Annotated in this window: 91 protein-coding genes (1 of these 91 cut by a window edge); 33 read left to right on the forward strand and 58 right to left on the reverse strand. The window is 65.2% G+C overall.

All coding sequences use genetic code 11. The annotated features are described in order from the left end of the window. A protein-coding gene (gene mdoH / locus V9L21_RS15830) for a glucans biosynthesis glucosyltransferase MdoH (protein WP_337313403.1) crosses the window boundary here: on the forward strand, positions 1-180 show its end. Its footprint begins 1,836 nt before the window's first position; 180 of the gene's 2,016 nt are visible here — the last part of the coding sequence; its start codon lies off the left edge, out of view; its stop codon occupies positions 178-180. A 113-nt stretch (positions 181-293) separates the two neighbouring features. Here mdoH and ffh read toward each other — a convergent pair whose 3' ends face one another. Next, positions 294-1,682 carry a signal recognition particle protein gene (gene ffh / locus V9L21_RS15835; RefSeq protein ID WP_258504072.1) on the reverse strand — a complete coding sequence of 463 codons (1,389 nt, stop codon included), beginning with the start codon at positions 1,680-1,682 and terminating at the stop codon, positions 294-296. A 194-nt stretch (positions 1,683-1,876) separates the two neighbouring features. Here ffh and V9L21_RS15840 point away from each other — a divergent pair, with 194 nt between their 5' ends. From V9L21_RS15840 to V9L21_RS15875, 8 genes are all read left to right on the forward strand, one after another. Next, positions 1,877-2,686: a cytochrome C assembly family protein gene (locus tag V9L21_RS15840; protein ID WP_337313405.1), complete on the forward strand. Its 810-nt coding sequence runs from the start codon at positions 1,877-1,879 to the stop codon at positions 2,684-2,686. Next, positions 2,683-2,940: a PP0621 family protein gene (locus V9L21_RS15845; protein WP_337313408.1), complete on the forward strand. Its 258-nt coding sequence runs from the start codon at positions 2,683-2,685 to the stop codon at positions 2,938-2,940. The genes V9L21_RS15840 and V9L21_RS15845 overlap by 4 nt, the downstream gene beginning before the upstream one ends. Positions 2,941-2,955: 15 nt before the next feature. After that, the gene (locus V9L21_RS15850) at positions 2,956-4,653 is read left to right on the forward strand and encodes a two-component system sensor histidine kinase NtrB (RefSeq protein WP_337313409.1); all 1,698 of its coding nucleotides are present in this window, start codon (positions 2,956-2,958) and stop codon (positions 4,651-4,653) included. Between the two features lie 4 nt (positions 4,654-4,657). Continuing rightward, positions 4,658-6,220, forward strand: coding sequence for a sigma-54-dependent transcriptional regulator (locus V9L21_RS15855; protein ID WP_443304987.1), 1,563 nt, complete (start codon positions 4,658-4,660; stop codon positions 6,218-6,220). Then, positions 6,207-6,824, forward strand: coding sequence for a 1,6-anhydro-N-acetylmuramyl-L-alanine amidase AmpD (ampD, locus tag V9L21_RS15860; protein ID WP_337313411.1), 618 nt, complete (start codon positions 6,207-6,209; stop codon positions 6,822-6,824). The genes V9L21_RS15855 and ampD overlap by 14 nt, the downstream gene beginning before the upstream one ends. 351 nt (positions 6,825-7,175) lie before the next feature. Continuing rightward, positions 7,176-10,088, forward strand: a complete 2,913-nt coding sequence (locus V9L21_RS15865) for a ribonucleoside-diphosphate reductase subunit alpha (protein ID WP_337313413.1) — start codon at positions 7,176-7,178, stop codon at positions 10,086-10,088. A 178-nt stretch (positions 10,089-10,266) separates the two neighbouring features. Continuing rightward, complete coding sequence (locus tag V9L21_RS15870) at positions 10,267-11,439, forward strand: ribonucleotide-diphosphate reductase subunit beta (protein ID WP_337313415.1); 1,173 nt, start codon at positions 10,267-10,269, stop codon at positions 11,437-11,439. Positions 11,440-11,635: 196 nt separating this feature from the next. After that, a complete protein-coding gene (locus tag V9L21_RS15875; RefSeq protein WP_055801757.1) occupies positions 11,636-12,163 on the forward strand; it encodes a histone H1-like DNA-binding protein in 528 nt (175 codons plus the stop codon). A gap of 97 nt (positions 12,164-12,260) precedes the next feature. Here the strand turns inward: V9L21_RS15875 and V9L21_RS15880 are convergent, their stop codons facing one another. The 7 genes from V9L21_RS15880 to V9L21_RS15910 form a co-directional block, all read right to left on the reverse strand. After that, positions 12,261-13,163 carry a carbohydrate kinase family protein gene (locus V9L21_RS15880; RefSeq protein WP_337313417.1) on the reverse strand — a complete coding sequence of 301 codons (903 nt, stop codon included), beginning with the start codon at positions 13,161-13,163 and terminating at the stop codon, positions 12,261-12,263. Positions 13,164-13,230: 67 nt separating this feature from the next. Continuing rightward, positions 13,231-14,664, reverse strand: a complete 1,434-nt coding sequence (locus V9L21_RS15885; RefSeq protein WP_337313419.1) for a zinc-ribbon and DUF3426 domain-containing protein — start codon at positions 14,662-14,664, stop codon at positions 13,231-13,233. Between the two features lie 73 nt (positions 14,665-14,737). Continuing rightward, on the reverse strand, positions 14,738-15,628 hold the full coding sequence (gene prmA / locus V9L21_RS15890; RefSeq protein ID WP_337313421.1) for a 50S ribosomal protein L11 methyltransferase: 891 nt from the start codon (positions 15,626-15,628) through the stop codon (positions 14,738-14,740). A 22-nt stretch (positions 15,629-15,650) separates the two neighbouring features. Next, positions 15,651-17,000: an acetyl-CoA carboxylase biotin carboxylase subunit gene (gene accC, locus V9L21_RS15895; RefSeq protein ID WP_126747952.1), complete on the reverse strand. Its 1,350-nt coding sequence runs from the start codon at positions 16,998-17,000 to the stop codon at positions 15,651-15,653. 2 nt (positions 17,001-17,002) lie between these two features. After that, positions 17,003-17,464 carry an acetyl-CoA carboxylase biotin carboxyl carrier protein gene (gene accB, locus V9L21_RS15900; RefSeq protein WP_157616584.1) on the reverse strand — a complete coding sequence of 154 codons (462 nt, stop codon included), beginning with the start codon at positions 17,462-17,464 and terminating at the stop codon, positions 17,003-17,005. A 98-nt stretch (positions 17,465-17,562) separates the two neighbouring features. Beyond that, positions 17,563-18,108 (reverse strand): TlpA family protein disulfide reductase, encoded by a 546-nt coding sequence (locus V9L21_RS15905; protein ID WP_337313424.1) that lies wholly within the window; start codon positions 18,106-18,108, stop codon positions 17,563-17,565. Beyond that, positions 18,109-18,708, reverse strand: coding sequence for a hypothetical protein (locus tag V9L21_RS15910; RefSeq protein ID WP_157612065.1), 600 nt, complete (start codon positions 18,706-18,708; stop codon positions 18,109-18,111). A 101-nt stretch (positions 18,709-18,809) separates the two neighbouring features. Here V9L21_RS15910 and mpl point away from each other — a divergent pair, with 101 nt between their 5' ends. Together mpl and V9L21_RS15920 are read left to right on the forward strand one after the other, a co-directional pair. Then, entirely contained in the window at positions 18,810-20,213 is a 1,404-nt protein-coding gene (mpl, locus tag V9L21_RS15915) for a UDP-N-acetylmuramate:L-alanyl-gamma-D-glutamyl-meso-diaminopimelate ligase (RefSeq protein ID WP_337313427.1), read from the forward strand. Continuing rightward, a complete protein-coding gene (locus V9L21_RS15920; protein ID WP_157612063.1) occupies positions 20,210-20,719 on the forward strand; it encodes a cupin domain-containing protein in 510 nt (169 codons plus the stop codon). Before mpl ends, V9L21_RS15920 begins: the two co-directional genes overlap by 4 nt. A gap of 16 nt (positions 20,720-20,735) precedes the next feature. Here V9L21_RS15920 and V9L21_RS15925 read toward each other — a convergent pair whose 3' ends face one another. The 6 genes from V9L21_RS15925 to V9L21_RS15950 form a co-directional block, all read right to left on the reverse strand. Then, positions 20,736-21,854 (reverse strand): 3-deoxy-7-phosphoheptulonate synthase, encoded by a 1,119-nt coding sequence (locus tag V9L21_RS15925; RefSeq protein ID WP_337313430.1) that lies wholly within the window; start codon positions 21,852-21,854, stop codon positions 20,736-20,738. A 226-nt stretch (positions 21,855-22,080) separates the two neighbouring features. Beyond that, positions 22,081-22,623, reverse strand: a complete 543-nt coding sequence (locus tag V9L21_RS15930; protein WP_337313432.1) for a hypothetical protein — start codon at positions 22,621-22,623, stop codon at positions 22,081-22,083. Between the two features lie 47 nt (positions 22,624-22,670). Further along, positions 22,671-24,131 carry a metalloprotease TldD gene (tldD, locus tag V9L21_RS15935; RefSeq protein ID WP_258504058.1) on the reverse strand — a complete coding sequence of 487 codons (1,461 nt, stop codon included), beginning with the start codon at positions 24,129-24,131 and terminating at the stop codon, positions 22,671-22,673. Between the two features lie 67 nt (positions 24,132-24,198). After that, positions 24,199-25,353 (reverse strand): rod shape-determining protein RodA, encoded by a 1,155-nt coding sequence (gene rodA, locus V9L21_RS15940; RefSeq protein ID WP_337297373.1) that lies wholly within the window; start codon positions 25,351-25,353, stop codon positions 24,199-24,201. A gap of 32 nt (positions 25,354-25,385) precedes the next feature. Then, a complete protein-coding gene (locus V9L21_RS15945) occupies positions 25,386-27,242 on the reverse strand; it encodes a sensor histidine kinase (protein ID WP_337313433.1) in 1,857 nt (618 codons plus the stop codon). Next, positions 27,239-27,967, reverse strand: a complete 729-nt coding sequence (locus V9L21_RS15950; protein WP_337313436.1) for a response regulator transcription factor — start codon at positions 27,965-27,967, stop codon at positions 27,239-27,241. The genes V9L21_RS15945 and V9L21_RS15950 overlap by 4 nt, the downstream gene beginning before the upstream one ends. 369 nt (positions 27,968-28,336) lie before the next feature. Here V9L21_RS15950 and V9L21_RS15955 point away from each other — a divergent pair, with 369 nt between their 5' ends. From V9L21_RS15955 to mtgA, 5 genes are read left to right on the forward strand one after another with little or no spacing between them, the layout of a single operon-like run. Beyond that, on the forward strand, positions 28,337-28,930 hold the full coding sequence (locus V9L21_RS15955; RefSeq protein WP_126747940.1) for a YqiA/YcfP family alpha/beta fold hydrolase: 594 nt from the start codon (positions 28,337-28,339) through the stop codon (positions 28,928-28,930). Between the two features lie 51 nt (positions 28,931-28,981). Next, on the forward strand, positions 28,982-31,039 hold the full coding sequence (locus V9L21_RS15960; protein ID WP_337313438.1) for a ribonuclease catalytic domain-containing protein: 2,058 nt from the start codon (positions 28,982-28,984) through the stop codon (positions 31,037-31,039). A 50-nt stretch (positions 31,040-31,089) separates the two neighbouring features. After that, positions 31,090-31,941, forward strand: a complete 852-nt coding sequence (locus tag V9L21_RS15965; RefSeq protein ID WP_337313441.1) for an energy transducer TonB — start codon at positions 31,090-31,092, stop codon at positions 31,939-31,941. A 34-nt stretch (positions 31,942-31,975) separates the two neighbouring features. After that, positions 31,976-32,833 carry a shikimate dehydrogenase gene (aroE, locus tag V9L21_RS15970; protein WP_337313443.1) on the forward strand — a complete coding sequence of 286 codons (858 nt, stop codon included), beginning with the start codon at positions 31,976-31,978 and terminating at the stop codon, positions 32,831-32,833. Further along, positions 32,830-33,573, forward strand: coding sequence for a monofunctional biosynthetic peptidoglycan transglycosylase (gene mtgA, locus V9L21_RS15975; protein WP_337313445.1), 744 nt, complete (start codon positions 32,830-32,832; stop codon positions 33,571-33,573). The genes aroE and mtgA overlap by 4 nt, the downstream gene beginning before the upstream one ends. Here mtgA and V9L21_RS15980 read toward each other — a convergent pair. Next, positions 33,518-33,955: a ribosomal maturation YjgA family protein gene (locus V9L21_RS15980; RefSeq protein ID WP_337313547.1), complete on the reverse strand. Its 438-nt coding sequence runs from the start codon at positions 33,953-33,955 to the stop codon at positions 33,518-33,520. The genes mtgA and V9L21_RS15980 overlap by 56 nt on opposite strands. A 7-nt stretch (positions 33,956-33,962) precedes the next feature. On the opposite strand from V9L21_RS15980, the gene V9L21_RS15985 reads away from it, so the two are divergent. The 3 genes from V9L21_RS15985 to ruvC all read left to right on the forward strand — a co-directional run bounded on the left by V9L21_RS15985 (position 33,963) and on the right by ruvC (position 36,753). After that, entirely contained in the window at positions 33,963-34,859 is an 897-nt protein-coding gene (locus V9L21_RS15985; RefSeq protein WP_337313549.1) for a lysophospholipid acyltransferase family protein, read from the forward strand. Between the two features lie 351 nt (positions 34,860-35,210). Beyond that, entirely contained in the window at positions 35,211-36,200 is a 990-nt protein-coding gene (locus V9L21_RS15990) for a phosphatidate cytidylyltransferase (RefSeq protein WP_337313447.1), read from the forward strand. 4 nt (positions 36,201-36,204) lie between these two features. After that, positions 36,205-36,753, forward strand: a complete 549-nt coding sequence (gene ruvC, locus V9L21_RS15995) for a crossover junction endodeoxyribonuclease RuvC (protein ID WP_126747934.1) — start codon at positions 36,205-36,207, stop codon at positions 36,751-36,753. 51 nt (positions 36,754-36,804) lie between these two features. Here ruvC and V9L21_RS16000 read toward each other — a convergent pair whose 3' ends face one another. From V9L21_RS16000 to dksA, 21 genes are all read right to left on the reverse strand, one after another. Beyond that, on the reverse strand, positions 36,805-36,981 hold the full coding sequence (locus tag V9L21_RS16000; protein WP_165442064.1) for a hypothetical protein: 177 nt from the start codon (positions 36,979-36,981) through the stop codon (positions 36,805-36,807). Positions 36,982-37,013: 32 nt separating this feature from the next. Next, entirely contained in the window at positions 37,014-37,937 is a 924-nt protein-coding gene (lpxC, locus tag V9L21_RS16005; RefSeq protein WP_165442063.1) for a UDP-3-O-acyl-N-acetylglucosamine deacetylase, read from the reverse strand. Positions 37,938-38,139: 202 nt separating this feature from the next. After that, the gene (ftsZ, locus tag V9L21_RS16010; protein ID WP_258504049.1) at positions 38,140-39,360 is read right to left on the reverse strand and encodes a cell division protein FtsZ; all 1,221 of its coding nucleotides are present in this window, start codon (positions 39,358-39,360) and stop codon (positions 38,140-38,142) included. Between the two features lie 170 nt (positions 39,361-39,530). After that, positions 39,531-40,760: a cell division protein FtsA gene (ftsA, locus tag V9L21_RS16015; RefSeq protein ID WP_013539446.1), complete on the reverse strand. Its 1,230-nt coding sequence runs from the start codon at positions 40,758-40,760 to the stop codon at positions 39,531-39,533. Positions 40,761-40,783: 23 nt separating this feature from the next. Continuing rightward, the gene (locus V9L21_RS16020) at positions 40,784-41,572 is read right to left on the reverse strand and encodes a cell division protein FtsQ/DivIB (RefSeq protein WP_337313460.1); all 789 of its coding nucleotides are present in this window, start codon (positions 41,570-41,572) and stop codon (positions 40,784-40,786) included. Between the two features lie 2 nt (positions 41,573-41,574). After that, entirely contained in the window at positions 41,575-42,546 is a 972-nt protein-coding gene (locus tag V9L21_RS16025; protein ID WP_337313462.1) for a D-alanine--D-alanine ligase, read from the reverse strand. After that, the gene (murC, locus tag V9L21_RS16030) at positions 42,543-43,985 is read right to left on the reverse strand and encodes a UDP-N-acetylmuramate--L-alanine ligase (RefSeq protein WP_337313464.1); all 1,443 of its coding nucleotides are present in this window, start codon (positions 43,983-43,985) and stop codon (positions 42,543-42,545) included. The genes V9L21_RS16025 and murC overlap by 4 nt, the downstream gene beginning before the upstream one ends. Then, entirely contained in the window at positions 43,982-45,046 is a 1,065-nt protein-coding gene (gene murG, locus V9L21_RS16035) for an undecaprenyldiphospho-muramoylpentapeptide beta-N-acetylglucosaminyltransferase (RefSeq protein ID WP_337313466.1), read from the reverse strand. The genes murC and murG overlap by 4 nt, the downstream gene beginning before the upstream one ends. Beyond that, on the reverse strand, positions 45,043-46,341 hold the full coding sequence (gene ftsW / locus V9L21_RS16040; protein WP_258504044.1) for a putative lipid II flippase FtsW: 1,299 nt from the start codon (positions 46,339-46,341) through the stop codon (positions 45,043-45,045). Before ftsW ends, murG begins: the two co-directional genes overlap by 4 nt. Beyond that, positions 46,338-48,527: a UDP-N-acetylmuramoyl-L-alanine--D-glutamate ligase gene (gene murD, locus V9L21_RS16045; RefSeq protein WP_337313469.1), complete on the reverse strand. Its 2,190-nt coding sequence runs from the start codon at positions 48,525-48,527 to the stop codon at positions 46,338-46,340. The genes ftsW and murD overlap by 4 nt, the downstream gene beginning before the upstream one ends. 7 nt (positions 48,528-48,534) lie before the next feature. After that, on the reverse strand, positions 48,535-49,713 hold the full coding sequence (gene mraY / locus V9L21_RS16050; protein WP_258504042.1) for a phospho-N-acetylmuramoyl-pentapeptide-transferase: 1,179 nt from the start codon (positions 49,711-49,713) through the stop codon (positions 48,535-48,537). 15 nt (positions 49,714-49,728) lie between these two features. Further along, the gene (locus V9L21_RS16055; protein WP_443305011.1) at positions 49,729-51,153 is read right to left on the reverse strand and encodes a UDP-N-acetylmuramoyl-tripeptide--D-alanyl-D-alanine ligase; all 1,425 of its coding nucleotides are present in this window, start codon (positions 51,151-51,153) and stop codon (positions 49,729-49,731) included. An 8-nt stretch (positions 51,154-51,161) separates the two neighbouring features. Next, positions 51,162-52,724 (reverse strand): UDP-N-acetylmuramoyl-L-alanyl-D-glutamate--2,6-diaminopimelate ligase, encoded by a 1,563-nt coding sequence (locus tag V9L21_RS16060; RefSeq protein ID WP_337313473.1) that lies wholly within the window; start codon positions 52,722-52,724, stop codon positions 51,162-51,164. 2 nt (positions 52,725-52,726) lie between these two features. Next, positions 52,727-54,475 (reverse strand): peptidoglycan D,D-transpeptidase FtsI family protein, encoded by a 1,749-nt coding sequence (locus tag V9L21_RS16065; protein ID WP_258504039.1) that lies wholly within the window; start codon positions 54,473-54,475, stop codon positions 52,727-52,729. Next, on the reverse strand, positions 54,472-54,822 hold the full coding sequence (ftsL, locus tag V9L21_RS16070; RefSeq protein WP_337313475.1) for a cell division protein FtsL: 351 nt from the start codon (positions 54,820-54,822) through the stop codon (positions 54,472-54,474). Before ftsL ends, V9L21_RS16065 begins: the two co-directional genes overlap by 4 nt. A 1-nt stretch (position 54,823) precedes the next feature. After that, the gene (gene rsmH / locus V9L21_RS16075; RefSeq protein WP_337313477.1) at positions 54,824-55,747 is read right to left on the reverse strand and encodes a 16S rRNA (cytosine(1402)-N(4))-methyltransferase RsmH; all 924 of its coding nucleotides are present in this window, start codon (positions 55,745-55,747) and stop codon (positions 54,824-54,826) included. A gap of 8 nt (positions 55,748-55,755) precedes the next feature. Then, positions 55,756-56,184 (reverse strand): division/cell wall cluster transcriptional repressor MraZ, encoded by a 429-nt coding sequence (mraZ, locus tag V9L21_RS16080; RefSeq protein ID WP_126747920.1) that lies wholly within the window; start codon positions 56,182-56,184, stop codon positions 55,756-55,758. 269 nt (positions 56,185-56,453) lie between these two features. Then, complete coding sequence (gene hslU / locus V9L21_RS16085; RefSeq protein ID WP_337313479.1) at positions 56,454-57,785, reverse strand: ATP-dependent protease ATPase subunit HslU; 1,332 nt, start codon at positions 57,783-57,785, stop codon at positions 56,454-56,456. 2 nt (positions 57,786-57,787) lie between these two features. Further along, a complete protein-coding gene (gene hslV / locus V9L21_RS16090) occupies positions 57,788-58,333 on the reverse strand; it encodes an ATP-dependent protease subunit HslV (RefSeq protein ID WP_026283873.1) in 546 nt (181 codons plus the stop codon). 64 nt (positions 58,334-58,397) lie between these two features. Next, the gene (locus V9L21_RS16095; protein WP_337313481.1) at positions 58,398-60,101 is read right to left on the reverse strand and encodes an STAS domain-containing protein; all 1,704 of its coding nucleotides are present in this window, start codon (positions 60,099-60,101) and stop codon (positions 58,398-58,400) included. Positions 60,102-60,145: 44 nt separating this feature from the next. After that, on the reverse strand, positions 60,146-60,769 hold the full coding sequence (gene dksA / locus V9L21_RS16100; protein WP_012746056.1) for an RNA polymerase-binding protein DksA: 624 nt from the start codon (positions 60,767-60,769) through the stop codon (positions 60,146-60,148). A 13-nt stretch (positions 60,770-60,782) separates the two neighbouring features. Between dksA and V9L21_RS26385 the strand changes: the two genes are divergently transcribed. Both V9L21_RS26385 and V9L21_RS16105 read left to right on the forward strand, forming a co-directional pair. Next, a complete protein-coding gene (locus V9L21_RS26385) occupies positions 60,783-61,223 on the forward strand; it encodes a hypothetical protein (RefSeq protein ID WP_443305000.1) in 441 nt (146 codons plus the stop codon). Between the two features lie 300 nt (positions 61,224-61,523). Continuing rightward, on the forward strand, positions 61,524-63,005 hold the full coding sequence (locus V9L21_RS16105) for a YdgA family protein (protein ID WP_337313483.1): 1,482 nt from the start codon (positions 61,524-61,526) through the stop codon (positions 63,003-63,005). An 82-nt stretch (positions 63,006-63,087) separates the two neighbouring features. Here V9L21_RS16105 and V9L21_RS16110 read toward each other — a convergent pair whose 3' ends face one another. The 8 genes from V9L21_RS16110 to V9L21_RS16145 form a co-directional block, all read right to left on the reverse strand. Next, positions 63,088-64,140 (reverse strand): CobW family GTP-binding protein, encoded by a 1,053-nt coding sequence (locus tag V9L21_RS16110; protein WP_157612035.1) that lies wholly within the window; start codon positions 64,138-64,140, stop codon positions 63,088-63,090. Positions 64,141-64,225: 85 nt separating this feature from the next. Further along, entirely contained in the window at positions 64,226-65,446 is a 1,221-nt protein-coding gene (locus V9L21_RS16115; RefSeq protein ID WP_337313485.1) for a class I SAM-dependent rRNA methyltransferase, read from the reverse strand. Beyond that, positions 65,443-66,483 carry a tyrosine recombinase XerC gene (locus V9L21_RS16120; protein ID WP_337313487.1) on the reverse strand — a complete coding sequence of 347 codons (1,041 nt, stop codon included), beginning with the start codon at positions 66,481-66,483 and terminating at the stop codon, positions 65,443-65,445. Before V9L21_RS16120 ends, V9L21_RS16115 begins: the two co-directional genes overlap by 4 nt. Beyond that, a complete protein-coding gene (locus V9L21_RS16125) occupies positions 66,467-67,072 on the reverse strand; it encodes a YdcF family protein (protein WP_337313489.1) in 606 nt (201 codons plus the stop codon). The genes V9L21_RS16120 and V9L21_RS16125 overlap by 17 nt, the downstream gene beginning before the upstream one ends. 26 nt (positions 67,073-67,098) lie before the next feature. Then, complete coding sequence (locus tag V9L21_RS16130) at positions 67,099-67,797, reverse strand: DUF484 family protein (protein ID WP_157612032.1); 699 nt, start codon at positions 67,795-67,797, stop codon at positions 67,099-67,101. Then, a complete protein-coding gene (gene dapF, locus V9L21_RS16135; protein WP_337313491.1) occupies positions 67,794-68,678 on the reverse strand; it encodes a diaminopimelate epimerase in 885 nt (294 codons plus the stop codon). Before dapF ends, V9L21_RS16130 begins: the two co-directional genes overlap by 4 nt. A 7-nt stretch (positions 68,679-68,685) precedes the next feature. Continuing rightward, the gene (locus V9L21_RS16140; protein WP_337313493.1) at positions 68,686-69,366 is read right to left on the reverse strand and encodes a 2-hydroxychromene-2-carboxylate isomerase; all 681 of its coding nucleotides are present in this window, start codon (positions 69,364-69,366) and stop codon (positions 68,686-68,688) included. A gap of 25 nt (positions 69,367-69,391) precedes the next feature. Beyond that, positions 69,392-69,769, reverse strand: coding sequence for an I78 family peptidase inhibitor (locus tag V9L21_RS16145; RefSeq protein ID WP_337313495.1), 378 nt, complete (start codon positions 69,767-69,769; stop codon positions 69,392-69,394). Positions 69,770-69,827: 58 nt separating this feature from the next. On the opposite strand from V9L21_RS16145, the gene V9L21_RS16150 reads away from it, so the two are divergent. Then, positions 69,828-70,769 carry a LysR family transcriptional regulator gene (locus V9L21_RS16150; RefSeq protein ID WP_337313497.1) on the forward strand — a complete coding sequence of 314 codons (942 nt, stop codon included), beginning with the start codon at positions 69,828-69,830 and terminating at the stop codon, positions 70,767-70,769. Here V9L21_RS16150 and V9L21_RS16155 read toward each other — a convergent pair. Continuing rightward, a complete protein-coding gene (locus tag V9L21_RS16155) occupies positions 70,732-72,894 on the reverse strand; it encodes an alpha/beta hydrolase domain-containing protein (RefSeq protein WP_337313499.1) in 2,163 nt (720 codons plus the stop codon). The two genes, V9L21_RS16150 and V9L21_RS16155, sit on opposite strands and share 38 nt — an antisense overlap. Before the next feature lie 268 nt (positions 72,895-73,162). On the opposite strand from V9L21_RS16155, the gene V9L21_RS16160 reads away from it, so the two are divergent. The 4 genes from V9L21_RS16160 (at position 73,163) to V9L21_RS16175 (ending at position 76,934) form a co-directional block, all read left to right on the forward strand. Next, positions 73,163-74,041 (forward strand): LysR family transcriptional regulator, encoded by an 879-nt coding sequence (locus V9L21_RS16160; RefSeq protein WP_337297405.1) that lies wholly within the window; start codon positions 73,163-73,165, stop codon positions 74,039-74,041. A 131-nt stretch (positions 74,042-74,172) separates the two neighbouring features. Then, positions 74,173-74,958, forward strand: coding sequence for an aldolase (locus V9L21_RS16165; RefSeq protein ID WP_337297406.1), 786 nt, complete (start codon positions 74,173-74,175; stop codon positions 74,956-74,958). A 36-nt stretch (positions 74,959-74,994) separates the two neighbouring features. Further along, positions 74,995-76,338, forward strand: coding sequence for an MFS transporter (locus V9L21_RS16170; protein WP_337313501.1), 1,344 nt, complete (start codon positions 74,995-74,997; stop codon positions 76,336-76,338). Between the two features lie 2 nt (positions 76,339-76,340). Continuing rightward, positions 76,341-76,934, forward strand: coding sequence for a 2-hydroxychromene-2-carboxylate isomerase (locus V9L21_RS16175; protein ID WP_337313503.1), 594 nt, complete (start codon positions 76,341-76,343; stop codon positions 76,932-76,934). A gap of 139 nt (positions 76,935-77,073) precedes the next feature. Here V9L21_RS16175 and V9L21_RS16180 read toward each other — a convergent pair whose 3' ends face one another. Next, entirely contained in the window at positions 77,074-77,973 is a 900-nt protein-coding gene (locus V9L21_RS16180) for a LysR family transcriptional regulator (protein WP_337313505.1), read from the reverse strand. Positions 77,974-78,072: 99 nt separating this feature from the next. On the opposite strand from V9L21_RS16180, the gene V9L21_RS16185 reads away from it, so the two are divergent. The 3 genes from V9L21_RS16185 (at position 78,073) to V9L21_RS16195 (ending at position 80,239) form a co-directional block, all read left to right on the forward strand. Continuing rightward, positions 78,073-78,402 carry a nuclear transport factor 2 family protein gene (locus V9L21_RS16185; protein WP_337313507.1) on the forward strand — a complete coding sequence of 110 codons (330 nt, stop codon included), beginning with the start codon at positions 78,073-78,075 and terminating at the stop codon, positions 78,400-78,402. Beyond that, a complete protein-coding gene (locus tag V9L21_RS16190; RefSeq protein ID WP_337313508.1) occupies positions 78,399-79,181 on the forward strand; it encodes an SDR family oxidoreductase in 783 nt (260 codons plus the stop codon). The genes V9L21_RS16185 and V9L21_RS16190 overlap by 4 nt, the downstream gene beginning before the upstream one ends. Before the next feature lie 272 nt (positions 79,182-79,453). Next, positions 79,454-80,239, forward strand: coding sequence for an alpha/beta fold hydrolase (locus V9L21_RS16195; protein WP_337313510.1), 786 nt, complete (start codon positions 79,454-79,456; stop codon positions 80,237-80,239). Positions 80,240-80,368: 129 nt separating this feature from the next. Here V9L21_RS16195 and V9L21_RS16200 read toward each other — a convergent pair whose 3' ends face one another. Continuing rightward, on the reverse strand, positions 80,369-81,922 hold the full coding sequence (locus tag V9L21_RS16200) for a methyl-accepting chemotaxis protein (protein ID WP_337313511.1): 1,554 nt from the start codon (positions 81,920-81,922) through the stop codon (positions 80,369-80,371). A 158-nt stretch (positions 81,923-82,080) separates the two neighbouring features. Here V9L21_RS16200 and V9L21_RS16205 point away from each other — a divergent pair, with 158 nt between their 5' ends. The 3 genes from V9L21_RS16205 to V9L21_RS16215 all read left to right on the forward strand — a co-directional run bounded on the left by V9L21_RS16205 (position 82,081) and on the right by V9L21_RS16215 (position 84,373). After that, entirely contained in the window at positions 82,081-83,097 is a 1,017-nt protein-coding gene (locus V9L21_RS16205; RefSeq protein WP_337313513.1) for an RNA polymerase subunit sigma-70, read from the forward strand. 102 nt (positions 83,098-83,199) lie between these two features. Then, positions 83,200-83,784 (forward strand): dihydrofolate reductase family protein, encoded by a 585-nt coding sequence (locus V9L21_RS16210; RefSeq protein ID WP_337313515.1) that lies wholly within the window; start codon positions 83,200-83,202, stop codon positions 83,782-83,784. A gap of 112 nt (positions 83,785-83,896) precedes the next feature. Further along, a complete protein-coding gene (locus V9L21_RS16215; protein ID WP_337313517.1) occupies positions 83,897-84,373 on the forward strand; it encodes an NUDIX hydrolase in 477 nt (158 codons plus the stop codon). A 3-nt stretch (positions 84,374-84,376) separates the two neighbouring features. Here V9L21_RS16215 and V9L21_RS16220 read toward each other — a convergent pair whose 3' ends face one another. The 4 genes from V9L21_RS16220 to V9L21_RS16235 all read right to left on the reverse strand — a co-directional run bounded on the left by V9L21_RS16220 (position 84,377) and on the right by V9L21_RS16235 (position 87,275). Continuing rightward, a complete protein-coding gene (locus V9L21_RS16220; RefSeq protein ID WP_337313519.1) occupies positions 84,377-85,072 on the reverse strand; it encodes an alpha/beta hydrolase family protein in 696 nt (231 codons plus the stop codon). Further along, positions 85,072-86,154 carry a MerR family transcriptional regulator gene (locus V9L21_RS16225; protein WP_337313521.1) on the reverse strand — a complete coding sequence of 361 codons (1,083 nt, stop codon included), beginning with the start codon at positions 86,152-86,154 and terminating at the stop codon, positions 85,072-85,074. Before V9L21_RS16225 ends, V9L21_RS16220 begins: the two co-directional genes overlap by 1 nt. A 140-nt stretch (positions 86,155-86,294) precedes the next feature. Next, complete coding sequence (locus V9L21_RS16230) at positions 86,295-86,717, reverse strand: hypothetical protein (protein WP_337313523.1); 423 nt, start codon at positions 86,715-86,717, stop codon at positions 86,295-86,297. A gap of 144 nt (positions 86,718-86,861) precedes the next feature. Further along, positions 86,862-87,275, reverse strand: a complete 414-nt coding sequence (locus tag V9L21_RS16235; RefSeq protein WP_337313525.1) for a hypothetical protein — start codon at positions 87,273-87,275, stop codon at positions 86,862-86,864. A 664-nt stretch (positions 87,276-87,939) separates the two neighbouring features. On the opposite strand from V9L21_RS16235, the gene tuf reads away from it, so the two are divergent. Continuing rightward, positions 87,940-89,133 (forward strand): elongation factor Tu, encoded by a 1,194-nt coding sequence (tuf, locus tag V9L21_RS16240; protein WP_337313527.1) that lies wholly within the window; start codon positions 87,940-87,942, stop codon positions 89,131-89,133. A 725-nt stretch (positions 89,134-89,858) separates the two neighbouring features. Here tuf and V9L21_RS16245 read toward each other — a convergent pair. From V9L21_RS16245 to V9L21_RS16275, 7 genes are all read right to left on the reverse strand, one after another. Continuing rightward, positions 89,859-90,590 (reverse strand): hypothetical protein, encoded by a 732-nt coding sequence (locus V9L21_RS16245; protein WP_337313529.1) that lies wholly within the window; start codon positions 90,588-90,590, stop codon positions 89,859-89,861. A gap of 94 nt (positions 90,591-90,684) precedes the next feature. After that, complete coding sequence (locus tag V9L21_RS16250) at positions 90,685-91,047, reverse strand: hypothetical protein (protein ID WP_337313531.1); 363 nt, start codon at positions 91,045-91,047, stop codon at positions 90,685-90,687. 290 nt (positions 91,048-91,337) lie between these two features. After that, entirely contained in the window at positions 91,338-91,664 is a 327-nt protein-coding gene (locus V9L21_RS16255) for a hypothetical protein (protein ID WP_337313533.1), read from the reverse strand. 119 nt (positions 91,665-91,783) lie between these two features. After that, positions 91,784-92,194 (reverse strand): hypothetical protein, encoded by a 411-nt coding sequence (locus tag V9L21_RS16260; RefSeq protein WP_337313535.1) that lies wholly within the window; start codon positions 92,192-92,194, stop codon positions 91,784-91,786. A 78-nt stretch (positions 92,195-92,272) separates the two neighbouring features. Then, on the reverse strand, positions 92,273-92,509 hold the full coding sequence (locus V9L21_RS16265; RefSeq protein ID WP_337313537.1) for a hypothetical protein: 237 nt from the start codon (positions 92,507-92,509) through the stop codon (positions 92,273-92,275). 168 nt (positions 92,510-92,677) lie between these two features. Next, positions 92,678-93,118, reverse strand: a complete 441-nt coding sequence (locus V9L21_RS16270; protein ID WP_337313539.1) for a hypothetical protein — start codon at positions 93,116-93,118, stop codon at positions 92,678-92,680. Positions 93,119-93,215: 97 nt separating this feature from the next. Then, positions 93,216-93,648: hypothetical protein (locus V9L21_RS16275; RefSeq protein WP_337313541.1), on the reverse strand; the 433-nt coding region annotated here is incomplete at its 5' end.

The raw sequence follows: 93,648 nt of genomic DNA on the forward strand, positions 1-93,648 counted from the left end.
CTGCCGCTGCTGCTGGCGATTCCGCTCACGGTGCTGACCAGCCAGATCGCACTGGGCACGTCGCTGCGCGATCGCGGCTTCCTGCTGATTCCCGAGGAATCGCGTTCGCCGGCCGTGCTGCGCCGCGCCTGGATGCATGCGGTGCGCCTTGCGCGTCCCGCGGCGCTGGCCACGGTCTGATGACAGTCTGATGCGCTGAAGCTCAGCGCAAACGAGAAAGCCGGCCACGAGGCCGGCTTTTTTCATGGTGCAGCTGCCAAAGAAGCAGCAGCCATCTCTCTCTATATATATAACTAGAACGGCAGCTTCGGACCGCCGGGGCCACCCATTCCGCCCATGCCTTTCATGCCGCCCATCTTCTTCATCATCTTCATGAGGCCGCCGCCCTTCATCTTCTTCATCATGCCCTGCATCTGCTCGAACTCGTTGAGCAGGCGGTTCACTTCCTGAACCTGCACGCCCGCGCCGGCCGCAATGCGGCGCTTGCGCGTGGCCTTGAGCAGTTCGGGCTTGCGGCGTTCCAGCGGTGTCATGCTCTGGATGATGCCTTCCTTGCGGCGGATGTCGCGCTCGGCACGGGTCATGTCGGCCTCGGTGGCCTTGGCGGCCATCTGCTGCGGCAGCTTGTCCATCAGGCTCGACAGGCCGCCCATCTGCTTCATCTGCTGCAGCTGGCCGAGAAAGTCGTTCAGGTCGAAGCCCGCGCCGCTCTTGACCTTGGCCGCCAGCTTCTGCGCCGCCGCCACGTCGACGCCGGCCGTGACCTGCTCGACCAGCGCGACGATGTCGCCCATGCCCAGGATGCGGCCGGCATGGCGCTCGGCGTCGAACACCTCCAGGCCGTCGATCTTCTCGCTCGTGCCGGCAAACTTGATCGGCACGCCCGTGACCTGGCGCACCGACAGCGCCGCGCCGCCGCGTGAATCGCCGTCGGTCTTGGTCAGGATGATGCCGGTGAGCGGCAGCGCGTCCTTGAAGGCCTTCGCGGTGTTGATCGCATCCTGGCCCTGCATGGCGTCGACCACGAACAAGGTTTCGACCGGATCGAGCGCGCCGTGCAGCTGCTTGATTTCGGTCATCAGCACTTCGTCGATCGCCAGGCGGCCGGCCGTGTCGACCAGCAGCACGTCGAAGAAGTGGCGCTTGGCGTGATCGAGCGCGGCGCGTGCAATGTCGAGCGGCTTCTGGTCCGGCGTGCTCGGGAACCATTCGGCACCGGCCTGCTTGGTGACCATCTTGAGCTGCTCGATGGCGGCGGGCCGGTAGACGTCGCCCGACACGGTCAGCACCTTTTTCTTGCGCTTTTCGATCAGGTGCTTGGCCAGCTTGGCGGTGGTGGTGGTCTTGCCCGCGCCCTGCAGGCCGGCCATCAGGATCACCGCGGGCGGCTGGGCCGCAAGGTTGATGTCGGACACGCCCTCGCCCATGGTGGCGGCGAGTTCGCGGTTGACGATGCCGACCAGCGCCTGGCCCGGCTTGAGCGAACCCAGCACTTCCTGGCCGAGCGATTTTTCCTTCACGCGGGCGACGAAGTCGCGCACCACGGGCAGCGCCACGTCAGCCTCGAGCAGCGCCATGCGCACTTCGCGCAGCATGTCCTGCACGTTGCTTTCGGTAATGCGCGCCTGGCCGCTCATCGTCTTGACGAGGCGGGAGAACTTTTCTGAGAGGGCGGTGGCCATGGAAGAAATGCCTTGCTGCCCGCCGCGGCGGGTCATTGGGAAGTCGTAACTGATGTGAGTGTCGGCCGCCTGCGCCCATTCGCGAAACACCGCCAGACCGGCTTTGCCGAACCGCAGATGTTGCCCCCGGCAGCGGGTTGGCGATGCGCCACGATGTGCGCGAAGACTGGGGGCGAGCCTATTACACTCCTGCAATGATTTTAGCGATCCCCTCCCCACTTGCCGTGGCGCTGGGCATCGCCACCGCGGCTGCCTACGGATTTGCCGCCGCCGCGGGCGCCCGCCTGAGCCGAAAAGCCACCCAATGGGCGCTGGGGCTCGCATGGCTGCTGCATGCCGCGGTGCTTGCCCATGGCCTGATCGGCAGCGAGCCGCGCTTCGGCTTTGCGCCGGCGCTCTCCGTCACGGCATGGCTGGTGCTTACCGTCTACGCGGTCGAAAGCCGCATGTACCCGCAACTGAAAGTACGGCGGGCGCTGGCCTGGCTGGGCGCGGCCGCGGTGGTGCTGGCCGTTCTGTTTCCCGGCACGCCGCTGCACGTTTCGGCATCGCCCTGGCTGCCGCTGCACCTGGCGCTCGGCATTGCGTCCTATGGTTTGTTCGGCGCCGCGGTGGTGCACGCCTGGCTGATCACACGGGCTGAAAAACAGATTCGCCTCGCCACCGAGCCGCAGGCCGGCGTGCCGCTGCTCACGCTCGAACGGCTCACCTTCCGCTTTGTCACGGCAGGTTTCGTGCTGCTTTCCGCCACGCTGCTGGCGGGCCTGCTGTTCAGCGAAACTCTGTACGGCGCCACCGTGCGCGCCTGGAAGTGGGACCACAAGACAGTGTTCTCGGTGCTGGCGTGGATGAGTTTTGCCGTGCTGCTGGTAGGGCGCGCGCGCTTCGGCTGGCGCGGCCGCACCGCACGCCGCGTGCTGTATGCCGGCTCCGCGTTGTTGCTGCTGGCCTATGTGGGTTCGCGTTTTGTGCTCGAAGTGGTGCTGGCGCGCGGTACGGCATGAAATACCTGCTCGTTCTCGCGGTGCTCTGGGTGGCGATCTGGCTCTGGCGCAAGAACCGCCGCGAAGAAATGCGCGACGCGCAGCGCGAAAAGTCAGCCCGCGCCCAGCGCCAGCCCGCCACACCGGCCACGCCCAAGGCCATGCTGCGCTGCGCGCATTGCGGCTTGCACCTGCCTGCGAGCGATGCGCTCGGCGGCCCGGGCGACGCGGTCTACTGCAGCGCCGCGCACCGTGAGGCCGCCGAGCGCGGCTGAACGGGTGCCGCCTCCATGAGCTCGTCTCTCTGGTCGCGCGGCGAAGCCGTCACCGACTGGGACGTGCTCGAACCGGGCCGCAGCGAAAGCGCCGCGCTGCTGCGGCTGTGGCGCGGTTTCATGGCGGCGCGCTGCTTCGTGGCGCTGGTGCTCGTGCTGTTGCAGGGCGTTTCCTTCGCACTCGGCCAGACGATGCAGCCGCTGGCCATTGCGCTTTCGGCGGGCTACCTGGCGGCGACCTGGCTGGGTGCGCGCTACGCGCATTTCACGCCGCCGATCCGGGGCTTTGCAACGCTCTGGTTCGTCACCATCGGCATCGACCTGGGCACCTTCACTGCGCTCCAGGTGCTGCAAGGCGGCAACATCAACTACACGCCGCTGTTCGCACTGCCGGTGCTCATGAGTGCGGTGCTCGGAACCGTCACCGTGGGCCTGGGCACCACGGCCACTGTCACGCTGCTGCTGCTGGCGGATGCGGGCTGGCACTGGCTCCAGCAGCCCGGCGATTCGTCTACGCGCTTCGTGCAGGCGGCGCTCACGGGCACCGGGCTTTTCGTGGTGGCGCTGCTGGCGCACGAGCTCGCACGCCGGCTCGCACGAGAAGAAGCAACCGCCGAGCGCAACCGCAGCAGTGCGCAAATGCAGGCGCAGGTGAACGACCTGGTGATCGAAACGCTGAGCGAGGGCGTGCTGGTGATCGACGCCGAAGGCCTGGTGCACGCGGCGAATCCGGCCGCCGATGCCATCCTCGGCCAAGGCCTGGCCAAGCTCCCCCTGCCCTTTGCGCTGCACACGCAGCCCGCGTGGCATGCGCTGGCCGCGCTGGCGCGCCAGACCTTTGCGCGCCGGGCGCCGCAATCCGAAGAAATTCCGGTGGCGCAAGCGCGCGGCGCGGCGCGCGAGGTGCGGGTGCGCACTCGGCTCACGCCCACCAGCGACCAACGCGTGGACAGCCTGTGCGTGATGTTCCTTCAAGACCTGCGCGAACTCGAGGCCCGCATCCGCACCGAGAAGCTGGCGGCAATGGGTCGCATGTCGGCCGCGGTGGCGCATGAAATCCGCAACCCGCTGGCCGCCATCACGCAGGCCAGCGCGCTGCTCAACGAAGACCTCACCGATCCCGCGCACCGAAAGCTGACCAGCATGGTGCAGCACAACGCGCAGCGTCTCGCACGCATCGTGGACGACGTGCTCGACGTTTCGCGTGCGCGCCAGCAGCGCGTGCTTTCGCTCGGTGAGCAAGTTGCGCTCGACCCCGCCGTGCGCGCCCTCGCCGAAGAATGGGTGCGCCAGACGCAGCGCCCGGGCGTTCTCATCACGCTTGATGCCGCCGACAGCGAGGTGCGCTTCGACGTCGAGCACCTGCGCCGGCTGCTGGTTAACCTGCTGGACAACGCGGCACGCTACGCCGGCAAGCGCGAGGGCTCGATCCAGGTCGTTACCACCACGCAGCGTGGAAGTTCAGCGCGGCCGAGCCTGCAGGTGTGGAGCGACGGCGCGCCGCTGGAGCCCGCGGTGCAGCGCCATTTGTTCGAGCCGTTTTTCTCTTCCGAAAGCCGCTCCAGCGGACTCGGCCTGTTCTTGTGCCGCGAGCTGTGCCGGCGCCACGGCGCCACCATCGGCTACGAGCGCCGGGCGCTTGTGGCGGGCGGACCCGAGGGGAACGAATTCTTCGTCAGCTTCGCTCCCAGCGAAAACCGGCTGACACAATAGCGCCGTGAGCACTCCCAACCCCCCTTCCCTGCAGCGCCCGGCCAACATCCTGGTCATCGACGACGAGCCCGACTTGCGCACGCTGTACGAACTCACGCTGCTGCGCGAGGGCTACCGCGTGGAAGCCGCGGGCAGCGTTTCGGAAGCATGGGAGCACCTGGAGGCCGGGCAATTCGATGCGGTGATCACCGACATGCGGCTGCCCGACGGCCAGGGCATGGAAATCATCCACCGCATCCAGAAAGACCAGCGCACCGAGCGCTGCGTGGTGATGACGGCCTACGGCTCCGCCGAGAACGCGGTCGAGGCGCTGAAAGCCGGCGCATTCGACTACCTGACCAAGCCTGTGGACCTGAAGCAGTTCCGCGCCGTGGTGGCCTCCGCCGTGCAGGCGCAGCAGGCCGCGCCCGCCAAGGCCACGAAAGCGGTGCCGGCGGCACAAGGCGAACGCGCCGGCGACACGCCCGGCGTGACAGGCAGCGGCATTGCGGCGCTCGAACGGCTGGTGGGCAACTCGGAGCCGATGCGCCTTGTCAAGTCGCGCATCGCCAAGGTGGCCCGCGGCATGGCGCCCGTGCTGGTGCGCGGCGAATCGGGCACCGGCAAAGAGCTGGTGGCGCGCGCCGTGCACGCCTGCAGCCAGCGCAGCGACGGCCCCTTCGTCGCGGTCAACTGCGGCGCCATTCCGGAGAACCTGCTCGAGGCCGAATTCTTCGGCGCGCGCAAGGGCTCGTACACCGGCTCGTCGCAAGACCGCGACGGCTACTTCCAGGCCGCGCGGGGCGGCACGCTGTTCCTCGACGAGATCGGCGACCTGCCGCTGGCAATGCAGTCCAAGCTGCTGCGCGCGATCCAGGAGCGCAGCGTGCGCTCCATCGGCTCCACGCAAGAAGACGCGGTCGACGTGCGCATCGTGAGCGCCACGCACAAGGACCTGCACGCCGAGGTCAACGCCGGCCGCTTCCGCCAGGATCTGTTCTACCGGCTCAACGTGATCGAGATCGCGGTGCCCGCACTGCGCGACCGGCGCGAAGACCTGCCGGCGCTGTGCGCCGCATTGCTCGCGCGCATTGCGCACGACGGCGGACTGCCGGTGCCGCATCTTTCCGCCGACCTGCTGCATCGACTCGCGCAGCATCCGCTGCACGGCAATGTGCGCGAGCTCGAAAACCTGCTGCACCGCGCGGTAGCACTCAACGACGGCGACGAACTGCACCTGGACCTGATGGGCGGTGGACAGCCCGCCGTCGCGGGGCTTGCGGCTTCGGCGCCCTCGTCTTCACCGCCGCCGGACGACGGTGAACCGCTCGCCGGTGCGGCGCCCGCAGCCGCAGCCTTCGCCGAGCCCAAGACCGCACCGCCGCCCTTGCCATCCGACCTGCAGGCCTATCTCGACCAGCAGGAGCGCGAAATTCTGGTGCGCGCGCTGCATGAAAGCGGCTTCAACCGCACGGCCGCCGCCGCGCGGCTCGGCATGAGCCTGCGCCAGATCCGCTATCGCATCGCACGGCTGGGCATCACCACGCCCAACGGCGACGAAGGTACCGCGAGCAATGCCGACGATTGATGCAGCAACGTCGAACGCGAGCGGCGACGACGGCCTCTGGCGCGCCGGCTGGTATCGCTTTGCAAAGGCGCTGCAATCGCCGAATTTCGGCCCTCGGCCCGCGGGCGCGCAGACCGACCTGATCGTGCTGCATTCCATTAGCCTGCCGCCCGGCGAATATGGCGGCGATGCGGTGCAGCAGCTCTTCGCAAACCAGCTCGACTGGGACGCGCACCCTTACTTCCAATCCATTCGCGGCCTGCAGGTTTCCTCGCACTTCTATGTGCGGCGCAACGGCGAACTCTGGCAGTTCGTGAGCTGCGACGACCGCGCCTGGCATGCCGGCGTGTCGTCCTGGCGCGGCCGCGAAAACTGCAACGACGATTCGATCGGCATCGAACTCGAGGGCCTGGAAGGCCAGCCCTTCGACGAGGCCCAATACGAAACGCTGGCCAGCCTTTGCGCGGCGATTGCGCAGCACTACGCCATCGCTTTCATCGCGGGCCACGAGCACATTGCGCCGGGCCGCAAACAGGATCCGGGCGCGGGCTTCGATTGGCAATTGCTGCGCGGCCAACTCGGCTGGAGTCCGCGGATGTTTCCCGAACAGGTGCTGCCGCTCTAATTTTTTTAATCGCGCGGCGGCATGCGATGTGCCGTTCTTGCGCCGCAGCAATCTCTAAAATTTGGAGCGCGCCTCCAGCAACCATGCGCCTTGCAGGCCCAAATCCGCTTGCAAGCCACAGCCCGCGCGGGTTGCGCGACCATAGGCCAGTATTCATGGGGCATCGCTGGCCGAGTGCCGCGCCCAAACAAATACGCCGTTGTGTTGAATCTCTCAAAAAACACTACATCTAGTGGTTGTAGACGCTTCGCACCCTAGATATAGTGTCTTCCGTCCGGTCATCACGCACCGGCGCAATGCCCCGCCAAGGCATTGCCACCCAACAAGAATTGCCACACCGAGAGGAAGCGAATGCAAACAGCCCTGAACACCCCATCGACCCCGCGTGCCGTTCCCTCGACGCCGCAGCAGCAACGAGACACTGCTGGCTCGCCTACCGGTCAGAACCTCGCGCACTACCAGATCATCCGCCGCAACGGTGCCGTGGTTCCCTTCGAACCCAACAAGATCGCCATCGCGATGATGAAAGCCTTCCTGGCGGTGCACGGCACCCAGGGCGCGGCTTCGGCCAGCGTGCGCGAAACGGTCGACGCCCTCACGCAAGGCGTTATCCGCGCCATGGTTCGCTCGCGTCCGGGCGGCGGCACCTTCCACATCGAAGACGTGCAAGACCAGGTCGAGCTCGGCCTGATGCGCGGCGGCCACCACGAAATTGCGCGCGCCTATGTGCTGTATCGCGAACGCCGCACGCAAGAGCGCTCCAAGCAAGGCACGCAGGAAACGCCGGCTGCGCCGCTACTCCACGTGCTGGACCGCGGCGAGCGCGTGGCGCTCGACCTGAACGAACTCAAGGGCCTGATCGAATCGGCTTGCGAAGGCCTGGGCGACGGCATCAGCGCCGCGCCGATCGTCGCCGAGACGATGCGCAACCTGTACGACGGCGTGCCGCTCGACGAGGTGTACAAGGCCTCGATCCTGGCCGCCCGCACGCTCATCGAGAAAGACCCCGATTACACCTTCGCGACCGCCCGCCTGCTGCTGCACACGATCTTCAAGGAAATCATCGGCCGCGAAGTCATGCCCGCCGAGCGCGCGCAGACCTACGCCGACTACTTCCCGCAGTTCATCAAGAAGGGCGTCGAGAACGAACTGCTCGACGAGAAGCTGCTGCAGTACGACCTGCCCCGCCTGGGCGCGGCGCTCAAGGCCGAGCGCGACAACCAGTTCGACTACCTCGGCCTGCAGACGCTGTACGACCGCTACTTCCTGCACGTGCGCAAGTCGCGCATCGAACTGCCGCAAGCTTTCTTCATGCGCGTGGCGATGGGCCTCTCGCTGAACGAAATCGACCGCGAAGCCCGCGCCATCGAGTTCTACGAAGTGCTGTCTTCGTTCGACTTCATGTCGAGCACGCCCACGCTCTTCAACGCCGGCACGCTGCGCTCGCAGCTGTCCAGCTGCTACCTGACCACCGTGCCCGACGACCTGGACGGCATCTACGAGTCGATCAAGGAAAACGCGCTGCTCTCCAAGTTTGCGGGCGGCCTGGGCAACGACTGGACCCGCGTGCGCGCACTGGGCAGCCACATCAAGGGCACCAACGGCGAATCGCAGGGCGTGGTGCCGTTCCTCAAGGTGGTGAACGACACCGCCGTGGCGGTGAACCAGGGCGGCAAGCGCAAGGGCGCGGTCTGCACGTACCTTGAAACCTGGCACCTCGACATCGAGGAGTTCCTGGAGCTGCGCAAGAACACCGGCGACGACCGCCGCCGCACGCACGACATGAACACGGCCAACTGGATTCCCGACCTCTTCATGCGCCGCGTGATGGAAAAGGGCACCTGGACGCTGTTCTCGCCGTCGAACGTGCCCGACCTGCACGACCTGTTCGGCGCCGACTTCGAGCGCGCCTACGTCGCCTACGAAGAAAAAGCCGCGCGCGGCGAAATCAAGCCCGCCCGCACCATCCAGGCGTCGGACCTGTGGCGCAAGATGCTCACGATGCTGTTCGAGACCGGCCATCCCTGGATCACGTTCAAGGACGCCTGCAACGTGCGCTCGCCGCAGCAGCACGCCGGCGTGGTTCACTCGTCGAACCTGTGCACCGAAATCACGCTGAACACCAGCGACACCGAAACCGCCGTGTGCAACCTGGGTTCCGTGAACCTGCTGCAGCACCTGAAGGACGGCAAGGTCGACCAGGAAAAGCTCAAGCGCACGATCTCGACCGCGATGCGCATGCTCGACAACGTGATCGACATCAACTACTACGCCGTGAAGAAGGCGCGCGACTCGAACCTGCGCCACCGTCCGGTCGGCCTGGGCCTGATGGGCTTCCAGGACGCGCTGTACGAACTGCGCATTCCCTACGCCTCGCAGGAAGCCGTGCAGTTTGCCGACGAGTCGATGGAAGCCATCTGCTACCACGCCTACTGGGCCTCGACCGAGCTGGCCAAGGAACGCGGCAAGTACTCGAGCTACAAGGGCTCGCTGTGGGACAAGGGCATCCTGCCGATCGACACGCTCGACCTGCTTGAAAAAGCCCGCGGCGGCTATGTCGAGGTCGACCGCTCGGCCACCCTCGACTGGGACGCGCTGCGCCAGAAGATCAAGGCCGACGGCATGCGCAACTCCAACTGCGTGGCCATCGCACCGACCGCGACCATCTCGAACATCATCGGCGTCGACGCCTCCATCGAGCCGTGCTTCGGCAACCTCTCGGTCAAGTCGAACCTGTCGGGCGAGTTCACCGTGATCAACCACTACCTGGTGCGCGACCTCAAGCGCCTGGGCCTGTGGGACGACGTGATGGTGATGGACCTGAAGCACTTCGACGGTTCGCTGCGTCCGATCGACCGCGTGCCGCAAGACGTGAAGGCGCTTTACGCCACCGCGTTCGAAGTGGAAACCACGTGGCTCGTCGAAGCCGCCTCGCGCCGCCAGAAGTGGATCGACCAGGCGCAGTCGCTCAACATCTACATGGCCGGCGCATCCGGCAAGAAGCTCGACGACACCTACAAGCTCGCATGGCTGCGCGGCCTGAAGACCACCTACTACCTGCGCACGCAGAGCGCGACGCACGCCGAAAAATCGACGGTGCAGTCGGGCCGCCTCAATGCGGTGTCGTCGGGCAGCGATGCACCTTCGGGCATGAGCGCACTCGACGCAGCGGCTGCCGCAGCAAAGGCGCAGATGAACGCGATTCCCGCAACCGACATCGCGTTCTGCGGTGTGGACGATCCGACTTGCGAAGCGTGCCAATGACGCTTCAGTGAAGCGAGCGAGGTCCATGCACAACGCGCGAACTCTCAGTCGATCACGGCATTGACTGACATCGCGCGATGCATGAGAGCAACATAACAACCACATAAATGGAGCGCGACGTGAACGAGCACTTTGCAACTCACATCGTTGCTCCGATAATTGAGCATTGGATTTTTCTATGTTGACCTGGGACGAAGAAGTCAAGCCCTCCTTACCAAAGGATATGCAACAAGGATTGCAGCAACACCACGCATCGACCAGCGGCTTGCCCGCAGGCCGATCGGTGGACGCTCCGACTTCGTCGATTGCACAACCCACGGCCCCCGTCGCAGCGCAGCGCGTCAAGGCTTCCGACAAGCGCATCATCAACGGCCAGACCGACGTCAACCAGCTGGTGCCGTTCAAGTACAAGTGGGCTTGGGAAAAATACCTCGCCACTTGCGCCAACCACTGGATGCCGCAAGAAGTGAACATGACGCGCGACATCGCGTTGTGGAAAGACCCGAACGGCCTGACCGAAGACGAGCGCCGCATCGTCAAGCGCAACCTCGGCTTCTTCGTGACCGCCGACTCGCTGGCCGCCAACAACATCGTGCTGGGCACCTACCGCCACATCACGGCGCCCGAATGCCGCCAGTTCCTGCTGCGCCAGGCTTTCGAGGAAGCGATCCACACGCACGCGTACCAGTACATCGTCGAGTCGCTCGGCCTGGACGAGAGCGAGATCTTCAACGCCTACAACGAAGTGCCGTCGATCCGCGAGAAGGACCAGTTCCTGATCCCGTTCATCGACGCCATCAGCGACCCCCACTTCAAGACCGGCACGCACGAAACCGACCAGACACTGCTCAAGTCGCTGATCGTGTTCGCCTGCCTGATGGAAGGCCTCTTCTTCTACGTCGGCTTCACGCAAATCCTTGCGCTGGGCCGCCAGAACAAGATGACTGGCGCCGCCGAGCAGTACCAGTACATCCTTCGCGACGAGTCGATGCACTGCAATTTCGGCATCGACCTGATTAACCAGCTCAAGCTCGAGAACCCCGGTCTCTGGACCAACGAGTTCAAGGCCGAGATCAAGGCTCTCTTCATGAAGGCCGTCGAGCTCGAGTACAAATACGCCGAAGACACCATGCCGCGCGGTGTGCTCGGCATGAACGCCTCCATGTTCAAGGGCTACCTGCGCTACATTGCCAACCGGCGTGCACAGCAGATCGGCCTCGAAACGCTCTTCCCGAACGAGGAAAACCCGTTCCCCTGGATGAGCGAAATGATTGACCTGAAGAAAGAGCGCAATTTCTTCGAGACCCGCGTGATCGAGTACCAGTCGGGTGGCGCGCTCTCCTGGGATTGAATCTTTCCGATAAGAATTAATGAATTCAAGAATTGCCCTCGCCACCGATCGCGCCGAAGAGCGCGGCATGGATAAGGGCTCAGGTGTTCATGGTGCTGGAGCACAGATTCCAACGCCATGAATCGCTTTGCGCTACCAACGTGCGCGGAGTGCTTCAATAGGTTGATTTTTTCAACTTGATCAAGGAGAAATAGAAATGGCAACTGCAAAGAAAGCGCCGGCTAAGAAAGCCGCTGCAAAGAAGGCTCCGGCAAAGAAGGTCGCGGCCGCTAAGAAGGCTCCCGCCAAGAAGGTAGCTGCGAAGAAGGCTCCGGCCAAGAAGGTCGCAGCCAAGAAGGTAGCCGCCAAGAAGGCGCCTGCGAAGAAGGTAGCCGCAAAGAAGGCAGCTCCGGCAAAGAAGGCCGCTGCCAAGAAGGCTCCGGCGAAGAAGGCCGCAGCGAAGAAGGCTCCTGCCAAGAAGGCGGCGGCGAAGAAGGCTCCGGCGAAGAAGGCCGCTGCCAAGAAGGCCCCTGCGAAGAAGGCTGCCGCCAAGAAGGCTCCTGCCAAAAAGGCTGCGGCCAAGAAAGCCGCGAAAAAGCCCGCTGCCAAGCCTGCCGCTGCTGCCAAGAAGCCTGCTGCGAAGAAGGCCGCAAAGGCAGCACCTGCCGCAGCGCCTGCTCCTGCTGCGCAAACGACGCTGAACCCGCAGGCAGCCTGGCCGTTTCCGACGGCCAGCAAGCCCTGAGCTTCTCAGCGGCCTTGACGGCAAAAAGCCCGGCACCTCACGGTGTCGGGCTTTTTTTATGCACGCCGCCCGCACGGGCGAGCGAGCAAGCTGCAGCTCAGAGGCCCAGCGCCTTCTTGTCGATCTGGTAGTTCTGAGGCCCGCGCTGCGCGATCTTGAGCGCGCCGATCCGGTTGCCAAGCGCCGCGCATTGCGCGAGCGGCCATTCCTTTTCCAGGCCGAACAGCAGCGCGCCGCGCCATGCATCGCCGCAGCCGGTGGGTTCGACCACCGCGGTCGGCGTTACGCCCGGCACGTGCTCGCGCTCGCCTCCGGTCCACACTTCGCAACCCTCGGCCGCCAGCGTGACCACCAGGCCGCGCACGCGCTTGGAGATTTCGGCCAGGCTCCAGCCGGTGCGCTGCGAAAGCATCTTTCCCTCGTAGTCGTTGACGACCACCCAGCTTGCCAAGTCGATGAAGTGCTTGAGCGCCTCGCCATCGAACATCGGCAGGCCCTGGCCCGGATCGAACACGAACGGAATGCCGGCGGCGGCGAATTGCTCCGCATGCTGCAGCATCGCTTCGCGGCCGTCGGGCGCGATGATGCCGACGCGGATGTCTTCGCGGGCGGCGATTTTCGTGAGGTGCGCCTGCTGCATCGCACCGGGGTGGAACGCGGTGATCTGGTTGTTGTCAACGTCGTTCATGATCATCGCCTGCGCGGTGAACGTGTCGTCGAGCTGGCGCACGAACTCGGTGCTGATGCCCAGCGTGCGCAGGCGCTCCAGGTAGTCGGCCCCGTCGCTTCCGAGCGTGGCCATCGGCAATGCCGTGCCGCCCAGCGCGTTGAGGCTGTAGGCGATGTTGCCGGCACAGCCGCCAAAGTCACGCCGCAGGCCCGGCACCAGGAACGACACATTCAGAATGTGCAGTTGGTCCGGAAGTATCTGGTCGGCAAACCGGCCCTCGAAAGTCATGATGGTGTCGAACGCGAGGGAACCGCAAATCACTGCTGCCATGGTGAGCCGTTGGTTGAAGGGTGAATGAATGAATGAACGAGGCGCGGGCCGAGCCCAAACCTAGGGATCAAGGATAGAACGCTTCCACGCGATAGCCTGCAATGGGCGGCAGCGTCGCCGCCTCCGTTGCGGACAACGTGAGCGGCAGCGATGTGGCCTGGTCGGAGCGCGCTGCGAGCACCGTCGGCGCACCATAGTCCGCCGCCGTGAGCACGCGCCGCACCACTGCCCGCTCCTGCGTGTCGAGCAGCGAAAGCTCGATGGCCGGCATGGCGAGCGGAACCGTGGCCCCATTGCGCAAGGTAAAGCTGAGCCGATAGTCGTTGTTGCCGGTCTTCTCGCGAGCGAAGGCGGCGCCTTCGATCACGATGTCGCCGATCTGGCGCAACGCCGTGAGTTCGCAGCCGGTCAACCGGCACATGGCGGCGAATGCGGGGCGCAGGTTCGGCTGGCGGGCCACGATGCCGTCGCGCTCGTGATGCAAGATCTGCGCGACGAACAGCACAACGGCCAGTACGGCGAAGAACCAAAGCGCAAATCGAATGGTGCCCCGCTGCCAGAACCCCTCGGTGCCACGATCGATCTTCTCGTCACCAGAGAAAGGAACCCTGTCCGAATCCTCCGCTTCGTGAAGCGGTGCCGGAAGCAGCAGCGGACTCGAATCACCGTCTTGCTCGCTCGCCTGCCTCACCATCGACGCCGAGGCCTTTGCGGCGGTGCGCTCGTCGCGCGCCTTGGCGCTCGCGATCTTGGCCGACTTGATGCGCGCCCGGCGCAGCGCCTTCTGCATCTGCACCTGGTCGCGGTCTTGCGCGGCCTCGTGCTTTTCGTCTTCGACGCTGGCCGATGCCGCCATTTCGCGAGCCTTGATGCGCAAGGCTGGCAAGGGAGGCGGCGGCGGGGGCGGCGGCGAAGGGGGTGCCGCAAGATTCAGGTCGATGTTCGGAAACGGCGGCAGCGAACTCGCGGGCGGCCGCCATTCGGGCTCGTTGGCTTCGAAGTCGGACCACAACTCGTCGGCGATGATTCCGTGCGCAGGCAATACGAAGGCAGTCGCGGACGACGTGGCAGCTGCTGCGGGACTTGGTGCCGGCGTCGGCGCAGGCCTGGTCTCGGGAAGCGGCGCAGGCGGAAGAAGCTCGTCCGTCTCTGCAGGCGACTCCGAAGGGGCAGTGTCCGATGCGTCGTCATGCTCCGGTTCGTCATCGAAGAAGTCCGCGTCTTCCACGGCACTCGAAGACTCCGGCACAGTCTGCTCGGCCGGTGAAGGCTGCCGTTCAGTCGGCCCGAGCTCCGCTTCGGCCTTTGCGGAAGGCTCCGTTGGAGGCGGAGGTGGAGCCGTCGGACCCGGGACGCCGTCCGGCGCCTCGTGCAGATCGAGCGTGGCGTCGAACACATGGCTGCAGCGGCCGCAACGCACCCAGCCATCCGAGATGCGAAGCTGGTCGCGCACCACCTTGAAGGTGGTGGCACAGGCGGGGCAACGCGTGACAAGGCTCATGACCGGGCGATTGTAGGGTCGAGCCCCCGCCTCGCGAGCGGTGCGCGGCGGTGCGAAATCCCGGCCGCGCTGCTCAGCAGCGAGCCGTCATGAGGATCCAGCCGTCCTCGCTGTCGCTGACCTCGAGCGCGGCATAAGGCGCATAGGCCTGCTTCAGCTCGTCGGCCTGCCGCTCGAGAATGCCCGCGAGCACCAGCGATCCGCCCGGCGCCACGTGGCTGCGCAGCAAGGGCGCAAGCACCTTGAGCGGCGTGGCGAGGATGTTGGCCAGCACCGTGTTGTAGTTGCCCTTGGCCGCTTCAGGCAGGCCTGCATTCAGGCGCACGCCATTGGCTTCGGCATTGAGGCGGGTCGACGAAACGGCGGCTTCGTCGATGTCCACGGCATCGATATCGAGCGCGCCGAACTTCGCCGCGCCAATGGCAAGAATGCCCGAGCCGCAGCCGTAGTCGAGCACGCGCTGGTCGCTGAATGCACCCTCGCCCTGCTTCGCAATCCAGCGCAGGCACATGCGGGTGGTGGGATGCGTGCCGGTACCGAAGGCAAGCCCCGGGTCGAGCCTGATCAACTGCCTGGCTTGCTCGGGCGGCTCATGCCAGGTGGGCACGATCCAGAACTCGGGCGTGATTTCGACCGGCGCGAATTGCGACTGCGTGAGCCGCACCCAGTCTTGATCGGGCACCGGCGCAACACCGAGCACCTCGCAGCCTTCGAAGAAGTCTTGCAGCGCGAGCACCGATGCGGCCTCTTTGGCGAGCGCTTCGTCGGCAAACAGCGCAATGACGCGCGACCGCTGCCAACCCTCCTTGGGCGGCGGCATGCCGGGCTCGCCGAACAGCGCCTGCTCGGCATCGGTCTGTGCATCGGCGTCTTCCACCGAAACGCTCAGCGCATCGAGTGCGTCGAGCGAATCGCTGAGCATTTCGACCCGGTCTTCCGGCGCCATCAGGCGAAGTTCAAACATGGTGGCGTCCGGTGCTCTCGGTTCAGCGCTTGTGCGCCGCGAGCCACTCTTCCAGGTAGTGGATGTTGGTACCGCCGCTCATGAACTTGGCGTCGACCATCAGCTCGCGGTGAAGCGGAATGTTGGTCTGGATGCCTTCGATCACGGTTTCGTTCAGCGCCGTGCGCATGCGCGCCATCGCCTGCTCGCGCGTGTCGCCATACACAATGATCTTGCCGATCATCGAGTCGTAGTTGGGCGGCACGAAGTAGTTGGTGTACGCATGCGAATCGACGCGCACGCCAGGGCCGCCCGGCGGGTGCCACATGGTGATGCGCCCCGGCGACGGCGTGAACTTCCAGGCGTCTTCGGCGTTGATGCGGCACTCGATGGCGTGGCCGCGCATTTCGATCTGGCGCTGCGTGAACGGAAGCTTTTCGCCCGCCGCCACCATGATCTGCGTCTTCACGATGTCGATGCCGGTGGTGAACTCGGTCACCGGGTGCTCCACCTGCACGCGCGTGTTCATCTCGATGAAATAGAACTCGCCGTTTTCGTAGAGAAACTCGAAGGTGCCCGCGCCGCGGTAGCCGATTTTCTTGCAGGCCGCTGCGCAGCGCTCGCCGATCTTCTCGATCAGCTTGCGCGGAATGCCGGGCGCCGGCGACTCCTCGATCACCTTCTGATGGCGCCGCTGCATGGAGCAGTCGCGCTCGCCCAGGTAGACGGCGTTCTTGTGCTTGTCGGCCAGGATCTGAATTTCAACGTGGCGCGGATTCTGGAGAAACTTCTCCATGTACACGGCCGGATTGTTGAACGCAGCGCCGGCTTCCGCCTTGGTCATCTGGATCGCGTTGACCAGTGCCGCTTCGGTGTGCACCACCCGCATGCCGCGGCCACCGCCGCCGCCGGCGGCCTTGATGATGACCGGGTAGCCGATGGCCCGCGCAATGCGCTTGTTGGTGGCGGCGTCATCAGACAGCTCGCCCTCGGAGCCGGGCACGCAAGGCACGCCGGCCTTGATCATGGCTTGCTTGGCCGAGACCTTGTCACCCATCGTGCGGATGTTGTCGGGCGTCGGGCCGATGAACTGGAAACCGCTTTGCTCCACGCGCTCGGCGAAGTTGGCGTTTTCGCTCAGGAAACCGTAGCCGGGGTGGATGGCCTCGGCGTCGGTGACCTCGGCCGCCGAGATGATCGCCGGCATGTTGAGATAGCTCAGCGACGACGGTGCCGGGCCGATGCACACGGCTTCCTGCGCCAGCTTGACGTACTTCGCGTCGCGGTCCGCTTCGGAATAGACCATCACGGCCTTGATGCCGAGCTCGCTGCAGGCGCGCTGGATCCGGAGGGCAATTTCCCCCCGGTTTGCAACCAGGATCTTCTTGAACATGGTCACTCGATGATGAACAGCGGCTGGCCGTATTCGACTGCCTGACCGTTTTCGCCGAGGATCTGGGTGATCGTACCGGACTTGTCCGCTTCGATTTCGTTGAGGATCTTCATCGCTTCGATGATGCAGACGGTGTCGCCCTCGTTGACCTTGCTGCCGACTTCGACAAAAGCCGGTGCGCCGGGGCTGGACGAACGATAGAAGGTGCCGACCATCGGCGACTTGACAGCGTGCCCGGTGGGCGCGGCTTCGGCTGCCGGCGCGGCGGCAGCAAGCGCGGGCGCTGCAGGCGCACCGGCGGCGGGAGCAGCGGCAGGTGCCGCCACGGTCTGAACATATTGCACCGGGGCAGCGCCGCCGCCCTTGACGATGCGAACCTTGCCTTCGGTTTCGGTGATTTCCAGTTCGGAAATATTGGATTCCGACACCAAATCGATCAGTGTCTTGAGTTTGCGCAGATCCATGAGGCTCCAGTGCCGACTTTGCCGGTCATTAGGATGTAACTTGGCTAAAAATCGTTGATCTTTAGCGATTGGCGGCGAATGCCGAGGTGTATCTGATTCTAACCGTGAACGAGTTCACGTCGCCAAGTGTCCAGATCGGCCGGCTCGAGCTTGCCCATTTTACGAGCCGCCACGGTCCCCGCGCCCGTAAGAACCAGCGTGAACGGCAATCCGCCGGCCGTGTTGCCAAGACTTTTTACCAGTTCAGTGCCCTGCAAACCGGCCAATCCAAGCGGGTAGCTGACGGGCGTTTTCTGCAGGAATTTGCGGACGGCGCTAGGCTGATCTATCGCCAAACCGACAACTTGCCAGCCGTTGCCGCCATTTTCGCGAAAGAAGCGGTCGATCATCGGCATTTCTTCCACACACGGCGGGCACCACGTGGCCCAAAAGTTCAGCAGCAGTGGTTTGCCGCGCAGGCTGGAAAAAACCAGTTCACCGCCCTCCGGACGGTCGAAGCGCTGATCCCAGAAAGCCGCGTCCAGCACTTCACCCTTGGTGCTGCCCCCGCGCTCACGCCACCACGCGCCGCCCAGGCCTGCCGCGGCGGCCGCGACTGCCACGCCGCCATACATGAGGCGGCGCCGTGTGGGCGAAGAAGTCATTCACTTGTCCTTTTCTCTTTCAATCAGCCGTCGCAGCGCGGCCAGATCGCCGCGCGGGGTGCGCCCCTGGGCGTCGGGCCGGAGCGCCCCACGCAGGTCGTCGAGGTCGTACACCAGCAGGTGGACCCCGATCTCCTCGCCCAGCGCGCGGCTCGCGGCATGCACGCTCAAGGCCTCGACCTGCTCACCGTGAAAACCGGTGACCATTCGCGGCTCGTAGTCCACGTGATGGTCGATGAGGGCAATTTCGGCCGACTTGGAATCATCGCAGAACAACTGAATATAAATGTCTGACAGCCGCGTGGCCGTGCCGTGCCAGACGGCCCCCCCGATGTGCGGCCGGAACGCCGCCATGCGCTCCATCCATTCGAGCGCGAGCAGCCGCAAGGCATGCAGCTCCTGCGGCTGGGTGTCGGCGCAATAAAGCGCGATGTAGTCACGCACTTCGGCCTCGACCTCGTCGTTGTTCGGCAGCGCCGTACGCGACGACAGGCCAAGGTCTCGCACCGCGCGGCGCTTGGCCGGGCCGTACTCCAGCCCCTCCTCGACGACGAGGCGGGCTGCGGTGGCGGCGATCTCACGCTTGGTGGTCGTGTCCATCGGAACATTTTGCCCGCACTACGCCGCCCTCACACCAAACATCAGTACAAAGGACAAGGCTGCGGCGCGGACGCGGCATGCCGCCTCCCTAGAATCGCCCGATGCACATTCATATTCTTGGCATCTGCGGCACGTTCATGGGCGGCTTGGCCGCCCTGGCGCGCGAAGCGGGCCACCGGGTCACGGGCTGCGATGCCGGCGTGTACCCGCCCATGAGCGACCAGCTCCGGTCGCTTGGCATCGACCTGATCGAAGGCTTCGACGCCGACCAGTTGGCACTTTCACCCGACATGTTCGTGGTCGGCAATGTGGTTTCGAGGGCCCGGCTGCCCGACGGCAGCCCCAAGTTTCCGCTGATGGAAGCCATCCTCGATGCCGGCAAGCCCTACACCAGCGGACCGCAATGGCTGGCCGAGCACGTGCTGCTGGGTCGCCACGTGCTTGCCGTGGCCGGAACCCACGGAAAGACCACCACCACATCGATGCTGGCCTGGGTGCTGGAGCAAGGCGGCAAGGCGCCGGGCTTTCTGGTGGGCGGCGTTCCGCTCGACTTTGGCGTATCTGCGCGGCTTGGCGACGGACCGGCATTCGTCATCGAGGCAGACGAGTACGACACCGCTTTTTTCGACAAGCGCAGCAAGTTCGTGCACTACCGCCCGCGCACGGCGATTCTCAACAACCTGGAATTCGACCACGCGGACATCTTCGATGACTTGGCCGCCATCGAACGGCAGTTCCATCACCTCGTTCGCACGGTGCCCGGCAGCGGGCGCCTGGTGGTGAACGCCACCGAAGAGAGTTTGCAACGCGTGCTGAGCCAAGGCTGCTGGTGCGGGCTCGCCCGCTTTGGCGCTGGCGGTGAATGGCAGGCGCGCGGCACGCACGACGCCTTCGACGTGCTGTACCGCGGCGAGGCCGTGGGCCGCGTTGAATGGGAGCTTTCGGGCCTGCACAACCAGATGAATGCGCTGGCCGCCATTGCCGCGGCCGAGCATGTGGGCGTTGCGCCGGCCGATGCGGCCAAGGCACTCGGCAGCTTCCGCAACGTGCGCCGGCGCATGGAGTTGCGCGGCACGGTCGAGCGCAGCAGCGGTGCAATCACCGTCTACGACGACTTCGCCCACCACCCGACCGCCATTCGCACCACGCTCGACGGCCTGCGCAAGAAGCTCGACGATGCCGGCAAGCAAGGCGAGCGCATCCTCGCGGCCTTCGAACCGCGCAGCAACACGATGAAGCTCGGCGTGATGGCGGCGCAACTGCCGTGGAGCCTGGAAGCGGCCGACCTGTCTTTCTGCCATACCGCCGGGCTCGACTGGGACGCCGCCGCAGCCTTGGCCCCGATGGGCGACCGCGCCCAAGTGGCCGGCGCCGTCGAGCCGCTGGTCGCGCAGATCGTTGCCGCGGCCCGCCCCGGCGATCACATCGTCTGCATGAGCAACGGCGGCTTCGGCGGCGTGCACGACAAGCTGCTTGCGGCACTGCGCAGCGCCGCGGCTCCATGACCGCCATGCGCGCCCGCGAGCTGATCGAGAGCCTGAAGCTGCAGCCCCACCCCGAGGGCGGCTGGTACAGCGAGGTGTTCCGTTCTGCGGCGAGCGTGGTTCCCACGGACGGCCGCGCGCCGCGCAGCGCGCTCACCAGCATCTACTTTCTGCTGGAGGCCGGCCAGCATTCGCGCTGGCACCGGGTGCTCTCGGACGAGGTGTGGGTCCATCTGGAAGGCGTGCCGCTGGCGCTCTGGACGTGCGATGCCGCCATGCGCACCGCACCGGCGCACGTGCGGCTGGGCCCGGTCGACGCGCACGGCACGCGCCCCCAGCACGTGGTGCCGGCCGGCCAGTGGCAGGCCGCCCGGCCGATCCAGGGCCACGCGAGTGGCGACTACACGCTGGTCGCCTGCATGGTCGGCCCGGGCTTCGACTTCGCAGACTTTTCCCTGGTGCCGCCCGAAAGCGACGAAGCCACCGCCATGCGGCACCACTGGCCCGAACTGGCCGGAATGCTCTGATCCCGCCCAGCGCGGTTTATCCCCGGCGCTGCTTGACCGCCTGCGACAGCACGTCGAGCACCTGCACCGAATCGTCCCAACCCAGGCAGGCGTCGGTGATGCTCTTGCCGTATTCGAGGCCCGCGATCTGGTCCTTGCCCGGCGTGAACTTCTGGGCGCCCGCTTGCAGGTGGCTCTCGACCATCACACCGAACACGCGGTTCGATCCGCCCGCGATCTGGTTGGCGATGTCCTTCGCCACGTCGATCTGCTTCTGGTGCTGCTTGGAACTGTTGGCGTGGCTGCAGTCGACCATCAGCGTGGGCGGCAACTTGGCAGCTTCCAGGTCCTTGCAGGCGGCCTCGACGCTCGCTGCATCGTAGTTGGGCGCCTTGCCACCACGCAGGATCACGTGGCAGTCGCGATTGCCGTTGGTCTGCACGATGGCCACCTGGCCGTTCTTGTGCACCGAAAGAAAGTGGTGGCCGCGCGCCGCTGCCTGGATGGCGTCGGTGGCGATGCGGATATTGCCGTCAGTGCCGTTCTTGAAGCCGATCGGCGCGGAAAGCCCCGAGGCCAGTTCGCGGTGCACCTGGCTTTCGGTGGTGCGCGCGCCGATGGCGCCCCAGGCGATCAAGTCGCCGATGTACTGCGGCGAGATCACGTCGAGGAACTCGCTGCCCGCCGGCAGGCCGATCCGGTTGATGTCGATGAGCAGCTGGCGCGCAATGCGCAGGCCCTCGTCGATGCGGTAGCTTTCGTCCAGGTACGGATCGTTGATGAGGCCCTTCCAGCCCACCGTGGTGCGCGGCTTCTCGAAGTACACGCGCATCACGATCTCCAGCGTGCCGGCGTACTTTTCGCGCTCCACCTTCAGGCGGCGGGCGTAGTCGAGCGCGGCGGCCGGGTCGTGAATCGAGCACGGGCCCATGATCACCAGCAGTCGGTCATCCTTGCCCGCCATGATGTTGTGGATGTTGCGGCGGGTGCCCTCGATCAGCGTTTCGACCGGCGTGCCGCGAATCGGGAAGAAGCGGATCAGATGTTCGGGAGGGGGCAGCACGTTGATGTCCTTGATGCGTTCGTCGTCGGTCTTGCTGGTTTTTTCGACGCTCGCATACCAGCTGTCGCTGGCGGGGGCAGTGTTCGTGCTCATGGTGCTTTTCCTTGTTGGAGTGAAATCGTCAGGGCATAAAAAAACCGCCGGGGGCTCTGGGCCACCGGCGGTTCTGGGAGGGTGTTCGTTTGCTTTACGCGCTCGCCTCTCGTCCGCCGGAAACCGGGAACCAAAAGTAGGCAAAGAAATAAGCGCGGAGGGCGGACATGTGGGCGAAATGTAGCACGGAAAACAAAAAGCCGGGCAAAAGCCCGGCTCTGAACACTCAGCGGTAGCCCGATTCGTTGGGGTTGTGAATGATCCAGATCAGGTTGCCGCCCGAGTAGTCGCCCATGCCGCCACCTGCGAAAACCAGGCGCCCCTGGCCCTTGTAGGTCATCTCGTAGCGGTGGCGGTCGCTACCGAAGTAGAACGGAATGAATGCCTTGCCCGTGACGTAGGCGCCCTGGTCCGTCGGCTGGCCGGCGAGGTCGGTCACCTGCTTGGCGCTCATGCCGATCTGCAGGCGCGAGAACTTGCTGTTGCGGGCGGGAACGCCCGTGATTTCGCCTTCGTAGCCATTCAGGCCCTTGACGGTACGGCCGCTGCCGGCTTCGACCTTGGACGAATCAACGACGTTGCCCTTGGCGTCCATGCCGGCCTTTGCGCCGCCGCGCGCCGGGGCGGCGGGTGCGCTGGCAGCGGGTGCCGAGGCCGCGGGCTGGCTGCTGTCGCCCGAACCGCCGCGCGAAGCGCAACCTGCGGTTGCGAGCGCCACTGCGGCAGTTGCAGCCCACAGGGCCGCGGACGAATTGATCCTGATCCTCATCGAATGCTCCTCTTTTTGAAAAATAAGGAGCGGAGCTTAGCAAGCTCTCAGGCCGTTCCGCCTACGGTCAAACCATCGATGCGCAGGGTGGGCTGGCCGACGCCCACGGGCACGCTCTGGCCTTCCTTGCCGCAGGTGCCCACGCCCGAATCGAGCGCCATGTCGTTGCCGATCATGGTCACGCGGGTGAGCGCGTCAGGGCCGTTGCCCACGATGGTCGCGCCCTTCACGGGGTATTGGATCTTGCCGTTCTCGACCCAGAAGGCTTCGCTGGCCGAGAACACGAACTTGCCGCTCGTGATGTCGACCTGGCCGCCGCCGAAGTTGGTGGCGTACAGGCCCTTCTTGATGCTGGCGACGATTTCCTTCGGGTCCTTGTCGCCGCCGAGCATGTAGGTGTTGGTCATGCGCGGCATCGGCACGTGGGCATAGCTCTCGCGCCGGCCGTTGCCGGTGGGCTTGACCTTCATGAGGCGCGCGTTGAGCGAATCCTGGATGTAGCCCTTGAGGATGCCGTCTTCAATGAGCACGTTGCGCTGGCTCGCATTGCCCTCGTCGTCCACATTGAGCGAGCCGCGGCGGTCGGCAATGGTGCCGTCGTCCAGCACCGTGACGCCCTTGGCCGCCACGCGCTGGCCGATGCGGCCCGAGAACGCGCTCGAGCCCTTGCGGTTGAAGTCGCCTTCCAGCCCGTGGCCGATGGCCTCGTGCAGCAGGATGCCGGGCCAGCCGGAGCCGAGCACCACCGTCATTTCGCCAGCGGGCGCCGGACGGGCGTCGAGGTTGGTCAGCGCAGCCTTCACGGCCTGGTCGACGTATTCGGCCATCTGCTCGTCGGTGAAGTAGGCCAGGCCGAAACGCCCGCCCCCGCCGCCGGAGCCGACTTCGCGCCGGCCGTTCTGCTCGGCAATCACGGTCACCGACAGGCGCACCAGCGGGCGCACGTCGGCCGCCAGGGTGCCGTCGGCGCGTGCCACCAGCACCACGTCGTATTCGCTCGCCAAACCGGCCATGACCTGGGCCACGCGCGGATCGCGCGAGCGTGCGAGCTTCTCGACCCGTTCGAGCAGCTTGACCTTGGCCGTGCTGTCGAGCGTGGAGATGGGATCGACGCCGTTGTAGAGCGAGCGGCTCGAAGCAATCTTGCGCGCCGGCGTCTTCACGCGGCCGGTGCGGCCGGCGGAAGAAATCGAGCGGACCGTGCGGGCCGCATCGAGCAGCGACGCCTCGGAAATATCGTCCGAATAGGCAAAGGCGGTCTTCTCGCCGCTGACCGCGCGCACGCCGACGCCCTGGTCGATGCTGAAGCTGCCGGTCTTGACGATGCCCTCTTCGAGGCTCCAGCCCTCGCTGCGCGTGTACTGGAAGTACAGGTCGGCATCGTCCACCTTGTGGGCGGTGATCTCGGCCAGGGCCTTGCTCAGGTGCGATTCGTCGAGGCCGAACGGCGTGAGCAGGAGCTGTTGCGCCGTGGCAAGGCGCTCGATGGTGGGTTCGCGAGAGATCATGAAGCGGATTCTAGGGCTCGCCCCCGGACCGCGCGCGCGGCGGCGCTTCGCCTTCCCTCGGCCATGCCTAGCTTTGAGAGAGCTTCCTGGCGCGCGCGATGGACATCAGGATGCCCAGCCCCAGCCCCAGCGTAACCATGGCGGTGCCGCCATAGCTGATGAAAGGCAGTGGCACGCCCACCACGGGCAGGATCCCGCTGACCATGCCCATGTTGACGAAGGCGTAGGTGAAGAAAATCATCGTCACCGCCCCCGCCAGCAGCCGCGAGAACAGGCTCGTGGCGCTGGCCGCAATGGCCAGTCCGCGGAAGATCAGCAGGATGAAGGCCGCAATCAGCGCCAGGTTGCCCACGAGGCCGAATTCCTCGGAATAGGCGGCAAAGATGAAGTCGGTGGTGCGCTCGGGAATGAATTCGAGATGCGTCTGCGTTCCCTGCATGAACCCCTTGCCACCCACGCCCCCGGAGCCGATGGCGATCATCCCCTGGATGATGTGAAAACCCTTGCCGAGCGGATCCTTGCTGGGGTCGAGCAGCGTGCACACGCGCTGCTTCTGGTAGTCGTGCAGCACCCGCCAGTCGACGCCCTCCGCGCACAGCCGCGACTCGAAACTCACGATCAGCGTGATGGCCACGGCGCCGATCACCACCGGCGGCACGATGAGCTTCCACGGCAGCCCGGCAAAAAAGATCACCGCCAAGCCAGCAGCGAGCACCAGCAGCGAAGTGCCCAGGTCGGGCTGCTTCATGATGAGCCCGACCGGAATGGCCAGCAGCACCGTGGCCACGACGAAATCGAGCGGCCGCAACTGCCCCTCGCGGCGCTGGAACCACCAGGCCAGCATCAACGGCATTGCGATCTTCAAGATTTCGCTCGGCTGGATCACCACGCCGAGGTTGATCCAGCGCGTGGCCCCCTTCTTCGTGATTCCGAAGAGCGCAACCGCAATCAGCAGCGCCACCCCCGTCACATACACCGGCACCGCGAACATCATCAGCCGCTGCGGCGGCACCTGGGCCACCACAAACATGATGAAGCCCGCCAGCAGCATGTTGCGGCCATGGTCGGCAAAACGCGAGCCGTGGTCGTAGCCGGACGAATACATCGTCAGCAACCCGGCGAAAGCCAGCAACAGCACGGCAAAAGCCAGAAAGCCGTCGAACCCCTGGAAGATGGGCGCGACGCGGCGCGCCAGGGAGGGCTGATTGAACACGGCGGACATGGGGCTGGATTATCCGCGCCCGGCACGCCCCGTCAGCCGAATTCGAACTGAACGACCGTGCGTCCCGGTCGGCTTTCGACCGCCAGCCGGGCGCCGACGGCGCCGGCACGCTCCATGAGCGCCCGCGGCACCTGGGACGCATCGAAACCCCGGCCGTCGTCGATCACGCGTAACTGCACCCTTCCGGCCGGCGCTTCCGACTCGATACGCAGCGTCTTCGCCTGGGCGTGCTGCATCACGTTGGAAACCGCCTCGAACAGCAGGAACTGCAATTGCCGCATGCCTTGCGCGTCGAGCCCCTTTACCGTCGGCACCTCTTCTACGCCCCACTCCAGCTGGATGCCCGCGGCCGCCAGGCGCGGCTCCAGCCGGTAGCGCAGCGCCGCCAGCAGGGCGCCCACGTCGCCCGGCGGCAGGTGAATGGAGTCGATCGAGAGCTTGAGCTGGTCGAGTGAGTCGCGCAGCGTGCGCAGCAGCTCTTCGGGGCTGGCCTGGCCCGACTGCAGCTGCCGGATGGCCGAGCTGATGTGCGAGCCCACGCCGTCGTGCATGTCGCGCAGGATGCGTTCCCGCTCATGGGTGCGCGCCTGGTCGCGCGCCACCTGCTCCAGCGCCGCGAAGGTCGATGCGAGCTCGCGTTCGCGCTGCGCCACCCGCTGGGCCAGTGCCGCCACCGAACCGCGTGCTTCGATGCTGGCAGCGCGGAAGCGCCGCAGCACGATCAGCAGCAGCGCAATGCCGAAGAACACGGAGGAATAGCGCACCCACGTAGTTTCGCCATAGGCGTCGCTCAGGCGGATCACCAGCCAGTCACGGATGCCGAAGCCCAGCGTTGCCAGCGCGGCGGCGGCCACCAGCAGGCGCCCCAGGTTCGGTCGCCGCACAGTCGCCACCACGAAGGCGCAGACGAACAGCGCAATGAAAACGATCTCCGCCGCAAGCCAGCCGGTAAGCCAATACGGCTCCTCGCGGAACAGCGCCATCGAACTCGCGGCGACCGTTCCGGCGACCACTCCTGCCATTGGCCACCGCAGCCAGCGCATGCGGGGCCTGTGGTCCCAGCCCGCCAGGTGGTAGCAGAACATCATGGCGGACGCCGCCCAGCCGGCATAGCAGGCGGCCATGAGCACGCCCCAGGCCGGCCAAGGCAGGGGCGGTTCGGCAATCACGCCGTCGGCCACGCGCAATGCCCAGCAGAATTCGGCGAGCGCCGTCCAGAAATAAATGCCGTCGCGCCGATGCCGCCCCACGGCGTCGGCGTCCACCTGCGTGAGCCACAGCGCCAGTGCAATGCCGCCGACGATGAGGCTGAAGGCACTCAGGAGCACCGAGCCGGTAAAGCGCCAGCCATAGGCCGTTTCGAAAAGCTCGGTGCGCACCGGCATGGCCGGCCCGATCGTCACGCGCGAAAGCCCGGCCCGCCGGGCGCTGTCGGCGCGAATGCGAATCTGCAGGCGGTTGTCGCCGGCTTTCAGCAAATGCCCCGGAATCGGCACATAGATGGGTGCCTTGGCGTAGTCAGGCCCGTTGCCGCGGCCGAGATCTCCGTAGACCTGAAGTAACGCGTCGTTGAGCGACACCTCGAGGACGTTGCCGACGCGCGGAATGAAGATGCCCCACGGCGTCTCGGGCGCGGCGTCGAGCGTGAACGGCAGTTCGAAGCTCGCGAAGCCGGGGCGCCCGCGGTGCTGGCGATCCCAGTGGTAGGAAAGCTCGACGGGCGCCGTCTGCGTGACGCCGTCGACGGTGACGGTGGCAGTGCCGCTGCGCAGTTCAAGGGGGCCATCCGCCGCCGCGGCACCCGCCGGCGCAAGCAGGACTATCGCAAGCCAGAGCGCGAGCAGCGCCCTCCACGGCCTTGCGAACATGCGCCCCGGCACACGGTTCACCCGGGGTGGGACAGCAGGCCGAGGCGCGTGGCTTCGAACACCGCCTCGCTCTTGGAATGCACCGCCAGCTTGCCGTAGAGATTCTTGATGTGGGTCTGCACCGTGTGCACGCTCAACCCCTTGAGCCGGGCGATTTCGGCATAGGAAAAGCCGCGCGCGATCAGCGTCAGCACCTCGTGTTCGCGGGCAGAGAGCAGGCTGGGCGCCGTGCTGTCGATGGTGGCCGCCTGGGGCACCGCCGCGGCGGGCATGCCCGCCGTTTGCAGGCTGCGGTACTTGGCAAGCACCCGCCGCGCGATCATGGGCGAGATCGGCGATGCACCGGCCTTCATCTCGACGATGGTCTGCGCGATGTCCTCGGGTGCCGCGTCCTTGTGGATGTAGCCGACCGCGCCGGCCTCGATGCTGGAAAGCACGTTTTCCTCGTCACCGAAGACCGAGATCACCAGCGGCTCGCAGCCCGGAAAGCGCGCGACGGCCTCGCGGATCACGTCCAGCCCGCTGCCGTCGGGCATGCCAAGGTCGACCAGCAGCACATCAGGGATGGTGGCGGTCTGCGCAAGCCATGCCAACGCCTCGTGCACGGTGCCGGCGCTTCCAAGCCAGAAGAGGCTTGCGCTGCGCTGCACGCTGGCCTCGAAGAAGGCACGCGCGCGGCTGTCGTCCTCGACCACGAGCACGCCCCAGCGGCGCGCCGTTCCGGGATCAGGAGCCTCAATATTCATGGGCTTAGCATAAGCCGCCACGCCGATTCAAAAGGCCGCGGCACCTCCCATCTTCATGGGATGCAGGCACCGATCACGGACCGCGAAACTTCGCGTCGCTTGCAAAAACACAACAACGCCGGGCGGACTTGGCCACTCCTGGTGCATCAGCTGAGTACTTTCGGGTTCCGGGACACGGCTCGCGCCCGATCGGATGCAGAAAAATCCCGCGGCCCGGAGATTCCAGTGGTAAACATTCACCTCCCCGCACGAAGCCTGCATGCGAGAGCCCTCACCGGCCGCCGCGCCCCGCACGAGGACCTCATGCAAAATTACCCGGCTCCTTCTATGGAGTTGCGTCGAACGCAACATTTTCAGTCTCCGCCTCGCATGGATCCGAAAACCACTCACCTGTTGTATCTGCACGGTTTCCGCTCCTCGCCCCGCTCGACCAAGGCGCGGCTGATGGCGCGGCGCGTGGCGCTGGAGCACCCCAACCTGCAGTGGTGGTGTCCGCAGCTGCCGCCTTCTCCGCGCGAAGCGATCGACATGGTGATGAAAGGCATTGCCGACTGGCCGCGCAAGTCGATGGCCGTGGTCGGCTCCTCGCTCGGCGGCTTCTACGCCACCTACGTTGCGGGAATGACGCGCTGCCGCACCGTGCTGCTCAACCCCGCCGTGCACCCCGCGCGCGATCTGCAGCTCTACATCGGCGACCAGACCACGTGGCAAGACCCGGCCGAGCACTTCTATTTCCGGCCGGAGTACATCCAGGAGCTGCGCACCATGGAGGTTGGCGCCCTCACTCGCCCCGAGCGCGTGCTGGCCATCATCGCCAAGGGCGACGAGGCGCTCGACTGGCACGAAATGTCCGCGCGCTACCCCGACAGCAACATCAAGCTGCTCGAGGGAGGCGACCACGCGCTGTCCGATTTCGAGCAGAACCATCTGGACGACGTCATCGACTTCATCAACCCGGTCTGAGTCCCTCCGGCGCCGGGCGGCGGGCCGGGTCCAGCGTGGGACAATCGGCTCATGTTTGTATTGTTTGAAGAAGCCGGCAAGTACCTCGGCGGCCGCGTGCTGTCGGAGGCCGAAGCATCGGCGCAGGTCGAGCTCGACACCGGCAAGCGCGTCAAGGTCAAGGGCGCCAATATCGTCCTGCGTTTCGAGAAACCGGCCCCGGCCGAGCTGATTGCCGAAGCGCGCGCCATTGCCGCCACCATGGACCTCGACCTCGCATGGGAATTTGCGGCCGAAGGCGAATTCGGCTTTGCAGAACTCGCAGCCGACTATTTCAGCGACAAGCCCACGCTCGCGCAGCAGGCCGCCGCGCTGTTCGCGCTGTTCGAGGCACCGCACTACTTTCGCCGCGCAGGCAAAGGGCGCTTCAAGAAGGCGCCGGCCGAAATCGTGCAGCAGGCGCTGGCCGCCATCGAGAAGAAAAAAGTCGTCCAGGCGCAAATCGTCGAGTGGGCCGGGCAACTGGCCGAGGGTGTGTGCCCGCAGCCGATCCGCGAGCAGCTCTACAAGATTCTTTTCAAACCCGACAAGAACGCGCCCGAGTACAAGGCCGTGGTCGACGCCGCGCGCGCCACGCAGCGCCCGCCGCTCGAGTTGCTGGAGCGCGCCGGCGCCATCGATTCGCCCTACCAGTTCCACTGGCGCCGCTTCCTTTTCGAGAATTTTCCCAAGGGCACGGGTTTTCCGGCGCTCGCCGCACCGGCCATCGCCGACGACCTGCCATTGGCTGCCGGCGTGCAGGCTTTCTCGATCGACGATTCGCAGACCACCGAAATCGACGATGCGCTGTCGGTCCAGGGCCTGGGCAGCGGCACCGTTACGGTCGGCATCCATATTGCGGCGCCGGGCCTTGCGCTCACGCCTGGCAGCGCCATCGACCAGGTGGCGCGCTCGCGCATGTCCACGGTCTACATGCCGGGCCACAAGATCACCATGCTGCCCGACGAAGTGGTCAGCGCCTACACGCTGCTCGAAGGCGGCGATCGGCCGGCGGTGTCGCTCTACGTGCGCTTCGACGAAGCCACGCTTGAACTGCAATCGACCGAGACCAAGCTCGAACGCGTGCCCATCGTGGCCAACCTGCGGCACGACCAGCTCGACAGCATCGTCACGCAGCCCTGGCTCGAAGACGCCTCGTTCACGAGCGAGAACACGCCCGAGGCGGCTGCGAACCTGCGTGCACCGCTCTCCTTCCTGTTCCGTCTTGCAAAGCAACTGAAAGCCCAGCGCGAAGTGGTGCGCGGCAAGCCCGAGAACTTCAACCGGCCCGACTACAACTTTCGCCTCGTCGGCAATGACGGCGAGCCGGACGGCAGCGAGCAGGTGCAGATCACCACGCGCCAGCGCGGTGCGCCGCTCGACCTGATCGTGTCCGAGGCAATGATCCTGGCCAACAGCAGCTGGGGCGGCTGGCTCGGCGAGCTCGGCGTGCCCGGGCTCTACCGCAGCCAGGCCAGCCTGGCGCCGGGCATCAAGGTGCGCATGGGCACGCGGGCCCTGCCGCATGCGGGCCTGGGCGTGAAGAGCTATGCCTGGAGCACCTCGCCGCTGCGCCGCTACACCGACCTGGTGAACCAGTGGCAGATCATCGCGGCCGCGCGCCACGGCAAGACGGCCGCGCTGGCCGCACCCTTCAAGCCGAAGGACGCCGACCTGTTCTCGATTCTCTCGGGCTTCGACGCGGCCTACGCAACCTACAACGCCTACCAGGGCGGCATGGAACGCTTCTGGACGCTCAAGTACCTCGAGCAGCAAGGCATCACCGAGCTTGAAGTCACCGTCATCAAGGACATTCAGAACGGCGCGCTGGTGCGTGCGGACACACTGCCGCTGGTGTTTCCGGTAGCGGGCCAGCAGGAGCGCGGTGCGCGCCTGCGCGTGAAGCTCGGCGAGATCGACGAAATTGCGCTCGACGTGCATGGCACCGTGCTCGAGCGCCTCGACGCGCCCAAGGCGGACGCCGCAGCCGATGAGGAAAGCGGCGACGAGGAAGAAGAAGTGGCCGGTCCCATCGCCATTGCGGTCGACCTCACCGACAGCGAGCCGGCACCGGAGAACACGCCGGCGTGAGCGCCGCGCGCACATAAAAACCATTCAATGAGCCGCGAGGAGCGTCGTCAATGAACTTCAGGGATCTGAGCACGCTGCAGATTGCACTCGGTGTGTCGATCATCGCGCACGCCGCGCTTCTGACGGTGCGCTTCGTCGACCCTGAATCGTTCAACCGGGTCTTCAGCGACACGCCGCTCGAAGTGATCCTGGTCAACAGCAAGACCAACGAAAAGCCCGACGCCACCGCCCGCGTCATGGCGCAAACCTCGCTGGCGGGCGGCGGAGACCTCGAACGGGGCCGCGCCACCAGCCCGCTGCCGCCGTCGAGCTTTACCGCCGTGGGCGACTCCGCCGAGGAAGCGCAGCGCCAGGTCGAGACCATGCAGGCACAGCAGATGCAGCTGCTCGCGCAACTCAAGCGCGACCTGGCCGCCATGCCCGCACCCGATCCGCGCGTTTCGGGCGACCCGAAGGAAGCCGTGGCCCGCGAGGAAAAGCGGCGCCAGATGGTCGAGCTGCTGGCCGAAATCGAACGGCGCGTGAACGAAGAAAACGCCCGCCCCAAGAAGCGCTACCTGAGCCCTTCCACGCGCGAGGCGGCCTATGCCATCTACGTGGACACGCTGCGCCGCCGCATCGAAGTGCGGGGCACCGAGAACTTTCCCACGGCCGCCGGCAAGAAGCTCTACGGCCAGCTCAAGATGACGATCACCATCAACCACGACGGCAAGATCCTCGACACCGTGGTCGATGAAAGCTCCGGCGACACCACGCTCGACCGGCGCGCCAAGGCCATCGTGCACAGCATCGGCAACTTCGGCAAGTTCACCGATGCCATGCGCAAGCAAACCGACCAGATCGTGCTGCAGTCGCGCTTCAAGTTCACGCGCGACGAAACCATCGAGCTCACGTCTCAATAGCAACCCAATAGCAACACCAGCAAACCACGGCGCCATGGACCTGTACTGCGTAATGGGCAACCCCGTCGAGCACAGCCGCTCGCCGCGCATCCACGCCCGATTTGCCGAACTCTGCGGCCAACAGCTGGAATACACCCGGCGGCTCGTGCCGATCGGCGCCTTCGCCGAAGGCGTCGCCGGCTTCCGGAGAGAAGCTGCGGAGCAGGGCAACGCCGCGCGCGGCTGCAATGTCACGGTGCCATTCAAGTTCGATGCCGCTGCAATTGCACAGCACACCAGCGAACGAGCGCAGCTCGCGCAGGCGGTGAACATGCTGCACTTCGAAGCGGACGGCAGCATTCACGCCGACAACACCGACGGCATCGGTCTGGTCAACGACATCGTTCGCAACGCCGCCGTGCCTTTGGCAGGCTGCGAACTGCTGCTCATCGGCGCGGGCGGCGCTGCCGCGGGCGTGCTTGGGCCGTTGCTCGATGCGGGCGCCTCGCGCATCGTGGTGGCCAACCGAACCGTCGGCAAGGCCATGGCACTGGTGCAGCGCCATGCGGCCCTGGCCTTGCGCCACGGCGCCACGCTCGAAGCATGGGCGCTCGACGAAGTACCTGGCAATTTCGACGTGGTGATCAACGCCACCGCCTCCAGCCTTGCGGGCGATGCGGTACCGGTACGCGCGCAGGTGCTGCGCCCCGGTGCGCTCGCGATCGACCTGATGTACGGCCCCGCCGCCGCCGGCTTCATTGCGTGGGCCGAAGCGCACGGCGCCGTAGGACGCGACGGACTCGGCATGCTGGTCGAGCAGGCGGCCGAGGCTTTCGAGGCCTGGCGCGGCGTGCGCCCGCCCGCCGCACAGGTGCTGGCCGAACTGCGCGCCTCGCTCGCCGCCGGCCAATGAAGGGGCTGCTACGGCTGATTGGCTGCCTGCTGGTGGCGGGCGTGGCGCTTGAGCTTTTCTTTGTGGCGCGCATAGCGGCCATGGCCGTGATCGCTCCGCAGAGCACGGCGTTCCAGCGCTCGGAAGCCTGGCAGATCGCCATTCACCAGGGCAGCAAGGGCGCCTGGCGCCAAGAGTGGGTGCCCTACGCGCAGATCAGCGACAACCTCAAGCGGGCAGTCATCGCCAGCGAAGATGCCGACTTCATCGACCACAACGGCGTGGAATGGGAAGCCATCGAACGCGCCCGGCAGCGCAATGCCAAGGCCGAGGAGCTTGCGGCCCGGCGCGCGGCACGTGCCATTGCGCGGGGCAAGCCGGTGCGGCCGGTGCAGCTGCGCGGCGGCTCCACCATCACACAGCAGTTGGCAAAGAACCTGCTGCTCTCCGGCGAGCGCACACTGCTGCGCAAGGGCCAGGAGCTGGTGCTTGCCATGACGCTCGAGGTGCTGCTCGACAAGCGGCGCATCCTCGAGATCTATCTCAACAATGTCGAATGGGGCGAAGGGGTATTCGGCGCCGAAGCCGCAGCCCAGTACTACTTCAAGAAACCCGCCTCGCGACTGAGTGCCGGCGAGGCCGCACGCCTGGCGGTGATGCTGCCCAGCCCCAAGTTCTTCGAGCGCCGGCTGGGCTCTTCTTACCTCAACGGACGGGCTTCGACCATCGTGGCGCGCATGCCGTCGGCCGAGCTGCCCTGACGGCGCCGCACAGCGCTTCGATGGCCAGCACGGCCGCAAAGCCGATCAGGTAGGCCAGCACGTCCCACCAATCGGCCGTACTGCCGAGCACGATGCGCAGCGCGCGGTTCGGAATGTGCAGGTGCCAGGCCGATGCCAGGAACTGGCCCAGCTCAACCGCCAAGCCCACCCCGAGCGCGGCCAGCGCCAATGGCAGCACGCGCGCGGCAAAGAAGGTCTTGAAGACGACGTAGACCCACGCCACGGCCAGCACGTCGCCGAAGAAACTCCGCAGCCAGCCCCATCGCGCGCCGACGGTGGCCAGCAGCACGAGAACAAAGAACAGGGCCACCGCCCACACCAGAGAAAGAGGATCGAAACGCCATCGCATGACCCGTATCATCGCGCCCATGCTGGCAAAGCTCACAGGTTGGTTGTTGTTGGGGATCGTCCGGTTGCTCACGGGGGCCCAAGCGCGCTGGTATGGCTGCCCGCCCAAGGCCGAGCAGCGCATCTATTTCGCGAACCATCAGAGCCACGCCGACCTCGTGATGATCTGGGCCGCCCTGCCTGAAGAGCTGCGCAGCATCACCCGGCCCATTGCAGCGCGCGACTACTGGGCCAACACGCCGTTCAAGCGTTGGATCACGACCGAGGTGTTCAACGCGGTGTATGTTGAACGGGCGGCCGCTGCGCCCGCTTCGGCAGCACCGGCGGCAGCCGCTGCGGCGGAACCTGAGGCGCCGCCCGCGCCAGTACGCGACACCGTTGCAGCGCCAGCCGAGCGCATCGAGCCTTCGATGGAGCCGTTGCTGCCGCTGGCTCCAGCGGCGCAGACCGTCGTCGATGTGGCCCCCGAGGCTTTCGACGAGATTCAAGGGCGGCTCGATCTTCCCGCGCCGCCGCCCCCGGTCGCGCCCCCTGTCGAACCACCGTCCGTCGCGCCGGAAACAGCGCCTTCGGAACCCGCTGCAGCTCCCACCTCCGATCCGCTCGCACCCTTGGTCGAAGCACTGCGCAGCGGCGACTCGATCATCATCTTTCCCGAAGGCACGCGCGGCCACACGGGCGAGCCGCAGAAGTTCAAGTCGGGCCTCTACACGCTCGCGACAATGTTTCCTGACGTGGTGCTGGTGCCCGCATGGATCGACAACGTGCAGCGCGTCATGCCCAAGGGCGAGATCGTGCCGGTACCGATCCTGTGTTCCGTGACCTTCGGTGCGCCAATCCGCGCGGAAGAAGGCGAAGAGCGCCGCCCTTTCCTCGATCGCGCGCGTGCTGCGGTGATTGCTTTGCGCGATGTTTGAAATGAAGGCTTTTTCTTTGCGTGGTGTTTTTTGCGGGCCGTCTTCGAGGCGCGCCCCCGCCGACGGGGTACCTTTCTCCGCGAATGTCCCCCGGCCTGCGGCCTCCTCCTTTATTTCGCTGCGCAAGGCACCCCGCCAGCGGGAGCGTGATTCAGAGCAGTCGTTGATCAGCGGTACACCCAGAGCGTGCCCAGGTGCACAGGGCATCGGGTACTCCCCGCAGCGAAATAAAGGAGGAGGGGCGCAGCCCCGGGGGACATTCGCGGAGGGGAGTACCCGGTGGCCTTTGCACAAGCCCCGAACAACAGCGCCTAGAACGCAGTCCCCAACAACGCGCGAAGGAAAACTGACATGAACCAGTTCCTGCGCAGCCTCACCCCGACCCAGCAAGTCGCGACCCTGTTCCTCATCGTCTTCGGCCTGCTCGTGATCGCAAGCACAGCGGCGCTCTTCCTGAGCTTCAGGGAACGCCGCAACCCCGTGCACGACGCCACCTGGCAAGCCGAACTCGCCCACTATCGCAAGCTGCTGGGCACCACCTGGTTCATGGTCATCGTGTTCTGGGTTGGCTGGGCCTTGGGCGAAACCGTGGCCACCGTGCTGTTCGCGCTCATCGCCTTCTTCGCACTGCGCGAGTTCATCACCCTTTCGCCCACACGCCGCGGCGACCACCGCAGCCTGATCCTGGCCTTCTTCGTGGTGCTGCCGATCCAGTTCTGGCTCGTGGCCACCGCCCGCTTCGACCTGTTCACCGTGTTCATTCCGGTCTACGTGTTCCTTGCGATTCCGGTCGCAAGCGCACTCGCCAACGACCCCAGCCACTTTCTCGAGCGCAACGCCAAGCTGCAATGGGGCATCATGGTCTGCGTCTACGGCATGAGCCACGTGCCGGCGCTGCTTCTGCTGAGCTTTCCGGGCTACGAAGGCAAGAGCGCGTTCCTCGTTTTCTTCCTGGTGTTCGTGGTGCAGACCTCGGTGCTGGTGCAGCACGTGATCTCACGCCGCTCGCAGCGCAAGCCCTTTGCGCCCAACGTCAGCCGCAGCTTCAACTGGACCAGCTGGGGCATCGGCATCGTGGTGGCCAGCCTGGTGGGTGCGCTGTTCTCGTTCATTACGCCTTTCAAGTTCGGCCAGGCGCTGGCCGTCTCGTTCATCGCCTGCATCGCCGGCTCCATGGGCCACCTGGTGATGAAGGCGCTCAAGCGCGACCGCGGCATTCCCAACTGGGGCAAGAAAGGGGTCGGCGTGACCGGCGCCAATGGCCTGCTCGACCGGGTGGACGCACTGTGTTTTGCGGCGCCCATCTTCTTTCATTCGATCCGCTGGTACTTCAACGTCTGACGACATGCGCATTCTCGGTATCGACCCCGGCCTCCTAACCACCGGCTTCGGCGTGGTGGATGCGGACGGCCACGCGCTGCGCTACGTTGCAAGCGGCACCATCAGCACCCGACACCTGGGCAGCGGCAACCTGCCGGCGCGCCTCAAGGTGCTGTTCGACGGCATTGCCGAAATCGCCGAGCGCTACCAGCCCGACGCTTCGGCGGTCGAAATCATTTTCGTCAACGTCAACCCGCAGTCGACGCTCCTGCTGGGCCAGGCGCGCGGCGCCTGCGTAACCTCGCTGGTGAACAGCAAGCTCACAGTGGCTGAATACACCGCGCTGCAAATGAAGAAAGCCGTGGCCGGCCACGGCCAGGCTGCCAAGGCACAGGTACAAGAAATGGTGAAGCGCCTGCTCGACCTACCGGGCTTGCCGGGCGCGGACGCAGCCGATGCGCTAGGCATTGCCATCACGCATGCGCAGGTGGGCCGTTCGATGGCACGGCTGGCCGAAGCGGCCGATCTGTCGAAAACGCACGCCGGCACCTACCGGCAAGGCCGCTCGAGGTAGCGCCGTTCAGGCGCTCATCAATGGCGCGGCGCAAGCCAGGCCTGCTACCAGCTAGGCCACCCGCTCGGCGATCAGCACCGCAAAGAAGCCGAACGCCGCGAGCAACGTCCACTTGAGCACGATCCAGCCGAAGCGCCGGTACTTGACCTGCCCTGTTCCCGCATAGAACGCGAACGACACGCCCGCCACCAGCAAAAGCAGCAGGATGGCCCAACGGAAGACAAGCATTGCGTGGCGAGAGGAACTGAAGAACCGGCCTGCTACCAGGCCCGCGCCACTTCGCCGAAACCGCGCGGTGCGCGCTTCTCGTCTTCGAAAGTGACGATCTCGTAAGCGTCGCTGTGGGTGAGCAGTTCACGCAGCAGCTTGTTGTTGAGCGCGTGGCCCGAACGGAACGCGGTGTAGGCGGCCAGCAGCGGCTTGCCGATGATGTACAGGTCGCCCATTGCGTCGAGGATCTTGTGCTTCACGAACTCGTCGTCGTAGCGCAGCCCGCCGGCATTGAGCACCTTGGTGTCGTCCATCACGATGGCGTTGTCCAGCCCGCCGCCGAGCGCCAGGCCCTTGCTGCGCATGTACTCGACTTCCTTCGTGAAGCCGAAGGTGCGTGCGCGCGCGATGTCGCGGCTGTAGGAGTCTTTGCCGAGATCGAACTCCACGCGCTGGCCGGTGGAATTGACCACGCGGTGATCGAAGTCGATCTCGAAGCTCAGCTTGTAGCCGTGATACGGCTCCAAGCTTGCCCACTTCTCGTTGGCGCCCTCGCCTTCGCGCACCTCGACCTTGCGGGTCACGCGGATGAAACGGCGCGGCGCCTTCTGCAGCTCGATGCCCGCGCTTTGCAGCAAAAACACGAACGAAGAGGCCGACCCGTCGAGGATCGGCACTTCGTCGGCCGTGATGTCGATGTAGAGGTTGTCGATGCCCAGGCCCGCGCAGGCCGACATCAGGTGTTCGACCGTCTGCACCTTCGCCCCGCCGGTCGAGACCGTGGAAGCCAGGCGCGTATCGGTCACCGCTTCGGCGGTCATGCGGATGTCGACCGGCTCGGGCAGGTCGACGCGCCGGAACACGATGCCGGTGTCCGCCGGAGCCGGGCGCAGCGTGAGCTCCACGCGTTGCCCGCTGTGAAGCCCCACGCCCACGGCGCGGCTGATCGACTTGAGAGTTCTTTGTTGCAGCACGCCCGGGATTTTAGGCGGGCGACGGGCGTGGCGGCCTATGCCCCTCGCTATGGCACCGATAGACATAGGTTCTATTTCAAGCGGGGGCGATGGACGCAAAGGGCACGAAGCGAACGCAGCGCCTAGAGCGGCGGAAGTCCCTTTCAGGTCTTCCCCGTACCCCTTGCGAACCTTCGTGCCCTCTGCGTTCGGTGGCCTGGCCTCAGTCAGCCTGACGGCGCAGGAAGGCGGGGATCTCGAAGTCGTCCATGCCGCCCGAAGACAGCGCGTCCACCTTGGCCGCGGCCATCGTGCGGTTGGTACGCCACACGCTGGGAACCGCCATGCCGTCGTAGTTGGGCTGGCTCACGCCGTGGCCGCCGTGGCCTGCATGGCCCGTACCGCCGAGCGTGGGCACGTTGAACGGGATGTTGTCGGTGCCGGTGCGGATCACTTCGAGCGTCGGTGCCTGGCGGCGTGCGTCGGCGCGCGAGAGGCCGGTGGCCACCACGGTCACGCGCATTTCGTCGCCCAGGCTCTCGTCGTAGGCCGCGCCGTAGATTACGTGCGCATCGGGCGAGGCGTAGGCGCGGATGGTGTTCATCGCGAGCTTCGACTCGTTCAGCTTCAGCGAACCCTTCGACGCGGTCACCAGCACCAGCACGCCCTTGGCGCCCGAAAGGTCGATGCCTTCGAGCAGCGGGCACGCCACGGCCTGTTCGGCGGCGATGCGGGCGCGGTCGGGGCCGGCAGCGGCTGCAGTGCCCATCATGGCCTTGCCCGGCTCGCCCATCACGGTGCGCACGTCTTCGAAGTCGACGTTCACGCCGCCGTACTCGTTGATGATTTCCGAGATGCCGCCCACGGCGTTCTTCAGCACGTCGTTGGCGTGCGCGAAGGCTTCGTCCTGGGTGATGTCCTCGCCCAGCACGTCGAGCAGCTTCTCGTTGAGCACCACGATCAGCGAGTCGACATTGGCTTCGAGCTCAGCCAGGCCGGCGTCGGCGTTGGTCATGCGGCGGCCACCTTCCCAGTCGAAGGGCTTGGTCACCACACCCACGGTGAGGATGCCCATTTCCTTTGCCACGCGTGCGATCACGGGGGCGGCGCCGGTGCCGGTGCCGCCGCCCATGCCGGCCGTGATGAACAGCATGTGCGCGCCGTCGATGGCCGCGCGAATGTCGTCCACCGCGGCTTCGGCCGCATCACGGCCCTTGTCGGGCTTGCTGCCGGCGCCCAGGCCGCTGGTGCCCAGCTGGATGATCTTGTGTGCGTTGCTGCGCTGGAGCGCCTGCGCGTCGGTGTTGGCGCAGACGAACTGAACGCCCTGCACGCCACGCTCCATCATGTGCGCGACGGCATTGCCGCCGCCGCCGCCGACTCCGATCACCTTGATCTGAGTGCCTTGGTTGAATTCTTCGACTTCGATCATTTCGATGGTCATTTCTAACTCCTTGAATTTTGCAGTTGCCGTTGTGTATCTATGAATTTTTCTGGTGTCTTGACGAGTTCAACGTAGCCGTCGTCGCGGCGGTGGACCTGTGCGCCGCCATCGCTCGTTGAAATGCAAGGGAGGGCCGCCGCGTGCGAGCCAGAGTGGGGAGTGATTCATGGTCAGAAGTTCCCCACGATGAAGTCCTTGAAACGTCCGAACGCAGTCTTTACGGATCCGTTCTTCTGCGCGACCTTGAAGCCGCGCATGCGTGCGAAGCGCGCTTCTTCGAGCAGGCCCATCACAGTGGCGGCGCGCGGCTGCGCGACCATGTCGGACAACGCGCTCGAATACTTCGGAATGCCGCGCCGCACCGGCTTCAGGAAAATGTCTTCGCCGAGCTCGACCATGCCGGGCATCACTGCGCTGCCGCCCGTGAGCACCACGCCCGAAGACAGCACCTCTTCGTAGCCCGACTCGCGCACCACCTGCTGCACCAGCGAAAAGATTTCTTCGATGCGCGGTTCGATCACACCGGCCAGCGCCTGCTTGCTCAGCATGCGCGGGCCGCGGTCGCCGAGGCCGGGCACTTCCACCTGCTGGTCCGGATCGGCCAGCAATTGCTTGGCGTAGCCGCTCTCGACCTTGATGTCTTCCGCGTCCTTGGTGGGCGTGCGCAGCGCCATCGCGATGTCGCTGGTAATCAGGTCGCCCGCAATCGGAATCACCGCGGTATGGCGGATCGCGCCGTTGGTGAAGATCGCCACGTCGGTGGTGCCCGCGCCAATGTCGACCAGCACCACGCCGAGCTCGCGTTCGTCCTCGGTCAGCACCGCCTGGCTCGAGGCCAGCGGGTTGAGCATCAGTTGGTCGACCTCGAGGCCGCAGCGGCGCACGCACTTGATGATGTTCTCGGCCGCGCTTTGCGCGCCGGTCACGATGTGCACCTTGGCTTCGAGCCGCATGCCGCTCATGCCGATCGGCTCCTTCACGTCCTGGCCGTCGATCACGAACTCCTGCGGCTCCACCAGCAACAGGCGCTGGTCGCTCGAGATGTTGATGGCGCGCGCGGTTTCCACCACGCGGGCCACGTCGGCGGGCGTGACTTCCTTGTCCTTCACCGCCACCATGCCGCTCGAATTGATGCCGCGGATGTGGCTGCCGGTAATGCCCGTGTAGACGCGGCTGATCTTGCAGTCGGCCATCAGCTCGGCCTCTTTCAAGGCCTGCTGGATGCTCTGCACGGTGGCGTCGATGTTCACCACCACGCCGCGCTTCAGTCCGTTGCTCGGCGCAATGCCGAGTCCGGCCAGCTTGAGTTCACCGCCGGGCAGCACCTCGGCCACCACCACCATCACCTTGGCGGTGCCGATGTCGAGTCCGACAACCAGGTCTTTGTATTCTTTGGGCATTGAATGTCCTCGGTATTCGCTATTTACTTCTTCTTGGTCTTCGGGTCGGTAACGACCGTGGTGACGCCACGAAGGCGCAACGCATAGGCATCGTTGTGGCGCAGATCGGCCCCTTCGACGTCCGCCGCGGTGCGGTGGTATTGGCCCGCGACTTGCGTCACGGTTTTCAGGAAACGTTGCGCACGCGCGGCCACTTCTTCGGGCTGGCCGCGGCCGAGCTCGATTTCGGCGCCGCTGTTCAGCACCACCTTCCAGCTGCCCCGGCTCGAAAGCGTGAGCTCGTCGACGCTGAAGTCGTAGGGCTGGAAGATCGGCGCAATCACGCGGTACATGCCCAGCACCTGGCCGGCCTGTTCGATGGGACCGTCGAGCCGCGGCAGGCGGTCGTCGACCTCGGCCACGTTGGCTTCGAACACATCGCCGAAGCCGTTGATCAGCTTCGAACCCGCCTCGTCGCCCCAGTTGGCCACCGGCACCTGCTCGGTCAGCGTGACGCGCAGCTTGTTCGGAAACTCGCGCCGCACCACCGCCTTGCGCACCCAGGGCACCGACTCGAAAGCCGTTCTCGCGCGGGCGAGATCGACCGTGAAGAAGTTGCCCGAAAGCTGGGGCGCCACATTCGCGCGCAGCGTCACGGCGTTGTTGTGCGTCACGTCGCCGTCGACCTTGATTCCGCCGATGGGAAAGAAAGGCTGCCGCAGCACCCACCATGCGCCCGCCGCCAGCAGCATGAGCGCCACCACCGCGAACGCGAGGTTCGAGACGATGTTCATGAGCTTGACGTCGAATGGCGCCTGGATGCTGTCGGCCATGGCTATTGCGCTCCTCCCGCGGCATCCAGCGAAGCCGAGGCCAGCACGCGCAGGCACAGGTCTTCGTAGGCAATGCCCGATGCGCGCGCCGACATGGGCACCAGCGAATGGCTGGTCATGCCGGGCGAGGTGTTCATCTCGAGCAGGAAGGGCTTGCGGTCGCTGGCGCGAATCATCACGTCGGCGCGGCCCCAGCCGCGGCAGCCGAGCGTGTGGTACGCGGCCAGCGTGATGCGCTGGATCTCGCGCTCCTCGGCTTCGGGCAGGCCGCTCGGGCAGTGGTACTTCACATCGTCGGTGAAGTACTTGTTCTGGTAGTCGTAGGCACCTTCGGGTGCGGCAATGCGCACCACGGGCAGCGCGCGCGCATCAAGCCCCTGGCCGAGCACGGCGCAGGTCACTTCCTCGCCTTCGATGAATTCCTCGCACAGCACATCGGCGTCGTACTTGGCCGAAAGCGCCACCGCCTCCTGCATCTGCGAATAGCCCTCGACCTTCGTCACGCCAATGGACGAGCCCTCGCGCGGCGGCTTCACGATCAGGGGCAGGCCCAGCACGTCGGGCACGGCCCGAATCTGCTCGCGGCTTTGCTGGTCGAACGCCAGGCGCACGTATTTCGGCGTGGGCAGGCCGTCGGCCTGCCAGATGCGCTTGGTCATGACCTTGTCCATGGCCACGCTGGAAGCCATCACGCCCGAGCCGGTGTAGGGAATGCCGAGCAGCTCGAGCGCGCCCTGCACCGTGCCGTCTTCGCCATGCCGCCCGTGCAGCGCGATGAAGCAGCGCGCAAAGCCGTCGCGCCGAAGCTCGACCAGATCGCGTTCCGACGGATCGAAGGCATGCGCATCGACGCCGCGCGAGCGCAGCGCCTCGAGCACGCCGCCGCCCGACATGAGCGAGATTTCGCGCTCGGCGGAGCTTCCGCCGAACAGCACGGCAACCTTGCCGAATTGCTTTGGATCTTGAAGAGTCATTGGGTAACCTCCGCGCCGCGCGATGCGGTGGCAAGCTCGACAACCTTGCCGGGCACCGCGCCGATGGAGCCCGCGCCCATGCAAAGCACCACATCGCCGGCGCGCGCGTTGTCCACAATGGCTTGCGGCATGGCGTTGATGTCGTCCACGAACACCGGCTCCACCTTGCCTGCCACGCGCAGGGCACGCGCCAGCGAGCGGCCGTCGGCAGCCACGATGGGCGGCTCGCCGGCGGCATACACCTCGCCCAGCAGCACCGCGTCGGCATTGCCGATGACCTTGACGAAGTCTTCGAAGCAGTCACGCGTGCGGGTGTAGCGGTGCGGCTGAAATGCCAGCACCAGCCGGCGGCCCGGGAATGCGCCGCGGGCAGCGGCAATGGTCGCAGCCATTTCGACCGGGTGATGGCCGTAGTCGTCGATCACGGTGAATGTGCCCGGCGCGTCCACGCCGGCCTGCCCCTGCACGGCCACGTCGCCGTAGCTCTGGAAGCGGCGGCCCACACCCTTGAAGCCTGCAAGCCCGCGCTGCACCGCTTCGTCGGGAATACCGAGCTCCACCGCCACCGCGATCACCGAGAGCGCGTTGCGCACGTTGTGCTCGCCAGGCAGGTTGAGCACGATGGGCAGGTCGGGCAGCGTGACGCCGTTGCGCCGCTGCGCCGTGAAATGCATTTGCCCGCCCACGGCGCGCACGTCGACCGCGCGCACCTGGGCGCCTTCGTCGAACCCGTAGCTGGTGACCGGGCAGGTGACCTCGCCCACGATGTCGCGCACCGCCGGATCGTCGGTGCACAAGATGGCCACGCCGTAGAACGGCATGCGGTGCAGGAAGTCGACGAACGCCTTCTTGAGCTTCGCGAAGTCGTGCCCGTAGGTTTCCATGTGGTCGGCATCGATGTTCGTGACCACTGCCATCACCGGCAGCAGGTTCAGGAACGACGCGTCCGACTCGTCGGCCTCCACCACGATGTAGTCACCGCTGCCGAGCTGCGCGTTGGCGCCGGCGCTGTTCAGGCGGCCGCCGATCACGAAGGTCGGATCGAGCCCGGCGGCTTCGAGCACGCTCGCCACCAGGCTGGTGGTAGTGGTCTTGCCGTGCGTGCCGGCAATCGCGATGCCCTGCTTCAGGCGCATCAGCTCGGCCAGCATCATGGCGCGCGGCACGACCGGGATGCGCTTCTCGCGCGCGGCCAGCACTTCGGGGTTGTCGGACTGCACCGCCGTGGAGGTCACCACCGCGTCGGCGCCCTCGATGTGCGCGGCTGCATGCCCGACGAAGGTACCGATGCCCAGGCTCGCCAGCCGGCGCAGCGTGGCGCTGTCCGCCAGGTCGGACCCCGTGATGCGGTAACCCAGGTTCAGCAGCACTTCGGCAATGCCGCTCATGCCCGAGCCGCCGACGCCCACGAAGTGAATATGACGAATCGCGTGCTTCATTTGGCAAGCTCCTCGCAGGCGCGGACGACCGCTTCCACTGCATCGGTCTTCTGCATGGTTTTGGCCTTGGCGGCCTTTTCGATCAGCGCGGTGCGCTCGGTTTTCTGTAGCAAATCAGCCAGCAATTCAGGTGTGAGGTCGGTCTGCTGCACCAGCCAGCCGCCGCCCGCATCGACGAGGAAGCGCGCGTTGGTGGTCTGGTGGTCGTCGACCGCCGAAGGAAAAGGCACGAACAGCGCTGCTGCGCCGACGGCCGCGATTTCTGTGACGGTGCTGGCCCCTGCACGCGCGACGATGATGTCGGCGTCGGCATAGGCCTGCGCGGTGTCTTCGATGAACGGCGTGAGCTCGCCCTCGACGCCGGCCGCGGCGTAGTTGGCGCGCAGCTCGTCGATCTGCTTGGCGCCGCTCTGGTGCAGCACCGTGGGGCGCGTGCCCGGCTCGATGCGCGCGAGCGCCTGCGGCACCACGGCATTGAGCGCCTTGGCGCCCAGGCTGCCGCCGACCACCAAGAGGCGCAGCGGCCCGCTGCGGCCCGCAAAGCGCACGGCCGGCGCGGGTTGCGACGTGAACGCCGCGCGCAGCGGATTGCCCACCCACTGCGCCTTCTTCAGCACATTGGGAAAAGCCGTGAACACCCGATCGGCCACGCCCGCGAGCACCTTGTTGGCAAGGCCGGCGACCGAATTCTGCTCGTGCAGCACCAGCGGCTTGTTGAGCAGCACGCTCATCATTCCGCCTGGAAAGGTGATGTAGCCGCCCAGGCCCACCACGACGTCGGGCTTGACGCGGCGCACCACGCCAAGGCTCTGCCAGAAAGCCCGAAGGAGCCGCAGCGGAAGCAGGAACAGCGTGAACGGCCCCTTGCCGCGCACGCCGCCGAACTGGACCGGCTCGAAAGCGAAGCCGCGCGGCGGCACCAGCTTTTCTTCCATGCTGCCGGGCGCGCCCAGCCAGTGCACGCGCCAGCCGCGCTCGCGCAGGGCCTCGGCCACCGCGAGTCCCGGAAAGATGTGGCCGCCCGTGCCGCCGGCCATGACGAGTGCTGTGCGGCTTGTCATATGCGGCCTCCACGCATCAGCACACGATTCTCATAATCGATTCGCAGCACCACCGCCAGGGCCACCAGGTTCATCAGGATGGCCGAGCCGCCGAAGCTCATCAGCGGCAAGGTCAGCCCCTTGGTGGGCAGCGCGCCCAGGTTCACGCCCATGTTGATGAAGGCCTGGAAGCCGATCCACACGCCCACGCCCTGCGCCACGAGCCCCGAGAACACTCGATCCAGAGCAATCGCCTGGCGGCCGATGTGCATGATGCGGCGGGTCAGCCAGAGGAACAGGCCGATGATCAGCAGCACGCCGACCAGGCCGAACTCCTCGCCGATCACGGCCAGCAGGAAGTCGGTGTGCGCCTCGGGCAGCCAGTGCAGCTTTTCGACGCTGCCGCCCAGCCCCACGCCGAAGATCTCGCCGCGGCCGATGGCAATGAGCGAGTGCGAGAGCTGGTAGCCCTTGCCCAGCGCATGCTCCTCGCTCCACGGGTCGAGGTAGGCAAAGATGCGCTCGCGCCGCCACGGGCTGCTGGCCACGATGGTGCCGAAGGCCACCACCACCAGCGCGGCAATGACGAAGAACATGCGCGCGTTCACGCCGCCCAGGAACAGGATGCCCATGGCGATCACGGCAATCACCATGAAGGCGCCCATGTCGGGCTCGGCCATCACCAGCATGCCGACCACCACCACCGCAATGCCCATCGGCAGCACCGCGCGGAAGAAGCGCTCCTTGATTTCCATCTTGCGCACCATGTAGCTGGCGGCATAGAACACCATCGCGAGCTTGGCGAGCTCGGACGGCTGAAAGCGCATGAAGCCCAGCGGCAGCCAGCGCCGCGCGCCGTTCACGTTGATGCCGATGTGCGGAATGAGCACCGCCACCAGCAACAGCAGCGAGGCCACGAAGAGCCAGGGCGCGGAGCGCTCCCACGTCTTCATGGGAATCTGGAAGGCCAGCAGCGCCGCAATGAACGCCACCGCCACCGACGCCGCATGCCGCGTGAGGAAGAACACCGGGCCGTAGCCCGCGCGCGCAAAGCGCGGGTTGTCCGGCAGTGCGATGGAGGCTGAATACACCATCACCAAGCCCCAGGTGAGCAGCGCAACGGTGACCCAGACCAGCGCCTGGTCGAAGCCCAGCACACGCATCGGCGTGGCCTTGGTCTGCGTAACGCCGGCGCCGCCCAGCCGCACCGGCAGGTGCATGGGCAAGGCGTCGATGCCGCTGCGCGCGCGACCGAACCAGCCACCGAAACGGGTGGGCTTGGCGTTGGGCGTGGCGCCGGCGGCTGTGGTGTTCAAACCGGGTCTCCCGAGGAAAAGTCGGAATCGTTCGACGACGAGGCAGCTTCGCGCGGGTTGTCTGCGAGCGTCTGCACGGCTTCGCGGAACACCGCCGCGCGATGTTCGTAGTCCTTGAACATGTCGAAGCTCGCACAGGCCGGTGACAACAGCACGGCATCGCCGGGGTTGGCGCGCGCGGCGGCCAGGTTCACGGCCTCTTCCATCGAGCCCGCATGCATCAGCGAGACGCCGGTGGAAGCCAGGGCCTGCTCGATCAGCGGCGCGTCGCGGCCGATGAGCACCACGGCGCGCGCAAACTGGCGCACCGGCTCGGCCAGCGGCTCGAAGTCTTGCCCCTTGCCTTCGCCGCCGAGGATGACGACCACGCGGCGGTCTTCGCCCAGGCCGCTCAGGGCGGCGGCCGTGGCACCGACGTTGGTGCCCTTGCTGTCGTCGAAGTACTCGACATCGTCCACCAGCGCGATCGGTTCGACCCGGTGCGGCTCGCCGCGGTATTCGCGCAGGCCATAGAGCATGGGGCCGAGCGGACAGTCGGCGGCGCTGGCGAGCGCAAGTGCAGCCAATGCGTTCATGGCGTTGTGGCGCCCGCGAATGCGCAGCGCGTCCGCGGGCATCAGGCGCTGAAGGAAGATTTCTTCTTCCACGACCGCGCCGCGCTTGCGCTTTTGCGTCTCGTCGGCTTCCAACGCACGCACCAGCCAGGTCATGCCGTTGACGCGCTCGATGCCGTAGTCGCCCGGACGCAGCGGCATCGCGCTGCCGAAGGTAACGTGCGTACGGATCTGCGGGCGCTGCAGCTTCACCCTGACGGGCGCAGGCAGCATCGCCATTACGCCCGGGTCGTCGCGGTTGAGCACCATGAGGCCTTGCGCGCCGAAGATGCGTGCCTTCGCGGACGCATACGCGGGCATGTCGCCATGCCAGTCGAGATGATCCTGCGTGAGGTTGAGCACCGTCGCAGCCGTGGGCTCGAAGCCCTGCACGCCGTCAAGCTGAAAGCTGGAGAGTTCGAGCACCCACACGTCGGGCAGCGTCTCGGCGTCGATATGCGAGGTCAGTGTGTCGAGCAGCGTCGGGCCGATGTTGCCGGCCACCGCCACGGTCTTTCCCGCACGTTCGACGAGCTGGCCCGTGAGCGCGGTGACGGTGGTCTTGCCGTTGGTGCCGGTGATGGCAAGCACGGCGGGGGTGTAGCCCTTGGGTGCCGTCGGCTCTTCGATCGGCACCAATGGGAGCTGGGCCGTCGGCTCTTCCTCGACAGCAGCGGACGCCGGATTGGAGGCGGAGATCTCGGCAATCTTGGCAACGAACTCGGCCGCCTCCCGGGCCGCGGTAGGCACGTAGGGCTTGCCGGTGCTCGGGAGCCTTGAAACAGCGGCGGGTGCCGGCGATGGGGCGGGCGCTTCTTGCGTCTCCGCGTTCGGTGCCTCCTCCGAAGGCGGTGAAACAGGAACGCTCAGCGAAGGATCGCGCGGCATGGCTTCCGCCATGGCGGGGGTTTCCGCGGGCTCGCCTTCGGTGGCCGCCTCGGCCGGCGCTTCCGCTGCCTCGGGTGTTGCCGGAGCTTCGGTTGCGTTCGTTGCTTCGGTGGCTTCGGTTGCCGAAGTAGGCTCTGCAGCTTCAGGCGTTTCCGCAGGTACAGCAGCTTCGACCTGTTCGGCCGATTCAGGCACTTCGGCCGCTTCAGGCTCGACAGGCGCAGCGACCGTTAGTTCCACGTCCAGCGCCAATTCGGCCTGCGCTTCAGGCTCCGCAACTTCCACGGGCACTTCCGTAGCGGGCTCGGCTTCGGCCGGTGCTTCGGCCTCGGGCTCCGCTTCCACGACCGGCACTTCGACCGTTCGCAGATCTTGCAGCGCACGCGCAAAGAGATCGAGTTCGCCGCCGACCGGCAGCCCCACGGCGCGCGCCGCATCGACGACCGGCGCGATGGTCGCGGGCGACAGACCCGGCGAACGGTAGACGGCCCGGACCGGCGTGCCTTCGATCAGTGCGGCCGAGAACGGCCCGCCGACGAACGTCACCTCGGGCAACTCCGCCCGCAGCGTTGCAAGCAGCGCGGGCGCCTCGCGCGTATCGGCCACGGTCACCAATGCGCCGTGACGTGCGCACCAGCGCGCCATCGCCAGCCCGGACGCACCAAGGCCGAGGATCAATACGGGGAGGTCTTTCAGGTGTCGCATGTGCCCGTTACCGCAGCTTCAGCGTTGAAAGACCCACGAGGCACAGCAGCATCGTGATGATCCAGAAGCGCACCACGACCTGCGTCTCGCGCCAGCCGCTCTTCTCGAAGTGGTGGTGCAGCGGCGCCATCTTGAGCACGCGCCGGCCCTCGCCGTAGCGCTTCTTGGTGTACTTGAAGTACATGACCTGCGCCATCACCGAGATCGCCTCGACCACGAAGATGCCGCCCATGATGAAGAACACGATCTCCTGGCGCACGATGACCGCGATGGTGCCCAAGGCGCCGCCAAGTGCCAGCGCGCCCACGTCGCCCATGAAGACCTGCGCCGGATGGGTGTTGAACCAGAGAAACGCCAGCCCCGCGCCGGCCATGGCCGAGCAGAACACCAGCAGCTCGCCCGATCCCGGGATGTTGGGGAACAGCAGGTACTTGGAATAGACCGCGCTGCCGGTCACGTAGGCAAACACGCCCAGCGCCGAGCCCACCATCACCACCGGCATGATCGCCAGGCCGTCCAGGCCATCGGTCAGGTTGACGGCATTGCTTGCGCCCACGATCACCAGGTAAGTGAGCACCACAAAGCCGATGCCGCCGAGTGGGTAGCTCACTTCCTTGAAGAAGGGCACCAGCAGGTTGATCTTCGGCGGAAAGTCGAGGTCGAAGCCCGACTGCACCCAGGCAAAGAACAGCTGCAGCACGCGCCAGTTGGAGCTTTCCGAAATGCTGAAGAGCAGGTAGAAGCCGGCGATCAGGCCGACCACCGACTGCCAGAAATACTTTTCGCGCGAGCGCATGCCTTCCGGGTCCTTGCGCACCACCTTGCGCCAGTCGTCGACCCAGCCGATGGCACCGAAGCCCATCGTCACCCACAGCACGATCCAGACGAAGCGGTTCGACAGGTCGAACCAGAGCAGCGTGGCGAATGCAATGGCAAACAGCACCAGCACGCCGCCCATGGTGGGCGTGCCACTCTTGGTCAGGTGCGTTTCCATGCCGTAGCCGCGCACCGGCTGGCCGATCTTGAGCGCGGCCAGTCGGCGGATCACATACGGCCCGGCGACGAGGCCGACCACCAATGCGGTGAGCGCGGCCATCAGCGCACGGAAGGTGAGGTACTGAAAAACGCGCAAAAACCCGAATTCGGGCGAGAGTGTTTGCAGCCACTGGGCCAGGCTCATCAGCATGTTGTCTTGCGCGGCTCATGCGTCATGACCGGCCTCCTTTTGTTGTTGTCGTGATTGCTCGATGGCCTGCACCACCCGCTCCATCTTCATGAAGCGCGAGCCCTTGACCAGCACGCTCCCGACCTGCGGCAGCCGCGCAAGCACGGCAGCATTGAGTGCATCGATCTCCGCGAAGTGCCGCCCATCGCTGCCGCTGCTGCCACCGCCGAATGCGGCAACGCTGTGCGCCGTTTCGGCACCCAGCGCGTACACCGTCTCGATGCCGCGCTGCCGCGCCCAGTCGCCCACCTCGGTATGAAATTCGAGTGCGTGGTCGCCCACCTCGCCCATGTCGCCCAGCACCAGCAGGCGCGGACCGGGCAGCGCTGCGAGCACGTCGATGGCGGCACGCACGGAATCGGGGTTCGCGTTGTAGGTGTCGTCCACGAGCGTGAGCGAATGCCCGCCAGGCAGCACGACCTCGCTCGCCTTGGAACGGCCCTTCACCGGTTCGAATCTGGTGAGACCCGCGGCAATGGTTTCGAGCGAGACGCCGGCTGCAAGCGCGCAGGCGGTGGCCGCAAGCGCATTGACGACGTTGTGCCGGCCCGCAATGTGCAGGCTCGCATCGAAGTCGCCCAGCGGCGTGCGAATGCCGACCTGCCAGGCGCCATGCCCCCAGTCGGCGCGGACCAGCGAAATATCGGCGTCCGCCTGCTCGCCGAAGGTCATGCACCGGGGCGATGCGCCGTCACGTGCCATGTCGTTCCACAGCGCCGTGAACTCGTCGGCATGCGGGAACACGGCGGTGCCGCCCTCCGGCAAGAAGGAAAACACCGCGCCGTTCTCGCGCGCCACCGCGTCGACGGTGGCCATGAACTCGAGGTGTTCGCGCTGGGCGTTGTTCACCAGCGCAATGGTCGGGCGCGCGATAGCGGCCAAGCGTGCAATTTCGCCGGGGTGGTTCATGCCCAGCTCGACCACCGCGTGCTGGTGCTTGGCCCGCAGGCGAAGCAGCGTCAGCGGCACGCCGATCTCGTTATTGAAGTTGCCGGCCGTTGCCAAGGCGCGGTCAGCCCTGAAGGCGACCAGGATGGCCGCGATCATTTGCGTGACGGTGGTCTTGCCGTTGCTGCCGGTCACGGCGATGAGCGGCAGATCGAACTGCGCGCGCCAGCGTGCGCCCAGCGCACCGAGTGCCGCGAGGGAATCGGGCACCTCGAGACCGGCCAGGCCGGCAGCCTCCAAGCCGTGGTGCGCAATGGCGGCCACGGCACCGTGCGCCTTGGCATCGGCCAGGAATTCATTGGCGTCGAAGCGCTCGCCCTTGAGCGCCACGAACAGGTCGCCCTGCGACAGCGTGCGGGTGTCGGTGTGAACGCGGGCAATCGCGGTTCCAGGGTCGCCCACCAGGCGCGAGCCCGGAATCCACTGCTGCGCCTGGGCCAGCGTGAGCATCATCGGCTCGCTCATGCGGCACCTCGCTGGGCGAGCGCGTCTTGCGCGTGGATACGGTCGGAGAACGGAATGCGCTGGCCGGCAATCTCCTGCCAGGCTTCGTGGCCCTTGCCGGCGATGAGCACCACGTCTTGCGGCGCGGCCTGTGCAATGGCGTCGGCAATGGCGGCCGCGCGATCGGGCTGCACCTGGGCCGCTTCGGGGCGTGAAAGGCCGAGCAACACTTGGCTGATGATCGCGTCGGGGTTTTCGCTGCGCGGGTTGTCGCTGGTCACGATCACGCGGTCGGCCTGGCGCTCGGCGACCGCCGCCATCATCGGTCGCTTGATCGGGTCGCGGTCGCCGCCGCAGCCGAACAGGCACCAGAGTGCGCCGCCGCGCTGCTGCGCGAGTGGGCGCAGGCCGGCCAGCGCCTTGTCGAGCGCGTCGGGCGTGTGGGCGTAGTCGACCACGGCCAGTGGCGCGTCCGCACCGGCACTCACGCGCTCCATGCGCCCCGGCACGCTGCCGAGGTTGGCGCACGCCGCCACCGCCTCTGCGAGCGAAAGCCCCAGCGCGCGCAGCGTGCCCAGCACGCCCAGCAGGTTGGCCACGTTGTACTGGCCGATCAGTCCGGTCGAGATGCGCTCGACGGCATCGGTGCCGTGCTCGGCCACCGAGAACTGAAGCCCCTGCGCGTCGTACCCCACGTCGCGTGCCATCAATCGCGCTGGAGAACCGGCGGCAGAAACAGTCCAGACGTCGAGCGCGCCGACGCCGGCTTCGATCAGGTTGGCGCAGAGGCTTGCGCCGTGCACGTCGTCGATGTTGATCACCGCGGCGCGCAATGCGGGCCAGCGGAACAGCTCGGCCTTGGCTTGCCAGTAGGCCTCCATGCTGCCGTGGTAGTCGAGGTGGTCCTGCGTGAAGTTGGTGAACACGGCCACTGCAATGCGCGCACCATCGAGCCGCCGCTCCGCAATGCCGATCGACGATGCCTCGATGGCGCAGGCGCCGAAACCGCGCTCCACCAGCGCGCGCAGTTCGCGCTGCATCATCACCGGATCGGGTGTGGTGAGGCCGGTATACGTGAGCGCCGGCGGCACGCCGATGCCCAGCGTGCCCATGACCGCGCAGGGCGACGGCACGCTGCGCTCGGCGCTGCCGTCGAGCCTCAAGGTGCGAACGCCGCCGGGCACGGTCAAGGTGGACAGTGCTTCGGCCAGCCACCATGCGATGGACGTCTTGCCGTTGGTGCCCGTGACGGCCAGCAGTTCGAGCGCGGCCGAAGGGTTGCCATAGAAAGCGGAAGCGATCGGGCCCGTCGCGGCCTTGAGGCCCGGATAGCTTGCAATGCGGTCGCTGAACTCGCCTTGGTCGAAGCCGAAAGAGTCCACGCCCTCGTGCTCGACCAGGCAGGCCGCAGCACCTTGCGCCAGTGCGGCGGCCACGTGCTTGCGGCCATCCGTCGCAGCGCCGGGCCAGGCGATGAAGCCGTCGCCCGCGCCCACCGGCCGGCTGTCCGCATGCAGCGCACCCTGCACGCGCTCCTGGAGCCAGAGCGCGGCGAGCTGGGGGGAAGTGAGTGTCAGCATGCTCAGAAGCTCTCGTCGACGCCTTGCGTCACCACCAGGGGTTTGACCGCGAGATCGGGCGCAACGTTCATCATGCGCAGGGTCTGCTGCACGACTTCGCTGAAAACAGGCGCGGCGGCCACGCCGCCGAAGTACTGGCCGTCGCTCGGCTCGTCGATCATTACGCCGACGATGATGCGCGGCTTTTCTATGGGCGCCATGCCGGTGAACCACGCGCGATATTTGTTGCTTGCGTAACCTTTGCCAACCTGCTTGTGCGCCGTGCCCGACTTGCCGCCGACCGAGTAGCCGATGGTCTGTGCGCGCGTGCCGGTGCCGCCCGGCCCTGCGGCCATCTGCAGCATCTTGCGCACCGCCAGCGCGTTAGAGGGCGAAAACACCCGCACGCCGACGGGCGGCTCGTTGCTCTTCAGAATGGTGACCGGAATGATCGCGCCGTCGTGCGCGAAGGCTGTGTACGAATGCGCCATTTGAAACAGCGACGCCGACAGGCCGTAGCCGTAGGCCATGGTGGCCTGCTCGACCGGCTTCCAGGTCTTCCAGGGGCGCAGCCGGCCGGTCACCGCGCCGGGAAACTGGATCTGCGGCTTCTGGCCGTAGCCAAGGGCGGTGTAGGTGTCCCACATTTCGTGCGGAGACATCTTCTGCGCGATCTTCAGCGCGCCGACGTTGCTCGACTTCTGGATCACGCCTTCGACCGTGAGCGTGCCGTAGTTGTGCGTGTCGCTGATGGTGAAGCCGCCCATCTGGTAGCGGCCTGGCGAGGTTTCGATGAGCGTGGACGGCTTCACGCGGCCGGCCTCCAGCGCCATGGCCACGGTGATCGGCTTCATGGTCGAGCCGGGCTCGAAGGTGTCGGTGAGCGCGCGGTTGCGCAGTTGCTCGCCGGTGAGGTTCTGGCGCTTGTCGGGCACGTAGCTCGGGTAGTTGGCCAGCGCCAGCACCTCGCCGGTCACGGCGTCGAGCACCACCACGCTGCCGGCCTTGGCGCGGCGCGCGGTTACTGCGTCGCGCAGCTTTTGATAGGCGAAGAACTGCACCTTGCTGTCGACGCTGAGCTGGATGTCCTTGCCGTCGACCGGCGGCACCTGCTCGCCCACGCCCTCGACCACGCGGCCCAGGCGGTCCTTGATGACGCGGCGCGAGCCGGCCTTGCCGGCCAGCTCCTTGTTGAAGGAAAGCTCGATGCCTTCCTGTCCGTTGTCTTCGACGTTGGTGAAGCCCACCACGTGCGCGGCGGCCTCGCCTTCGGGGTACTGGCGCTTGTATTCCTTGCGCTGATAGATGCCCTTGAGGTTGAGCGCGGCAATCTGCTTGGCAATGGGCTCGTCGACCTGCCGCTTGATCCAGACGAAAGTCTTGTCTTCGTCCTCCAGCTTCTTGTCGAACTCCTTCTGCGGCATCTCGAGCAGCTTGGCCACCTGCTTGAGCTTGGCGCGCACCTCGGGGTCGTCGCGCTCGATGTCTTCCGGAATGGCCCAGATGCTGGGCGCCACCACGCTGGAAGCCAGGATGAGTCCGTTGCGGTCGAGAATGCGCCCGCGATTGGCCGGCAGCTCCAGCGTGCGCGCAAAGCGCACTTCGCCCTGCCGCTGGAAGAAGCTGTTGTTGAAGACCTGCACGTACGCAGCCCGGCCCGCCAGCACGACGAAGCCGAGCGCAATGCCGGCCACGATGAACTTGCTGCGCCAAACCGGCGTCTTGCTCGCGAGCAAGGGGCTGGTGGTGTAGCGAACGCTGCGGCGACTCATCGCTGGGGCCTCGCTGCGGTGGGCTTTGGCGCGGGGCCGGCCGGCGGCGCGGGCGGCGGGGCCACCACGGCCGGAATCACCGTGCCGTCGGGCCGCACGTATTGCGTGATGGCCGGCGTGGTGGTGCGCATCTGGAGCTGCTCCTTGGCGAGCTTTTCAACGCGCAGCGGCGTAGCCTGCGCGCGCTTTTCCACTTGCAGGCGGTCGTGGTCGAGCTCGAGGCGGCGCGCTTCCTGCTGCGAACGGTCGAGCTCGGTGTACAGCTGTCGTGACAGGTACTGCGTGTGCACGAGGTACAGCGCCGTTGCAACGACGGCCAGCAGCAGGAGCAGGTTGAGGCGTGTCATGTCAAACAGCCCCGGTGCGCTCTGCCACGCGCAAGATGGCGCTGCGCGAGCGCGGGTTGCCGCTCACCTCTTCGGCCGAGGGCTTGATGCGCTCGAGCGCATTGAGCTTCATCACCTTGGGCGCTGCAAAAGGCGCACGACGGTCGTACACCTCCTTGGAGTGCTTGGCGATGAACTGCTTCACGATGCGGTCTTCCAGCGAGTGGAAGCTGATCACCGCGAGCCGACCGCCGGGCTGCAGCACCGAAAGGCTAGCCTCTAGCGCCTGTTGCAGCTCTTCAAGCTCGGCGTTGATGAAAATCCGAAAAGCCTGAAATGTGCGCGTTGCAGGGTTCTGGCCCTGCTCGCGGGTTTTGACCGTGCCAGCCACGAGCTCGGCCAGTTCGGTGGTGGTTGAAATTGCGCCCCGTTCTTGTCTGCGAGCAACAATCGCCTTTGCAATCTGAACAGCAAACCGTTCTTCGCCATAGTCACGGATCACCTCTGCAATCTGCTGAAGTTCGGCCGTTGCCAGCCATTCGGCCACGCTCTCGCCGCGCGTGGTGTCCATGCGCATGTCGAGCGGGCCGTCGAAACGAAAACTGAAACCGCGCACCGGGTTGTCGATTTGCGGCGAACTCACGCCCAGGTCCATCAGCACACCCGCCACGCTGGCATCGGGCAATTCACCCAGCGAACGGAATCCCTGGTGCCGGATGGAAAAACGCGCATCCGAGATGCGCGCTGCTTCGGCCACCGCTTCCGCATCCTTGTCGAATGCGATCAGCCTGCCTTCCGGAGCCAGCCTCGCGAGAATGGCGCGCGAATGCCCTCCGCGCCCGAACGTCGCGTCCACGTAGGTGCCGGTCGCCGCGGTGCTGCCGGAAAGAAGGGCTTCCACCGCTTCGTTCAGCATCACGGTTGTATGAATCCATGGAGTATTCACACAAGCCCTCAGAACGCGAAGTCCTGAAACACATCGGGCATCTCGCCCTGGGTGGCCTCGGCCTCCTTGGCCTCGTAGGTGGCCTTGTCCCAGAGCTCGAAATGGTTGCCCATGCCCAACAACAGCGTCTCGCGCGTGATGCCGGTGGCCGCACGCAGTTCGGGCGAAACGAGGATGCGGCCGGTGCCGTCCATCTCGACGTCCATGGCGTTGCCGAGGAAAACGCGCTTCCACCACTGTGCCGACATCGGCAGTGCGGCGATGCGCTCGCGGAATTTCTCCCACTCGGGACGGGGGAACACCATGAGGCACCCGTGCGGGTGCTTGGTGATGGTGAGCTGGCCGTTCGCCGTCGCGCTCAGGACGTCACGATGCCGGGTCGGCACGGAGAGCCGCCCCTTGGCATCGAGACTGAGCGATGAAGCGCCTTGAAACACGACCAGGACCTTTGTGTTGGGAAGGCCGTGGCACCCGAAAGGGGCACCATCCGCACTTTTTCCCACTTAACTGCACTTTTTTGCACTGTAGCAGGAAACACTTCACGCGCAACTGGTCGTTGGTGGTATTTTTTGTAATGGAATCAACGACTTAGCGCCGATTTCCAAACCTGGAAATCGGCGAATTTCGTTGAAAAAGAAGTACTTAGCTCACGCAATGAATGTAATGCGTGAAGCGCAACCCCGTAACAGGGGCTACAAAGCGGGCTTCAGAGGATGAAGCGCGAAAGGTCTTCGTCGTGACTTAGTGCCGCAAGGCGCTCGTCGACGTAAGCGGCATCGATGCGAATGGTCTGTCCACCGATGCGGGTGGCATCGAAGCTTACCTCATCGAGCAGGCGTTCCATCACGGTCGACAAACGGCGTGCGCCGATGTTCTCGGTGCGCTCGTTCACTTCGAATGCAATAGCCGCCAGGCGGTTGACACCCTCCGGCGTGAACTCGAGCGTGACGCCTTCGGTGGCAAGCAGCGCCTGGTACTGCTTCACGAGTGAAGCGCGCGTTTGCGTGAGGATGCTTTCGAAGTCCGCCACCGAGAGCGACTGCAGCTCGACGCGGATCGGAAAGCGCCCCTGCAGCTCGGGAATCAGGTCGCTCGGCTTGCTCAAGTGGAACGCGCCGCTCGCAATGAAGAGCATGTGGTCGGTGCGCACCACGCCGTACTTGGTGGTGACGGCCGTGCCCTCGACCAGCGGCAGCAGGTCGCGCTGCACGCCCTGGCGCGACACGTCGGAGCCCTGGGCTTCGCTGCGCGTGGCGACCTTGTCGATCTCGTCGATGAAGACGATGCCGTTCTGCTCGGCATTGGTGATGGCCTGGGTGCGAATTTCGTCTTCGTTCACCAGCTTGGCCGCCTCTTCGTCGATCAGCAGGCGCATGGCCTCGGCGATCTTGAGCTTGCGCGTCTTGCGCTTGCCGCCGCCGCCCAGCTGGCCGAACATGCCGCGCAACTGCTCGGTCATTTCCTCCATGCCCGCCGGGCCCATGATCTCGAGCGGAGCGCGGGTTTCGGCAAGGTCGAGCTCGATCTCCTTGTCGTCGAGCTGGTGCTCGCGCAGCTTCTTGCGGAAGGCCTGCCGAGTGGGGTTGGGGCCGTCCAGCGCCGGCGTGGCGCCGTCGCTGCCGCGCGCGGGCGGCAGCAGCACGTCGAGAATGCGGTCTTCGGCAGCGTCTTCCGCGCGGGCGCGCACCTTGACGCTCTCGGCTTCGCGCGTCTGCTTGACGGCAATCTCGGCCAGGTCGCGAATGATCGAATCGACGTCCTTGCCCACATAGCCCACCTCGGTGAACTTGGTCGCTTCCACCTTGATGAACGGCGCGTCGGCCAGCCGCGCGAGCCGGCGTGCAATTTCGGTCTTGCCCACGCCCGTGGGGCCGATCATGAGAATGTTCTTCGGCGTGATCTCGGTGCGAAGCTTTTCTTCGACCTGCTGGCGGCGCCAGCGGTTGCGCAGCGCAATGGCCACGGCGCGCTTGGCGGCTGGTTGTCCGACGATGTGGTTGTCGAGCTCGGAGACGATTTCCTGCGGGGTCATGGACATGGTCAGAGCGCTTCCACCGTGTGGTTCATGTTCGTGTAAATGCAGATTTCGCCGGCTATCGCGAGCGATTTGCGCACAATTTGCTCAGCTGTCAGGTCGGTGTTGTCGATCAGCGCCTTGGCGGCCGACTGCGCATAAGCACCGCCCGAGCCGATGGCAATCACGCCGTCTTCGGGCTCCAGCACGTCGCCGTTGCCGGTGATGATGAGCGAGGTGGTGGCGTCGGCCACGGCCAGCATGGCTTCGAGCTTGCGCAGCACGCGGTCGGTGCGCCAGTCTTTGGTGAGCTCGACCGCGGCGCGGGTCAGGTGGCCCTGGTGCTTTTCGAGCTTGGCCTCGAAGCGCTCGAAGAGCGTGAAGGCGTCGGCCGTGGCGCCGGCAAAGCCAGCCAGCACCTTGCCGTGATAGAGCCGTCGCACCTTGCGCGCCGTGCCCTTGATGACGATATTGCCGAGAGTGACCTGCCCGTCCCCGCCAATGGCGACTTGGTCGCCCTGGGGGGTCTTGCGGCGCACGCTCACGATGGTGGTGCCGTGAAACTGTTCCATCGAAGCCATCTGGGGACTCTCTGGGGCAATGCAACCCCGTGCGCGCCAACTCGCCGCGCCGGGGCTAGTTCTTGCGGACGGCCACCGTGGCGTGGTCGGCAATGCCCACCAGGTCGAACAGCGCCCCAATCAGGCGGTGGGCGTCCACGAACTGGACCCGCTCACCCTGGGCGTCGCGCGCGCGCACCCAACTCAGCAGCGTGCCGGCGGCGGCAAGGTCCATGCGCAGCAGCGCCGCACATGAGATAACCGGCGCGGTGGTGTTGCGCAGGTCGACATCCAGCCGCTGCAGGCTCGAATGCGCCTCGCCGCGCAGGTCGCCGGCCAAGGCGGCAAAGCCGCTGTCGGTCGAAGGAAAGCTGTCCGATTCGCCGTTGACGGACAACAGCGACCACACGGAGCCGGAGCCCGAACGGCCCGCCTCCGGCGCCTCGATCGTGGTGCATTCGCCGTTCGGGTCTTGCCAGGCGGGAGGCGACACCTCGTAGGTGATGCAGTAATTGAGCGCCACCAGTTCGAAGTCGTCCGGCAGGTTCATCATGCGCAGCGTTGCCAGGTGCAACTGCCACCACACGTCTTCGGTGCGGCGCTCGTTGTTGGGCGTGGCCTCTGCCAGTACGGCAAGCAGTTTGGCCGAGCCGATGAAGCGCAACTTGACCGGCGAATTCGCCCAGTGGGTGAACAGCACGCGCAGCGGCGAGACGGCATCGGCCTCGACAGCGGTCAGCGCGCGCCAGTCGAGCGTCCAGATGGGGCCCGCCTGCGACAACGCACGTGTGAGATTGACCAGCCCATCGCGCGACAGGCGAGCGGGGCTGGTCCAGTCGGCAGCCGCCGAAGCCAGTTCGGCGTGCTCGCTGGCGGCTACCGCCTGCACGTCGCGCGCCAGTTCGTCGAGCGGCACCCAGTCCGGGCCCATGCGCTTCATGCGCTGTGCGTAGCGCATTCGGGCGGCGGCAAACCGGGTGGCATCGCCGGTGGCGCGGTACAGGTCGAACAAGGCGCGCCAGCGCGTCTCGTCGCGCTCGGCGGCGGCGTGGTCGCCCTCGGCGCCGGCACTCTCGGAGGCCAGGGCCTGCAGAAGAATGGCTTCGGCGCCGGTGTCGTCGCCATGCGCGAAGCGGATCACGGCCTCTTCGAGCGCGCTGTCCCGCGCGAGTCGTGCGGTGAGCAGCGAGGTGTCGTCGACTGCCGCGCTGGCCGGGATGCTGGCAGAAAAGGGAACGGCCGCGTGGGCCGAAGCAGGAGTCTCGGCGGCGGGGGCAGCGGCCGGCGCGGCAGGCGCGGCCCTGAAAGAAGGTGCCGCGAGCAGGCTGGCCACTTCGGCCTCGTCCATCGGCGGGGGCAACGTCTCGGCGCCGGCCTCGGGCGGCGCATTGGCCAGCACCTCGCCATTGGGGCCGCGGCCCTTCCACCACTGCTGCGACATCTGCTCCTCGATCTCGTCGATCTTCTTGAGCGTGAGTGCGCGGCCCTCGGACTTTTCCGTGGTGGTGTTCAGGTTGAAGGACGACGGCGTCACCGTTCCTTCAAAGGCATGGGCGGCCGCTTCGCGCTGCCGCAGCTTGCGGAGCATGTCGAACTCGCGCCGGCGCACAAAGTCGTTGCGCTGGCGCCGCTCGATCATTTCCTTGAGCATTTCCCGGCTGTAGGCCTGGTCGGGCAGCGTGGAATCGGCGGCCGCATTCAGCTCCGACCAATCCTTCAGCGGATTGCGGACGAACTTCGCCACCTTGGAAAGGAGGCGGCTCGTTTCTTCCTTAGCCATCTACAGGAATCTCGAGGCGAACTGGGCTCTTGCAATCTTTCCGTTCAGTCCCCGAACATCTTCTGCTTGAGTTCGCGGCGCTGCTGCGCTTCGAGCGACAGCGTGGCCGTGGGGCGAGCCAGCAGGCGGCCGACGCCGATGGGTTCGCCGGTTTCGTCGCAGTAGCCGTAGTCGCCCGCATCGATGCGCTGGATCGACTGCTCGATCTTCTTGAGCAGCTTGCGCTCGCGGTCGCGCGTGCGCAGCTCGAGTGCGTGCTCTTCCTCGATGGTGGCACGGTCGGCCGGATCGGGCACCACCACGGTGTCTTCGCGCAGGTGCTCGGTGGTTTCACCGGCGTTTTCGAGAATGCCGCGCTTGAGCTCGACCAGCTTCAGGCGGAAGAACGCCATCTGCTTTTCGTTCATGTACTCGGAGTCGGGCATGGCGATGACCTCGGCGTCGGTCAACTCGGCAGCCGACTTGGCTTTCCAGTTGTTGGCGAGCTTCGGGTCCTTCTTGACCGCCACGGGAGGCGGCGGCACCAGCGCATTGGAGGGCGCCTGCGAGAAAGAAGACTTGGCAGCGGTGGAAGCCACCGATTGCGGCATGGAAGGCACGGTCAGCTGCGACAGCCGGGACACGCGGCCACCTCGCGCGGGGGCGGGTGCGGCGGTCTGAGCGGGCATCGAAGGTGTCGCCGTGGCGGAAGAAGAGGCGGCAGCCGTTTTTTTCATTGGTATCGGAGGAGCAGAAGTAACGGCAGCAGTGCGGCCGACAGTTTTGGATGGCGGTAGACCCGCATCTGCAGTTTTGGTTGCACTCCTGGCCGGGGCGGATGCCTCCGGCGGCGCAGCAGACTTTGCAGGCTTGGCGGGCTTCTTTGCAACGGTCGCGGCCTTGGCCGTTGGCGTTGCTGGCTTCTTTGGAGCGCTTTTTTCTTTCGTGGCCGGAGCCTTTGCAGCGGAAGAAATCTTTTTTGCCGCGGGTACAGCCGGCTTTGCAGCCACCGCTTTGGTGGCGGCGGACTTGGTTGCTGGCATTGCCTTGGCGGCGGGTTTCTTCACGGTGACTGGCTCCTTGAACGAACTGGAACGCGCTTTCACTGGGTGTCTCCTCCCAAGGGAACCACTGCGGGGTTAAGGCCCCGGGCTCCACATTGTCGGAGTGCTCGCAGCGACGAACCCCGGGGTTATACCCCCGAAAGCCCGCCAGAAACTTGCGGCGCCCCCTGCCGTAAGCCACATCTCGCTCTTAAAACGAAAGCGTGGCTGCCGGAACAGGCGCGCGATTGTATAGAGAACTCAAAACAGAAGGGAGATGTACCTGCAAACCGCTTACGTCCGTTAGCATCCCCGGCGTTGCCGGAGGGGGCAACAAGACCTGCCGAGCCCATCGGGCCCTGCGGATCGATTCGACCATTCATACAAAAGAGAAGAAATCTTGAGCAAAAAAGCAGTTTTGGGCACGCTGGCCGCAGCCATCGCCGTTGCCTATGGTGGCAGCACGTGGTGGGCGGGCTCCAAAGTCAAGTCCAGCTACGAAGCCGCCCTGGAGGAGTTGCCGAAGCAGACCGCGCTGGTGCGCGTGATCGATCGCAAATACGAAAGCGGATTCTTCGGTGCGGTCAGCACCGTGACCTTCGAGTTCGGTTGCGCCGCCGATACGGCCGCCGCGCAGGTGCCCGCTGTCGCCAAGCCCGCCGAGCCGGGCGAAGAGGACGACGAAGAAGCCGATGCCGAGAGCACGCCGTTCAAGCCCGTGCGCATTACCGTGCGCGACACCATTCGCCACGGCCCGATTGCCGGCGGCACGCTGGCCGCGGCCACCATCGACAGCGAACTAGTGCTCGACGTGAAGGCCCAGGCCGAAGCCGAAAAGCTCTTCGGCAAGGCCAAGCCCCTGACCGCCCACACCAAGGTGGCGTTCAACGGCGGCTACGCAACCGACCTGACCGTCGCGCCCATCAAGCTGGCCGAAGAAGGCAAGGGACAGTTCACCTGGCAAGGCGCGCAAATGCGCGCCGAGATGAATGGCGACCGTACCCAGGTGAACTACAGCCTGGCAATGCCCGGCCTTGACCTGACCGACACGCGCACCGGCGTGACCCTGAAAATGGGCAAGCTGGCCGGCAAGGCCGACATGAACAAGAGCGAAGGCTGGATCCTGGCCACGGGCAAGACCGAAGCCCGGCTCGACAGCTTCGAGTTCTCGGCGCCCAAGGGTCTGGGCGCCAGCGGCAGCGGCAAGCCCCTGCCCGCCGTGCTGCTGCAGAACATCGACATGATTGCCGATGCCAACATCAAGGACGGGCTCTACGAATCGATCGGCACCATCAAGGGCACCGGCAAGGTCGGCGAAACGAAGATCGACAAGTTCGAGATGACCAGCGGCGGACGCCGCATTCACGCAGCCGGCTACAAGAAGCTGGCCGACGCGTGGATGCAATCGGCCGCCATCAACGGCTGCGGCAAGGGCGGCGGCAAGGCCTCCCAGGCCGCCATGCAGGCGCTGATGGACCAGCTCGCCCCCGACCTCAAGGCCATGGCCAAGTACAACCCCGAGCTCGGGCTGGACAAGATGCTGGTCGAAATCGGCGGCAAGCGCGGCGAAATCAGCTACACGGCCGGCCTGGTCGGCGTGACCGACGAAGACCTGAAGGAACCCGGAATGGCGCTCCTGATGAAGCGCGGCGTGCTCAAGGCCAGCGTGCGGCTGCCGATGCAATGGCTGGAGCAGGTTGCCGCCACCGGCGCCGAGAGCGGCCAGCTGCCGCCGCCTGAAATGGTGGCCGGGCTGGTCGAGCAAGGCGAAGGCATGGGCTTCGTCAAGCGCGACGGCACCGACATCACGAGCCAGGTCGAATACAGCGAAGGCAACCTGAAGGTCAACGGCAAGCCGCTGGGCGGCATGGCCGGCAAGTAAGCTTCGGCTGAACAAAAAAAAGGCGCTGCCCCTCGGGGCAGCGCCTTTTTTATTGGCTGGCCTCAGTGCCGGCAGCGCGCTGTCACACCAGACACTGCTCGAGCCCCTGCTCCAGTATTTCGCGCGGCAGCTCGATGCCGATGAACACCATGCGGCTCTGGCGCGCTTCGTCCTTGCCCCACTCGGGGCCCAGGTCGCTGCCCATCAGTTGGTGCACGCCCTGGAAAATTACCTTGCGCTCGGTGCCCTTCATGCTCAGCACGCCCTTGTAGCGCAGCATGCGCGGACCGTAGATATTGACGATGGCACCCAGAAAATCCTCCAGCTTGGCCGGGTCGAAGGGGCGGTCGGCCTTGTAGACGAAGCTCTTCACGTCGTCGTCCGTGTGGTGATGGTGGCCGTGCCCTTCGTGCTTGTGCGAGGGGTGGTCGCAATGCTCGCCATGCGCGTGGTCATGGTCGTGATGGTCGTGGTCGTCTTCCTTCAGGAAGTCCGGATCGATGTCGAGCTTGGCGTTCAGGTTGAAACCGCGCAGGTCGAAAATGTCTTTCAGCGGCACATCGCCGAAATGCGCCTTTTGCTGCGGCGCGCGCGGGTTCATGTGCTTCAGGCGGTGAATCAGCGCCTCGGTTTCCTCGGCCGACACCAGTTCGCTCTTGCTGATGAAGATCTGGTCGGCAAAGCCCACCTGGCGGCGCGCTTCCTGGCGGTCGTTGAGCTGCTGCGGCGCATGCTTGGCATCGACCAGCGTCAGGATCGAGTCGAGCAAATAGCTCTCGGCAATCTCGTCGTCCATGAAGAAGGTCTGCGCCACGGGGCCGGGGTCGGCCAGGCCGGTGGTCTCGATCACCACGCGGTCGAAGTCGAGCAGGCCCTGGCGCTTCTTGGCGGCCAGCAGTTGCAGGGCTTCGCGCAGGTCTTCGCGAATGGTGCAGCAGACGCAGCCGTTGCTCATCTGCACGATCTGCTCTTTCGATTCGGTCACGAGAATGTCGCTGTCGATGTTCTCTTCGCCGAACTCGTTCTCGATCACCGCAATCTTCTGGCCGTGGGCCTCCGTCAGGATGCGCTTGAGCAGCGTGGTCTTGCCCGAGCCTAGAAAGCCGGTGAGGATGGTGGCGGGAATAAGGGCCATGGTGTGCTCCGAAAGCGGAAAACTGGGAAGAAGAAAAACTGGAGAGGCAGTTTAGCCAATGCCACTCAGTTGCGTTGGCGCGGGGTCAAGCCGGCTTTTTCACCACCACCAGGCCCTTGAGGTATTCGCCCTCCGGGAACTCGATGGTCATCGGGTGATCGGGCGCCGCGCCAAGGCGTTCGCTGATGTAACCGTCTACTTGCGCGTCGATACCCGCCGAAGCCACGATCTTGTGAAAAAGATCGGCGCTGATGCCGCCCGAGCATGAAAAAGTCAGCAGCACGCCGCCGGGCTCCAGCAGCTTGAGCGCAAGGCGGTTGATGTCCTTGTAGGCGCGGGCCGCGCGGTCGGCATGGGCCGCGGTGGGCGCAAACTTGGGCGGGTCGAGCACGATGGCGTCGAAGGTGCGGCCCTGTTCGATGAACTCGCGCAGCACGGTGTTGACGTTGGCGTCCAGAAACTCGGCTTTCACGCCCGAGCCCTCGCCGCCGAAGCCGTTCAGCGCCAGGTTGGCCCGCGCTTTTTCGAGCGCCGGCTGCGAAGAATCCACCGACACCAGCTCCGCGCCATCCATTGCGCCCGCGGCCTGCAGCCCCGCAAGCGCCGCCACGGTAAAGCCGCCGGTGTAGCAAAAGCAGTTGAGCACGCGCCTGAAGCGCCGGTGCTGCGCCAACTCGGCAAAGCGCTGGCGGCTGTCGCGCTGGTCGAGGTAGAAGCCGGTCTTGTGGCCGGTCGCAATGTCGAGCGACAGCTTCCAGCCATGCTCGCGAATCGTCATTTCGGTGGCGCCCTCCCCGCGCAGCCAGCCCGTGACGGGCTTCAGGCCCTCGCGCTCGCGCCCGCTGGCGTCGGAACGCTCGTAGAGCTTCTGCAGCCCGGTCGCCTCGAGCAGCGCGTCGGCAATGGCAGCCTTCCAGCGCTCGACGCCGGCCGACAGGAACTGCGCCACCAGCGTGTCTCCGTAGTGGTCGACGATGAGGCCCGGCAGCCCATCGGCCTCGCCGTGGATCAGCCGCACACCGTCGCTCTGCAGGTCGAAAAGCCCCCTGGCGGCCACGGCGCGGGCGCACACCGAGGCCAGGAATGCGGCATCGATGCGCTGCGTTTCGACAAAGCTCCAGGCCCGCGCGCGGATCTTGGAAACCGGGCTGAACGCCGCCCACGCCAGGAAGGCGCCGTCATGCGATTCAACCCGCACCGTTTCGCCCGAATCAGCGCCGCCGCGTGCAATGGCGGATTCGAAGATCCAGGGGTGGCGGCGCTGCAGCGAGCGCTCTTTGCCGGGCTTGAGGCGGAGGGTTTTCATTTTTTGGTGTCGTCTTTTTTGGGCTTGGCCCGCGCACTTGCTTCGGCGCGTGCCTGTGTATCCGTGCTCTCGGGCCGGGCCTGCGCGCGCGGGTGGGCCGCGTCGTAGGCCTTGGCAAGGTGCTGAAAATCCAGCCGGGTATAGATCTGCGTGGTGGCAATGTTGGCGTGGCCCAGCAGCTCTTGCACGGCGCGCAGGTCACTGCTCGACTGGAGCACGTGGCTCGCGAACGAATGCCGCAGCATGTGCGGATGCACCGGCGCTGCAAGTCCGGCCTTCAGGCTGCGCTCGCGCAGCAGCTTCCACACGGCATGCGAGGACATCCGCAGGCCCTTGCTGTTGATGAAAAGCGCCGCGGCGCCCGCCGGATCCCGCAGCCCGGCCGTGGCCAGCGCCGGGCAATCGCCACGCACCGCGAGCCAGTCGCGCAGCGCCTCGGCCGCCTTGCTGCCCAGGGGCACGATGCGCCGTTTGCTGCCTTTGCCGAGCACGTTGGCTTCCATCGCGTCCAGGTCGACCCAGCCGAGCGCCGTGTTGCTGGCGCGCGCATCCAGGCCGGTGAGTTCGCTCACGCGCAAGCCGCAGCCGTAGAGCACCTCGACGATGGCGCCGTCGCGCGCCTCGGTCCAGGGGTCGGCCTCGGGGTCGTAGGTTTCGGCGAGCCGCACCGCGTCGTCGACCGCCAGCGCCTTGGGCAACGGCCGCGCGGCCTTGGGCGCATGCACGTCCTGCACGGGGTTGAAGCCCACCAGCCCCTCGTTGCCGAGCCAGCGGTAGAAGCTGCGCCAGCAAGAAAGCACCAGCGCAATGCCGCGCGGCTCGCGGCCGGCGCTGTGCAGCTGCGCCATCCAGCGCCGGATGTGCGCGGTTTGCACGCGGTCCAGCGCAAGCCCGGCCTCGGCGGCGTTGGCCGAGAGCGCCTGCAGGTGGATGGCGTAGAGCTCGACCGTGCGCGCCGCCAGCCGGCGCTCCACGCGCACGTGCTCCAGGTATTTTTCTACCCAGTGCGTGTCGGTCGTCTCAGTGGAGGTAGCCATTGAACGCATTGTTCACGACAGCCAAAGGCTCGCGCAATGCGCCCTTGAAAACCATGCCCCAGCGCTGCCAGCAGCGCGTGCTGGCAGCGGCGTACTGAACGTCGAAGTCCTTGTCGAAACCGGCGGCCCGCACCAGCCGCTCCACGCGCCACAGGTGGTAGGGCTCCGACACCACGATCACGCTGCGAATGCCCGCCGCCTGCAGCAGGGGGCGCGACAACGCAAGATTCAGCCGGGTGGACGTGGAAGCCGGCTCCAGCAGCAGCGGGCCGGCATAGCCTTCGGCGCGCGCATGCTGCTGCATGACCTCGGCTTCGATGCGGCCGTCTTCCTTGTCGACACCGCCCGAGAGCACCAACTGCTTCACGCGGCCCGCGTTGGCCAGCGCAATGCCGGCGTCGACCCGGCCAGTCAGGCACGGGTTGGGCTTGCCCCGCAGGTAGGCGCGATTGCCCAGAATCAGTGCGGCATCGGCCGCGCGCTGGGGCGGGTTGTCGAGCGTTTCAGCCGCGCGCCGCCAAATAATGGCCGCAATGGCCAGGTACGCCAGCAGCCCGCCAAGCAGCACCGTCCACAGCACGGGCCGCACGGCCCGCCAGGACCGGTGCCGCCCGCTCAAGGCCGCAGCCGCGACAGCGCGCCCGAGGCCAGTTCGGCGATGCGCTCGAGAAAGTCAGTGCCCATTTCGGCGTTGAAGCGCTGTGCATCCGGAGAGGCCAGCACCAGGAGGCCGAAGGCCGGCGACTCGGCATCGGGCCGCAGCGGAATCAGCGCAATCGACATGGCGCCGGCCGGCTCGGGCAGCCAGTTCGCCGCCTCGAAGCCCGAGTTGAGCCCGCAATAAGGCGAAGTGAGCGAGGTGGCCAGCGCCTTCACGTCGTCGCTCACCCACTGGGCGTAGGCCTCGTTGAGGTAGTCGGCGCCGCAGTCCCACACCTTGATGGCGGTTTGCGGCACCAAAAACAGCGATTGCAGGTCGACCGCAATGCGGTACGGCAGGCTGCGCGGGTCGCGCGTGGTCAAGAGGCCCTTGGTCCAGCGCTGCAGGCGGTCGGCAATGACCACGTTTTCAGTGCCGTGGCGCACCATGTCCATCAGGCGATGCTCCAGCGCCTTGATCTTTTCGCGCAGCATCTCGGCCTGGCGCTCCTGCAGGCTCACGGCACGGTTGCCGTGCGGGCTGGTGAGCTGCACCTGCGCCAGCAATTGTGCGTGCCGCTCGAAAAAGTCGGGCGTGTTCGCCAGGTAGTTGGCGATGTCGTCTTCGGTGATCGGGTTCATGGCGTCGTCTTTGTTGTTTCTGAAGTTGGTCATGGCAGCTCGGGCACCTCGATGTCTCCCTCGAAAACCGTGGTGGCCGGCCCGGTCATGAGCACCGGGTTGCCTTCGCCCTCCCAGCCGATGGTGAGCACGCCGCCGTGCGTTTGCACGTCGACCCGGCTGTCGAGCAGGCCCAGCCGGATGCCCGCCACCACCGCCGCGCAGGCGCCAGTGCCGCAGGCCAGCGTTTCGCCGGCGCCGCGCTCGAACACCCGCAGCTTGACGTTCGTGCGGTCGATCACCTGCATGAAGCCGGCATTCACCCGCTGCGGAAAGCGCGGGTGATGCTCGATTTGCGGGCCCTGCCGCTCCACCGGTGCCGTGTCGACGTTGTCAACCACCTGCACCGCATGCGGGTTGCCCATCGACAGCACAGCCATCGAAACAATGGCCGAATCGGCATGCGTTCCCAGCGCCAGGTGCCAGGTGTGCCAAGCGCCCGTGGGCTGCGGGTCGAGCCCGGCGGTGTCGAAGGGCACGCGGGCCGGCTCGAAGATGGGCGGGCCCATGTCCACCGTCACGCGTCCGTCTTCGCTCATGCGCGGCTCGATGATGCCGGCCAGCGTTTCGACGCGCACCATGTCCTTGTCGGTCAGCTGGTGCTCCCGCACAAAGCGCATGAAGCAGCGCGCGCCGTTGCCGCACTGCTCTACCTCGCCGCCGTCGGCGTTGTGGATCACGTATTGAAAGTCGATGTCCTCGCCCGCGTCCTTGGAGGGGCGCCGCACCGTAAGAATCTGGTCGGCACCCACGCCGAAGTGGCGGTCGGCCAGAAAGCGGTATTGCGCGGCCGTGAGGCCCAGCGTGCCGCGCGTTTCGTCGAGCACGACAAAATCGTTGCCGGCTCCCTGCATCTTGGTAAAGCGGATTCGCATCGGGCGATTATCCGCCCCTGGCGTGGCGCAGCTTGTCCAAAGCCCGGTCCAGAAACGCCAACCGGTCTTGTCCCCAGAACCGCTCGCCGTTCAGGATGAACGTGGGCGCGCCGAACACGCCGGCTTCTATGGCATCGGCGCTGTTGGCGCGATAGATCGCGAGGGTTTCGGCCGCCTGCTCCAGCGCCTGCAGCGAGGCGCCGTCGTAGCCGTTTTCATCGGCCACCGCGATGCGCACCGCCGCTTCGGAGGTGTCGCGCTCTTCCGCCCACAGCGCGCGCAGCAACGCATGCGAGAGCGGCTGCGCGTCAAGCCCCTTCAGCTGCGCGGCAATCACCATCCAGCCCGGGTACTTGTTCCAGTTGGGGTCGACCGGCGCGCCCTTGGGGTAATACGCCGGCTCCAGGTTGAGCGGCATGCCCAGGTAGTCGCGCCAGCGCGCCAGTTCGAGCGCGTGGTACGTGCGGCGCGGCTCAGGCCGGGTCTTCAGCGGAATGCCGCCGGTTTGCGGCACCACCGCCTGAAAGTCGTAGGGCTTGAGCGTGAGCCGCACATGGTGGCGGCGCACGATGTCTTGCAGCTGCGGACCGCCCAGGTAGGCCCAGGGCGAGGAAAGGCTGTAGTAGCAGTCCAGCGCGATGGGCGCGGCGGAGGAGGTCGAGGTGGTGGTGCTGGTCTTCTTCGTCATTGCGAAATTATTAGGTCAATGCCCGTCAGCCGCAGCGGGCGGCAACCACCAGGCCTTGCGGGTCAAGGTCGACATTGAGCCGCGCCGGGTCCGCCGGCACCAGCAGCGGCGTGCCGGCCGCCGAGGTGCGGGCCGACTTGGAGCCGGTGCGGGTGCGCATTTCTTCGAGCAGCGGCGGGGTGAGCGGCCGGCCGAGCGCGTAGCGTGCCTGCGCGGCCTGGCAGGCTTCCTCGGCGGGCACCGTCACAAAGCTCGGCGGCGGCGGCGCCTCAGAGGTGAGCGGGCGGAACTCAGGCTGCGCCTGGCAGCCGGCGATGAACAGCATTGCCGCGCAAAGGGCCGCCGCCATGGCGCCGCGCGCCCGGGAGGAAGAGATGAAACCGGTTTGCTGAGGCATGGGCATGGTGTGTGTCGCTTCTTTCAACGGATCGTATCGCCGGGGGTGGTCAAATCCACCCGCAATGATCAACCTGAATCGTTTCGATCTCATCTCTCTGCGACTTTTTGTCGCAGTTGTCGATGGAGGAAGCCTGACCGCAGGCGCGGACCGATTCGGCGTTTCGCTCCCGGCGGCAAGCAAGCGCATTACCGAGCTTGAGCAGCATTGCGGCATGGCGCTGCTCCAGCGGGGCCAGCGCGGCGTTACCGCCACGCCCGAAGGCCAGACCCTGCACCGGCACGCCATCGAGGTGATTGCGCGGCTCGAACAGCTGGTGCAGGCCGTCGATGATCTTCAATCGGGCGCCACCGGCCACCTGCGGCTGTGCGCCAACCCCTCCGCTTTCGGTGGCTTTCTGCCCAGCGTGCTGGCCGAGTACGCGCGGCGCTATCCGCACGTGGTGATCGACATGGAAGACGCCTTGAGCGAAGACGGCATTCGCGCCGTGCTCAAGGGCACGGCCGAGCTGGCGGTGATTGGCGATAACGTGCCGCACGAAGGCCTGGAGACCATCGTCTGCAATGTCGACCAGCTGGTGCTGCTGGTGCCCGCGGGCCACGCGCTGGCCGGCCAGCAGAACGCTTCCATCGTGAACGTGCTCGAGCATGACCTGGTCACCTTGGCACGCAGCGCATCGCTCACGCGCAAGGTGATGGCGGCGGCCGACGCGGTCAAGCGCACACCGCGCATCCGGGTGCAGGTGCGCAGCTTCGATTCGATGTGCCGCATGGTCTCGTTCGGGCTTGGCGTCGCCATCTTGCCGCGCGCGGCCGCGGCGCTCTATGCCCAGGCCCTCGGCCTTGTGCAGGTGGACCTAGAAGGCATCGAGATGGAACGCGTGCTGCTGCTGGCCATGCGCAGCCGCGTGGAACTCTCCGCGCCGGCGGCGGCCCTGGTCGAAATGATCGAAGAAAGCACTGCTGCCTTCAGCGGAGCACGGCACTCTCCGAAGCCTGCCGGATAAGGCGGTCGCGGTCCGCCGGCAGAAGAAAGCCCTGCGCAAACGCCTTCCCGGCAGCGGCCCGCACCGCGGCCACGTAGCCCTCGTGGTTGGCGTAGCGCTCCTCGAGCGACAGGCGCGGGTCGCCGCTGGCAGTTCGCTCGGCACGCGTGCGCGCGAACGGCACATAGCCACCCACGTAGTTGCACACCTGGCCTCGATGGAATCCCTCGGCAGTGATGTTGAACCCCAGGTAGGTGCCCAGCGGCGCCATCACCAGCACCGTCGGAACCCCGTCGAGCTCGTTGCCGTCGGCATCGACCTTCGGCACTTTCATCGGAATCACCTTCTTGATGACCGGCGGCACATTGGTCGGCACGCCCGAGGCTTCCGCGTGATTGAATTGCGGCCCCCAGTCGTAGTCGAACACCGGAAACGCAAAGTTCTCCGGCTGAAAGATCGAGTCCGGAATGCCGGGCACCCCGCTCGGAAAGCCCATCGCCTTCTTGTTGGCGTCGACCAGCGTCTTGCCCGCAAGCGTGGGCCACCGGCTGGGCGGTGGGGGCGTTCCGTTCAGCACCCAGTCGCGCATGGCCAAGCGCAGCACGTTGGTGATTTCAGTGTGCGGCACCGGGTTTGCCGCCAGCGTGCCGCGGCCGAAGTTGTTGCCGGGGCAGCTCGGGCCAGTCGTGGCGGTAACAGTGGCCGTGCCCGTCGCCGCGGGCATGTGCGTGAAGCCGCCCGCGCCGCCGCCGTGGTGGGAGCTCGGCACGTAGTAGCGCCGAACGTTGCGCGGCAGCGGAATGTCCGCGTCGCCCGCCGTGCCGATCCACTCGGGCGTGAGCTTCAGCGCGTACACCTCGGCCGATCCGAAATGCTCGATCACCTTCGGGCAGGTGTCGTTGGTGTCGCATCGCGAGAAGATGCTGCCGGTGGGTTGCTTGCGCACCGGGTCTGGCCAGTCCACCCACCACTGCGGGCCTTCGCTGCCCTGCTGGTACAGCTCCAGCACGCCGTCCGGCTGGGCCCAGCGCGAGTTGGCCGCCACCCGGCGGCCCGCGATGATCGGCCAGGCCCCGTCGTACACCTTGCGGTTGCGTTCGTCCTGGTTCAGGCCCATGAAGATGAACTGCCGCACCATGTTTCCCGATTGCGACACCCCCCGCACCGCCGTGCCCTTGACCAGTCCGGCCACCGGATTGCGCGTGCCCAAGTCGTCGGCCGCCTCGTAGCGAAAGAATGTGCCAACGTCGCGAAACGCCGCCATGCCCACGCCCAACACATAGGCGTTTTGCGCCGGGTACACCACCTGGTACAGCAGGTTGGCGTCGAAGCCGTTGCGCAGGCAGATGTGCACCGGCAGGTTGCCGGGCGCATTGGCCGGGTTGATGTCGATCGGCGTGCCCGGAAACGGATTGCCCGCGTCGCACTTTGCAAAGGCCCAATCGCCCGCCGCAATCTTCGGCCCTTCGGTGACAACGCCATCGACCGTTTCCTTGGTGTGCGTCTTCAGCGTTGCCTTGGTCGTGTCCAGCGTGGCCGGAAGGTAGGGCACGGGGTTGGTCTGCACCATCAGCGGCTGCGAGGCTGCGCCGCTGCGGTTGACGATGCGCCCGAACACCTGGCCTGTGACAGCCACGCCGTTCACCTTGGCAATGGGCGCCGCCACCCAGTGATTGGTACCCTCGGCCCGGTTGGCCAGAATGCCCGTGTTGCCCGCGTTGTCCGCCTGCCAGCCGCTGCGCAGGCCAATGTCGCCCAGCTCGCGCTCGTCCACAACAATGGTGCCCGCGCCGCCGCGGTTGGGCACGTCGTGCCACAGAAAGCCGCTCGCCCGGCTCATGTCGACCGGCTTCACCAGATTGAAGGTTGTTTCGTACCGCACCTTGCCGTCTGCGTCCGAGCCCAGCTTGACGTCGGTGATGACGCTGTTGTGCGGATCGTTCGGGTCGAGCTCGCCGAAGGCACGGCCGCGAATCTGCTCATAGGGAATCGACTGCCCCGCGAGAGGCGCAACGCTGTCGATCACGATGCGAGTGACGCGGGCATTCGCGGGCGCGGCAGCAATAGCGATGGCCGCTGCGGCTGCTGTCGCCGCCGTGAACCAGTGCAAGCGCAACTGGCGCCCGATCGGGCTGTTGGGGTGCATGCTGTCTCCTGTCTCTTTTTTGTACGGATCCGACGCTGGTCTCAGCGCTTCGCATCCTCACAATTCGCAGGCAGGCCGACAATTCGCGTCTTGTTTAGCCGGTCTTAACCGATGATTAAGGGAGTCGCTTCGCATTGCTCATTGCATCAGGGGAATCCCGACGCCTGGGCTGCTCCCGCAGGCAGATCTGCTCGGCCCGATCCTTGCATTGCCCGATAAGGGCGCGCTCGATCCAGTGGGTGCTTTCCGTTCCAGATGCAAACGCCACATGGAAACCTTCGACCGCCAGCTTCGTTATTTTCTGCAGATTGCACAGCTGAAATCGCTATCGCGGGCGGCTGAAGATCTGGACCAGACGCAATCCGGCCTGAGCCGGCAGCTCGCCGCGCTCGAAGCCCACGTGGGCAAGGCGCTGTTTGTCCGCACCGGCAGAGGCGTGGAACTGACCGAGGCAGGCCGACAGCTCAAAGAGCAGACCGAAGGCGCATTCCGCACCATCGACACTGCACTCGACACGCTACGAGTGCGCGATGGCGTCACCCAGGGCACGGTGCGGCTTGCCGTGATCCACACCCTGAGCTACTACTTCATGGGCGAGGTCGTGGCCCGCTTCGTCAGCCAGCACGAAAGCGTCAACCTCTCGCTGCTGGGGCGCAGCTCTCCCGAGGTGGTGGAGTTCGTGGAAAGCGGCAAGGCCGATGTTGGCTTCGTCTACGACTCGGCGGTTGCATCGGCCGGCGTGGTCTCGCGGCCGCTGTTCGACGACGAGATGTGCCTGCTCGTGCCGGAGGCCAGCGACATCGGCGATCGGATCGACCTGACCGTGCATCTGCCGAAGCTTGTCGCATTTCCTTCTCACTACATGCTGCGGCGCATGGTGCACAGCAGCGGGCTCGTTCCCCAGATAGCGGCAGAGGCCGAGACGGTCGACGCCATGCTCGAGATCGTGTCTTCTGGTGTCGGGTGCTGCATCCTGCCATGCCGGATTCCCGACAAGCTGCTGATCGACCACCGCCTGCGCAAGGTGGCCATTACCCGGCCGGCGCTACGCCGGCGGGTCGTCGTCATCGTCAAGGCAGGACGCGTGCTGCCGCCGATCGTCGAGCACCTGGTCGACGCCGCCATCGCCATCGCCGCCGCTTCCTGAGTCCCGCCGCCGCATAGGTGCTATGCGGTCTGCTGCATGGCTCGCGAAGGCCCCTGTCTCGATACTTCCCACGGCAGCGGACGTGCGTGGGGTGCTCATGCAGCCGCAAACCCAAACTACGGACGGCATGCATGAAAGACGACCTGCGAACCAAGGAGTATTTTGACGAGCGCGCGACGCGCGAGATGGCGCAGCACCTGAAGGACACACCGCGCGACATGTGGGAGACGCTGGCCCTTGCCTGCCGGATCCTTGCGATGACGGGGCAGGAGGCTGGCCTTGCCGGCCAGATCAGCGCCCGCTCGGAGCGCCCAGGCGCCTACTGGACCCTGCGTTTCGGCCTCGGTTTCGACGAGGCCACGCCGAGCGACTTCATCGAAGTCGACCAGGACCTGAACACCTTGAGCGGCACGGGCATGGCCAATCCGGCGACCAGATTCCACCTCTGGGTGTACCGCGCCCGCCCCGACGTGCAGTCGATCATCCACACGCATTCGCCCTGGGCGTCGGCGTTGGCGGCGGCGCGTCAGCCGCTCGTCATCTCGCAGATGGACATGACTCCGCTTCACGAAGACTGTGCGTTCCTTTCCGAGTGGCCGGGTGTGCCCATTGCCGACCAGGAGGGCGTGATCATCTCCGAAGCGCTCGGCAGCAAGCGGGCAATAGTGCTCGCTCATCACGGCTACCTGACGGCCGGCCACACCATCGAAGAGGCTACCTACCTTGCCGTCTACCTGGAGCGTGCTGCCCGCATGCAGCTTCGGGCGCAGGCTGCCTTCGGGGTGCTCACGCCCGTCGACGACGCGCTGGCGCGAGAGGCGCACGACTATCTGCTGAAGCCGTCGATCGTCAACGCGACGTTCAACTACTGGTGTCGCCAGACCACGGCACTGCGCACAGGCCATGCGGCCTCCTGAATCCCACACGCATTCGCAACACTACCTGGTGACCCCATGAACACACACACTGACAGCGGTGCAAGCGAGAAAACCGACGCCAAGCGCCGGTATGTGACGGCCGGTCTCGCAAGCATGATGGGGACCACCATCGAGTGGTACGACTTCTTCCTCTACGGAACGGCCGCCGCATTGATCTTCAACAAGATCTTCTTTCCAGCCTTCGATCCGATCGTCGGCACCATGGCGGCCTTTGCTACCTATTCCGTCGGCTTCTTCGCACGGCCGCTCGGCGGAATCGTGTTCGGGCACTTCGGCGACAAGGTCGGGCGCAAGTCGATGCTGCTCATCACCCTGATGCTCATGGGCGTGCCCACGATCCTGATCGGCCTGATCCCGTCCTACGAGCAGATTGGCTACTGGGGCGCAGTGCTGCTGGTGTGCATGCGCTTCCTGCAGGGCGTGGCGGTGGGCGGCGAATGGGGCGGTGCGGTGCTGATGGCGGTCGAACACGCGCCCGAAGGCAAGAAGGGATTCTTCGGAAGCCTGCCGCAAGTCGGCGTGGCACCGGGCCTCATCCTGTCTTCCCTGGCGATGGGCGCGGTTGCCAAGCTGCCGGAAGCGGACATGCTGTCCTGGGGCTGGCGCATTCCGTTCCTGGCCAGCGTCGTATTGCTGCTCGTGGGTTGGTTCATCCGCGCGAAGGTGGCCGAGTCGCCCGACTTCCAGGACATCGAGCAGGTGGGCAAGAAAGTACAGGTGCCCGTGGTCGAGGTGCTGAAGAAATACCCGCGCGAAACGCTGGTCGTCGTCGGTGCCCGCCTGGCCGAGGTGACCTGGTTCTACACCACGGTGACATTCGCGCTTGCCTATTCCACAGGCACTCTCGGCATTCCGCGCAGCACCATGCTCGATGCAATCATCTGGGGTGCCACCGCCGCGTTGCTCACAATGCCCTTCTTCGGATGGCTGGGCGACAAGATCGGCCAGAAATGGGTCTTCATGATCGGCACCGTGGGCATCCTCGCATGTGCGCCGCTGTTCTTCTCTTTCCTTCACACACGCGAGGTCTTCTGGATCAACGCCGCGCTGATCCTTGCCGTGGGTCTGGTGTATGCCTCGCTCTACGGACCTGAAGGCAGCCTGTTCTCCAGCCAATTTCCCGCGGAAGTGCGCTACACCGGCATTTCGCTGGCGGTGCAGGTATCCGGCGCTATCGGCGGCGGCCTCGCGCCGATCGTCGCGACCTGGCTGCTGAGCAAGGGAAACGGAGATCCGCAGTATGTGATCTGGTACCTGAGCGCACTCGGGGCCGTGGCTTGCTTCAGCGCGTGGAAGATGCACGGCGACCAGCGCTTCAAGGTGCTTGCTGCATCCCCGCTCCTGGCGAAGGCGCCCTGAAGATGCCGCGAACGATCGACTATTACTTCTGGATGAACTCGGACTGGGCCTACCTGGGTGCGGACCGGCTCGAGGACCTGGCGGCACGGCACGGCGTCTCGATCCGCTACCTGCCTGTCGATCTTCCCGCCGTTTACGCGCGCACCGGGGGCGTGATCTTGCCGAAACGTGCGCCCGAGCGGCAGGCCTATCGCATTGCCGAGTTGAAGCGGTGGTGCAAGCGCCTCGGCATCCATGTCAATCCGACGCCCCGGTTCATGTGCCCGGATGCTGGCCTCGCGTCACGCGTTGTCATCGCGGCCGACGCGGCGGGAGTGCATGTGGCCTCGCTCTACAAGGCAATTCTGGCGGCCGAATGGTGCGATGAACAGGACATTTCCGACGCATCGACGCTGCGGGCGATTCTTCTTTCACAGGGCCTGGACGCCGACACGCTGCTGCGTTTGGCCGAGACGGCTGCCGTCCAGGCAGCCTACGTGCGCAACACCGATGCCGCCGTCGCGGCGGGCGTCTTCGGCTCGCCCTCCTATGTGCTCGATGGCGAACTATTCTGGGGGCAGGACCGCTTGGAATTTCTTGAGTTAGCGCTGCAGTGAGGGGTGAGTAGCACCGCTACCCAAACGCGCTCCAATCCCGTTTAGCCCACGCCATGCCATCGCGCCGAGCATTGAATCTTGGTGTTCTTGCGGAACGTTCTTCTGAGTCTCAAAAAAGAGTATTCAGAGCCGATCTGGCTCAGGCATCTTTGTCGAGCATGCAGTCTATGAAGGCGCGCAGCGCGGCCGGAACCTGGCGCCGGCTGGGGTGATACAGAAACAGCCCTGGCCGTGCAATCGACCAGTCGGCAAGAACCTCCACCAGGCGCTGCTGGGCGAGCAGCGCATCGACTCGTTCGCGATCGAAGGCATAGACGATTCCCAGTCCTTGCAGTGCAGCCGCGACGCCCATGTCTGAATGATTGGTGACCAACGGTCCGTCCACCGCCACCTCGGTTCGCTTGCCCTTCTTTTCGAACTCCCAGCGGTAGGCACTCCCGTCGCTCTGGAGCCGCCAGTTGATGCAGGCGTGGCCGTGCAGATCGGACGGCGACCGCGGCGTGCCGCGGCGCTCCAGATAGTCCGGGGATGCCACGGCCACCATCTTCACATCCGGCGTCAAGCGCACGGCGATCATGTCCTTCTCCAGCTTGCCCCCCACGCGGATGCCGGCGTCGAACCGACCCGCAACGATGTCGCTCAGCCCGTTATCGACCACGATGTCCAGTGTGACCTCCGGGTGCGCCCGGTGAAACCGACCCAGGCGCGGGCCGATCACCGCCCAGGCGGCCATCCCGAGGGTGTTGATGCGCAGCGTGCCGCGCGTCTGGCCTGCCATGGCGCTCGCTTCGTTCACCGCATCGGAGATCTCGTGGAAGAGCGGCGCGATGCGCCCGTACAACTGCGCCCCGGCCGCGGTGGTCGCCACGCTGCGGGTGGTGCGGTTCAGCAACCGCGTACCTAGCCGCGTTTCCAACTGCCGAATGGTTTGGCTCAGCGCAGAAGCCGACAGCCCCAGATGCTCCGCGGCACGGGCAAAGCTCGCGCGTTCCACCACCGCGGCAAAGGCCTTGAGCTCGGCAAATTCCGACCCGCGCATTGTGTATCGTCCTCTACATAGCTCGTGAAGATTCTAGAAGATTCACTAATTGGTGTGCGACGCGCATCCTTGCGACTTCATCTCCAAGACGTTGTCACCATGCGCACCCTGCCCCTTCCCGATCCGATCTCCGCCTACTTCGCGGCCGACGCGCAGAGCGCCGAGGCACTGGCCCAATGCTTCACGCCGCAAGCCAGCGTGAAGGATGAAGGCCGCACTCACACCGGCCGCCGCGCCATTCAGGAATGGAAGGCCGCTGCAGCGGCCCGGTACCGGTACACGGTCGCGCCGTTTGCGCTGCATCAGGAGGAGGAAGCCCACGTCGTTCGGGCTCAGGTGGCCGGAAATTTCCCTGGCAGCCCGGTCGACCTTCAGTATCGCTTTCGCCTCGAACGTGGGCTGATCGCTTCGCTGGAGATCACGGCATGAGCTTCGATCTTCAACTCCGAGGGCAGCGAGCGCTGGTCACTGGCGGGACCAAGGGTGTCGGCGCGGCGGTCGTCCAAGGGCTGTGCGATGCCGGCGTCCGGGTGATGGCCACGGCGCGCTCCGCGCCCGCGCGGTCGAGCGCAGGCGTGATCCATGTTGCTGCCGATCTTTCGACGGCCGAGGGCACCGCCAAGGTCGCGCAGTCGGTGCTCGACCATTGGGGCGGCGTCGACATCCTCGTCAACGTGCTCGGCGGCTCCAGTGCACCAGGCGGCGGCTTTGCAGCCCTTGATGATGCGCGCTGGTTCGCTGAACTGAACCAGAACCTCATGCCCGCCGTCCGACTCGATCGCGCACTGCTGCCCGCCATGCTCGCGCAGGGTTCAGGCGTCATCGTCCACGTCAGCTCGATCCAGCGCCTGCTGCCATTGCCGGAATCCACGACCGCATATGCGGCAGCCAAGGCGGCGTTGTCCACTTACAGCAAGGCGTTGTCGAAAGAGGTGACACCCAAGGGCGTTCGCGTGTTGCGCGTATCGCCGGGATGGGTCGAGACCGAAGCGTCGGTGGCGCTGGCCGAGCGCCTTGCCGACCAGGCCGGCACCGACTACGAGGGCGGCAAGCGGATCATCATGCAATCGCTTGGCGGCATTCCGCTCGGCCGGCCGGCCAGGCCGCAAGAAGTCGCCGACCTGATCACGTTCCTTGTGTCACCACGGGCGGGCTCGGTCTCGGGTTCGGAGCACTTGATAGACGGGGGAACCGTCCCGACGGTCTAGGCGCGCCGGGTCCATCGGCAGCTGCATTTCGCACATGAAGCAGGCCAGCGGCCAGCGCATCCCGCGAGGGGGCGTTCGTGTGCGTTTCGATCTCAGATGCGCCCGTCTTGCCGCACAACTTTATTGCGTAACTTCGTCGATCTGCACAACTTGGTTTTGCAGATTTTCCACCGGCGCGCTTAAACGTCTGACTTTGTGGCCATCTTTGCAACCCTGTTCAGCACGTTTTTTTCTACCATTTCCCATCTTTCATCCACTGCCCAGGACTCCCAATGAACTCACTGATTCGCAAGCTTTTCATCGCCGCTGCGACCACCGCCAGCATCGTGGGCCCCGGTGGCGGCGCACATGCGCAACAGGTGCAGGCAAAAAACGTTGTGCTGGTGCATGGCGCCTTTGCCGATGGTTCCGGCTGGCGGGGTGTCTATGACGAGTTGATCAACAGAGGCTACCGGGTCACCATTGTTCAGAATCCTCTGACTTCGTTGGCCGACGACGTGGCGGCGACCCAGCGGGCGCTCGCCCGCCAGGACGGTCCCACGATCCTCGTCGGTCACTCCTGGGGGGGCACGGTCATCACCGAGGCCGGCATGAACCCGAAGGTGGTCGGTCTTGTCTATGTCAGTGCTCTCTCGCCCGACGCCGGCGAAACCACGAGCGAGCAGTACGCCGGATTCAGTGCTCCCGATTTCGTGATCGACACGCAAGCGGACGGCTACGGATTCGTCAGTCTGGAGAAGTTCAAGATCGGCTTCGCCGGCGATGCCAGCGATGCGGACGCCGCGTTCTTGCGTGACTCGCAGGTGCCGATCAACATGTCGGTGTTTGCGACCAAGCTCAATCACGCCGCATGGCGAACCAAGCCAAGCTGGGCGGTGATCGCGACCGAGGACAAGGCCTTCGACGTGCGGATGCTGCACAAGATGGCCCGGCGCATTGGTGCCACGGTGGAAGAGGTGAAAGCCAGCCACGCGGTCTTCATGACCCAGCCGAAGAAAGTCGCCGACGTGATCGATCGTGCTGCCAGGCAAGCGGGGCGCAAGCATGTTCAGCCATAGCGAACTGTATTGAAGCCTTCCTCCGCCCCGGGCGAGACGAAATGGCTGGTGATTTGGTCGAACTCCGCATCGATTGTTTGGAACGGCTGTTCGCCCGAAAGATTACGAGCACGACGGACGTGCCTCGCGTCAGAGCCTGAACGCGCTGACCGCCTGTGAGAGGCTGCCGGCCTGCGCCTGCAGCGATCCCGCGGCAGTGCCCGCCTGCTGCACCAGCGCGGCATTCTGCTGCGTGCCCTGGTCGATCTGCGCGATGGCCTGGTTCACCTGCTCGATGCCGTCGGTCTGCTCCCGGCTCGCGACCGTGATCTCGCCCATGATCTCGGTCACGCGCTGCACGCTGGCGACGATCTCGCGCATGGTGCGGCCGGCCTGGTCCACCAGTTCGCTGCCGGCTTCGACGCGGCCTACCGAATCGCCGATCAAATCCTTGATCTCCTTGGCCGCCGCGGCCGAGCGCTGCGCCAGGCTGCGCACCTCGGAGGCCACCACGGCAAAGCCGCGGCCCTGCTCGCCGGCCCGTGCCGCCTCGACCGCCGCGTTCAGCGCGAGGATGTTGGTCTGGAAGGCGATACCGTCGATCACGCCGATGATGTCGACGATCTTCTTCGACGAGCCATTGATGGCCGCCATGGTGTCGATCACCTGGCCGACGATCGTTCCGCCCTCGGCCGCCACCGACGATGCGGAGACCGCGAGCTGGTTGGCCTGCCGCGCGTTCTCGGCGTTCTGCCTGACGGTGGAGGTGAGCTCTTCCATCGAAGCCGCCGTCTCCTCGAGCGAACTCGCCTGGTGCTCGGTGCGCGACGACAGGTCGCGGTTGCCGGCCGAGATCTGGGCCGAGGCTTCGCCGATGTTCGCCACGCCGCGATGCACCTCGCTGACCAGCCGGACGAGGCTGGTGTTCATCTCGTGCAGCGCCCGCATCAACAGGCCGGCTTCGTCGCGGCCGGCGGGCATCACCTGGGTGGCAAGGTTGCCGGCGGCGACCGACTGCGCCACGCGCACCGCCTCGTTGAGCGGACGCGTGATCGAACGCGTGAGCCACAGCGCAGCGGCAATGCCCAGCGCCAGAGAAAGACCACTGAGCAGCAGCATCAGCCAGCGGGCGGTCTGGTAGGCCTGCGCGGCCTCGGCCGCGGTGCGATCCGCGCCCTCTTTGAGCACCTTCTCGAACGTGCCGACATGCGCGATCACCTGCGTCAGCAGCGGCATGCATTCCTGCGTCAGCGCGCGCACGGCGTCCTCGGTCTTGCCGCCGGTCGCAAGCGACACGACCTTGCCCGCAATCACCAGGTACTGGGCCTCGAGCGCCTGCAACTGCGCGAGCAGTCGCTGCTCTTCTTCCGCCGCGGCCGAGCGCGGGTCTTTCAAGATCGCGCCCAAGGTCTTCATGCCCTCGTCGATCTCGGACTGGGAGGACTTCACGAGGTCCAGGTCTTTCTTCTGCAGCTGTGCATCGCTCACCAGCGCCAGATTGCGCGCCGCAATCGCCCGTGTGCCGATCGCGAAGCGAACTCGGTTGAGCGCATAGAGCTTGCCGCCGGCCACCTCGTTGACGACCCGGATCTCATCGGCAAGCCTGGCCATCTGCTGCAGGCCGATAGCGCCGATGGCAAGCAGGAGCAGCAGCAGTAGCGTGAAGCCCATTCCTAGACGGGTGCCGATCTTCAGGTCTCTCATGGGATTTTCGGGAACGAATGGAGGTTCAATTTTCCCGGGGGGCCCCGTCGCGGCAGTGGGCGAACAAGGGGAACAATGCGGTTCATTTCGGGCGTTTGCCCGCGGGGCGGCTACGCTGCGATTGCTGTTAGTTGCAGATGGGTGCGCCAGAATGCGCCATGTCCCCTGCGCCCGACCTTGTCGCCGAAGCCGAGTGCCTGTCGCGCGCACGTGCCGGCGACACCGCGGCTTTCGACCAACTGGTGGCGCCCCATCGCCGCCAGCTTCACGCTCACTGCTATCGAATGTTGGGCTCCCCTTTCGATGCAGACGACGCGCTTCAAGAGACCCTGCTTGCCGCCTGGCGCGGCCTGGCCGGCTTCGAGTCGCGCAGCGCGCTCGGCACCTGGCTTTACCGCATTGCCACCCACGTATGTCTGCGCATGATCTCGCAGCGCCCCCGCCGCATGACCTCGCCGGACCATGGCGCGCCGCTGCGGGCCACGGCCGACCTGGGTGAGCCGGTGGCCGGGTCGGTGTGGCTGGAGCCCTTGCCCGACGCCGAGTGGATCGGCAATCATGAAGATCCGGCCACCACGCTGCAAGGGCGCGAGTCGGTCGCTCTCGCATTTGTGGCCGCGCTGCAGCACCTGCCCGGCACGCAGCGCGCCGTGCTGCTGCTGCGCGAGGTGCTGGAGTATTCGGCAGCCGAAGCGGCCCAGATGCTCGGCACCTCGGTGGCGTCGGTCAACAGCGCGCTGCAGCGCGCGCAAAAGACAGTGAAGGAGCGCGCACCGGCGGCCGACATGCAGGCACTCGAGGCGCAAGGCGTCGATAGCCTGCTACAGCGCTTCGTCAGCGCCTGGGAGCGCCGCGACATCGCGGCCCTGGCCAGCCTGCTGGCCGAGGACGCGCGATTCACCATGCCGCCGCTGCCTGCCTGGTTCAACGGCCGCAGCTTTGCCATGATGTTCTTTGCCGAGCGCGTGTTCCAGACGCCATGGCGTCTGCAGCCCCTGCGCGCCAACGGTCAACCCGGCTTTGCCTGCTACATGCGGCACGCCGGCGCCGAGCGCTTTACGCCGGGCGGTGTGGTGCTGCTGCGCCTGCGCGGTGGGTTGATCGAATCTATCGACAGCTTCATCGACCCGGCGGTCTGCCGGCGCTTCGGCATGCCCGACGAACTTATCTGCTGATGCGGCTGCCGGGGCCGATGAGTTTGGCCCTCGCCCTGTCTCCAAGTAGATGACACGCCCCGGAAGGGCCGGCGGCGTGGCACAACTCAAGGAGACCTTTTCATGGCCAAGCTCATCGTCAGCATCCTCAGTTCACTAGACGGCTACTGCGCCGGCCCAGGCGGCGCGCTCGCCGGCCTGCCGATGGATGCCGCCTTCAGTGCCCACAACCTCGACTGCATGCGCCGCGCCGGCACGCTGCTCTTCGGCGCGACCACCTTCCCTATGTTCGAGGGCTATTGGCCCAACGTCGACCGCGGCCCTGGCAGTGAGCCGGTGCAGCGCGAGATTGCCGAGCGTGTGGGGGCAGCACGCAAAGTGCTCTTCAGCGACCGCCTGGTCGTGCGCCCTGAGTCGCCCTGGGCCGACACCGAAGTGGTTGGCCGGGCCCAAGCCCCAACACGCATCAGCCAACTCAAAGCCGCGCCCGGCCCCGACCTGCTGATCTACGGCAGCCACGTGCTCTACAACGATCTTCTGGCACAGCGGCTGGTCGACGAACTGCATCTGCTGGTGGGTAGCGTGTTGCTGGGTGAGGGTGTACCCACCTTCGAGCCCGGCCTGGCGCAGAGCTGGAAGCTGCTGGGCCAGAACCGCCTGCCAGGGTCGGACACCGTGGCGTTGCACTATGACTGCCGGCCGGAGTGAGCGGAGCAGCGTCCGCTCTTGTTCGCACTCTGACTAGCGAGCAGGCGCTGGGGCTGCGCTGCTCGATGATGCAAACTTGCGCGAGTCCCACTGCAAACGACAGGCAGCCCCCATGATTTCAGTCCATCTTCACGGTCAGCGCTTCCAGGTTCGTGCCGCGGCCATCGTTCTCGATGCCGGTCACCTGCTCGTGCATCGTGCGCCGGGCGATGCGTACTGGGCGCTGCCGGGCGGCCGCGTCGAGGTCGGCGAAGCCGCGTCGGCGACGGTTGTGCGCGAGATGAGGGAAGAACTCGGCGAAGCGGTCGAATGCGGCCCTCTCGTCCATGTCGCCGAGAATTTCTTCGACCTTGCGGGCCAGCGCAACCACGAGATCGGCTTCTATTTTCGCGTTGCACTCGATCCGAGCTCCAGCGTGCTCGACAAGGATCAAACCCACCACGGCATCGAGAGCCACCTGAAGCTGGAGTTCCGCTGGTTCGCGCTCGCAGAGCTCTCGTCGATCAACCTGCGGCCGACCTTTCTGGCGGCCTCGCTGATCACCGATCCGCTGGTGTTCTCGCATGCGGTGCAGCGCGAGTACGCGTGAGGCTCAGGCGGCGGCCCCCACAAACTTGCAAATCTCGCTCGAATACTCTTGCAGAAACGCTTGCTTGTTCGGAAGCGGCTCCGTGGTGTGCGGCGGCGGAACGTCCATGAACGAGAAATGGCCGGCTCCTTCGGTGATGCGGACATCCACCACGTTCCAATCGCGCATGGCACGCGCAAGCCATTCTGTTTGGGCTGACGGGGTAATGCTGTCGGCCGAGCCCACCCACGCCAGAACTGGAATTCGCACGGCATCAAGTGCAGCCGGCGCTTGAAAGAAGCCGGTTGGCGGCGCCAAAAGGGCCAGGCGAGACAAGCGACCGTCCGGTGCGATGCTGACGCGCCGACCTGGCCCCAACCACAGTTGAGCGCCGGCCATTGCGACGAGGATGGCAGCACCGATTGAATGGCCCACGCCTGCGACTCTTGCGGAGGGTTCAACGAATGCGTCGAGTGCAAGGGTGAGGCGTCTTGCCCGGAAGACCAGTTCCTCCTCCGTTGGAGTGGTCGAAGCAAGCCGCTCGAAATGGGGGGCAACAACCGTGCAACCACATTCGATCAAGGCGCCCAGGAGCGTAGAGAGTCTTTGCGGCTGGCCGCCCGATCCAACTGAGAAAAGAACGACTGGCGCACCCGCGGCGGCTTTGCGTACAGAGACCTCAAATGAATCACCGTTGTCTTGCAGTTTCTGCGTCAGCACTAGAAGGGGCTCCTCGGGGCAAGTGAATTCGATAGGAATTCATTGCGATGGTTGTCCTGGAATGGGCGCCAAGCGACGACACCCTCCGTGCGAGCCCTTATTTCGGGTGGAGCCAGACAGGTGGCGACTGCCTCGTAGCCGGGAGCGCCCGGGTATGGCGCAACCCAAGTCGGCGGGCTGTGATTGGCTGGGCAAAGGATGATGGCCTCGTCAGCGCCCACGGCGGCCAAATCCAGGAACGCACAGGAGCGCGTGAGCAGGAAAAGCGGGCGTCTATCGGCTCTGCGGCGACGCAGATGAGCAACCATGGCCTGCTGTGTCGCTGAATCCAGCCTTTGTTCCACCATGTCGACGATCAGGATGGCCGGGCCTTCGGCTTCCAGTCCGGCAACCAAAGCGACCAAGGCGTCGGACACGGTAGCGCCGTCCTCGACGAGCCAGGCCAGCGTCTGATCGACCCGCGATCTGAGGGCCGGGTCAGCGGTCAGCCGTGCGGCAGCGGTGTCGTCCCCAACTCGCCGCTCGAGGTCCAGGAATATCGCAGCCGGCAGAACTTCGGCCAGTCGCACGGCCAGCCGCGTCTTGCCGCTGCCCAAAGGGCCGACGATGTAGTTCAATGGCCGCATCTCGCGCAGCTTGAATAGCTCGCCGCCCCAGGGCCATGGGAGTTCGAATTCAATGCCGAGTTCGGTAGCTGAATCCCGCAAGCGCGTCAGCTCTTCGACCGTTGGTTTGTGACCTCGCTCGAGATTGGCGCGCAGACCCCGCACTCTCTCGATGGTGCCTGCGAGTTGACGAACGTTAGCTTCAAGTACAGATTGATGGACGGCGAGGATGGGCTCCAAATCCTCGGCTTCTCCCTTCAACACCCCCGCCACTTGCGCAAGGCTGAGCCCGAGTGCGCGCAGGGCAGCGATCTCAGTGACGCGCTGCATTTCCCCTGGGCCATAGGATCGCCATCCGGCCGCATTGCGCACTGGGGCAACAAGGCCGCGTTGCTCGTAAAGGCGCAGGGCCTTGGCAGAAACGCCAACCCTGGCAGCAGCTTGTGCAGGGCTCAGAAAGCGAACGGACGATTTCAAGAATCACCTCATGGTTTGAACGAAGACCTGTCTTTTTAAAGGCGGCCGCTGGGGCCGGGTCAAGTGAATCTTCGATCCGGGTGAATGACTTCGGCAGCTACAGTTTCCGCTTCTGAATACCGCCGCGGATGACTCAGTCACTACCGGGCTCCACCAGTGCCTGTCAACCGGGAGCAGGCCGAGCTGAGCAGCACGCGCGAATAAACTTTGTGGAATCCGAGCAGGGCCTTGAACAGGAAGCCCATTCGCCGCTCGCCGGTGGTTCGGTCGACTGAGGGAACGACGGCGGAGCCAAAGAAGAGCCTGGTGCCTGCCACGCCAGGTTCGACCATGAGCCAAGACCGGGTCCGACCGGCGAGATCGCACATGAGCAACTGGGTCGTCGTTTGCTCCTCGACCCGCCACGCTGCAAACTCCCCAATCTCACCTCGCGCGAGCTGGCGAGCCTGCGCGTCCGTGGAGGCCCTGGAAAGGAAAAGCTGAATCAGCGCTCGCTCCAGCTTGAATACGCCGCCGGTGTAGAACGCCTCGATGAACTGCGCCTGCGAAATTGAAGCGGCCAAATCGGCTGCGTAGCAGTCCGTGTATGCGCCGCTTCTCGCGTACGCGGCGAGTAGCGCTCCAGGTGGAAGAGGGAAGGGGCAGACGCGCGTCAAATCAATTTCCCATGGGCAGCTTGAATGTCGGCTCGGCTCTTCTGAACAAAGCTAGGTCAGTGTTTCGTTGAATGGTTCAGCCGCGACTTGAAATTCGTCCTCGTAGACAACATAGCCAGGTCGGTCGCTACGCAAGATTTCGACCATGACATCGTGCGCTTCCAACACCCGAGCCAGACCGTGCATCATGCCGATGTGCTGAGTTGCAGTGTCCTTGAACCAACTGAGCGCCACCTTCTTCGCATGCGGTTTGGATGAGCGAGTGAAGCTCACGGGCTTGCGGAGGTTTTTCCGGAACCAGTCACGAAGCTCGTAATAGCGCTCAACTTCATGCTCCAGGAGCAACCCTTGTGTCTCGAGTTCTCCGAGGGCTTGAAACAAGCCCTGCCTTCGTCCGGAGTCGATGTCGTTGCTGTGGATTACAAAGCGAATGAACATTTCGATGAAATTGAGTGCTCGCGCCAAGCCTGACCGTCCGCTCCTGCTCGCACTTTGCCGCTGAACGCGACTCACCGATATACCCGACGAAGCTTCGGCACCTGTTGCGGTGTGCGCGCAACGCTCCTGTTGCCGGATTGTTATGGCGGTGTTAGCCTCCGCTCCCCAAAGATTAACCTTCACGCTGCGGTTAGCAGCCGACCGCACGAGAGACCCATGAAGCAGTTCCTGACCACGCAAGACGCATTGATGACCCGCACAGCTGCGGCGATTTCGCTGCGCCCTTTTTGCGCCGAATTGTTTTCCTAGAGCCTTTACACCTGGAGGCTCGGCCTCCTGAGTTTCACAAGACCCGGTAGGCCTCAAGCCACCGGGTTTTTTGTTTTTTGCTTGCCATTTGGAGACCTGAACATGAGCCCCGAACAACGACTTCTGCCCGCCGCACACGCTGCGAGCGCAGTGCTGTGCGTCGACTTCGTGGAGTGGTTCGTGTAGAGCCTCCAGGCCCTCGTGCGCCTGGAGGTCCATCCTTCAGGCAATAAAAAAGCCTGTCGGGTGGTGCACCCCGGCAGGCTTTTTTTTCGCCCGCATAGCGGGCATCGTGAGTTTGGCGCGCGCGCCGACAACCCGCCGACTGTTTCGCCTGGCCAGCGGATCGTGTCGGTTTTTTACTCTCAAACTGGAGAAAACCATGATGAACAAAGTTCATGTGAATGTCGGAACCATCGGTCACGTTGACCATGGCAAGACGACGCTGACGGCTGCTCTTACCTTCGTGCAGTCTGCGCGCTTTGGCGGCGATGCGCTGTCCTATGGGCAGATCGACAACGCGAAGGAAGAGCGCGAGCGCGGCATCACGATCAATACGTCGCATGTTGAGTACGAGTCGGACTGCCGTCACTACGCACACATCGACTGTCCCGGGCATGCCGACTACATCAAGAACATGATCACCGGCGCCTCACAGATGGATGGCGCGATCCTGCTGGTGGACGGCACCGAAGGCGCCGCACGGCAGACCATCGAACATGTGCTGCTGGCACGCCAGGTGAATGTCGGCTACATGGTGGTGTTCGTGAACAAGATGGATCTCGTTGCCGAGAGCGACCGTGCGGATATCGAGCAGCTGATCGAAATGGAGATCGGCGCACTGCTGGCTGCGCACGGATACCACGATGCTCGGTTCGTTTTCGGCAGCGCACTGAAGGCCTTGGCCGCCGCCGAACGCGGAGACCTCGCAGGTCCTGACGTGCAATGCATCGTCGAGCTCGTGAACGCGTTGGACTCGCGAATCCCTGATCCGGTGCGCGACTACGACGCGCCGTTCATGATGCCTGTCGAGGGCGTGCACACCATCACGGGCCGTGGCACCGTGATCAGCGGCCGTGTCGAGCGCGGTGTGATCCGCGTCGGTGACAGCCTGGAGATAGTCGGGCTCAGTTCGGCCGGCGACGAGCAGGTGATCGTCACCGGGGTGCAGTCCTTTCACAAGGACGTCGCCGAGGGACGCGCCGGCATGAACGTCGGCCTGTTGCTGCGCGGAGTCAAGCGCGACGATGTCGTGCGAGGCCAGGTTGTCGTGAAGCCCGGTGCGCTGAAACCGTACCGGATGGGGCGCGCGCAGATCTTCGTGCTTAGCAAGGACGAAGGTGGCCGCCATACCCCGTTCGGCTCCGGCTACCAGCCGCAGTTCTTCTTCGGCACGACCGATGTGACGGGTGTCATTCGCGTCGACACCGAGACCGGTGTGGTCGAGCCGGGCGCACAGGCGCAGATCAGCTTCGAGCTGAACAAGCCTGTGGCCATTGAGAACGGCATGCGGTTCGCAATGCGCGAAGGCGGCAAAACCGTCGGCGCAGGCATCGTGACCGAGGTGCTCGGCTGAAAGGCTGATGTGCCACTTGCCCCTGTCGTCTGCTTGTCAGACGGCAGGGGCTTTTTTTGGTTAGCGAAAGCTGATCGCTGCTGAGTCACCTCGAAATCTCACTAGGACTGCAGTCCACTCGCGAGAATCCTCGCTGACAGCCTAGAGTCGTTTTCGGTGATGGCATCGACCAAAGCAAAGACCCGTTGCTTGTCCGGAAGCGCCTGCTCGCGGTCTGATAAGCCCCCGAATGCACCAAATTCGTCCCATGGAGCGTCAGCAGGCTCAAGGATGCCGTACTTGAATGCTTGATCTTCAATTCTCGCTGCGACGCAAACTACACCTGGAACTAGGTGCTCTGCGGCGTCGTATCGCGCGACGGCCAAACAAAAACCGCCCTCGTGACCTTCGGACCATTGATACCAAAATGCCGCCAGCGAGCGTGCGTCGAAGCATTGGCGCGACGCCTGTAGCTCATGCCGCAGATCGAGACCTACCAGGCGGCGCTGAGATGAACCTCCGCCGGCGTCAGAGGACCGCTCTTGGCCGAAGTCTGCCCTTTATTCGTAGCTTACAGCGGCAGCCAGGATTGGCAGCTTGTCTTGCATTTGTGTGAGGCATTCCTGCAGTTGTTTGGCATCCAGCGGAAGGCGATCTTCAAAGGCAGCCCAACCGACCAAGCGCGGGCTCTGCCTTCACAGACTCTAAGTCGCCTCGAGATCGAGAGCAAGGACGCAGCTAGCGCGCTAAACATCGAGCGCTCGCTGCCTGCGGATTTGACGTTTCTCCTCAGCACTAGGCGGCTTGTAAGCGTCGGAAAGGCGCCGCCGGAGGGACTTTATCGCGGCAGATCTTGCGCGCATCGCACCAGGATCGGTCACCGTCTGGGCTTCTGCCCACTCCAACGAACCTTCGATGGGCGCCCCTCTCAACGCGCACAGGCAAAGCGTCTGCTGATATGCCGTCCCGGAGTTGGAGAAAGTTCTGATCACCAGCTCTTGCAGTTTTTTCTGTTGTTCTTGCGGCGGCACCAACCCGTCATCGAAGCTCGTCAATCCGTTCAATGCGCCCAGCGCTCGCCAGAACGGATCATCTGGCTCGTCCGATAGAGCGGTGGTCGACATGCAGTAGTCCAACAACACCGTTACGCTAGATTCAGAGCGAACTTCGCTTAAAACCGCAATGGCAAATGTTGCAAGTGCTCGATCGGCGAGCAAATGCTTCAGTGAGGCGATGCCGCCGCGGCCGTAGGCAATGCAGGCTGCAGCCCACCGCGCGAGCGGCGTTACTCTTTTTCCGTCTCCCAGTACGCCGTCCTCGTGCCATCCATGCTGCTTGCAGAGCCGCTCAATCTCATCAGCACCGTCCGCGCCGTACGCGAGTGAAAACCGAATCAAGTCTTCCGGATGAATCGCGCCACCGTAGGACAGTGGGCCGGAGCCCTTGGCGGCCTTGCGGGCAAGATCATTGAATTTCATCGGAGTTCGGCAGGCGTGCTTTTGTGGCGATTATGTCGTTAGCCAGCTGCCATCTAGCCCAACGTGGCGAGGGTCGGCTTTTGGACGAACGCCGTCAATTCGTCACGCGCCCTGATGTTGATTTGCCCTCTTCGCCTAACTGGTCGACCAGCGCATTGGCGCCTTCGGAGAAAACTACGGAGAATCCGAAACACATAGCTCGCATTTGCCCAAGCACCGTAGGATTTAGATTTGGTGGTCCGTTCTTCCCTTCTTGAGTAAGCCAGCCGTTCAGGCAATCTCGTCTTACTGTTTGAGCTTTTCTTGCTAAGGCAAGATCAAATTCCGCCCGGCCTTCACGCAGCGTTCCATCCGGCTGCAACTGTGACTTCGCCCAGCGAACACCCGGTACGGAAAGCATGTCCCAGGCAAGCTGGCATGCTTCCTTAGACATTTCTCCGCGGCTGTTCGATTTCATACAGCGGTCGATCGTCGCCTGCCAAGCACGCCGCTCAGCGACTGCAAAGGGCGATCCGGTTTTCGTGGGCCCGCCGCAGGCTGCCAGTGTCACGACCAAACTACAGACCGCCGACTTAAGCCCGCTCCTGTACAGAGCTTGGAAAATGAAACGTTTGTATTCGCGCATGCGAACTATTGTCTCTTCTGAGGAGACACTGCGGGCGATGGATTTGGACGTCCGCTTCTGAACGGAGCTAGGCGTAGGCGCACGAAGGTGCGCTGTTGGTCGGCCGCAGGCCGTCGCACCTGTCAGCGTCTCTGGTTCAGAGAGGCCGCGCCTTCGAGGCCGTAGCCAACCCATCGACCGCCGCTTGAGTTGATTCGCACGGGCTGCACGCTGCCCATCAGGAAACGCATTTTGCCGATCACAAGCAATGGCCCCAGATATCGTCTATCTCTTGACGAGCACTGCTCAACATCTACGCGGATCGCGACATCGAAGCCCGTTCCCGGGGACGATATGCGCAGCACATCTATTTGATCAGGATCGCTGGATCGTGGCAGCGTTCTGAATTCAGCCGTTCCGGTCACGAAAGACCAGTCGAATGTTCGGCCAGAAACGAGTACCTGGGGCATGAGCCGGTTCCGTGCTATCTCGGCCATAGGAGCGCTGAGATGAATGAACAGATGCCGAGCCCGGACTAGAGCAACGCCCTGGCATCAACACCGGAGGAGCGTTATCTCGGTCGACACAATCATCGGCGGCGCTCGGAGTACATCTTGTCGGTGGCTCTGCCAATCGTCTCGCCGAGACATTGCATGAGGTACGCAGAAAACTTGCCGCGAACGTAGAGGGCCCAGTCTTTTCGGGGCATGATTTTCGACGAGCCCTCGTCATCGTTTGAAAGCGCCAGTTGAAGCGGTTGGTCCGCCTTCATCATCGCGTCTGCACAGCTGCAAACGCCCTCCGGGCTGGCCATAGCTGTCATGAGTATGGATTGAAGGTCGGGATCGGCGAGGGTTTGTTTGGCAAACGAGAGGCAGGCAGCCGCTACCGCGTCAGAGCGCTCGGTCGAGACGGTTTGTTGTGCTGCGACAGCCGTGGTCAGGATCGGCCAGACAGTCCAGACCACCATGCGTAGTGAGAGTTTGAAGATGATATTCACTGGTCGAAAGAAGATGGGAGCCGTTGGGGCATAGACATTCTGGACATGGCTCCAACAGCCCGCGAATACATCGGGCAACTACATCTTGACGTACTCAAAGCCATCTTCCCGGACATCAGCACGCCACACGAGAAATCCGGCTTCAGGCTCGCAGACCAATCTGACAAAAGGCACCGTGCCTACTACGAACACTTCCTCCACCACTGCAACGTCGCCGACACCAGGTTCGCGTTCGTTCATCCAATCCCGTTGGCCAACCCGCTCAAGGTTTACCTTGATCAGTTGGATTCGGCTACCTTTCACCAGGCTTGACATCGATGTGTGGTTCTCGTGAATTATTAAAGTCTTAAGCCGTGCAGCAGCAATGCGAGAGGCTTGCGAAGGTCCGGTTCTGGCCGACTGTAGCCGGTCGCGAACCTTGGAGCCTCAGCCTCACAACAGACATTTCACCTCCTCCTAAGCACACTTACTGCTGACGGTCTGCTAGCCTATGTCGGCAAGGATGTCCTTCGCCCACTCTGCTATTTCCTGGCTGGGTCCAGCGGCGTACTCGAGCAGTCGAGGGCGCCGTGCCATGACCATGCGCCGCAGTTCTTTAAAGGTCTCCGTCTCATCTGGTCCTTCGAAGTGAATGCAGCGCCAGACAAGTTCAAGGAGCTCAATCGTCAGTTCTTCACTGGCTTGGGGCAAGACGTCGAGAACGAAAGGGAGCGCGAGAACCGCGACAGGCGGAGGGCCGATGCCACCGGAAACCAAATCGCACCAGAGTTCGCGGCTTGCAGCAAGTGCCGCGGCCGGGTCCGTGCTCGCGAGGCGTTCCAGTTTTCCCCCCATTTTGTCCGCTGGGCCTAGGCAGGTCCTGAAGTCGCTCCAAGGAATCGCATTCAATCGCGTCCGAAGCGGGAGCCGCGTGAGTTGGGACATGTTGGTTCAATCTCCACGCCTCTGAGACAAATAAGCCAGAGATAGGTATAGCTTCAAAGTAGCTGGTCAGGGGCCGAAGGACTGGTTTTGGTCGATGTCAGCTGCTGAACGGCACAAGTATTTCCGAGCCTGAAAGTTCCACGGTTACCACCCCTTCCGCAAGCGCTAGACCCGCGACGTTTTCCATGTACGTCACGGTGTCGCCAGGTCCCCGCGCTGCCACTGAAAGGGAAACGTCATGTGGCGTGAGTTCGAAACTCATTCCATCCTGTATGGCGATTGCGGTTCCGCCTCGCCATTTGAGCGGGCCGAACAGTCGTTCCGCAAGCTTCGTATATTCTGCAAGCTTGAACTGCTCATCCTCCTCGATTTCATTTACGGACGTTGGGCGACCGTGCGACTTGATGAGGATGAAATCGAGGCTCATTGGCTTGCTTGGTTGATGTCCGGTTCTGGCCGAGGCTGTGTGGAAACGCCCTCGTCGCGCCAGTATGCCGAACTCTGGTGCTGTCGATGCCTGGTGGGCCTCA

Source organism: Variovorax sp. CCNWLW235 (assembly GCF_037204085.1).
Taxonomy (GTDB): domain Bacteria; phylum Pseudomonadota; class Gammaproteobacteria; order Burkholderiales; family Burkholderiaceae_C; genus Variovorax.

What these genes read in the sequence shown, in the direction of transcription:
- ffh (WP_258504072.1), bottom strand. Translation starts at nt 1,682, where the DNA reads ATGGCCACCGCCCTCTCAGAAAAGTTCTCCCGCCTCGTCAAGACGATG.
- V9L21_RS15840 (WP_337313405.1), top strand. Translation starts at nt 1,877, where the DNA reads ATGATTTTAGCGATCCCCTCCCCACTTGCCGTGGCGCTGGGCATCGCC.
- V9L21_RS15845 (WP_337313408.1), top strand. Translation starts at nt 2,683, where the DNA reads ATGAAATACCTGCTCGTTCTCGCGGTGCTCTGGGTGGCGATCTGGCTC.
- V9L21_RS15850 (WP_337313409.1), top strand. Translation starts at nt 2,956, where the DNA reads ATGAGCTCGTCTCTCTGGTCGCGCGGCGAAGCCGTCACCGACTGGGAC.
- ampD (WP_337313411.1), top strand. Translation starts at nt 6,207, where the DNA reads ATGCCGACGATTGATGCAGCAACGTCGAACGCGAGCGGCGACGACGGC.
- V9L21_RS15865 (WP_337313413.1), top strand. Translation starts at nt 7,176, where the DNA reads ATGCAAACAGCCCTGAACACCCCATCGACCCCGCGTGCCGTTCCCTCG.
- V9L21_RS15870 (WP_337313415.1), top strand. Translation starts at nt 10,267, where the DNA reads ATGTTGACCTGGGACGAAGAAGTCAAGCCCTCCTTACCAAAGGATATG.
- V9L21_RS15875 (WP_055801757.1), top strand. Translation starts at nt 11,636, where the DNA reads ATGGCAACTGCAAAGAAAGCGCCGGCTAAGAAAGCCGCTGCAAAGAAG.
- V9L21_RS15880 (WP_337313417.1), bottom strand. Translation starts at nt 13,163, where the DNA reads ATGGCAGCAGTGATTTGCGGTTCCCTCGCGTTCGACACCATCATGACT.
- V9L21_RS15885 (WP_337313419.1), bottom strand. Translation starts at nt 14,664, where the DNA reads ATGAGCCTTGTCACGCGTTGCCCCGCCTGTGCCACCACCTTCAAGGTG.
- prmA (WP_337313421.1), bottom strand. Translation starts at nt 15,628, where the DNA reads ATGTTTGAACTTCGCCTGATGGCGCCGGAAGACCGGGTCGAAATGCTC.
- accC (WP_126747952.1), bottom strand. Translation starts at nt 17,000, where the DNA reads ATGTTCAAGAAGATCCTGGTTGCAAACCGGGGGGAAATTGCCCTCCGG.
- accB (WP_157616584.1), bottom strand. Translation starts at nt 17,464, where the DNA reads ATGGATCTGCGCAAACTCAAGACACTGATCGATTTGGTGTCGGAATCC.
- V9L21_RS15905 (WP_337313424.1), bottom strand. Translation starts at nt 18,108, where the DNA reads ATGACTTCTTCGCCCACACGGCGCCGCCTCATGTATGGCGGCGTGGCA.
- V9L21_RS15910 (WP_157612065.1), bottom strand. Translation starts at nt 18,708, where the DNA reads ATGGACACGACCACCAAGCGTGAGATCGCCGCCACCGCAGCCCGCCTC.
- mpl (WP_337313427.1), top strand. Translation starts at nt 18,810, where the DNA reads ATGCACATTCATATTCTTGGCATCTGCGGCACGTTCATGGGCGGCTTG.
- V9L21_RS15920 (WP_157612063.1), top strand. Translation starts at nt 20,210, where the DNA reads ATGACCGCCATGCGCGCCCGCGAGCTGATCGAGAGCCTGAAGCTGCAG.
- V9L21_RS15925 (WP_337313430.1), bottom strand. Translation starts at nt 21,854, where the DNA reads ATGAGCACGAACACTGCCCCCGCCAGCGACAGCTGGTATGCGAGCGTC.
- V9L21_RS15930 (WP_337313432.1), bottom strand. Translation starts at nt 22,623, where the DNA reads ATGAGGATCAGGATCAATTCGTCCGCGGCCCTGTGGGCTGCAACTGCC.
- tldD (WP_258504058.1), bottom strand. Translation starts at nt 24,131, where the DNA reads ATGATCTCTCGCGAACCCACCATCGAGCGCCTTGCCACGGCGCAACAG.
- rodA (WP_337297373.1), bottom strand. Translation starts at nt 25,353, where the DNA reads ATGTCCGCCGTGTTCAATCAGCCCTCCCTGGCGCGCCGCGTCGCGCCC.
- V9L21_RS15950 (WP_337313436.1), bottom strand. Translation starts at nt 27,967, where the DNA reads ATGAATATTGAGGCTCCTGATCCCGGAACGGCGCGCCGCTGGGGCGTG.
- V9L21_RS15955 (WP_126747940.1), top strand. Translation starts at nt 28,337, where the DNA reads ATGGATCCGAAAACCACTCACCTGTTGTATCTGCACGGTTTCCGCTCC.
- V9L21_RS15960 (WP_337313438.1), top strand. Translation starts at nt 28,982, where the DNA reads ATGTTTGTATTGTTTGAAGAAGCCGGCAAGTACCTCGGCGGCCGCGTG.
- V9L21_RS15965 (WP_337313441.1), top strand. Translation starts at nt 31,090, where the DNA reads ATGAACTTCAGGGATCTGAGCACGCTGCAGATTGCACTCGGTGTGTCG.
- aroE (WP_337313443.1), top strand. Translation starts at nt 31,976, where the DNA reads ATGGACCTGTACTGCGTAATGGGCAACCCCGTCGAGCACAGCCGCTCG.
- mtgA (WP_337313445.1), top strand. Translation starts at nt 32,830, where the DNA reads ATGAAGGGGCTGCTACGGCTGATTGGCTGCCTGCTGGTGGCGGGCGTG.
- V9L21_RS15980 (WP_337313547.1), bottom strand. Translation starts at nt 33,955, where the DNA reads ATGATACGGGTCATGCGATGGCGTTTCGATCCTCTTTCTCTGGTGTGG.
- V9L21_RS15985 (WP_337313549.1), top strand. Translation starts at nt 33,963, where the DNA reads ATGCTGGCAAAGCTCACAGGTTGGTTGTTGTTGGGGATCGTCCGGTTG.
- V9L21_RS15990 (WP_337313447.1), top strand. Translation starts at nt 35,211, where the DNA reads ATGAACCAGTTCCTGCGCAGCCTCACCCCGACCCAGCAAGTCGCGACC.
- ruvC (WP_126747934.1), top strand. Translation starts at nt 36,205, where the DNA reads ATGCGCATTCTCGGTATCGACCCCGGCCTCCTAACCACCGGCTTCGGC.
- V9L21_RS16000 (WP_165442064.1), bottom strand. Translation starts at nt 36,981, where the DNA reads ATGCTTGTCTTCCGTTGGGCCATCCTGCTGCTTTTGCTGGTGGCGGGC.
- ftsZ (WP_258504049.1), bottom strand. Translation starts at nt 39,360, where the DNA reads ATGACCATCGAAATGATCGAAGTCGAAGAATTCAACCAAGGCACTCAG.
- ftsA (WP_013539446.1), bottom strand. Translation starts at nt 40,760, where the DNA reads ATGCCCAAAGAATACAAAGACCTGGTTGTCGGACTCGACATCGGCACC.
- V9L21_RS16020 (WP_337313460.1), bottom strand. Translation starts at nt 41,572, where the DNA reads ATGGCCGACAGCATCCAGGCGCCATTCGACGTCAAGCTCATGAACATC.
- V9L21_RS16025 (WP_337313462.1), bottom strand. Translation starts at nt 42,546, where the DNA reads ATGACTCTTCAAGATCCAAAGCAATTCGGCAAGGTTGCCGTGCTGTTC.
- murC (WP_337313464.1), bottom strand. Translation starts at nt 43,985, where the DNA reads ATGAAGCACGCGATTCGTCATATTCACTTCGTGGGCGTCGGCGGCTCG.
- murG (WP_337313466.1), bottom strand. Translation starts at nt 45,046, where the DNA reads ATGACAAGCCGCACAGCACTCGTCATGGCCGGCGGCACGGGCGGCCAC.
- murD (WP_337313469.1), bottom strand. Translation starts at nt 48,527, where the DNA reads ATGCGACACCTGAAAGACCTCCCCGTATTGATCCTCGGCCTTGGTGCG.
- mraY (WP_258504042.1), bottom strand. Translation starts at nt 49,713, where the DNA reads ATGCTGATGAGCCTGGCCCAGTGGCTGCAAACACTCTCGCCCGAATTC.
- V9L21_RS16055 (WP_443305011.1), bottom strand. Translation starts at nt 51,153, where the DNA reads ATGATGCTCACGCTGGCCCAGGCGCAGCAGTGGATTCCGGGCTCGCGC.
- V9L21_RS16060 (WP_337313473.1), bottom strand. Translation starts at nt 52,724, where the DNA reads ATGCTGACACTCACTTCCCCCCAGCTCGCCGCGCTCTGGCTCCAGGAG.
- V9L21_RS16065 (WP_258504039.1), bottom strand. Translation starts at nt 54,475, where the DNA reads ATGAGTCGCCGCAGCGTTCGCTACACCACCAGCCCCTTGCTCGCGAGC.
- ftsL (WP_337313475.1), bottom strand. Translation starts at nt 54,822, where the DNA reads ATGACACGCCTCAACCTGCTCCTGCTGCTGGCCGTCGTTGCAACGGCG.
- hslU (WP_337313479.1), bottom strand. Translation starts at nt 57,785, where the DNA reads ATGTCCATGACCCCGCAGGAAATCGTCTCCGAGCTCGACAACCACATC.
- hslV (WP_026283873.1), bottom strand. Translation starts at nt 58,333, where the DNA reads ATGGAACAGTTTCACGGCACCACCATCGTGAGCGTGCGCCGCAAGACC.
- V9L21_RS16095 (WP_337313481.1), bottom strand. Translation starts at nt 60,101, where the DNA reads ATGGCTAAGGAAGAAACGAGCCGCCTCCTTTCCAAGGTGGCGAAGTTC.
- dksA (WP_012746056.1), bottom strand. Translation starts at nt 60,769, where the DNA reads ATGCCCGCTCAGACCGCCGCACCCGCCCCCGCGCGAGGTGGCCGCGTG.
- V9L21_RS16110 (WP_157612035.1), bottom strand. Translation starts at nt 64,140, where the DNA reads ATGGCCCTTATTCCCGCCACCATCCTCACCGGCTTTCTAGGCTCGGGC.
- V9L21_RS16115 (WP_337313485.1), bottom strand. Translation starts at nt 65,446, where the DNA reads ATGAAAACCCTCCGCCTCAAGCCCGGCAAAGAGCGCTCGCTGCAGCGC.
- V9L21_RS16120 (WP_337313487.1), bottom strand. Translation starts at nt 66,483, where the DNA reads ATGGCTACCTCCACTGAGACGACCGACACGCACTGGGTAGAAAAATAC.
- V9L21_RS16130 (WP_157612032.1), bottom strand. Translation starts at nt 67,797, where the DNA reads ATGACCAACTTCAGAAACAACAAAGACGACGCCATGAACCCGATCACC.
- dapF (WP_337313491.1), bottom strand. Translation starts at nt 68,678, where the DNA reads ATGCGAATCCGCTTTACCAAGATGCAGGGAGCCGGCAACGATTTTGTC.
- V9L21_RS16140 (WP_337313493.1), bottom strand. Translation starts at nt 69,366, where the DNA reads ATGACGAAGAAGACCAGCACCACCACCTCGACCTCCTCCGCCGCGCCC.
- V9L21_RS16145 (WP_337313495.1), bottom strand. Translation starts at nt 69,769, where the DNA reads ATGCCCATGCCTCAGCAAACCGGTTTCATCTCTTCCTCCCGGGCGCGC.
- V9L21_RS16150 (WP_337313497.1), top strand. Translation starts at nt 69,828, where the DNA reads ATGATCAACCTGAATCGTTTCGATCTCATCTCTCTGCGACTTTTTGTC.
- V9L21_RS16155 (WP_337313499.1), bottom strand. Translation starts at nt 72,894, where the DNA reads ATGCACCCCAACAGCCCGATCGGGCGCCAGTTGCGCTTGCACTGGTTC.
- V9L21_RS16160 (WP_337297405.1), top strand. Translation starts at nt 73,163, where the DNA reads ATGGAAACCTTCGACCGCCAGCTTCGTTATTTTCTGCAGATTGCACAG.
- V9L21_RS16165 (WP_337297406.1), top strand. Translation starts at nt 74,173, where the DNA reads ATGAAAGACGACCTGCGAACCAAGGAGTATTTTGACGAGCGCGCGACG.
- V9L21_RS16170 (WP_337313501.1), top strand. Translation starts at nt 74,995, where the DNA reads ATGAACACACACACTGACAGCGGTGCAAGCGAGAAAACCGACGCCAAG.
- V9L21_RS16175 (WP_337313503.1), top strand. Translation starts at nt 76,341, where the DNA reads ATGCCGCGAACGATCGACTATTACTTCTGGATGAACTCGGACTGGGCC.
- V9L21_RS16180 (WP_337313505.1), bottom strand. Translation starts at nt 77,973, where the DNA reads ATGCGCGGGTCGGAATTTGCCGAGCTCAAGGCCTTTGCCGCGGTGGTG.
- V9L21_RS16185 (WP_337313507.1), top strand. Translation starts at nt 78,073, where the DNA reads ATGCGCACCCTGCCCCTTCCCGATCCGATCTCCGCCTACTTCGCGGCC.
- V9L21_RS16190 (WP_337313508.1), top strand. Translation starts at nt 78,399, where the DNA reads ATGAGCTTCGATCTTCAACTCCGAGGGCAGCGAGCGCTGGTCACTGGC.
- V9L21_RS16195 (WP_337313510.1), top strand. Translation starts at nt 79,454, where the DNA reads ATGAACTCACTGATTCGCAAGCTTTTCATCGCCGCTGCGACCACCGCC.
- V9L21_RS16200 (WP_337313511.1), bottom strand. Translation starts at nt 81,922, where the DNA reads ATGAGAGACCTGAAGATCGGCACCCGTCTAGGAATGGGCTTCACGCTA.
- V9L21_RS16205 (WP_337313513.1), top strand. Translation starts at nt 82,081, where the DNA reads ATGTCCCCTGCGCCCGACCTTGTCGCCGAAGCCGAGTGCCTGTCGCGC.
- V9L21_RS16210 (WP_337313515.1), top strand. Translation starts at nt 83,200, where the DNA reads ATGGCCAAGCTCATCGTCAGCATCCTCAGTTCACTAGACGGCTACTGC.
- V9L21_RS16215 (WP_337313517.1), top strand. Translation starts at nt 83,897, where the DNA reads ATGATTTCAGTCCATCTTCACGGTCAGCGCTTCCAGGTTCGTGCCGCG.
- tuf (WP_337313527.1), top strand. Translation starts at nt 87,940, where the DNA reads ATGATGAACAAAGTTCATGTGAATGTCGGAACCATCGGTCACGTTGAC.
- V9L21_RS16245 (WP_337313529.1), bottom strand. Translation starts at nt 90,590, where the DNA reads ATGAAATTCAATGATCTTGCCCGCAAGGCCGCCAAGGGCTCCGGCCCA.
- V9L21_RS16250 (WP_337313531.1), bottom strand. Translation starts at nt 91,047, where the DNA reads ATGAAATCGAACAGCCGCGGAGAAATGTCTAAGGAAGCATGCCAGCTT.
- V9L21_RS16255 (WP_337313533.1), bottom strand. Translation starts at nt 91,664, where the DNA reads ATGCCCCAGGTACTCGTTTCTGGCCGAACATTCGACTGGTCTTTCGTG.
- V9L21_RS16265 (WP_337313537.1), bottom strand. Translation starts at nt 92,509, where the DNA reads ATGTCAAGCCTGGTGAAAGGTAGCCGAATCCAACTGATCAAGGTAAAC.
- V9L21_RS16270 (WP_337313539.1), bottom strand. Translation starts at nt 93,118, where the DNA reads ATGTCCCAACTCACGCGGCTCCCGCTTCGGACGCGATTGAATGCGATT.